Annotated in this window: 90 protein-coding genes, 5 tRNA genes and 1 pseudogene (2 of these 96 only partly in view); 43 read left to right on the forward strand and 53 right to left on the reverse strand. The window is 34.6% G+C overall.

The features are described from left to right. The 5 genes from BXU01_RS08765 to BXU01_RS08785 form a co-directional block, all read left to right on the forward strand. Positions 1 to 377, forward strand: partial view of a TrmH family RNA methyltransferase gene (locus BXU01_RS08765; protein ID WP_083693277.1) — the 3' portion only. It extends 118 nt beyond the left edge of the window; the window shows 377 of its 495 coding nt (coding positions 119-495); its start codon lies beyond the left edge, outside the window; the stop codon is at positions 375 to 377. 159 nt (positions 378 to 536) lie between these two features. After that, complete coding sequence (locus BXU01_RS08770) at positions 537 to 1,487, forward strand: zinc metalloprotease (RefSeq protein ID WP_083692827.1); 951 nt, start codon at positions 537 to 539, stop codon at positions 1,485 to 1,487. A 110-nt stretch (positions 1,488 to 1,597) separates the two neighbouring features. After that, positions 1,598 to 2,689 (forward strand): AI-2E family transporter, encoded by a 1,092-nt coding sequence (locus BXU01_RS08775; RefSeq protein WP_083692828.1) that lies wholly within the window; start codon positions 1,598 to 1,600, stop codon positions 2,687 to 2,689. Positions 2,690 to 2,691: 2 nt separating this feature from the next. Continuing rightward, positions 2,692 to 3,879 carry a class I SAM-dependent methyltransferase gene (locus tag BXU01_RS08780; protein WP_083692829.1) on the forward strand — a complete coding sequence of 396 codons (1,188 nt, stop codon included), beginning with the start codon at positions 2,692 to 2,694 and terminating at the stop codon, positions 3,877 to 3,879. Further along, the gene (locus BXU01_RS08785; protein ID WP_083692830.1) at positions 3,876 to 4,442 is read left to right on the forward strand and encodes a hypothetical protein; all 567 of its coding nucleotides are present in this window, start codon (positions 3,876 to 3,878) and stop codon (positions 4,440 to 4,442) included. The genes BXU01_RS08780 and BXU01_RS08785 overlap by 4 nt, the downstream gene beginning before the upstream one ends. On the opposite strand, the gene BXU01_RS08790 is transcribed toward BXU01_RS08785, so the two are convergent. The 19 genes from BXU01_RS08790 to BXU01_RS08880 all read right to left on the reverse strand — a co-directional run bounded on the left by BXU01_RS08790 (position 4,443) and on the right by BXU01_RS08880 (position 36,489). Beyond that, on the reverse strand, positions 4,443 to 5,093 hold the full coding sequence (locus BXU01_RS08790; RefSeq protein WP_083692831.1) for a M15 family metallopeptidase: 651 nt from the start codon (positions 5,091 to 5,093) through the stop codon (positions 4,443 to 4,445). A gap of 85 nt (positions 5,094 to 5,178) precedes the next feature. Beyond that, positions 5,179 to 6,054: a fatty acid desaturase gene (locus BXU01_RS08795; protein ID WP_369819542.1), complete on the reverse strand. Its 876-nt coding sequence runs from the start codon at positions 6,052 to 6,054 to the stop codon at positions 5,179 to 5,181. A 324-nt stretch (positions 6,055 to 6,378) separates the two neighbouring features. Continuing rightward, on the reverse strand, positions 6,379 to 7,359 hold the full coding sequence (locus tag BXU01_RS08800) for a M20/M25/M40 family metallo-hydrolase (RefSeq protein WP_083693278.1): 981 nt from the start codon (positions 7,357 to 7,359) through the stop codon (positions 6,379 to 6,381). Positions 7,360 to 7,389: 30 nt separating this feature from the next. Next, the gene (locus BXU01_RS08805; RefSeq protein ID WP_083692833.1) at positions 7,390 to 7,722 is read right to left on the reverse strand and encodes an L-rhamnose mutarotase; all 333 of its coding nucleotides are present in this window, start codon (positions 7,720 to 7,722) and stop codon (positions 7,390 to 7,392) included. Positions 7,723 to 7,806: 84 nt separating this feature from the next. Beyond that, the gene (locus tag BXU01_RS08810; protein ID WP_083692834.1) at positions 7,807 to 8,856 is read right to left on the reverse strand and encodes an exo-alpha-sialidase; all 1,050 of its coding nucleotides are present in this window, start codon (positions 8,854 to 8,856) and stop codon (positions 7,807 to 7,809) included. 27 nt (positions 8,857 to 8,883) lie between these two features. Then, a complete protein-coding gene (locus BXU01_RS08815) occupies positions 8,884 to 10,212 on the reverse strand; it encodes a sugar MFS transporter (protein WP_083692835.1) in 1,329 nt (442 codons plus the stop codon). Between the two features lie 245 nt (positions 10,213 to 10,457). Further along, positions 10,458 to 12,056: a SusD/RagB family nutrient-binding outer membrane lipoprotein gene (locus BXU01_RS08820; protein WP_083692836.1), complete on the reverse strand. Its 1,599-nt coding sequence runs from the start codon at positions 12,054 to 12,056 to the stop codon at positions 10,458 to 10,460. A gap of 16 nt (positions 12,057 to 12,072) precedes the next feature. Next, positions 12,073 to 15,168 carry a SusC/RagA family TonB-linked outer membrane protein gene (locus tag BXU01_RS08825; RefSeq protein ID WP_083692837.1) on the reverse strand — a complete coding sequence of 1,032 codons (3,096 nt, stop codon included), beginning with the start codon at positions 15,166 to 15,168 and terminating at the stop codon, positions 12,073 to 12,075. Positions 15,169 to 15,431: 263 nt separating this feature from the next. Next, the gene (locus BXU01_RS08830; RefSeq protein ID WP_083692838.1) at positions 15,432 to 18,092 is read right to left on the reverse strand and encodes a glycoside hydrolase family 3 N-terminal domain-containing protein; all 2,661 of its coding nucleotides are present in this window, start codon (positions 18,090 to 18,092) and stop codon (positions 15,432 to 15,434) included. A 13-nt stretch (positions 18,093 to 18,105) separates the two neighbouring features. Then, on the reverse strand, positions 18,106 to 20,352 hold the full coding sequence (locus BXU01_RS08835; RefSeq protein ID WP_083692839.1) for a GH92 family glycosyl hydrolase: 2,247 nt from the start codon (positions 20,350 to 20,352) through the stop codon (positions 18,106 to 18,108). 8 nt (positions 20,353 to 20,360) lie between these two features. Further along, a complete protein-coding gene (locus tag BXU01_RS08840) occupies positions 20,361 to 21,845 on the reverse strand; it encodes an alpha-L-fucosidase (RefSeq protein ID WP_083692840.1) in 1,485 nt (494 codons plus the stop codon). 349 nt (positions 21,846 to 22,194) lie between these two features. After that, on the reverse strand, positions 22,195 to 24,516 hold the full coding sequence (locus tag BXU01_RS08845; RefSeq protein ID WP_083692841.1) for a family 20 glycosylhydrolase: 2,322 nt from the start codon (positions 24,514 to 24,516) through the stop codon (positions 22,195 to 22,197). 5 nt (positions 24,517 to 24,521) lie between these two features. Next, positions 24,522 to 27,662 carry a glycoside hydrolase family 2 TIM barrel-domain containing protein gene (locus tag BXU01_RS08850; RefSeq protein ID WP_083692842.1) on the reverse strand — a complete coding sequence of 1,047 codons (3,141 nt, stop codon included), beginning with the start codon at positions 27,660 to 27,662 and terminating at the stop codon, positions 24,522 to 24,524. Positions 27,663 to 27,899: 237 nt separating this feature from the next. Then, a complete protein-coding gene (locus tag BXU01_RS08855; protein ID WP_083692843.1) occupies positions 27,900 to 28,928 on the reverse strand; it encodes an isoaspartyl peptidase/L-asparaginase family protein in 1,029 nt (342 codons plus the stop codon). A 78-nt stretch (positions 28,929 to 29,006) separates the two neighbouring features. Beyond that, on the reverse strand, positions 29,007 to 30,086 hold the full coding sequence (locus tag BXU01_RS08860) for a putative glycoside hydrolase (protein ID WP_083692844.1): 1,080 nt from the start codon (positions 30,084 to 30,086) through the stop codon (positions 29,007 to 29,009). A gap of 6 nt (positions 30,087 to 30,092) precedes the next feature. Next, positions 30,093 to 31,157 carry a carbohydrate-binding family 9-like protein gene (locus BXU01_RS08865; RefSeq protein ID WP_083692845.1) on the reverse strand — a complete coding sequence of 355 codons (1,065 nt, stop codon included), beginning with the start codon at positions 31,155 to 31,157 and terminating at the stop codon, positions 30,093 to 30,095. Positions 31,158 to 31,165: 8 nt separating this feature from the next. Next, positions 31,166 to 32,131 carry a glycoside hydrolase family 130 protein gene (locus BXU01_RS08870; protein WP_083692846.1) on the reverse strand — a complete coding sequence of 322 codons (966 nt, stop codon included), beginning with the start codon at positions 32,129 to 32,131 and terminating at the stop codon, positions 31,166 to 31,168. 183 nt (positions 32,132 to 32,314) lie between these two features. Next, complete coding sequence (locus BXU01_RS08875; protein WP_083692847.1) at positions 32,315 to 34,192, reverse strand: sodium:solute symporter family protein; 1,878 nt, start codon at positions 34,190 to 34,192, stop codon at positions 32,315 to 32,317. Between the two features lie 53 nt (positions 34,193 to 34,245). Then, positions 34,246 to 36,489: a GH92 family glycosyl hydrolase gene (locus tag BXU01_RS08880; RefSeq protein ID WP_083692848.1), complete on the reverse strand. Its 2,244-nt coding sequence runs from the start codon at positions 36,487 to 36,489 to the stop codon at positions 34,246 to 34,248. A 122-nt stretch (positions 36,490 to 36,611) separates the two neighbouring features. Here BXU01_RS08880 and BXU01_RS08885 point away from each other — a divergent pair, with 122 nt between their 5' ends. Together BXU01_RS08885 and BXU01_RS08890 are read left to right on the forward strand one after the other, a co-directional pair. Next, positions 36,612 to 37,670: a sensor histidine kinase gene (locus BXU01_RS08885; protein WP_083692849.1), complete on the forward strand. Its 1,059-nt coding sequence runs from the start codon at positions 36,612 to 36,614 to the stop codon at positions 37,668 to 37,670. Positions 37,671 to 37,737: 67 nt separating this feature from the next. Further along, positions 37,738 to 38,451 carry a LytTR family DNA-binding domain-containing protein gene (locus tag BXU01_RS08890; protein ID WP_083692850.1) on the forward strand — a complete coding sequence of 238 codons (714 nt, stop codon included), beginning with the start codon at positions 37,738 to 37,740 and terminating at the stop codon, positions 38,449 to 38,451. Positions 38,452 to 38,693: 242 nt separating this feature from the next. Here BXU01_RS08890 and nagB read toward each other — a convergent pair whose 3' ends face one another. From nagB to BXU01_RS08905, 3 genes are all read right to left on the reverse strand, one after another. Beyond that, positions 38,694 to 40,607 carry a glucosamine-6-phosphate deaminase gene (gene nagB, locus BXU01_RS08895; RefSeq protein WP_083692851.1) on the reverse strand — a complete coding sequence of 638 codons (1,914 nt, stop codon included), beginning with the start codon at positions 40,605 to 40,607 and terminating at the stop codon, positions 38,694 to 38,696. A gap of 139 nt (positions 40,608 to 40,746) precedes the next feature. Beyond that, positions 40,747 to 42,846, reverse strand: a complete 2,100-nt coding sequence (locus BXU01_RS08900) for an alpha-L-fucosidase (RefSeq protein WP_083692852.1) — start codon at positions 42,844 to 42,846, stop codon at positions 40,747 to 40,749. 220 nt (positions 42,847 to 43,066) lie between these two features. Next, positions 43,067 to 43,888: a phospholipase A gene (locus BXU01_RS08905; RefSeq protein WP_055096397.1), complete on the reverse strand. Its 822-nt coding sequence runs from the start codon at positions 43,886 to 43,888 to the stop codon at positions 43,067 to 43,069. A gap of 308 nt (positions 43,889 to 44,196) precedes the next feature. On the opposite strand from BXU01_RS08905, the gene BXU01_RS08910 reads away from it, so the two are divergent. From BXU01_RS08910 to BXU01_RS08930, 5 genes and pseudogenes are all read left to right on the forward strand, one after another. After that, a complete protein-coding gene (locus tag BXU01_RS08910) occupies positions 44,197 to 44,574 on the forward strand; it encodes a hypothetical protein (RefSeq protein WP_055096394.1) in 378 nt (125 codons plus the stop codon). A gap of 118 nt (positions 44,575 to 44,692) precedes the next feature. Continuing rightward, positions 44,693 to 45,145 (forward strand): annotated as a pseudogene (locus BXU01_RS08915) (transposase); the annotation flags it as partial. A gap of 193 nt (positions 45,146 to 45,338) precedes the next feature. Continuing rightward, positions 45,339 to 45,875: an STM3941 family protein gene (locus BXU01_RS08920; RefSeq protein ID WP_083692854.1), complete on the forward strand. Its 537-nt coding sequence runs from the start codon at positions 45,339 to 45,341 to the stop codon at positions 45,873 to 45,875. Positions 45,876 to 45,948: 73 nt separating this feature from the next. Beyond that, complete coding sequence (locus tag BXU01_RS08925) at positions 45,949 to 46,827, forward strand: helix-turn-helix transcriptional regulator (protein ID WP_083692855.1); 879 nt, start codon at positions 45,949 to 45,951, stop codon at positions 46,825 to 46,827. A gap of 70 nt (positions 46,828 to 46,897) precedes the next feature. Then, positions 46,898 to 48,067 (forward strand): iron-containing alcohol dehydrogenase, encoded by a 1,170-nt coding sequence (locus BXU01_RS08930; RefSeq protein ID WP_083692856.1) that lies wholly within the window; start codon positions 46,898 to 46,900, stop codon positions 48,065 to 48,067. A 93-nt stretch (positions 48,068 to 48,160) separates the two neighbouring features. Here the strand turns inward: BXU01_RS08930 and msrA are convergent, their stop codons facing one another. From msrA to BXU01_RS08980, 8 genes are all read right to left on the reverse strand, one after another. Further along, a complete protein-coding gene (msrA, locus tag BXU01_RS08935; protein WP_083692857.1) occupies positions 48,161 to 48,655 on the reverse strand; it encodes a peptide-methionine (S)-S-oxide reductase MsrA in 495 nt (164 codons plus the stop codon). 257 nt (positions 48,656 to 48,912) lie between these two features. After that, positions 48,913 to 48,979 (reverse strand) — tRNA-Lys (locus BXU01_RS08940). A 1-nt stretch (position 48,980) separates the two neighbouring features. Then, positions 48,981 to 49,235 (reverse strand): GIY-YIG nuclease family protein, encoded by a 255-nt coding sequence (locus BXU01_RS08945; RefSeq protein ID WP_083692858.1) that lies wholly within the window; start codon positions 49,233 to 49,235, stop codon positions 48,981 to 48,983. Between the two features lie 183 nt (positions 49,236 to 49,418). Continuing rightward, a tRNA-Ile gene (locus BXU01_RS08955) sits at positions 49,419 to 49,485 on the reverse strand. Between the two features lies 1 nt (position 49,486). After that, positions 49,487 to 49,741 (reverse strand): GIY-YIG nuclease family protein, encoded by a 255-nt coding sequence (locus BXU01_RS08960; protein ID WP_083692858.1) that lies wholly within the window; start codon positions 49,739 to 49,741, stop codon positions 49,487 to 49,489. Between the two features lie 183 nt (positions 49,742 to 49,924). Then, positions 49,925 to 49,998: transfer RNA gene (locus BXU01_RS08970), tRNA-Arg, on the reverse strand. Positions 49,999 to 50,030: 32 nt separating this feature from the next. Next, positions 50,031 to 50,105: transfer RNA gene (locus BXU01_RS08975), tRNA-Pro, on the reverse strand. 17 nt (positions 50,106 to 50,122) lie between these two features. After that, a tRNA-Ser gene (locus BXU01_RS08980) sits at positions 50,123 to 50,206 on the reverse strand. Positions 50,207 to 50,444: 238 nt separating this feature from the next. Here BXU01_RS08980 and BXU01_RS08985 point away from each other — a divergent pair. The 3 genes from BXU01_RS08985 to BXU01_RS08995 all read left to right on the forward strand — a co-directional run bounded on the left by BXU01_RS08985 (position 50,445) and on the right by BXU01_RS08995 (position 53,552). After that, positions 50,445 to 51,623, forward strand: coding sequence for an acetyl-CoA C-acyltransferase (locus tag BXU01_RS08985; protein ID WP_083692859.1), 1,179 nt, complete (start codon positions 50,445 to 50,447; stop codon positions 51,621 to 51,623). A gap of 67 nt (positions 51,624 to 51,690) precedes the next feature. Beyond that, positions 51,691 to 52,452, forward strand: a complete 762-nt coding sequence (locus tag BXU01_RS08990; RefSeq protein ID WP_083692860.1) for a C40 family peptidase — start codon at positions 51,691 to 51,693, stop codon at positions 52,450 to 52,452. 41 nt (positions 52,453 to 52,493) lie between these two features. Then, the gene (locus BXU01_RS08995) at positions 52,494 to 53,552 is read left to right on the forward strand and encodes an SMI1/KNR4 family protein (RefSeq protein ID WP_083692861.1); all 1,059 of its coding nucleotides are present in this window, start codon (positions 52,494 to 52,496) and stop codon (positions 53,550 to 53,552) included. 77 nt (positions 53,553 to 53,629) lie between these two features. Here BXU01_RS08995 and BXU01_RS09000 read toward each other — a convergent pair whose 3' ends face one another. Beyond that, positions 53,630 to 54,475 (reverse strand): AraC family transcriptional regulator, encoded by an 846-nt coding sequence (locus BXU01_RS09000; RefSeq protein WP_083692862.1) that lies wholly within the window; start codon positions 54,473 to 54,475, stop codon positions 53,630 to 53,632. A 118-nt stretch (positions 54,476 to 54,593) separates the two neighbouring features. On the opposite strand from BXU01_RS09000, the gene BXU01_RS09005 reads away from it, so the two are divergent. From BXU01_RS09005 to BXU01_RS09015, 3 genes are all read left to right on the forward strand, one after another. Beyond that, positions 54,594 to 55,580 carry an aldo/keto reductase gene (locus BXU01_RS09005; protein WP_083692863.1) on the forward strand — a complete coding sequence of 329 codons (987 nt, stop codon included), beginning with the start codon at positions 54,594 to 54,596 and terminating at the stop codon, positions 55,578 to 55,580. Between the two features lie 302 nt (positions 55,581 to 55,882). After that, the gene (locus tag BXU01_RS09010) at positions 55,883 to 56,488 is read left to right on the forward strand and encodes an NAD(P)H-dependent oxidoreductase (protein WP_083692864.1); all 606 of its coding nucleotides are present in this window, start codon (positions 55,883 to 55,885) and stop codon (positions 56,486 to 56,488) included. A 2-nt stretch (positions 56,489 to 56,490) separates the two neighbouring features. Next, positions 56,491 to 56,769: a putative quinol monooxygenase gene (locus BXU01_RS09015; RefSeq protein ID WP_083692865.1), complete on the forward strand. Its 279-nt coding sequence runs from the start codon at positions 56,491 to 56,493 to the stop codon at positions 56,767 to 56,769. Positions 56,770 to 56,856: 87 nt separating this feature from the next. Here BXU01_RS09015 and BXU01_RS09020 read toward each other — a convergent pair whose 3' ends face one another. Further along, complete coding sequence (locus BXU01_RS09020) at positions 56,857 to 57,564, reverse strand: class I SAM-dependent methyltransferase (RefSeq protein ID WP_083692866.1); 708 nt, start codon at positions 57,562 to 57,564, stop codon at positions 56,857 to 56,859. A gap of 286 nt (positions 57,565 to 57,850) precedes the next feature. Here BXU01_RS09020 and BXU01_RS09025 point away from each other — a divergent pair, with 286 nt between their 5' ends. Beyond that, positions 57,851 to 58,729 (forward strand): LysR family transcriptional regulator, encoded by an 879-nt coding sequence (locus BXU01_RS09025; protein ID WP_083692867.1) that lies wholly within the window; start codon positions 57,851 to 57,853, stop codon positions 58,727 to 58,729. 434 nt (positions 58,730 to 59,163) lie between these two features. Next, positions 59,164 to 60,447, forward strand: coding sequence for a DUF2130 domain-containing protein (locus BXU01_RS09030; protein WP_083692868.1), 1,284 nt, complete (start codon positions 59,164 to 59,166; stop codon positions 60,445 to 60,447). 274 nt (positions 60,448 to 60,721) lie between these two features. Here the strand turns inward: BXU01_RS09030 and BXU01_RS09035 are convergent, their stop codons facing one another. Beyond that, on the reverse strand, positions 60,722 to 61,504 hold the full coding sequence (locus BXU01_RS09035) for an META domain-containing protein (RefSeq protein WP_083692869.1): 783 nt from the start codon (positions 61,502 to 61,504) through the stop codon (positions 60,722 to 60,724). A gap of 267 nt (positions 61,505 to 61,771) precedes the next feature. Here BXU01_RS09035 and nirB point away from each other — a divergent pair, with 267 nt between their 5' ends. The 8 genes from nirB to BXU01_RS09075 all read left to right on the forward strand — a co-directional run bounded on the left by nirB (position 61,772) and on the right by BXU01_RS09075 (position 72,268). Beyond that, on the forward strand, positions 61,772 to 64,285 hold the full coding sequence (nirB, locus tag BXU01_RS09040; protein ID WP_083692870.1) for a nitrite reductase large subunit NirB: 2,514 nt from the start codon (positions 61,772 to 61,774) through the stop codon (positions 64,283 to 64,285). Positions 64,286 to 64,523: 238 nt separating this feature from the next. Continuing rightward, positions 64,524 to 64,901 (forward strand): nitrite reductase small subunit NirD, encoded by a 378-nt coding sequence (gene nirD, locus BXU01_RS09045; RefSeq protein WP_083692871.1) that lies wholly within the window; start codon positions 64,524 to 64,526, stop codon positions 64,899 to 64,901. Between the two features lie 156 nt (positions 64,902 to 65,057). Further along, positions 65,058 to 65,642 (forward strand): DUF4202 domain-containing protein, encoded by a 585-nt coding sequence (locus BXU01_RS09050; RefSeq protein ID WP_083692872.1) that lies wholly within the window; start codon positions 65,058 to 65,060, stop codon positions 65,640 to 65,642. A gap of 11 nt (positions 65,643 to 65,653) precedes the next feature. Next, entirely contained in the window at positions 65,654 to 67,462 is a 1,809-nt protein-coding gene (locus BXU01_RS09055; RefSeq protein ID WP_255373731.1) for a type IV pili methyl-accepting chemotaxis transducer N-terminal domain-containing protein, read from the forward strand. Between the two features lie 458 nt (positions 67,463 to 67,920). Beyond that, positions 67,921 to 68,580, forward strand: coding sequence for a response regulator transcription factor (locus tag BXU01_RS09060; protein ID WP_083692873.1), 660 nt, complete (start codon positions 67,921 to 67,923; stop codon positions 68,578 to 68,580). 95 nt (positions 68,581 to 68,675) lie between these two features. After that, positions 68,676 to 70,154: a nitrate/nitrite transporter gene (locus BXU01_RS09065; protein WP_083692874.1), complete on the forward strand. Its 1,479-nt coding sequence runs from the start codon at positions 68,676 to 68,678 to the stop codon at positions 70,152 to 70,154. A 98-nt stretch (positions 70,155 to 70,252) separates the two neighbouring features. Next, positions 70,253 to 71,515 (forward strand): alginate export family protein, encoded by a 1,263-nt coding sequence (locus tag BXU01_RS09070; protein ID WP_083692875.1) that lies wholly within the window; start codon positions 70,253 to 70,255, stop codon positions 71,513 to 71,515. 129 nt (positions 71,516 to 71,644) lie between these two features. Further along, a complete protein-coding gene (locus BXU01_RS09075; protein WP_083692876.1) occupies positions 71,645 to 72,268 on the forward strand; it encodes a bifunctional 2-polyprenyl-6-hydroxyphenol methylase/3-demethylubiquinol 3-O-methyltransferase UbiG in 624 nt (207 codons plus the stop codon). 125 nt (positions 72,269 to 72,393) lie between these two features. Here the strand turns inward: BXU01_RS09075 and BXU01_RS09080 are convergent, their stop codons facing one another. Further along, positions 72,394 to 73,101, reverse strand: coding sequence for a Crp/Fnr family transcriptional regulator (locus BXU01_RS09080; RefSeq protein ID WP_083692877.1), 708 nt, complete (start codon positions 73,099 to 73,101; stop codon positions 72,394 to 72,396). A gap of 182 nt (positions 73,102 to 73,283) precedes the next feature. On the opposite strand from BXU01_RS09080, the gene BXU01_RS09085 reads away from it, so the two are divergent. Both BXU01_RS09085 and BXU01_RS09090 read left to right on the forward strand, forming a co-directional pair. Next, the gene (locus BXU01_RS09085; RefSeq protein ID WP_083693280.1) at positions 73,284 to 76,799 is read left to right on the forward strand and encodes a nitrate reductase; all 3,516 of its coding nucleotides are present in this window, start codon (positions 73,284 to 73,286) and stop codon (positions 76,797 to 76,799) included. A 137-nt stretch (positions 76,800 to 76,936) separates the two neighbouring features. Further along, positions 76,937 to 78,367 carry a rubredoxin gene (locus BXU01_RS09090; RefSeq protein ID WP_083692878.1) on the forward strand — a complete coding sequence of 477 codons (1,431 nt, stop codon included), beginning with the start codon at positions 76,937 to 76,939 and terminating at the stop codon, positions 78,365 to 78,367. 46 nt (positions 78,368 to 78,413) lie between these two features. On the opposite strand, the gene BXU01_RS09095 is transcribed toward BXU01_RS09090, so the two are convergent. The 3 genes from BXU01_RS09095 to BXU01_RS09105 are packed head-to-tail and all read right to left on the reverse strand — an operon-like array spanning position 78,414 to position 79,748. Then, complete coding sequence (locus tag BXU01_RS09095; protein ID WP_083692879.1) at positions 78,414 to 78,872, reverse strand: MarR family winged helix-turn-helix transcriptional regulator; 459 nt, start codon at positions 78,870 to 78,872, stop codon at positions 78,414 to 78,416. A gap of 34 nt (positions 78,873 to 78,906) precedes the next feature. After that, a complete protein-coding gene (locus BXU01_RS09100) occupies positions 78,907 to 79,332 on the reverse strand; it encodes an EVE domain-containing protein (protein ID WP_083692880.1) in 426 nt (141 codons plus the stop codon). Beyond that, positions 79,329 to 79,748 carry an SRPBCC family protein gene (locus BXU01_RS09105; RefSeq protein WP_083692881.1) on the reverse strand — a complete coding sequence of 140 codons (420 nt, stop codon included), beginning with the start codon at positions 79,746 to 79,748 and terminating at the stop codon, positions 79,329 to 79,331. The genes BXU01_RS09100 and BXU01_RS09105 overlap by 4 nt, the downstream gene beginning before the upstream one ends. A 334-nt stretch (positions 79,749 to 80,082) precedes the next feature. Between BXU01_RS09105 and BXU01_RS09110 the strand changes: the two genes are divergently transcribed. Then, positions 80,083 to 80,691 carry a hypothetical protein gene (locus BXU01_RS09110; protein ID WP_083692882.1) on the forward strand — a complete coding sequence of 203 codons (609 nt, stop codon included), beginning with the start codon at positions 80,083 to 80,085 and terminating at the stop codon, positions 80,689 to 80,691. 46 nt (positions 80,692 to 80,737) lie between these two features. Here BXU01_RS09110 and moaA read toward each other — a convergent pair whose 3' ends face one another. From moaA to BXU01_RS09190, 16 genes are all read right to left on the reverse strand, one after another. Beyond that, entirely contained in the window at positions 80,738 to 81,745 is a 1,008-nt protein-coding gene (gene moaA / locus BXU01_RS09115; protein WP_083692883.1) for a GTP 3',8-cyclase MoaA, read from the reverse strand. Next, a complete protein-coding gene (gene moaCB, locus BXU01_RS09120; protein ID WP_083692884.1) occupies positions 81,732 to 82,646 on the reverse strand; it encodes a bifunctional molybdenum cofactor biosynthesis protein MoaC/MoaB in 915 nt (304 codons plus the stop codon). Before moaCB ends, moaA begins: the two co-directional genes overlap by 14 nt. Continuing rightward, complete coding sequence (locus BXU01_RS09125) at positions 82,639 to 83,076, reverse strand: molybdenum cofactor biosynthesis protein MoaE (RefSeq protein ID WP_083692885.1); 438 nt, start codon at positions 83,074 to 83,076, stop codon at positions 82,639 to 82,641. Before BXU01_RS09125 ends, moaCB begins: the two co-directional genes overlap by 8 nt. Positions 83,077 to 83,254: 178 nt before the next feature. Further along, entirely contained in the window at positions 83,255 to 84,328 is a 1,074-nt protein-coding gene (moeB, locus tag BXU01_RS09130; RefSeq protein ID WP_083692886.1) for a HesA/MoeB/ThiF family protein, read from the reverse strand. Between the two features lie 11 nt (positions 84,329 to 84,339). Then, positions 84,340 to 84,576, reverse strand: coding sequence for a MoaD/ThiS family protein (locus BXU01_RS09135; protein ID WP_083692887.1), 237 nt, complete (start codon positions 84,574 to 84,576; stop codon positions 84,340 to 84,342). Beyond that, a complete protein-coding gene (cobA, locus tag BXU01_RS09140) occupies positions 84,576 to 85,367 on the reverse strand; it encodes a uroporphyrinogen-III C-methyltransferase (protein WP_083692888.1) in 792 nt (263 codons plus the stop codon). The genes BXU01_RS09135 and cobA overlap by 1 nt, the downstream gene beginning before the upstream one ends. Positions 85,368 to 85,372: 5 nt before the next feature. Next, complete coding sequence (locus tag BXU01_RS09145) at positions 85,373 to 85,945, reverse strand: molybdenum cofactor guanylyltransferase (RefSeq protein ID WP_083692889.1); 573 nt, start codon at positions 85,943 to 85,945, stop codon at positions 85,373 to 85,375. Between the two features lie 41 nt (positions 85,946 to 85,986). Continuing rightward, entirely contained in the window at positions 85,987 to 86,733 is a 747-nt protein-coding gene (locus BXU01_RS09150; RefSeq protein ID WP_083692890.1) for a sulfite exporter TauE/SafE family protein, read from the reverse strand. A 212-nt stretch (positions 86,734 to 86,945) separates the two neighbouring features. Next, positions 86,946 to 88,118: a gephyrin-like molybdotransferase Glp gene (gene glp / locus BXU01_RS09155; protein ID WP_083692891.1), complete on the reverse strand. Its 1,173-nt coding sequence runs from the start codon at positions 88,116 to 88,118 to the stop codon at positions 86,946 to 86,948. A gap of 174 nt (positions 88,119 to 88,292) precedes the next feature. Beyond that, entirely contained in the window at positions 88,293 to 88,541 is a 249-nt protein-coding gene (locus BXU01_RS09160; protein ID WP_055096251.1) for a DUF6755 family protein, read from the reverse strand. Positions 88,542 to 88,557: 16 nt separating this feature from the next. Further along, the gene (locus BXU01_RS09165; protein ID WP_083692892.1) at positions 88,558 to 89,076 is read right to left on the reverse strand and encodes a ubiquinol-cytochrome c reductase iron-sulfur subunit; all 519 of its coding nucleotides are present in this window, start codon (positions 89,074 to 89,076) and stop codon (positions 88,558 to 88,560) included. A 10-nt stretch (positions 89,077 to 89,086) separates the two neighbouring features. Beyond that, positions 89,087 to 89,656 (reverse strand): 4Fe-4S dicluster domain-containing protein, encoded by a 570-nt coding sequence (locus BXU01_RS09170; protein WP_056250195.1) that lies wholly within the window; start codon positions 89,654 to 89,656, stop codon positions 89,087 to 89,089. A 19-nt stretch (positions 89,657 to 89,675) separates the two neighbouring features. Then, on the reverse strand, positions 89,676 to 91,892 hold the full coding sequence (locus tag BXU01_RS09175) for a molybdopterin oxidoreductase family protein (RefSeq protein ID WP_083692893.1): 2,217 nt from the start codon (positions 91,890 to 91,892) through the stop codon (positions 89,676 to 89,678). An 83-nt stretch (positions 91,893 to 91,975) separates the two neighbouring features. Continuing rightward, entirely contained in the window at positions 91,976 to 93,028 is a 1,053-nt protein-coding gene (locus tag BXU01_RS09180) for an MFS transporter (protein ID WP_083692894.1), read from the reverse strand. A gap of 27 nt (positions 93,029 to 93,055) precedes the next feature. Continuing rightward, a complete protein-coding gene (locus tag BXU01_RS09185) occupies positions 93,056 to 94,648 on the reverse strand; it encodes a magnesium transporter MgtE N-terminal domain-containing protein (RefSeq protein WP_083692895.1) in 1,593 nt (530 codons plus the stop codon). 27 nt (positions 94,649 to 94,675) lie between these two features. Next, on the reverse strand, positions 94,676 to 96,151 hold the full coding sequence (locus tag BXU01_RS09190) for a nitrate/nitrite transporter (RefSeq protein ID WP_083692896.1): 1,476 nt from the start codon (positions 96,149 to 96,151) through the stop codon (positions 94,676 to 94,678). A gap of 1,246 nt (positions 96,152 to 97,397) precedes the next feature. On the opposite strand from BXU01_RS09190, the gene BXU01_RS09195 reads away from it, so the two are divergent. The 12 genes from BXU01_RS09195 to BXU01_RS09250 form a co-directional block, all read left to right on the forward strand. Continuing rightward, the gene (locus tag BXU01_RS09195) at positions 97,398 to 100,529 is read left to right on the forward strand and encodes a TonB-dependent receptor (protein WP_083692897.1); all 3,132 of its coding nucleotides are present in this window, start codon (positions 97,398 to 97,400) and stop codon (positions 100,527 to 100,529) included. Between the two features lie 13 nt (positions 100,530 to 100,542). Beyond that, positions 100,543 to 102,015: a RagB/SusD family nutrient uptake outer membrane protein gene (locus tag BXU01_RS09200; RefSeq protein ID WP_083692898.1), complete on the forward strand. Its 1,473-nt coding sequence runs from the start codon at positions 100,543 to 100,545 to the stop codon at positions 102,013 to 102,015. Between the two features lie 28 nt (positions 102,016 to 102,043). After that, positions 102,044 to 103,969: an arylsulfatase gene (locus tag BXU01_RS09205; protein WP_083692899.1), complete on the forward strand. Its 1,926-nt coding sequence runs from the start codon at positions 102,044 to 102,046 to the stop codon at positions 103,967 to 103,969. 93 nt (positions 103,970 to 104,062) lie between these two features. Beyond that, positions 104,063 to 104,614, forward strand: a complete 552-nt coding sequence (locus BXU01_RS09210) for a DUF1254 domain-containing protein (protein ID WP_083692900.1) — start codon at positions 104,063 to 104,065, stop codon at positions 104,612 to 104,614. A 153-nt stretch (positions 104,615 to 104,767) separates the two neighbouring features. After that, positions 104,768 to 105,361, forward strand: coding sequence for a DUF1214 domain-containing protein (locus BXU01_RS09215; protein WP_165689772.1), 594 nt, complete (start codon positions 104,768 to 104,770; stop codon positions 105,359 to 105,361). Positions 105,362 to 105,636: 275 nt separating this feature from the next. Continuing rightward, positions 105,637 to 106,698, forward strand: a complete 1,062-nt coding sequence (locus BXU01_RS09220; protein ID WP_083692902.1) for a sterol desaturase family protein — start codon at positions 105,637 to 105,639, stop codon at positions 106,696 to 106,698. A 68-nt stretch (positions 106,699 to 106,766) separates the two neighbouring features. After that, positions 106,767 to 107,483, forward strand: coding sequence for a thioredoxin domain-containing protein (locus BXU01_RS09225; RefSeq protein WP_083692903.1), 717 nt, complete (start codon positions 106,767 to 106,769; stop codon positions 107,481 to 107,483). Positions 107,484 to 107,490: 7 nt separating this feature from the next. Further along, complete coding sequence (locus tag BXU01_RS09230) at positions 107,491 to 109,107, forward strand: sulfatase-like hydrolase/transferase (RefSeq protein ID WP_083693281.1); 1,617 nt, start codon at positions 107,491 to 107,493, stop codon at positions 109,105 to 109,107. 221 nt (positions 109,108 to 109,328) lie between these two features. Continuing rightward, positions 109,329 to 110,591 (forward strand): YeiH family protein, encoded by a 1,263-nt coding sequence (locus BXU01_RS09235; protein WP_083692904.1) that lies wholly within the window; start codon positions 109,329 to 109,331, stop codon positions 110,589 to 110,591. Between the two features lie 202 nt (positions 110,592 to 110,793). After that, the gene (locus BXU01_RS09240; protein WP_083692905.1) at positions 110,794 to 112,440 is read left to right on the forward strand and encodes an arylsulfatase; all 1,647 of its coding nucleotides are present in this window, start codon (positions 110,794 to 110,796) and stop codon (positions 112,438 to 112,440) included. Between the two features lie 85 nt (positions 112,441 to 112,525). Further along, complete coding sequence (locus BXU01_RS09245) at positions 112,526 to 113,446, forward strand: family 2A encapsulin nanocompartment shell protein (RefSeq protein ID WP_083692906.1); 921 nt, start codon at positions 112,526 to 112,528, stop codon at positions 113,444 to 113,446. Next, positions 113,430 to 115,343, forward strand: partial view of a family 2A encapsulin nanocompartment cargo protein cysteine desulfurase gene (locus tag BXU01_RS09250; RefSeq protein ID WP_083692907.1) — the 5' portion only. 18 nt of this gene lie beyond the right edge of the window; the window shows 1,914 of its 1,932 coding nt (coding positions 1-1,914); the start codon lies at positions 113,430 to 113,432; its stop codon lies beyond the right edge, outside the window. Before BXU01_RS09245 ends, BXU01_RS09250 begins: the two co-directional genes overlap by 17 nt.

Genomic DNA, 115,343 nt, shown 5'->3' on the forward strand with positions numbered 1-115,343 from the left:
TTGGAGTAGAAAATATTATTTTTTTAGGAAAAGATATTCCGCTTACGCCCCGTAAAATCAATAAAACATCACGAAGCACGCATCTTCATGTGCCTCATACTGTAATCGAACAAACAACTGAACTTGTTGATTACTTACTTGAAAATAATTTTGAAATTATTGCTTTGGAAATAGCAAGTAATAGTAAACCTCTAAAAGAAGTTGTGATACCTGAAAATCAAAAAATTGCACTTTTAATTGGAAGTGAAATTGATGGAATTTCAGATGAATTATTAAAAATTTCGAACCAAATTGTTCACATAAATATGTTCGGAAAGAACTCAAGCATGAATGTTGTACAAGCTGCAAGTATAGCTTTGTACGAATTTACTTCTTAATAAAAAAGTGTTAATTTTTGTAAGAACTAGACTATACAAGGGATTGTAAAATTCTGACAAAATTATTATTGTAAAAATTTTGTTACAATAATTTATTTGTTATAAAATTGCGGTATAAATAACCAAATTTAATTTTTTATAACAAAACCCTAAATTATTATGAAAAAAGTTCTTATTACCGCATTCACAGCATTAGTGCTGTTTTCTTGTCAAAACGACCAAACAGAATCAGCAGATTCAAATGTAAGTGCTATTGCCCATCGCGGATGCGCAACTCAAGAAGTTTTAGAAGCTCAATTAAAAGCTGATCCTACTTTAGCAATCAGAATGAATGAAATCGAAGCTTTTACAGACAAAGCCTTACTTACAGGCAAACTTGTAAATGGTAAAGTTCAAATTCCGGTTGTTGTTAATGTATTGTACAGAACAACTGCAGAAAACATCTCTGATGCACAAATCCAAACACAAATCGATGTTTTAAACAAAGATTTTAATGCATTAAATTCTGATTACAACAGCGTTCCTGCTTTATTTGCAGGTGTAAAAGCAAATGTTGGAATTTCATTTGTTTTAGATCAGGTTATCAGAAAATCGACTACAAAAACATCATGGGGAACAAATGATGCAGTAAAAAAAGTGGCACAAGGTGGTTTAGCACCAACTTCACCAACAACAAAACTTAACTTATGGTCTTGCACAATTGGTGGCGGAATATTAGGTTATGCTCAATTTCCTGGTGGAGCATCTGCTACAGACGGAGTTGTAGTTGACTCTAAATATTTTGGTTTATCAGGTTCATCAGCTGCTCCTTACAACTTAGGAAGAACTGCTACCCACGAAGTAGGTCACTGGATGAATTTACGTCACATTTGGGGGGATGCAACTTGCGGAAGTGATTTAGTATCTGACACGCCAACTCATAACACAGCAAATTACGGTGTACCGGCTTATCCTCACTATAGTACTTGTTCAGGAACTCCTGTAGAAATGACAATGAACTACATGGATTATGTGGATGATAACGCAATGTACATGTTCTCTAACGGGCAAAAAAGTAGAATGGCCGCTATTTTTGTAACCGGTGGAGCAAGAGCTGCATTTGGAATCTAAAAAAACAGGTTAAAATAAATGGGAAAAGCGAGGTGATATCATCTCGCTTTTTTTTGTTTACCGCCCATATATAAAAGCTTTTTGCTATATTTATAATCTAAAATCGAATCATGATAACATCAAAAATTATTTCTAACGGAATTTTAAGAGCTTTAACAACAATCCTGGTTATTGCTGTCATTTTATATTTTCTATACGAAATACAAACAGTAATTGTTTATTTGTGCATCTCACTATTACTGTGTTTAATTGCAAATCCGTTAGTACAATTTTTAAAAAATAAATTAAAATTCAGTAACTCACTGGCTGCCACAACAACTCTAATTGTTTTTATATTGGCAATAGTGGGTTTTATATTATTATTTGTACCGTTAATTATTTCTCAGGCAAATAATTTATCACTTCTGGACACCAATAACCTGCAGCACCAATTTATTGAAACAGAGAGAAGTATCGAGGCTTATTTTAATATTCAGCATGTTGATTTGAATAAGGTATTAAAAGATTCTAAAATTACCTCTATAATTGATTTCAGTTACTTTACCGGCTTTCTAAATTCAATTTTAGGTTTTATGGCTAATATGGGAATGGGATTGGTATCTGTATTTTTTATCACTTTTTTCTTTATTAAAGATCAGGATGCTTTTAAAGTAAGTGCCAGAAAAATTCTTCCGGATACTAATGAAGATAAAATTCTAAACTCAATTACTAAAATCAACCACTTTTTAACCCGTTATTTTATTGGTTTACTGCTTCAGTTAACGGTTGTATTTATTTTATATCTGATTGTTTTAATGATTTTTGGAAATAAAAATGCTTTTGTAATTGCTTTTTTATGTGCCATTTTGAATATCATTCCGTACATAGGACCAATTATTGGAACTGTTCTCGCTGGAATTTTAACCATGATCAGTATGATTGGAAGTGATTTCCAATCCGAAATTTTACCACGAACTATATATGTAATCATTGGATTTTTGGTGGTTCAGGCTATTGATAATAATATTAGCCAGCCTATAATTTCATCAAAAAGTGTAAATTCGCACCCGCTGGAAATATTCCTGATTACTTTGATAAGCGGAATTACTTTTGGAATTGTTGGGATGATTATTGCCATTCCGGTTTTTACAATGGTAAAAGTAATTTTGAAAGAATTTTTTCCTGAAAACAAAATTGTCTCCGTATTAACCGAAAGAATCTAACATTGAACACTTCTATTTTGCGCCAAAATATTCAGGAATTTATAACTCAAAATAGTGGTGCACCAATTACAAAATTAGCGCTTCAGAAGAATCCGTTTCCTGAAATCGACTGGATTTTAATCTTAAATCAAATTGAAGCCAAGTCTAAGGCAAAAGATAAATTACCAACCTGGTTTTTGACGGAGAATATTATTTATCCCAGTAAAATCTCTGTAGAACAAACCTCATCTGAAAAAACTGCGGCTTATAAAGCTTCCTTGATTTCAGGCAAAAGTTTAATAGATCTTACCGGAGGTTTTGGAGTCGATGATTATTACTTTTCTAAAAATTTTAAAGTTGTAGCACATTGCGAAATAAACGAAGATTTATCTGCGATTGTAAAACATAATTTCGAACAGTTAAAAGTCGAAAATTGTACTTTTTATGCAGAAGATTCCATCAATGTTTTAAAAGAAAATAATCAAAAATGGGATTGGATTTATATTGATCCTTCCAGAAGAAATGATGCAAAAGGCAAAGTTTTTATGCTGAAAGACTGCTTGCCAAATGTACCTGATTTACTGGATTTTTATTTTGAAAAAACGGATTCGATTTTAATAAAAACGGCACCTTTATTAGATCTTTCTGCCGGTTTATTTGAATTAAAATTCGTAAAAAACATACATATTATTGCGCTTGAAAATGAAGTAAAAGAATTGCTTTTCGAAATCCACAATCATTATTCAGGTGAAATAACCATAAAAACAGCCAACTTAGTAAAAGATAAAATAGAAACTTTTGAATTTATTTTGGGTGATGATACTGTATTTGCAAACTATCATTTACCTCAAAAATACCTTTACGAACCCAATTCTGCTATTATGAAATCCGGTGGTTTTGATGAAGTTAGTACTGTTTTCAATATCAATAAACTGCACAAACACTCGCATTTGTACACTTCAGACGAGTTAATTGATTTTCCGGGAAGAACATTCGAAATCGAAAAAGTGATCCCGTACAGCAAAAATGAAATGAAAACGGAACTTGCCAATCAACAGGCAAATGTTACCACGCGAAATTTTCCGGACACAGTAGAAAACATTAGAAAAAAATGGAAAATAAAAAATGGAGGAAATTTGTATTGTTTTTTTACAACTGATAAAAATGATAACAAAATAGTTTTAATTTGCAGAAAAATAACTGAAAAATGAAACAACTATTTACACTAACTCTTTTTTTATTAACCCTTACCGCATTTGCTCAAAAACCATGTGAATACAGCGCAAATGTAAACGACTCAATTGGTACTTATAAGGTAACTAACGAATATCTGATCAGTGAAAAATATTTTGGAGGTACTTTTAACTATGTTTTCTTTTCTCTGGCACAAACTGATGGTTTGCCAACATTAAATTTACAGCTTATCCAGAAGAGTAAAGATTTTATCAAAGCGAACTGTTTCGACAAAAACTCAAAAGTCTTTTTACAATTAGAAAACGGAAAAATAGTAACGCTTATCCATATTGACAGAGAAAGCTGTGGAACGCTTATTCATGATGATAAAGGTTTTGATAATCGTATAAATACCGGAATTTTTATGTTTATGAAAGAAAATTTCGAAGAACTAAAAAAATCCCCTGTTGCAATTATGCGTATTAAATACCTGACTACTACAGAAGATTATATTGTAAAAAGAGAATTAACCTCTGAGTTAAACGGTAAAGTTTACAATCCGAATACGTACTTTATGGAAAACATAAGATGCGTTGAATAATTACTCGCAATTCCATTTTTGATTCGAGACTTTATCTTTTAGGCCTGTCTTTAAATTATAATGCCACCACTCTGAATCAAATGAATTGAAGCCATTTTTTATCATTACTTTCTTAAGGTATTTTCTATTTGATTTTACGTCATTAGAAAGCATGGTATAATTATGACTGGCACGAATACCAAAAAAGTCAAAAGGAGTTCCCATATCTACTTCTTTTCCCTTTATATCAACCAACGAAATATCAACGGCTCCTCCTCTATTGTGGATGGAGCCTTTTTTGGGATCTGCTACATATTCCGGATTCGAAACAATCTCCCACATTTTTTTCTGGATTGATAATGGTCGGTAACAATCGTAAAGTTTTATCTTAAAACCTTTATTCATAAAATCTTTATTTGCCGCTATCAAAGCCTGAACGGTTTTATAACGCAAGAGACATTCTGCACAATCATATACTTTTGCTTTTAGAAAATTATCCTCGGTTGCATACTTCATATCATAGATAAAATCATTGCTGTAATCTCTTAAGTTTACAAAAGTCGTATCTGCAATTTCTTGTTTTGCAGGAGTTGAATACATTTCATTTTGGGCTTTTGAAGAAACCATCCAGAAAAGTAGAACTATAAAAAATAAAGTTTTTGTGAATTGCATGATGAGAGAGATTTTCTATAAAGTAAATATAGAAATAAAATAAGGATGCTAAAAAATAATAAAGAAATAACGTTTCTTATCTATTCTAAATCTCTCCTGTCATCATAATATTTTCTTTCACGCCTTTATTTTTTAGCATTCTAAAGTGCGAACGAACCGCATGATAAAATGGATAGGAAGTATACGGAAGATCATATTCCTGAGCATAACGCCGTATTATGGGTGTAATATAAGGATAATAGGTATGCCCGACTCCGGGAAAGAGATGATGCGCGACATGATGCGTAAAACCTCCGTATAAAAAATTAGCAAGTTTGCTGTTTGTACTAAAATCTTTAGTCACAATCATTTGATGCATCGCCCAGGTTGCTGAAAGATTTCCGTCAGGATCTGTAACAGGAAAGTGAGCATCTTCATCTACATGTGTAGATACCAGTGCTACAACACCTAAAACGCTTCCGGATAAATGCATGGCAAACCAAGCGCCCAAAACAAAATACCACGGCTGATTAAGTACGTACATTGGGATAAAAAGCAAGTAAAAAAGATTGATGATTTTTGCTGCAAACAACATAAAAATTTCCTTTGGGGGAATTTTATCTACTACTTTTTTTACGTAGTTGTCTTTCTTGCCAAAAAAGTCTTTGAAGTCTCTGATATAAATCCAGTTCAGACTGTAAAATGGATAAATCAGCCACATATAAATGTGTTGGTATTTGTGATAATTAAACAACGGACTATTAGGAAAAATCCGGATGATATCACTTTGCTTGATGTCAATATCCCAATCCGGAACGTTGGGATAAGCATGATGAAGGTTGATATGCCGTCGCGTCCAGAGCCAATGATTACCTCCAAAAAGTTCTAAAACATACATAAACCATTCGTTATGTTTCGCTTTTTTAAAGAGTGCTCCATGTGCCGCATCATGAAATGCATTTATAAAAAGTACAATCATCATGATTCCGCACAAAATATAAAAAAGGAATAATAGCGGAGTACTGTTTCCAAACCGCAAAATACAGTAATAAAATAGAAAGAAGAGAATTAAAAGTCCCAAAGACTTTATAATATTGAAAAGGTACAGGGATGAGTTTTGTAAAATAGTATCGTTCACTTCTGTGCGCATCTTTTTAAAAAAATCATCGGTACCGGCTTTAAGATAAACTGGTCGTTTTAATTTTTCCATAACAATTGTTGCTAGAAATTGGTACACCAAATTTAATAAAATTTCTTAAAACACATAAAAACAAAACGTTACAAAATTAATACTTCTCTAAATTTGCTAATCCTGTTGGATAAAATACAGCGATTGCTCATAATTGGCAATACTAATCAAGGCATTGTAAATATATTTTGAGACTAAAGCACCGCCATCTGTATTAATTAAATCAATATCATCCTCCGGAGTATGATACTGCGGATGTCCTCCGGTATGAAACCCAATACACGAAATCGAAGCTTTGTAGAACGAAACATGATCAGATCCTCCTACTTCACCAGCGTGAATAACAGGATTAAGACCGCTATTTTCGCCTAACTTCTTCATGAGTTCAACTCCATCCGGAAAAGTACCGGCACCGCCCATATATATTTGTTTTTCGGTATTTAATCGTCCAACCATATCCATATTCAGCATTACTTTTACCGCTTCTTTTTGAACCGGTAAATGATTGACAAAATATTTAGAACCCAATAATCCTTCTTCTTCACCGCTAAACGAAATAAAAATGATGCTTCTTTTGGGTTTTATACCGGATTTTGATAATTCCTGTGCCATACAAAGTAAAGCCGAAACTCCGGAAGCATTATCATCTGCGCCGTTATGAATTGCGACAACTTCCTTTTTTTTACTGCTCGATCCAATTCCGCCCCAACCCCAATGATCATAATGGGCGCCAATTACTATAAATTCGTTTTTAAGATTGGGATCTGAACCTTCAAGATATCCAATAACATTTTGGGTGCTAACACTATCCGATTTCATTTTGTTTATTCCTTCTTTTACAAATACTTTAAAGGTTTGATAATAATTATTATCGAATTCTTTTAGTCCGTATTTTTTAAAATGGGTTCTAATATATGCTGCTGCTTTATTATTGCCTTTTGTACCCGGAAAACGTCCCTCTAATTTATCTGATGAAAGATATTTATCGTGTTTATAAAAGGTTTTAGCATTAATACCATTCTGGGCATTTGTAGTAATACAAGAAAATAGTACGCTTATAAAAAAGATTTTGAATGCTGAATATTGAAAAGGTTTCATTTTTTTATTGTCCAATAAATTGATTGTATTTTATTTAAGTTCAAAAATTTTATCCATTAAGATCCATTTTTCTCCCGGTTTTGCCCCCGGTAAGGCTTGTTGAAATTTCCACATCAAAGTTTCCCATTCCTGGACTTTGGGATTTGCTGCATCTAATTTTGACTTTTTTTCAAATGAAAAATCTGCATCTGCTTCTATGATCATAAACAAGCGATCTGCAATATTGTAGATTTCCAGAGAAACAATTCCTGCATCTTTAATGCTTTCTTTAATTTCCGGCCAAACATCCTGATGAAACTTTATATATTCATGAATTAAATCAGGATCGTTTTTTAAATCTAAAGTAAGGCAATGTTTTTGCATAATTTCTTGTGTTTTTAAAACTTCTAATCTTCAAATTAAAAGTTTTTTCACACAATTTAGCAATTATTTCAAAACTTATTTACCTTATTCCTTCAATTCAAATGTTACATGCTTAATATACTTTCTGTTATAAGTATATAAAATATGAATTTTATGATCTGAGGTTTCGATAATTGCCGGATAACTAAATTCTCCTTCGGTTTGGTTTTCAAGATCAAATAGTTTTTTCCAATTTTCACCATCTTTAGAATATTCAACATCTAATACATTTCGCCCATTAAACCAGTCTTTACCTTGTCGCAAAGGATTATTGACCAATAAAAAAGATTTATTAGTTAACGTTACGGCATCGATTCCGGAGTTAGAATTTACAACATTGATACTGTCTGTGCGTTGCCAGGAGTTTCCGTTATCTGTAGACCAACTCGAAATTATTTTATTATGTTTGCTTCTGGACAACATCTGAATTTCATTTGCAGAATGAACAAGAAATGTGGGCTGGATAATCTCAAATTCTTTTTTGTCTTCGATCTCTATTTTTTCCCATTTATCAGTCGCTTCTGTATATTTTTCTACATGAACTCTCCACTTGTTATCGCTGACACTTTCTGTACTGCTGCCGCATAAAATAATACCCGGAGTAGTTTCTATTGGTTTGTTTCTAATAGGCCCAAGTATGTCTTTTGGGAGATATTTAGGAGCGCTCCACGTATTTCCGTTGTCTTTTGAAACAATCATTGCTCCAAACCATTCTCTGGGATTTTTTCCAACTTTATAGAATAGATACAACTGCTGGCTTTTACTTTTAAACAAAACCGGATTCCAACAAGGCAAAGTATCTTTTTGAGTAATTAAGGGCTCTATAAGATTTTTGGGCACGGACCATTTATTTTCTTTATAAACAGAAAAATAAATCCCTACGTCTTTAGCGCCTTCATATTTCCCTCCAAACCAGGCCGCCATTAATTTATTGGGTTCAAGTTCTACTATTGTCGATGCATGACTGTTAACCGTAACCGGGTGATCTGTAATAAAATTTTGAGTGATATTAATGGCTTCCTGCTTTTTTGTCGAAGAACAGGAAACACTTATTAAGGCTAATAAAAGTAACAGATATTTGAATTTTGAAATCATGGTAAAGTGTAATTAATAAACAGAAAATTATTTTTTCTTTAAACCTGCTTTGTGTCCAATAATGGCATAGAATAAAATAAAAACATAACATGGCAACAAGATCCAATATCCTTCTGTAGTCGCTTTTGCAGTCGCAGTTACATCATTCATACCCTGAGCAAGCATATCTGCTTTTGTGATATCTACAAATTTCCCGTATAATGGCGGAATTATTGCGCCTCCAGAAATGGCCATAATCAATAATGCCGAAGCTGTTTTGGTAAACTTACCCAATCCTTTTAGAGTTAAAGGCCATATTGCGGGCCAAACCAGAGCATTTGCAATACCTAAAGCGGCAACAAATAAAATAGAAGTAAATCCGGTAGAAGTTACAATACAAAACGAAAGTAAAATTCCTAAAACGGCACTGGCGCGTAATGCCAAAGCCTGACTAATATATTTTGGAATTAAAAATGCTCCTAAACCATACGTTACAACCATTGCCAGTAATGTAAATGTGGTGAAAAATTTAGCGTCTCCCGCCGGAAAACCTAAGGCAATACCGTAAGCGATAATAGTATCTCCCGCAATAACCTCAACACCTACATACATAAAAAGAGTTAAAACTCCCAACCACAAATGCGGAAACTGAAAGATGCTTGTTTTGGTTGTTTCGCCTTCTTTTGCTTCGGCAATAGGTTCTGCTTCTACATCAGGCAAAGGTGCTTTTCTAATTAATATTCCTAAAATAAACAAAACGACAGCCATTGTTATATAAGGCGTTACAACGCTGTCTGCCATTGTATCTAGTAATTTTGCTTTTTCGATGGTAGTAACTACGCTTAGTTTTTCTTTGATTTCATCTATTCCGGATAATAAGATAGAACCAAAAATAAGCGATCCCAAAGCACCTGCTATTTTATTGCAGATACCCATAATGGCAATTCGTTTTGCGGCACTGTCTATTGGTCCCAAAATAGTAATGTAAGGATTTGATGCTGTTTGCAATAAAGTCATTCCTGCACCCTGAATAAATATACCGGTCAAAAACATCCAATAGGTTCTTGCTTCGGCAGCAGGTATAAATATTAAAGCGCCAAAACCCATTATAAATAAACCCAAGGACATTCCTTTTTTATATCCAATTTTTGCCAGAATATACGATGCCGGCAGTGCCATTACTACAAAAGAAATATAAGATGCCGATGCGACTAAAAGTGACTGGGCAGATGTTAGCTCATTGATTGTTTTCATAAACGGAATCAAAGCACCGTTGATCCAGGTTACAAACCCAAAAACAAAAAACAGACTGGCTATAATTAAAATTGGAATTAATGTGTTTTTCTTATCAGAAGAGGAAATTGTAGTGTTAACCATAATTTTTTATTTGATGATCCGGCAATTATGATACTGTTTTTTAAATAAAAATCAGTTGCCATCTCTATTAAAATGCTGTTTTAATTTATTCTCTTTATTCTTTATTCTTTATTCTTTATTCTATTCTCTTTTCTCTTTTCTCTTTTCTCTTTTCTCTAAAAATCGTAATTATCGTATAAAACAAAAGGAGAGTTACCTCTCCTTTTGTCAATTTTAAGTAACGAACCTCTTTATCTTTACTTATTTTATTTTGTATCCCACCAAAGTTTTGTTCCTCCGGTATCAGGTCCTTTTAATTTTGTGATTCCGTCAGTAACAGCATCTTTATTAGAAGAATATTCATTTGTTGTATAAATAATTCTTTTCATCAGGCTTTTACCAACTCCGGCATCATTATTATCTGTATTAAGCGGCGCATAAATTACTTTAGCATCACTTCTGCGTAAGTCAGCCCATGATTCCCAAGATTCAGGAAAAATAGCCAAATACTTTTGAACTGCGATTTGAGTACGTTGGCTAGCTACAGAAGCAGACCATGCAACAGGCAATTTAACCGGTATATCCTGCAAGTCTAAAGTTGGATAAACAGTTAAAACGTTTGGTAAAGTAGGCAATGTATTTCCTGCAATATAAGCATTGATTGCCGCAGTATCTGTGATTCCCCATTGTCTTAATGATAATCTGATACCTTCTTCGTATAAACTTTGAGCACTTCCGCCCATGTTCCATCCGTTCATCGCACCTTCGGCTCTGCTGAAATAGTTTTCTGAAGCCATAAATACCTCGATATTTTTAGTTTCACTAAGATTTCCGGCAGCACCATTACCCATAATATCATTGTTAAAAGCAGAGAATTTAGTAGTTCCAAACTGATCTTCTAAACCTCCAACAGGCTGACCACGATAAACCAGTGTAGTCGCTTTAGGATCAAGCGGAGCAAACCATTTTGCTAACCTTGGATCGTTGTATCCTACCAGAATACTCTCCATAGAAGCTGTCATAGTATATCCCCAGCTGTTTACGATCATGTTTAAGTTGTTTGGTGTAATATTACTTGCTTTAAAGAAAGCTCCCTGCTCATTTGTTTGCATAACACCCGCAGCTACTGCAGCTTCGGCTTGTGTTTTTGCTTTTGCAGGTTCAATATCAGAAATTCTTAATGCAAGACGTAATCTTAAACTGTTTCCAAATACTCTCCAGTTTGCAACATTTCCTGCATACAAACGGTCATTTGGCTGAAATGAAGCAACTGTAGTTACAGCAGAACCACTAAGTGTAGCATTTGCCTCATCTAATAATTTAAAAAAGTCTTCGTAAATAAATTCTACGCTATCATAAGGTACTTTTTCTTTTTTATTACCAGCTTCTGTGTACGGAATTGGCCCGTAAGCATCAACCATTTGATTGTACATAAAAACTTTCCAGATTTTAAGGATTGCCAAAGCTTCTGCATTTCCTTCAGATGCTTTTATAGCATTATTTAAAGCAGGAACGGCAACGGTGTAAAATCTTGTCCATCCACGTCCTTCATAACCATTAACGAAGGCATTTCTTTCTGTACCATATCCACAATTTAGATAGTGAATAAAAGTAGAAGACAAAATACCTGTTGCAATACCCCAGGTTCCCTGATCATCTACACCTGGTGAAGAGTAAGATCCGTTGTGGATACCCGCATAAAGCGCAGATGCAAATGATGGTCCCGCCATTGTAGCATCCAACTGATCTTCTGTAAGCGCATTAGGATCTGTATTTATATGATCGAAGTCGCTTGTACAGCTTGATAAAATAGAAACTGCCATTAATGCAATTCCCAGTGTTTTTATTTTAAAACTATATTTCATGATGTCTCTTTTTTAATTAAAATCCGAATTTAACATTAACCCCATAATCTCTCGTTGAAGGAATGTTGAAGGATTCTATACCTTGTAAGTTTCCTGTACCAGCACCTGCTTCCGGATCAAAATATTTAGCTTTATTCACGAAAAAGAATAAGTTTCTTCCTACCAGTGAAAAATCAATACTTGTAAAACCTGAGCTGCCTAATACACGTTTTGGCAAAGAATATCCAAAAACAAGTTCTCTTAATCTAATGTTTGTAGCATCGTAAATAAAAGGTTCTGCAATAGGTGTTCTTTGTCCAATTGCTGTCCAGTATTGTTCTGCATTAATGCTTACGGTATTTTGAGTATACGTTCCGCCAGCACCTGCAACAACACCATCAACAACAATTCCGCCTTCTCTTCCTGCTAAAGTAACATCGCTTACCCCTAATCCTGCTTGTCTTGCCTGAGTGTATGAAATAACTTCACCACCAATTCTAAAATCAACAAGGAAGCTTAAAGAGAAATCTTTGTATTTAAAACTGTTTCTTAAACCTGCAGTCCAATCCGGGTTAAAGTTTCCTGCACGAACATCAAAACTATTTGTTGCAAGCGGAATACCTGCGCTGTTTACGATAATTTTTCCGTCAGGAGATCTTTGGAAACCTTTAATATATAAATCTCCATATTCACCACCCTGAATAACTTTACTTCTTACTAATCTACCTTCACCAAGAACCAATTCTTCTCTTCCTCCATAAATAGATTTTACTTCAGATTTGTATGTTGCGTAGTTTGCAGTAAGATCCCATGAGAAATTTTCTGTTTGAATTGGAGTTGCTGTAAAAACAACCTCAATACCTTTGTTTTGAATTTCCCCACCATTAACTACCGCTCTTGAAGTCGATGAAGACTCCGGAGTATTGATGTAGAAAATTTGATCTTTTGTATTCGTCTGGAAATAAGTTACATCCAATCCTACACGATTTTTCAAGAATTTAAGCTCACCACCAAACTCAACAGAGCTTGACATCTCCGGTCTTAAATTTGGGTTTGCTGCTGTTGTTTGAGAATACAACATACCACCATTACCACCAATATAAGATAATCTTGAACTTGTTTGGTAAGGATCAGTATCGTTACCCACTTTTGCGTAAGAACCTCTTACTTTTGCATAACTAATAACTTCCGGTAAAGTAACCATATCAGAGATAACCCCTGATAAACCTACAGATGGATAAAAGAAAGATCTGTTTGCAGCCGGTAAAGTAGATGACCAGTCATTTCTTGCTGTTAAATCTAAGAATAAATAGTTTCTAAAACCAATTTGTGAGAAACCATAAACAGAGTTAATTTGTTTTTCTGAAGCTGTAGAAGTAGATTGAATAGTAGATACATTTGACAGGGCAAAAAAGTTTCTTTTACTTAAAACTCCTCCTGAATATAATGAAGAACTATTTTGTTGTAACGTGTTAGCTCCGGCATTAACCCCAATAGAGAAATCACCAAATTTTTCGTTGTAAGAAAGTAAGGCGTCAGTATTGAATTCGCTTACTGTTTCATAAGATTCACTGTATGAACCAAGATTGTTGTTAAAAGCTACTGTAGCATATCTGTTTCTAACATTCTTGTTTGTCATTTGGTCTAAACCAGTTCTAACTTGTAAACTTATTGTATTTGTAAAATCATATTTAAGAGAAGCAAGACCTATAAATCTGTTTCTTTTATCTTTACGTGCATCATCACGCAATGCAGACCAGAAAGGGTTTCCACCAGGAGCTCCGGCTTCATCTAAGAAATAGTTCATTTGTCTTTGTCCCGCAGCATCAAAATATTCAAAATCTTTATATTCACTATATTTAATACTACGTGGCAATAAATAAGCTGATGTACCAATAGATTCTTCTCCAGTTCTTAATAAATTATCGATATCCTGAACGATGTAGTTTGTTTTTACGTCTAATGATAATTTATCAGATATTTTGCTTGTCAGTCTTAAGTTAAGATTGTGTCTGTCTAACTGGTTTCCTCCCACGATACCTTCAGCACGTGTATTGGTATAAGAGAAATAACCTTGTGCTTTTTCATTTCCTGTTGTTACAGTTAATGTATTTGCTAAGTTATAACCTGTTTTATAGAAATCTATAACGTTGTTTGGCTGAGCGCTGTAACTAGTTGTTGCAGGCCCTGCATAATTAGGATTACGAACTAACTGCCAGGCAGGAACCTGACTTCCGTCTAATTTACCACCCCAGCTTGAGCTTGAAGTTTGGTTATAAGCTCCCAGAGTTCCTTGTCCGTATTCGTTTTGTAAATTCATCAAATTATATGCTGATGAAGCCATAAAGTTAGACGATAACGAAACCGAAGTTTTTCCTGCTTTACCTGATTTTGTTGTAATTACGATAACACCATTACTTGCTCTCGTACCATAAAGTGCCGCTGCAGATGGTCCTTTAAGAACCGTCATAGAAGCAATATCTTCAGGGTTAATATTCGAAATACCGTCAGGTTGTGTAGTTCCTCCTGTATCGATATCCGGATTTGTATTTGTTGTTCCGTTACTAATTGGCACACCATCTACCACATACATTGGCTGGTTGTTTCCTGTAAGTGATCTGTTTCCTCTTAGTGTAATTCTGGAAGAAGAACCTACCCCGTTTGAAGTGGTAGAGAAGTTAAGACCTGCAACTTTACCTGAAAGTGAGTTGGCAACGTTTAAGGATCTTGCTTCTGAAAGTTCGTCTACAGAAATGTTCTGAGCAGAATAGGTAATTGCTTTTTTCTCTCTTTTGATACCAAGAGCAGTTACGACTACTTCTCCTAATTGTTGTGTAGCAGCACCTAAAGCGGCATTAATTGTTGTTTGTGTTCCTACGGCTATCTCTTTTGGGGCAGAGCCTACATAGGTAAAAACCAAAACTGCTGATTGATTTGGAACTGTTATACTGTACTTACCATCAAAATCTGATGATGCACTTGTCTTTGTTCCTTTAACCACAACATTTGCTCCTGGGATCGGAATTCCCGTTGAAGCATCTGTTATCGTTCCTTTTACTGTAGTTTGTGCTTGTGTGCTTTGGAATGCAAACAAACAAAACAGAAACAGTAATTTTAGTACGTCCTTAATCATATTAGTTGTTTTTTTAGAGTTAATAACATGTTAAACTTAAGAATACATTTTGTTAACAAAATATTATTTCGACAAATGACAATTTTGAAAAGGTGTTGGGTAAACTTTAACATTTAAAAACAACAAAAGGGTTTATTTTGTAATATAAACCCTCTTTATTTGAAGAAGTTACTCTTAATTAAATCTAACCAATTTATCGTTTTTTCAAAGGTATTCTTTGCTTAATACTTAAAACGCTAAACATTTTATTCGTTTTTACCAAATTACTGTAAAACCTTAAAATTCGTTTTTTGTAAATCAACGGAGTTTCCGCCTACCATTACTTCAAAATCTCCGGGTTCTACAACTCTTTTCATCTCACGATTCCAAAGAGATAATTCATCTGGGGTTAACGTAAATTCTACTTTTTTAATTTCTCCTTTTTTAATAAACAATCTCTTAAAACCTTTTAATGTTTTTCTTGGAGTTGTAACACTACTGTAAACATCATTTATATACAATTGCACTACTTCGTCTCCGTCGTACTTACCTGTGTTTTTAACATCGATACTTACTTTTAATTCTCCGTCGGTTTTGATTGCTGCAGAACTGATTGCAAGATTCGAATATTCGAAAGTGGTATAACTCAAACCGTAACCAAATGTATAAAGCGGATTTTCGCTTTCAGAAACATATCTATGAATCGCAGATGGTTTTTGGTTATAATATATAGGTAACTGCCCAACAGATTTAGGAACGGTAATTGGCAATCTTCCACCCGGATTATAATCTCCAAATAAAACATCGGCAACGGCTCTTCCTCCTGCTTCACCAGGAAACCATCCTTCGATAAGTGCCGGAATATTTTCGCTGATCCAGTTTGTCGAAAGCGGACGTCCGTTTAATAACACACAAACTACCGGAGTTCCCGTTTTCTGGATTGCTTCGATAAGATCTTGCTGCATTCCGTGTAAGTCTAACGAAGCAACGTCTCTGTTTTCTTCAACCAATTCGTTCGATTCTCCCAAAACAACAATCGCAACATCTGCTTTTTTAGCAATGTCGATCGCCGGCTGAAAGTTTACTTTTTCCAGATTCCAACGCAAGTGCGCTCTGGCTCCCCAACCGCCTTCCCACATCTCGATGCGGACTTTGTATTTTTTTCCTGCTTCGATATTTTTTGGTGTCGTAACCATACTTGTAGCACCTTTTGTCCAGTTGTCGATTACCAATTGATCGTCAACCCACATTCTGATTCCGTCATCAGAACTTAAACCTAACCAGCCATCAAAGGATTTATCTGATTTGATATATCCTGTCCAGCGAATCGAGAAATCATCATCTGTAACGCCATCACCCGGAGACCAAGGCCAGTCAAACTCTAACTGATTGTCAATACGTGTTAATGCAGGAGTTCCTTCTACATTTCTGTTATTAAAATATTCTCCTTTTAATCCGTTTTGAGCTTCATCCGGCGTAAATAAATATTTCGACGGGATAATTTGTCCTTTTACAATTAAAGGAACACCTTCTTCATAAAGAACATTTGTTTTTGCACCAACAACTTGTTTAACACCTTCGAGAACTGTTGTTCCAACTTTATTTTTTACAGCATATCCGCCCAATCTTGATGCATCAGCATTTGGTCCGATAACGGCAATAGTTTGAATGTCTTTTTTTAAAGGCAGGATATTATTATCGTTTTTCAATAAAATCATCGATTTATGAGCTGCTTCAAGAGCAACATCCTGATTTTCTTTCGTATGAAAACGTTCTTTGATTAAATTTTTATCCGTGTATGGATTTTCGAATAATCCCAATAAAAATTTAAGTCTTAAAACTCCACCCGCAGCACGATCAATTTGCTCGATTGTCAGTTTCTTTTCGTTTACTAATTCAATGATACTTTGTTGCCAAAACTCATTTGTAAAATCATAAAACTGCATATCGACTCCGGCAGCAACAGCTTCTCTAATGCTTTCTTTTGGAGAATTAGTTACATAATGAGTTGTTTGAAGGTATTTTATAGCACCCAAATCAGAAACTACAATACCTTTAAAACCCCATTCTTTTCTTAAAACATCTGTTAGCAGCCAGTGATTTGCCGCACAAGGAATTCCGTCTAATTCAGAATACGCGCACATCGTTCCTAAAGCGCCGCCTTTTCTAAATGCTTTTTCAAATGACGGAAGATGATCTTCACGAGCAGAACGTTCTCCGACTAAAATTGGAGAAGAATTTCCTCCTGCTTGCGGAATACCGTGAACTGCAAAGTGTTTTGGTTCAGAAATTATAGTACGATCTGATCTTAAATCATCGCCCTGCATTCCCTTAATCATTGCCAGACCAATCTCGCTGTTTAAATACGCATCTTCACCAAAAGTTTCAGCAACCCTTCCCCAACGTGGTTCACGGCCAAGATCTAAATTTGGTCCCAGACCAAAATGAACCCCGTGTGCTCTGGCTTCTGTAGCAATTACTTTACCCACTTTGTCCATTATGCCAGTATCCCATGTTGCGCCTAAACCTATATTCATAGGGAAAGCCGTGCTTCCGTCATCCAGATATCCGTGCAGCATCTCGCACATAATAAGGGCAGGAATTCCCCATTTATTATTTTTAATTACTTCGCTCTGAAGATCATTGATCATTTTTGCCGAACGCGGATAAAGATCATGAATCGCTCCAATTCCTAAATTTCCAATTCTGGGACTTGATTTAGATTTCGAGAAATCTTCTTTTTCTTTAAAAAGTTCCCCTCTGTACATGTCCATTTGGCGCGCTTTTTCCTCCAGACTCATTCGGCTTAACAAGTCTTTCACCCTGTCTTCAACAGGTAATTTTGAATCTTGATAAGGGTATTTCTTCTGCGCATAACTCTGGTTAAAAAAACCTACAGCCATTACGAGTATAATGGCTGTTTTTTTCATTCTTAATTGTAACATAGTTGTGTTGTTTTTAATTTTGAATCACTTTCATTGTTTTTCCATTCACAAAATCTTCGTGCGAAATAAAAAAACTATTATGTGGTTTTCCGTTTACCTCAATCGAATTGATTTTACCATCATTATTTTCTTGTCTTTCGATTACAATACTTTCTTTTTTATAATATCTTGGATCTAATTTGATTGTAATTCTATGAAACATTGGCGTTGTAATGGTATAAATTGGATCTCCCGGCGATATAGGATAAATTCCCATCATGGAATAAACCAACCACGCCGACATTGTTCCGGTATCGTCATTGCCCGGTAATCCTTTCGGTTTGTTTTGAAAATATTCCTGTACCAGTTTTTTAACCATTTCCTGACTCTTCCATTCTTGTCCTTTTACATAATTGAATAAATATGGATAAGCAATGTCAGGTTCGTTTGCCATATCAAATTGTTTGAGATCAAAGACTTTTTGTAACTGATCTGAGAAAACTTTATCGCCGCCCATTAATTTTATATATCCCCTCATATCATGTGGCACCATAAAAGCATATTGCCAGGCATTGCCTTCGATAAAACCAACATTCTCCTGAAAATTAGATCCTGCTTCGGGATCAAAAGGTTCGTACCATTTTCCGTTAGCTGTTCTTGGTCGAAGTAACTTTAAATCTTTATCATATAATTTTTGGTAGGATAACGAACGTTTGGCAAAACGCTTATAATCATCTTTTTCGCCCAATGCTTTCGCTAAAAGTGAAATGGCATAATCTGACGTATTATATTCTAAAGTTGTAGAAACCGGGCCAGGATAACTGGTCGATAAATACCCTTTTTCGATATACTCTTTAAGTCCCGGACGCAACGGATTATCTTCTGTTTTATCTGCACCTTTAAGCATGGCATAATAGGCTCTGTAAATATCAAAATCCTGAATTCCTTTTAAGCAAGCGTCAACTATTACGATACTTGCCGGATCTCCTACCATGGTAAATGTTTCAGTCGAATTTAATTCCCATTTGGGCAGCCAGCCATTTTCATCATACATTTCTAACATGCTTTTTATCATATCAGATTGTTGTTTGGGATAAACCAAAGACGTTAACGGATGCATATTTCGATATGTATCCCACAATGAAAATACGGTATAACGTGTGCCATCTGTTTTACCAATTTTAGTTCTCTTAATTTCCGGATATTGTCCGTTATAATCATTTAAAATATTGGGATGAATTAAGGTGTGATACAAAGCCGTGTAAAAAATCGTTCTGTCATCATTTGAACCTCCTTCTACTAAAATCTTCGAAAGTTCTTCGTTCCATTCGTTATACGTTTCTTTATAAACGTCATCAAATGATTTCTTTCCGGTTTCTTTTTCTAAGTTTTCACGGGCATTTTCGATACTAACGTAAGAGATTCCTACTTTAACTTCTACTGTTTCCTGTTTGTCGAATTTATACGTAAAGTAACTTCCAATACTATCGCCAACCACTGTTTTAATGGTATTTTCCATCATTCTGGCTTTTCCATTATAACCCATCCATTGTGCTTCGACACCATTATATTTTGGTGTTTTTTTCCAAACGCCAAATTTATCTGCAGGTTTAGAAAATTTAGCTACAAAATAAACAGGATAAGCATCTTCAGGACTATTATAACAAAATGAACCAACGGAACGCATTCCTTCAATTTCTGTAGGTGAAACGACTTTTATCATCGCTCCCTCTTCATTGGTTAATCCTAAACCCAGGTTTAATAAAATATTCGATTGTCCTTTTGGGAAAGTGAATCTGCTTACGCCTACTCTCGTTGAAGCTGTAAATTCGCCTTTTACTTTATACTTATCAATATTTACGCTGTAAAAAGCTGCTTTTGCAATTTCATTCGAGTAATTTGAACCGTATTTTAAATGATCGATTTCTACTTTTCCTGTTGTAGGCATTAGTAAAATAACGCCCAGTTCAGGACAACCAACTCCGCTTAAATTAACCTGACTAAATCCGGTTAAAAAATTATTCTCGTTTACGTAAGGATTCGACAACCATTGGCTGTCTTTTTCCATTGGGGTATTTTTTTGCCCGGCAACATTAAACGGGCTAATACTTGCCATCCCGCGTGGTGCAATTGGTCCGGGAAAAGCAGCTCCGTAATTAGAAGTTCCGATAAACGGATTTACATAATCCACCGGACTCTGTTGTGCAAAAATACTTATGCTAAAAAACAGTATGTAAAAAATACATACTGTTTTAAGGTGTTTTGTTTTATTTAAAAACATAATAATTTCTATCTGTTAATAGCTTCAATTTTTAAAGTCCATGCTTCTTTACACGGCAAATTTTTTCTTAGGCTTTCCGGAATTACCACTTTAAATCCTTGTGCCTCTTTTGTCCATTTAAGAGCAGTTTTAGAACCTAACATCGTAATTTTTGTTCCTTTTTTAGGATTGATCGATTTTACAATTACTTCTGCAGGAATTTTATCTTCTCCTTCTTTTGCCAAATAAAACAAAAATACGTTTCCTGTTTTATTTTGCGTCATACAAATATTATCTTCTTTAAAAGGTTCAATGGGTTTTGTGTCATAAATTGCTGAGCTGTTTACTTTCATCCAGTCTGCATAAGCTGCCAGTAAATCATAAGCGCCTTGCTGCCATTCACCTTCCGGACTTGGCGCAACGTTCAATAATAAGTTTCCGCCTTTTGCCACAATATCAACCAGCATATGAATACCTTGTCTTCCGGTCATGTATGTTGCGTCTGGAGAATACGACCATCCGCCACCAGAGGTAATACAAGATTCCCAAGGATAAGGAAGCGTTTTTGCAGGAACGCGACCTTCAGGTGTCAGGTAATTTTGATTTTTACCGTGAACAGCTCTGTCAACAACAATTAATCCCGGTTGTTTCTGACGTGCTTTTGCAACCAATTCGTCCATTTTAGGATCCTGATCTACAACTCTGTGTTTGATGAAACCATTTTTAGATTCATTTTCAGCAAACTTTTCATCATAGTTCTCTTTTAAGTTTTGTTGGTCTCTTTTTCTAACCCATCCTCCGTCTAACCAAAGAATATCTACTTTACCGTAATTTGTAAGGATTTCTAAGATTTGATTGTGTGTAAAATCAACATATTTCTGCCATTTTTCAGGATATAATGACGGATCATAATTTACATTTCTGTCGAAAGGAGGAAAATAAGGATCCCAGTAATTTTCGTTATGCCAGTCCGGTTTAGAAAAATAAGCTCCGGTTGAGATATTTTCGGCTCTAAAAGCATTAAAAACTTCTTTCAAAATATCCGCTTTCGGATTCGTGCTGTAAGGACAAGCTGGATCTGTTACTTTATAATCAGAATATTTTGTATCATACATATTAAATCCGTCATGGTGTTTTGTAGTGAAAACCATGTATTTCATTCCTGCTGCTTTTGCTGCTTTTGCCCATTTTACAGGATCAAATTTGGTTGGATTAAATGTTTTTTTCAATCCTTCATAATCTTTTACATATTGATTATAATTAGCCGGATTGCTGCCTTTTTTACGTTCGCACCATCCATAATCTTCCGGACAAATAGACCATGATTCTACGATTCCCCATTGGCTGTAAGTTCCCCAGTGCATTAACAATCCAAACTTTTTACCCTGCCATTGTTCTAAATTCTTTAACACAGCCGGATCCGTCTCCGGTACATAGCGCTCATCTTCATAAATGGCCTGCGAAAACATTTGAACTGAAAATAATATCGCAATTATGAATATTCCTCTTTTCATCTTTATTCTATTTTATGGTTTTCTTTTTGTTTTTTGGTTTATTTTTTTAACACATAGAGACATCGTTGATAGCTTTTAAAAGGCGTTTCACTTGTATTAACAATCATAGCTATGTGTAAAAAACTAGTTTTTTTTAAAATCTCTTTTTATACACTTCGCAAAATAAATCTATGTTACTATGTGTTTAAAATTTATGCGTAATTCATCTAATTTATTCTGTTTTTTGTCATTTCGACCAAAGGGAGAAATCACACTGGAAATTCTGCAAAGTAAAGGACAATCCTGGTCGGGTTTCGTGTGTGATCCCTCGTTCCTTGGGATGACAAAATTGTGATAAAATATGTTGTTCTTAATTCACTAAAATCTCATCGACAAACAACCACGAAGATTCTCCTTTTGGGCTTTTCTTCAGGTTAACGGCGATTACTTTTACAAATCTCGTATTTACTTTTGGAAAATTGATTTTGAAATCTTTCAATTCCGAAGTTACATTTGCAGCATACGGACGTGAAATTTTCCCTATTTCCTGATATTTGATTCCATCATTAGAAATTAAAACCTTGATTTTTACTGGAAAATTAACTCCTGAACCCTGACTTTCTAAAGTTCCTACAATTACCTGCTCTATACTTTCCTTCGTTCCCAGATCAACCACAACTTCCATATCATTTACCAGCCATGCCTGCCATTGTCCGTCATGGAAATTTTTTGATCCTCTGATTGTATTTGCTAAAGTAAAAGGTCCGTCGCCTTTATAATTGTCATTAAATGGCGTTAGGTAATTTACTTTATGCGCAACGGCTTTATGAAATATAATGGTGTCTGTAAACGTTTTACCAACCGGTTTTTCATTTTGAAACAACGACGCTTTTAAAACTGTTGTTTCAGTAAACTGAATTGGATTTGTATATTTTAAAGCATTATGATCTATATTTTTATCACCTAAAACATATCGAATATCCGGATTTGGAAATTCATTTTTCAACGTAACATTAATTTGTTTTTTAGTCAAATCTGCGTTTGAAGAGGCTGTAACTAAATAAGCACTTTTTGCATAATTGATTCCCAAATAATCATAACGTTTTAGCATTGGTGCTAATCTTGTCGTAAAATCATTCCAGTTCCTGCTTTCCTTATTACTCCATAAAACTTCAGACAAAGCCGCTAATCTCGGGAAAATCATGTATTCTGAATCCTTTGGTCCCGCAAGATGTTCTGCCCATAAATTGGCCTGACCACCCAAAACATGATTCGCTTCCTGAGGTGTCATTGTGGGTACAACAGGATCAAACTCGTAGACTTTGCTTAACGGAGTATACGCATCAAAAGCTAAAGGTTCTTCGTTTTGTGGTCCCTGGTAAAAATTAAAATAACAGTGCGATTCCGGCGTCATAATAACATCATGTCCCTGTTCTGTAGCTTCAACTCCGCCTTTTGTACCTCTCCAGCTCATTACTGTAGCTTCAGGCGCTAAACCTCCTTCAAGAATTTCATCCCAGCCAATTACTTTTTTACCTTTAGAATTAATGTATTTCTCCATTCTTTTTACAAAGTAACTCTGCAATTCATGTACATCTTTCAAACCATTATCCTTCATTCTTTTTTGACAATGAGGACATTTTTCCCAATTGGTTTTCGTGGCTTCGTCCCCGCCAATATGAATGTATTTTGAAGGGAAAATAGTGATAACCTCATCAATCACATTTTGCAAAAACTCAAAAGTAGTTTCTTTTCCTGCACAATAAATATCTGTAATAGGCCATAATCCGCCTGACGGAACACCAATTCGCTGATCAAAACAAGCCAGTTCCGGATACGATGCAATCGCAGAACTTACGTGCGCCGGCATTTCGATTTCTGGAATTACTTCGATGTTTTTTGTTGCAGCGTATTTTACGATTTCTTTTAATTCTTCCTGAGTAAAAAAGCCTCCATATGTTCCTTTTTCATCCGGGTTTGTGGTCAGTCTTGCATTCCAGGACACATTTTCCTGATCGACTCTCCACGCTCCAACTTCGGTTAATTTTGGATATTTTTTAATTTCAATTCTCCAACCCTGATCGTCAACTAAGTGCAAATGCAAAACATTCATTTTGTGCATTGCCAAACGATCTATAGTTTCCATTATATAATTTTTATCAAAAAAATGACGCGATAAATCGAGCATCAAACCTCTCCATTTAAAACGAGGTTCATCTGTAATGGTAACATTAGGAATCTGCCATTTTTCTGATGTTACGGCATATTTGCTTTCAATCGCAACCGGAAGCAATTGCCTGATCGTTTCCAAACCATAAATAAAACCGGCATTTCCGTTTGCTGTAATCGTAATACTATTATTAATTACGTCTAATTTATAAGCTTCTTTATGAAAAGCCGGATCTACCTTAAACTGAATAAAATTACGTTGTGGCGCTTTTGTTCCTAAAACCGGACTAAATCCTGCTGCAATTTGAAACTTACTGATTAAGGCATTCGAAATATCTTTTTGAAAATCTGTATTGGCAACAAAAACGGTATTTTTAGAAAACTCAAAAGTTCCGGATTGCAGCAACAACTGATTCGGTTTAGGGATAATGTGAATGTCTTTATCCGTATATATTTTTTGACTGTAACCCAAACTTAAAACAGTAAAGAAGATTAAGACAAATAGTGGTTTTAATGTTCTCATAATTATTATTTTAAAGAGGGTGTTAGTTTAAATTGATATTGATAATTTTTATCTCTAAGTAAGTATTTTTCCATTGGCCAGGCTTGCCAGCTGTCGATTCCGCCTACGCCCATTTGTTTATAATCGATTTTTAAACTCGTTAAATCTCTTTCTTTCAATTCGGCTGCGTGTCTTTGGTCTTTTTGCAATCCGTCGTCCAGATCTTCATTTAAATAATGTAAAGCGGTCACGGCCAACAATTCATCAGATGTAACTGTTAATTTCAATTTATCTCCTGATAATTCTAAAAAGCGTACATCTGTTTTATTTCCGGTTTCCTGCGGACGGATATAGGGATAATATTGTTCTGAAACGGTTTGTGTATAAAGCCCGACTTTTGAGCTGTAATTTCTGTCGATATAATTTTCGTGTGGTCCTCTACCGTAATACGTCATATTGCTAAAATCCTTTGGAACAATTACTTCCATACCAAATCTGGGTAAAATTGGCTGTTCTTTGGTTTTATCGATATTTAAAACTTCTTTTACGACTAATTCTCCATTTCCGTTAAATTCATAATTCAGTTCTAAAGTCGAAGAAACCTGAGGCAGACTATACGTTGCTTTTACCAGGATTTTATTGTCTTTTGTGGCAGAAAACGTCCAGTTTATAAGCGTAGGATTATCTGTTGCATCTTTCCAGGCCTTTAAATTGATCTGAAAATTAGCTCCAAAATCATTATCATTCGGCGCTCTCCAAAGGTTTGGACGCAATTGATAACCCTCTTTTATAATTGGAAGATTATTATAAGAATATCCACTAATAAATCCGGTCTTTTTATCGAAAGTGATTTCGGCTTTATCACTTTTAAAAAATGTACTGTTTGCTTTTTTCTCTACCGTAATTTTTGATGCACCATCGATTTTTACATCATTTTTCCAGGCTCCTTTATACGCCAATTGTTCAGTTGCAATTTCGAAACCTTTTGGTAAAAGCGGTTCCTCTTGTTTTAACTGATAACTGATATTTATAAAAGCTTCCTGAAATTTTTTATCGCCTAACTTAATAGGCAAAGTATATGTTTTAGATTGCGTAGGATCGATTGCCAGATAATCGATAACTCCTGTATCTTGTGTAACTCCGTCCAGAATTAATTTCCAATGCAAAGTCACATTGCTTAAATCTTTAAACGAGAATTCATTGTACACCTTTATAGTTGCAGTTTCTTTATTTTCCCAGGAAGTCAGGATATTTTGCATTACGTTTTTTACTTCAAAAGCATGCGGATTTGGTTTTCTGTCTACTGTAAATACCCCATTATTAACGAAGTTATTATCGCTTTTAACATCTTTTGGACCAAAATCTCCTCCGTAGGCCAGAATTTTAGTTCCGTCTGGTTGTGTTTTATAAACTGACTGATCGATCATATCCCAAATAAATCCGCCCTGAAAGTTAGGATATTTACGAATCACATCCCAATAATCCTTAAAATTTCCCATCGAATTTCCCATTGCGTGAGCATATTCGCACTGAATATAAGGTCGTGACGGATTTGGGTTTGCCAGAATATATTCTTCCATTTTATTAGGCGAACTGTACATTGGGTCGATAATATCAGAATCCCATTCGAATTTTAAATCCTTTCCGTCCCAAGCTCCGGCTGTTGCTCTTTCGTACTGGATTGGTCTTGATTTATCACGGTTTTTAATCCACAAATAACCTCTGTAAAAGTTATAACCGTTTCCGGCTTCATTACCCATACTCCAGATAATAATCGAACTATGATTTTTATCTCTTTCGATCATACGCTGCATACGCTGAATGTGCGCCAACTCCCAATCGGGCTTGTTTCCCAGTGTTTTGGTAATATCATACCCCATTCCGTGTGATTCTATGTTAGCTTCATCAACCACATAAATACCATATTTATCACATAATTCGTAGAAATATTCATCGTTAGGATAATGCGACATTCTTACCGCATTGATATTAAATTCTTTCATGATTTTAATATCCTGCTCCATTCTTTCTCTTGAAATCGTTTGTCCTGTTACCGGGTCTACTTCATGACGGTTTACTCCTTTTATATAAATTGCTTTTCCGTTTACTAAAAGTTGTCCGCCTTTTATTTCTACTTTTCTAAAACCAACATTCTGATTGATTACCTCAACAACAGTTCCTTTTTTATCTTTTAAAAGAAAACTCACCTGATATAAATTCGGAATTTCAGCGCTCCATTTCTTCGGATTATTTACAGCAAAATCAAAAGTTTGTTTTTCGCTTAAAGCGGAAATATTTTTTGAAGCAATGATTTTGTCTCCATCTTTGAGCTGAACGTCTAAATTATAGTAGTCTTTTTTATTTAAATCAGAGAATTCAGTTGAGATTTTTAAAGTTCCGTTTACGTAAGAAGCGTCTAAATCCGGAATAATTTCATAATCTTTTAAATGTGTTTTATTTCTGGCTACCAAATAAGAATCTCTGGTAATACCGCTCATTCGCCACATATCCTGACATTCTAAATACGAACCGTCGTTCCATTTCATTACTTGTAAAACGATGGTGTTTTTACCCGTTTTTACATATTTATTTAAATTAAATTCAGACGGCAATTTTCCATCTTCGCCATATCCTACATAAACGCCGTTTACCCAAACCGTAAGATTTGATTTTGCGGTACCAACATGAAGAAAAATATCTTTACCTTCCCAGGATTTATCGATGGTAATCTCTCTTCTGTAAACTCCGGTCGGGTTGTATTTTGTGGGTACAAAAGGCGGATTTGGCGCCATTAAATAATCAAAATCATAAGTTGTATTAACATAAACCGGATATCCGTAACCGTTTACATCCCAGCTTGCCGGAATCCTAAAATTATCCCACGACTTATCATTAAAATTGCTTTTCTCAAAATCCTTTGGAAGAATGCCCGGATTATCCACGTATTTAAATTTCCATGCTCCGTTTATATCCAGATAATTTTTAGACTGTCGCCATTCATTTTTGTTCGCCAATACTTCATTTTCAAAAACATAATAAGCAGCATGCATGGGTTCTCTATTATCTTCATTGATTTTTTCGTTCTGCCAGAACGGAACTTTTTCCTGTGCCTGTACAGCTACAACTGAAGTAATTAATAAGGATAATATGGATATTGTTTTTTTCATTCTTTATTTTTTTATTCTCTGTGTATTTGCGAGTTGGAAATCTCAAAGTTTGTCATTTCGACCGACGGGAGAAATCACACTATTGTGTTCAATCTTCATTCTTTTCAACGGATTAAAATCCGTTGCTACAAAATAATTCGTTCCTCCGGAACTCTACAATCGAGTCTTAGGCTCGAAACATATTGTAGGAATGGATTTTAATCCATCCATTGCAATTACAAAGCTTTTGAACATTAACTATTTATCCCACGACATTTTAAATTTTGCATCTTCCATTCTGTGTCCTTTTTCGTCATCAGAAACGGCGTAGTTAAAACCGGATCTAAGACTGTAACCTGCATGTTCTCCGTTTTTATTCAAAGCAATAAATCCTACTTGCAGATATTCCATATCTTTATGGTTTTTATGTTTGTTGTAAATACGTTCTGTAATTTCTTTGCAGGCATCAAAAGGCGATTTTCCCTGACGCATTAATTCGACCACCATTGCGCTTCCTGCGGTTCTTATTACGGCTTCACCCAAACCTGTTGCAGCAGCAGCACCTACTTCGTTGTCCAGAAAAAGACCCGCGCCGATGATTGGGGAGTCACCGACGCGACCATGCATTTTCCAGGCAGCTCCACTTGTGGTACAGCCTCCGGAAAGATTACCGTCTTGATCCAACATTAGCATGCTTATGGTATCGTGATTTTCTATATTAATAACCGGTTTGTATTTTGAATCTTCCAGCCATTTTTTCCAGTCTTTTTCAGATTCCGGAGTAAGTAAATTTTCTTCTTTAAATCCTTCAGACAATGCAAATTGCAAAGCTCCTTGTCCGGCTAACATTACGTGCGGTGTATTTTGAAGTACTCTTTTTGCAACGGAAATTGGATGCATAATACCTTGTAAAAAACAAACTGATCCGCAATTGCTGTTATGATCCATGATACAGGCATCAAGGGTTACTTTTCCTTCACGGTCCGGATATCCGCCATAACCTACACTGCGAACATTAGGATCTGCTTCTGGAATTTTCATGCCGGCTTCGATAGCATCCAGAGCTGGTTTCCCGGCTTTTAATTGTTTCCAGCTTTCCTGATTTGCAGGCAAACCATGATTCCATGTTGAAATAATGACAGGCTTTTTTATTTTTTTTGAAGGAAATTTTAAAACACCTTCTTTTTCATCTTCCTGATTTTTCGCAAATCCGCTAAAGCCCATAACAGAAGTTACTGCTAATGTACCTAAAGTGGCTTTTTTGATAAAATTTCTTCTGTTTGACATGCTGCTTACTTTTAAATGGAATCTGATATTTTTTATTCTTTTTCACACATTTAAACTATGTTTCTATGTGTTTAATACTTATTTCAAACTTGCTTTTGTTTCTCTGATCGTTTTCAAATTACTTTCTGTCAAAGCGTTTCCGTCGAAGAATGAAACACCCACTGCTCCATTTTCTTTGGCCAGTAAAATAGCTTCCTTCAGTTCTTTATCGTTTTTTAATCCCGGAATATAAATTCCTGTATTGATTTTCGTTTTTTTATCTTCCAGATCCGCAACACCTTGTTTTGTAGCATATCCAACCCAGTCAATTTCTTCATTATAAAAACTATGGTAAATCATTGGGTAAACTTCGTCGATATTCCATTTATCCCAGCGCTGGCGCACCATATGATCTGCCATTTCCGGATAAGGAAAAACTGCTGCCGTTAGTTGTTTATTGTGTTTGTGTGCAATTTTGTACGCATCATCAACAACTGCTTTTATGGCATTTAGCCTAAAGTTTTTCCACTCCATATCAATCGAAGTATTGTGGCTTGTTTTCGGGTTTTTATGGTGGATTTTTTCGAATGCTTTTACACATTCATCACAATAACAAAAATCGAATTGAGGTAATTCTGTATCCTGAACCAAATTGTATTTTGGCAATAAACTTATTGGTAAAAAAATGTCCGGAAAACGAATATAATCTAAGTGTACACTTTCTACGCCTTCTACTTTTGCCAATTCTTCCACTAAATTTAAAACGTGTTCTCTGGATTCTTTTCTGGTTGGGCATAACCATTGGTAATAATCTACATAAGGGCGATTATCAAAACATGATTTTCCTTCTTTGCTAACCTGATACCATTCCGGGTGTTTTAATGCTACAGCATCATCCGGTCTGTTCATGGCCATAATCCAGGCATGAACTTTTAAGCCTTCTTTTGTGGCTAACGGTACTAATTTTTTTAAAAGTTCAGGATCTGTTTTCGTATTTATTAATACCTCATCGATTCCGCCTTCTTTATATTTTTTAAATTCTTTTGTATATTCAGCGTCAGATTTTTTGGGATCTGCCGTTGTCCAGACTCCAAATTTAAAATTGGTTTGTTCTTCTTTTTTAGCGCACGAAAAAATAGTAAGTGCGAATAAAAAAAGTAATAGTTTTGGTAGTTTCATAGTGGTTTATTTTTGTATTATTTTGCCATCTTGCCTGATAATAAAGGTTTGATTAGAAAATGGACTTTTTACTGAGATGTTATATCCAGAAGCGTGATTTTCTATTATTGGTTTTAAAATCTTACCGGCAACGCTGATGGTTTCTTTGGTAAGATCTGTTACTGATTTTGCCCAGACTTTATTTTTTTCATAATATTCTTTTTGAAATCTGTACAGGTTATAAAGTTCCCATTTTACTTTTTCGTCCTGCGGAATGGTAAAGTTGTCCTTGCCTTCTTTGGAAGAAAAATAAACATATCCCCATTTTTCCGGTTCATGCATATTGATGACACCCATTGGCGACCAAACCCAATTGTACTCCGGCAAGAACTTTCCGGTGGCATCTTTTTTACGTTCATAACTTCCGTTTGTAATCTCATGCTGCCAATTTACCCGTGAAAAATTAACTCTCCAAAACTTATCGACAGGAACATTTTTGTCAAAATAAGATGTTTTATAAGATGCCCAGGGAATCGCCATTTCTAATACCCAACCCTGATCGATATCGTTGGGATTATTTAGCGTTCCGTTAATTTTTACCGCTGATTTCAGACCTGGAATATTCCAGTCATTTAAAACAACATTATCATTTTCTCTGTAAGGTTTTGACAAAAACAGATCCCAGGCTGTATTTAAGGCATTTATTTCTAATTCATAATAGTTAAAAGTGTCGCTGTCAGGATCTATAAAAACTTCAAAATCGTTGTTGTAAAAAATAATGGTATCACGTTGTTTTAAATTTGCCCAAACATGCGGTTCTTCAATTTTTGCTAAAATATAAAAATTGGTTTCATCCCAGAGCATTTTAACTTTTGTTGCATATTTTGGTTTTATATTATTTTCTATATCTTCAAAAAGATCAGTCCATTCTGTTTTATTCCAGGAAGCATCATTTTCTTCTCCGTCGATTGTAATTGGGGTTGTAGTTTTTGCGGCAACATAAGTTTTTGGCACAATGGTTTTCTTCGATTGTGAGAAACCCACAATCGAAAGAAAGCCTAAAACTACTAACCATTGAATTTTTAAACGCATGCTTTTTATTATAAACTATTATCTTTTGTAAACTGAATCACTTCACTTAATTTACCAAATGCTATTGCTACAACAGTATCTGCTGCGCCATAATAAACGGCTAATTTATCTTGTTCGATATCATGCAAAGCAGCACAAGGAAAAACAACATTTGCTACGTCTCCAACTGTTTCATAAATTTCTGCAGGTCCTAATAAATACGGCTGCGTTCTGTATTTTACCTGATCCGGTGAATCTATATCTAAAAGTGCTGATCCCATTGCATAACGAAACCCGTTGCAGGTATTGATAACTCCGTGGTAGATCATTAACCAGCCTTCATCTGTTAAGATAGGAATTGGTCCTGCCCCAACTTTAGTACATTGCCATGCACTTTGCTCAAAAGGAGATGGTTTCATTACTAAACGGTGTTCTCCCCAATATTTCATATCCGGGCTGTAACTAATCCAGATATCTCCAAATGGTGTATGACCATTATCACTCGGACGGCTTAACATGGCATATTTTCCGTTTATTTTTTGCGGGAACAAAACCCCATTTCTGTTGAAAGGCAAAAAGGCATTTTCGCACTGAAAAAACTCTTTAAAATCAAACGTATATCCAATACCAATTGTGGGTCCGTTGTACCCGTTACACCACGTGATCCAGTAACGATCTTCGATAAAAACAACACGCGGATCATATTTATAAGCTGATTCGATCATATCTGTATTTCCGGATTGCATTACAATTGGTTCATGATTAATGTCCCAATCGATTCCGTTTTTACTGAAACCGGCAAAAATATTCATTTGCACCGCTTTGTTATCACATCTGAAAACACCCGCAAATCCGTCTTCAAAAGGAACAACTGCACTATTAAAAATACTGTTTGATGAGGGAATTGCATATCTGTCAATAATAGGATTTTCAGAATATCTCCACATTACGTCATTGCTGTTTTCGGGTCTGTCTTGCCAAGGAATAGTACTCATTTTGTTTGTTTTTATTATAGTTTGTTTTTTTGTCTAAGCTTTGTCGTTTTTAAACACATAGAATCATAGTTTAGTAAACCGCTTAAAAAAGGCGTTTCACTTTACATTAACAATCATAGCTATGTGTGAGAAACCAGTTTCTTTTTATTTTCTAATTATCTAATTGACTAATTATCTAATTAACTAATCTTCTATTTTTCGAACTTTATCCAGCCAAGTAAACTTCAATATTGTTGTAGTCACTAAAAATACAATTAATGCCGTAATGGCTTTTGGATAATCTCTGATGATAAAAAATATCGGCAATAAAATCATGCTCGATTGCCACACAATTCCGATGACGCAATTGAGCATATCTTTCCAGAAATCATTGTTTTTTTCGAAAGCCTGATCTTCGATTTTTAATGTTTTGTAAACCGGATTCCACCATCCCCAAGGTCTTACATTGGTATAAAATGATTTGAGGACTTCAATATCTGTTGGCTTACTTAAGAATGTTCCTAAAAGGCATCCTAAAATAGAGAATCCAAATATTATAGGAAAAAGATAAATGGCCTGAACTTGTGCCAAGTCATATAAAAGTGATCCTTCGGATAAACTTCCTTTGGCCTGACCTAAAGCAAATTGTAACGACGCTACAACTAATCCGGCGAACATTCCCCAGAAATAACCCCAGCCGTTAAATCTCCACCAAATCCACTTTAAGAAATTTGCTGCCACATAACCTCCGTATAAAGCGCTGGTAATCCATAAGGTTAATGAATTAATCGAGTCTGCAAAGAATCCCATAAAAACACCAAGACCTACAACCAGAAAAGAAGAAATCTGACTTACTTTTATATAATGCTGATTTGTAGCAACGGGTTTGAAGTATTTTTTATAAATATCATTTACAATATAAGCTGGTCCTGCATTTACAAAAGCAGAGAATCCGGACATAAATGCGGCTAATAAACCTGCAAGAAGAATTCCTTTTATTCCTACCGGAATATATAAATTAACCACTTTTGGCATTAATAATTCCAGATCTGCTCCGGTTAAACCGGTGTTTGCGTTTAACTCCGGTGCTAAATTCACCAATGCAATTACTACGATTCCTGTAATTAATAAATATCTTGGAATGAATAAAATCAAATTGGTAAATCCACTCATATAAGCGGCTTCTTTTACAGATTTTGTAGAAAGAATTCTTTGTAAATCATAACTTGGGGTAGGTCCTGCAATACTGGCAAAAAAACCTTTGAACAAAGTCATCCCGATAAAAGCGCCAAACATTTTGTATCCTTCGGAATCTATTAAATTATTAAAGGTTTGAAATTTATCACTCCATTGAGTTTCAAACTGCCAACCAAAGAAAACATTTTTCCATTCTTCGGTAATAACCGAATTTATCTGAAGATCTGTATAATTGATAAAAGCGTATCCGGCAATTAAAACACCGGCAATAATCATGATTAAATATTGTACAACCTCTGTGGCAACTACAGAAAACATTCCGCCTTTTACGGTATAAATCGTAGTCAAAAGTATAATAATCAAGGCATAAGAACGTTCCGAAGTCAATAAAATTAAATCGCCATAATGAAGCGTTAAATCCCACGGAAGAATAATGGTTACAAATTTCCCGATTCCTTCAAAAAAGTATGCGATAAAACCAATGGTAGATATTATGGCAAAAATGGCTACTATAATATGGGATGCTTTTCCGGCTCTGTCGCTTCCAAAACGGGTTAAAATCCACTCAGAACCTGTCATTACTTTTGATCTTCTGATCCATACTGCCAGAAACATCATTACAAAAATCTGATTCCATATGGGCCAAAGCCACATAAACATAAAACTTTTTACTCCGTATAAAAATAGTACGCCAATCATCCAGGAAGTTCCTGAAACGTCAAACATTCCTGATCCGTTGCTCAGTCCTAAAAAATACCACTTGATTGTTTTTCCGCCCAGGAAATAATCATCTAATCCTTTTGATGCTTTTCTTGAAATCCAAATTCCTATTCCTACTGAGAGTAGAATATATGCTACGATTATCGATACGTCAATTATATCCATTAATTTTTTGTTTGTTGGTTAGTTACGGTTTGTTTTTATTTTTGTTTTCGTTTTTATTTTTTTGTTCCCCAGTTTTTATTTGGCTGCGATCCCATTACAAAATGCAAAATGCCGCCTTTTAATATTTGCTGGTGCGTGATTACTGTTTTATCAAAAGCAACTCCGTTTAAGGTTGCTGACTGGATATAAAAGTTTTTATCTGAAACTTTTTCTGCTTCTATTACAAAAGATTTTCCTCCTTCGAGATTGATTTTTGCTTTTTCGAAAATAGGACTTCCAATTTCGTATTCTCCAGAGGCTGGATTCATAGGATATAATCCCATTGAACTGAAAATGTACCAAGCCGACATTTGTCCGCAATCTTCGTTTCCGCTTAATCCGTTTGGTGTTGTATTGTATTGCGTATCCAGAATATGACGTACCCAATATTGCGTTCTCCAAGGCTGATTGGCATGATTGAACATATATGCAATATGATGACTTGGCTCATTACCGTGTGCATATTGACCAATTAATCCGGAGATATCTGCAGAAACATTGTTTCCGGTAATTTCAGAACTTTCTGTAAATAGCTGCTCTAAACGTTTTACAAAGATTTCATTACTTCCGTGTAATGAAATAAAATCATCTACGTTTTGCGGTACAAACCAGCTGTGCTGCCATGCATTTCCTTCGGTATAATCTGTATGTTCTCTGTGGTTGGAATGTTTGGGATCAAAAGGTTCGTTCCAGGATTTACCATCTTCAGATTTTCCTCTCATGAATCCTGTTTTTGGATCAAATAAATGCTGATAGGCTTTAGAACGATTTAAGAAAAATTGATAATCGTCATTTTTACCCAATGCTTTTGCCATTTGTGCCACACACCAATCGTCGTAAGCATATTCTAATGTTATGGTAACAGATTCATCTAATAAATTATACGGAATATAACCGTATTTTTTATAGAAATTCAATCCGCGTTCGTCCTGCATCATTGTAGTTTTCATGGCCTGATAAGCCTTCTCGGCATCAAAACCTTTTATTCCTTTTTGGTATGCATCTACAATTACGGGAATCGAATGATATCCTGTCATGGTATTGGTTTCGTTGGCATAAAGTGTCCAGACCGGTAATATTTTTTTTGTATCGTAATAGGCTAACATTGAGTTTACAATGTCTGAGGTTTTATCCGGTGCCAAAAGAGTCAATAAAGGATTTTCTGCCCTAAAAGTATCCCATAGTGATAAGGTCGAGTAAGCGGTATAACCTTTTGCTGTAGCAATTTGATTATCCTCTTTTCTAAACTGACCGTTTTTATCACTATAGGTTACAGGGGCAACTTGAGCGTGGAACATCGCGGTATAGAAAATGGTTTTTAATGAATCGATTGGTGTTTCAACTTCAATTTTACTCAAAGCAGTATTCCAAATTGTGGCTGCTTTAGTTTTTGTATTGTCGAAAGTAGATTTTTCGCCGTCTAAATTATCTTTGGCATTAGCCACACTTACAGATGATAAGGCTACTTTTACCAATAATTCATTGGTATTATTAGCATCAAAAAATAATTGTGCTGTTGTATGTTCTCCTTCAGCTTTATTTCCTGTAATAACCTGTTTATTAGCTAATAAAACAGATTCTGAAATAGGTTTTGAAAATTTTGCTACAAAAAATACTTTCTGATTTTTTGCCCAGCCTGTACTATAACGATATCCGCTAATCGTATATTTATCTTCAATTGCAATTTCGGTTTTTAATGCTTTATCCCAATTAATGGCAAATCCCAGATCAATGATTACAGATTGTTTATCATTGTTTGCAAAGGTGTATTTGTGGAATGCTGTGCGTTGTGAAGAAGTTAATTCTACATTGATTTTAGGATCTTCAAGAAAAACCTGGTAAGAGCCCGGTGCTGCTTTTTCGTTAACATGACTGTATTTTGATTTATAAGGTAATTGATCGCGTGAAGTTGTTTTTTTTGTTAAGTCGAGTTTTTTATTGGTTGGCATAAATAAAATGTCTGCCAGATCGCCAATACCGGTTCCGCTTAGATGTAAATGACTGAATCCTGATACTATAGAATCTGAATAATGATATCCTGAGCACCAATCCCAGTTCGATATACCATTATCAGGACTCACCTGCAACATCCCAAAAGGAACCGTTGCTCCTGGATATGTATGTCCGTGTCCGCCAGTGCCAATAAAAGGATCTACATGATTAACAAAAATATTTGCTTGACTATTATTTTTGTATGTCTTTATTTTACAACTTGCAATCAGAATTGCAAATAAGACGAGCAGGGTAAAATTCTTCATATAAAACAAACCTTAATTTAACTTTAAATTTAGATAAATTAGATTTTTATTAAAAGTAATTTAGACGGACGACATATAAACTAGGATAAACATCAAAAAAAGTCACAAAACACATCATTATTATGAATTTCAATTCCAGCAAACTATATCGCATACCATTGCATTATCACATCCTTTTTTGGCTAACTTACTTTTTATTTAATACATTTCGTTGGGGAAGCTATTTCAACGATTACCTCTATTCGTTAAAAACAAACTTATTGGGATTTCCTATTCACATGACGTTGTGTTATCTCAATATTTTGATATTTATGCCATATTTGGTGTATCGTAAAAAATATCTTTTATATGTACTTGCGGTGTTGTCGTCGATATTTGTAATGGTTATTTTAAAATTTAATCTTACCTATTTATTCATAACTCATAATGTATGGCCGGAAGGACCTGAAATTATCAATAAACTAACCCTTAATTATACGATAGATATGATGATGGGCGAACTGTATGTGATCACTTTTGTAACTGCAATTAAGATTACTTTAGATTTCCTGAAGGAACAAAAAAGGGTTACGGATCTTGAAAAATCTCAGCTGGAAACCGAATTGCTTTTCCTGAAATCGCAGATTTCTCCGCATTTTTTCTTTAATACACTGAACAATATTTATTCTTTATCTGTAGAGAAATCGAATAAAACGCCCAAAATTGTTCTTAAACTTTCTGAGTTAATGCGTTATATGTTATATGATACAAAAAGCAAAAGACAAACTCTGGAAAATGAAATTCTATGTATTCAGAACTATCTTGATTTAGAAAGAATTCGAAACGATGACCGATTAGAAGTTAATATGTCGATTTCCGGTGATATTCATGACAAGGAAATTTCGCCTATAATTTTATTGACTTTTATCGAAAATGCATTTAAACACGGAGTAAATAAAAATACCGGAAAAGTTACGATCAATATTAACTTTAAGATCAAAGGAGATTACCTGCATTTTACAATCTCAAACCCGATGGCAGAAATTACGCACCACAAAGACAATTTTAACAAGTCAAGTGGTATAGGCATCGAGAACGTTAAAAAAAGATTAGAGTTAGGTTATAATAAAAATGACTATAAGCTTTCTTTTAAGAATAAAAAGAATATTTTTGTCGTAAAGCTTGTGATTAAAGTATCCTAACACAACTTTTCTTCGTATATAAATTTACCTGCTAAATTATTTCGCTCAAATAACTAAGATTATAGAAATGAAAATAAATTGTTTGATTATAGATGATGAGCCATTGGCAATTAATGTTATTAAAAATTATTTAGAGCCAGTTGAAAATTTTGAGGTAATAAATACTTTTAGTAACCCGATTGAAGGTTTAAATTTTTTAAAAAACAATACGGTTGATGTCATTTTTCTTGATATTAATATGCCGGTGCTCGATGGTATTAATTTTATAAAAAGCCTGGAAAACCCGCCAATCCTTATTATTACAAGTGCGTACAGTCAGTTTGCGATAGAAACTTATGAGTTGGACGTTTTAGATTATCTGGTAAAACCAATCGAATTTCCAAGATTAATGAAAACGCTGAACAAGATCAGCAAAAGACTCGAAAACAAAACTAATGTCCCTCACGAAAACAGTCCGGAAAGCCCTTTTATTTTTGTAAAAATTGATAAAAAAAGAATGAAAAAGATTTTCTTTAATGAAATTCTGGTTATCGAAAGCTTAAAAGACTATTTAAAAATAAATACATTAACAGGCAAATACATCATTCACAGCACATTATCTGATTTTACAGATTTACTTCCTGAACGAAATTTTTTAAGAATACACCGATCTTACACTATTGCAATTGACAAAATTGATGCGGTTGAAGGAAACAGCATAGAAATTGAAGGTCTTAGATATGTAATTGGAAGATCGTATATCGATCATGTAAAACAGAGAATTTTAAATTCTTCGATTTAGAAAGTTTACTTTAAAAATTATAAAAAAATCGTTTGTTATCCTGAACAAAGTCGAATGTAAACCCGACAGTCCCGAAGCCTCGGGATTAAAACCTGTCGGGTTTGTCTTTTTTCAATGGATTAAAATCCGTCTTCATAAAAACAAAAAAAATGCAGCCTAACCAGGGCTGCATTTTCAAAAAACTTGGTAACTAACCAAATAAACCACATGAAATAGTTTATTATATTTTTAAAATATATTTTCTAGAAGAAATATCGTTTAAAAGCTTCTATAGCAGAGTAATCTGCTAATCCTAAAGCGTGATATTTTTCTGCTGTTAATCGGTTTCTGTCTTCTACTCTTACCCAGAATTCACGGCTGTCATCACCTTGAAACATTACACCATCTTTTTGAGACTGGTGATAAAAAATAGCGTGACGTTTTTTCAACACCTGATCCGGACTCATAGGAACTGCCATTTCAATTTGGTAAGATTCCCATTCATGCCAGGCACCTCTATAAAGCCAAACCCAGCAATCATCCATAAAACTTTTATGTTTTAATCGTTTCAGGGCTTCAAACAAACTATCCAGACAAACTTTGTGGGTTCCGTGTGGATCTGCTAAATCTCCTGCTGCATAAATCTGATGTGGTTTTATCCTTTCGATAATATCACACATAATTTGAATATCAGCCTCTCCAAGGTTATTTTTCTTAACTGTTCCAGTTTCATAAAATGGTAAATCTAAAAAGTTAACATTAGAATCCGGTACACCTAAATATCTTGTTGCTGCAACAGATTCACTTCTTCTAATTAATCCTTTTAATCTTCGAACTTCTAATGAATCAATATCATTCGCTTTCTTATTTTTTAAAAAATTGATAATATTCTCTGACTCCTCAGAATTTTTATTTAACGCTTTCGAAATTTCAGCAAATTTTAAAGCTTCTTCGTTAGAAACCGCAATGTTCCCAGAAGTTTGATACGCAATATGCACATCATGACCTTGTTCTACAAGCCTGTCAAAAGTTCCTCCCATAGAAATAACATCATCATCCGGATGCGGACTAAAAATGATAATTCTTTTTCTCTCCGGCGTTGCACGTTCCGGTCTGTAAGTATCATCTGCATTTGGTTTCCCTCCCGGCCATCCTGTAATAGTTTGTTGCATTTTATTAAACATTTTTATGTTTAAATCGTATGCAGTTCCTTCCTCAGTCAAAAGACTAGACATTCCGTTATCGTTATAATCCTTATCTGTTAGTTTAAGGAAAGGTTTTTTGGTCAATTCGCTTAACCATGCTACGGCTTTTAGTTTTAATTCTTCGGTCCAGATTACAGATTTAACCAACCAAGGCGTTTTCACTCTCGTTAATTCCGATGAAGCTTCAGTGTCTAAAACAAATGTTGTGTTGTTGTGCTGTTGTAAATACGTTGCCGGAACTCGTGAAGAAATTTCGCCTTCGATTGTTTTCTTTATAATTTCTGCCTTACTGATTCCCCATCCTAAAAGCACCACTCTTTTGGCATTTTTTACCGTACCAATTCCCATTGTAATTGCTTTTCTGGGTACATTATCAATTCCTAAAAATGATGATGCTGCATCTTGTCGCGTTAAATGATCCAGTGTAATGCTTCGTGTTGCCGAGTTAACGTGAGATCCCGGTTCATTAAAACCAATATGTCCCGTTCTTCCTATTCCTAAAAGCTGAAAGTCTAATCCGCCATAGGCTTTAATTTTCATTTCGTAATCGATACAATATTGCTGTAAGTCTTCACTACTGATGTTTCCGTCAGGAATATTAACGTTTTGAGGCAAAATATCAACATGATTAAAAAGATGCTCATGCATAAAGTACCAATAACTCTGAATATTATTTTTATCCATTGGATAATACTCATCTAAATTGAAGGTCACTACATTTGCAAAACTCAAACCTTCTTCTTTATGTAATCGAACCAATTCTTCATACACTTTTACTGGCGAAGATCCTGTTGCTAATCCTAAAACGCAAGGTTCGTTTAACTCTTCTTTTCTCTGAATTATATTGGCTATTTCCTGAGCTACTAATATTGAAGCTTCCTGAGACGAATCGAAAATCACATTATGAATCTTCTCAAAACGGGTTTCTTCAAACTTCCCTGCTTCTTTAAAATTTATACTTTCTTTAATCATTTGTGTGTTGTTGTGATTATTTGATATAAAATTAAATATTACACAATGTAAATAATCAAAAATTCGACTAATAACCTGTAACCTTCGCTAGAAAACATAATTCGAAACTTTAAGAAAAAAGATCCCAAATCAAAAGCCGTTATAGTGTTTCGATTACATTTATTTCTGCAATCGAAACCGTCGCTCCCTTCCCTACCGCTGACTTGGCAACAAAACGAATATATCTTGCTTTATCTTTTTTAAACGTCTTTACCTGTTCGATTGGATTGTTCTTTATATTCGAAAATTCTCCCTGAAATTTCAAAATCCATTTTACATTATCAACGCTGGTGTAGAATTCATAGTTCGAAATTAAATTGAGATTATTACCTACTTGCTGCGGAACATAAGTAAATCCGTTTACACTCAAAACACTTCCCATATCGATCGTTATTTCCTGCGGGAGTTTGTTAGAATCACCACCAAAGCTCCAGTCTGTATTTGGATTTCCGTCGATAATTCGGTTTGCTGAATTTAAGTCTCCGCTGGAAACCGTTACTATTTTCCAATTTTCTTTAGAAGCACCGTATTTTGAAGTTTTTACTGCGCTACTAATGTTTTCATCGGCATTAATTGCAACTGCTTTAATCACAACCGCTTTATTATATTTGAATTCTCCTTTATATAATGTGCTCTTTTTTGTTGGATTACTTCCGTCAATCGTATAATAAACAGGATTTCCTTCTTCAGATTTCATTGTGATATTCCCGTTTTTATCGCGTTGAATTTCCGGCATGCGAACAAAAGTTGGCGCATTATATGCCTGAATATTAGAAATCACAATACTTGCTTTCGAATCGGTAATATTTATTCTAAGTGCTGATGCCATAACTCGGTCGATTCTTAAAATTCTTTTGTAACCTATAGTAGTTTCCGTTGCAACGGTTTTCCAGATTCCGTCTACTTTTGCTTCAATATTAAATGCTTTAATACGTTGTCCTAATGATATATATTCCTGAAGCAGAATACGGTTTAACGTTGTTGGCTTATTAAATTCAAAAATTATCGAAGCAGATTTCACCTTATCATCCGTCGCCCAATACGTGTTTTTATTTCCGTCAGTTACATTTTTTGTTCCAAATTCAGCGTTGTTTCCTCTTATATTATCTGTTGTGATTTTACTGCCTGCTAATAATTCCGTTTTAAAATCTTCTTGGATCGTCGCAACTAATTCTTTTAATCTTTTTTCATCATTTTCATGAACCAAGCCTCTTTTATCTACCGGAAGATTAAGCAGTAAAGTTGCATTTCGACCTATTGATTCATAATAAATGTCAACCATTTCGTCCAGCGGTCTTACTTTATCATCTTCAACAGCATGATAAAACCATCCTGGTCGTATTGAAACATCTGCTTCGCCCGGAACCCATTTTTCTCCATCTTCATGACCGGACATAAACTCTGTATAATGTACTTTTCCTGCCAGTTCATCTTTCTGGCGTAAAAGACTCCAATTTGTTTTTCCTGCGCGTCCTTCTTCATTTCCAATCCATCTTGCTTCTGATGGTCCAACGCCCCAAACCAAAGTTTTTGGTGCGGTTTTATAAATTAATTTATAGGTTTCATCCCAGTTGTAATATTCAAGCGTATTTATTTTTCTGGTTTCATTTGCACCGTCATAATATCCGTCACCTCCGTTTGCGCCATCAAACCACATTTCAAAAACATCGCCGTAATTTGTCAATAATTCTTTTAGCTGATTTCTAAAATAGGTAACATATTCAGGTTTTCCGTAATCTGCACGGCTTCTGTCCCAGGGAGAAAGGTACAATCCTAATTTTAAACCATATTCTTTGCAAGCAGCAGCCAGTTCTTTTACAAGATCGCCTTTACCCTTTTCCCACGGAGAATTTTTTACCGATCGCTCTGTATAAGCAGATGGCCACAAGCAAAATCCATCATGATGTTTTGCAACTAAAATGATACCTTTCATACCAGCCGCCTTTACAACTTTCGCCCATTGCCTTACATCAAGATTGGTTGGATTAAACAGTTCCGGAGATTCATCGCCATAACCCCATTCTTTGTTTGTAAATGTATTTAAGGAAAAGTGCACGAAAGCATAAAACTCCATTTCCTGCCAGTCGACTTGTTTTTGAGTGGGCAAAGGACCAAATGGTTCAGGAGATTTTGTCAATTCCTGCGAAGAGATTGGGTTTATGAAACAAAAAAAACTCAGTAATAAAAAAATATTTTTCATCTGGACTTTAAATAATTCGGTTTGAAGGTTAACTACCGCATAAATTTAAAATAAATGAATGTTCTATTTGATACTATTTCGACCAACAACATTTTTAAAAGAGTATTGGTAATGATTATAAATTTATTAGAGACGTATTTTTGATGTTTTACTATTGCACAAAACAAAAAAAGCTACTTTAAGAAAAGTAGCTTTTGATATAATTTTTAAGGTTTTAAATTTAAAAAATTCCCATATTTTCAGGTTTAATCGTAAATCCTATACGCACCATACTTTTATGTTCCTGATAATCTATTAAACTTTCTGTGTAACCCACAAACCATTGCAGCGTGAGATAATAATTCTCGCTTTTATACGGTCGCCAGTTTACTTGCGTTTGCAGGGATCCGTAATTAATAAGACCGCTTCCTTTCCTGAAAAGAATATCGGCGCTCCATCTTCCGGGTTGTATTTGATAGGTTGCACTTGCTTCACCATATCCTACATATTTGGTCAGTTCAGGATTATCTTCTTTATCAACAAGCGGAATCCATCCTCGCAAACCAACAATCCATCGTGGGGAAATCTGAGACTTTAACGAAAATGCAAGCATGTTCCAGGTTCTGGAATAAATAGAATCTCTTCCGTTTGATTCGTGTTCGAGGGAGATTGTTCCGTATGTTAATCTGTTTCCTTTTAAATAAAACGGACGAACAATAGCTACACCAGGATTAAAATTAATTTCTGAAAATGGTTTTGAACTTGCATAAATATCCCAAAAGGCTTTTTGAGTATACATCAAATAAGGAAAAAATCCCCCCCATAACGGTTTTGAATTCAATCGAAGTTTAAAACTTACCTGATATTTAACATCTGCATTATCACGCGTGATATCTGTATTTATGGGTACGCCTGTTAAAAAATAATTGTCTTTATGAACCGAAAAACTGGGTTCTTTCAGCAGCGAATCTGCCGCACGGAAATTTTTTTTAGTCTCTAAAATTTGCGAATTTGATTTGATTGAAAATAAAATTAAAAAAATCAGAAGATATTTGAAATGCATTTATAAGAATTAAATTGAGGTTATTTTGAGCTTTAAAAATAAATGTACCTCATTTGGATGAACTACATTGACTCAATAAAAAACAGGATTAACCCAATAAATATCTCACATTCTACAGTTTTTCAAAAACCGATTTAAAATCTGGGTTATTTATTTAAACAATTGCTGATTTTTAACTTAAAAGCTTATTAGTGGTAAAAAAAACAATTACAGGTACGTATTGCGGATAATTAAATAGATTGATATCTATAATTTTGCAAAAAATCCACAAGAAAGGATTTCCAAAAACCTAATTTAAATAAATACCTATGTCTGATTTTTTAAAACAATTTGGAGAAGATCTCAAAAAAAATGTACCTGGTTTTATTGCGGTTTCTGTAGCCGAAATCAAAAGCGGAATGTCATATTATTCACAATCTGTTCTAAGCGATTTCGATCCGGAATTAGCGTCTGCATTTAATCTTGAAGTGGTTAAAGCAAAAATGAATGCTATAAAAGCCTTAAATTTAACAGGTCAGGTAATAGATAATGTAATGATTACGCTTACTTCTCAAATTCATATTATTGATGTTTCTGATAATGGCGAATATTTTATTTATTTAGCAGTAGATTCAACCAAAGCTAATTTGGGTATGACAAAATCTATTCTTAATAAGTACAAAAAAGAAATAGTAGAAAAACTGTAATTGTATTTTTTTTATAATTCTGAAAGAGAATATTCGACTTGAATGTTCTCTTTTTTTATTTAATCTGATTTCTAACACAGATTCTTTTATATTTATTGCCTAAATGAAATTTTAATAAATGGAATTAAGGGAATACTTTGAAAAATATCAAAATGAAGAAAACTGCATTGAAGAGTTAAAAAATAAACGTCTTCAAAATGGTTTAGTTTGCAAGAAATGCCAACACAATTTGCATTCATTCAGAAGAGTAGATCTAAAATTTCAATGCAAAAAATGTGGCAACAGACTTAGTCTTCGCTCTGGAACAGTGATGGAAAACTCTAATTTACCTGTTAAATACTGGATGATTTGTATCGAATTAATGACACTTTCGAAAAGAAAATTCTCCATATTACAAATACAATATCTTCTGGGACACAAACGATATGAACCGATCTGGTTAATGGTTCAAAAAATTCGTTTGGTCATGCAAAACAGAGATAAAAAATACACTTTAAGAGCCTATTCTGAGTTTGATGCTGAGTTCCTTAAAGAAATTGAGAAACTTGCGTATTTAAAAAATAAAAAAGATATTCTAAAAAATAATTAAAGAAAAAAAACACATCCGGAATTCTTTTCTAAAAGAAAAAAAATCAAAGCATATTAATAATTTTATAAAAAAACCAGATTTGGTACACTTTAAAAGAGGACTCTATTTTTAATGAGTTTCATACCTTTGTTAAAATTATTCTACAAAACAAATTAAATCTAAGCCGAAAGACACGATGGAAAAAGAAATTAAATTATTTAGAAATTCAAAAAAAACAAAAAATCTATTATTTACTTCTCTGGGAGTTTGTATTATTTTATTACTTGTTATTATTTATAGCGCCGGAATATTTGATGGCGAACTAAAAATCAAACCACTTGTGTTTTCATCCGGAGCATTTTTAATTATGTTTATTCTTTTATTAAAAAGCGTTCTGAGTTTAAAAGATAAAAGCCCATTAATTGAATTAAATAAAGAAAATTTTTATGGCAAAACCACACCTGTTTCAAAATCTTTTGGTATTGTAAAATGGCAAGATGTAGCTGATATTCAATTACAAAAAACCGGAGGAGATACTTTAGTCGTTGTTAGCATTAACAATCCTGAAAAATACGAAGGAAGACTTTCAAAAATGCTTTGGAATATCGCTTATAACAACAATACCAATCTATTGACATTAATGTATTCAGCTTCTGAAATTGATGTTGATGCTAATGAACTTTTCACCTTATTTGATAAATTCTGGAAAGAAAGCGCTTCATTAAACCGATAAAAATTCAATACTAAAATCCCTTAAAATCAGGCTGCTTTTTCTTAAAGTGGTTTGATTTTAGAAATATAATTTAATGAACATAAAAAGATCCGAGCTTAAGAAAATCCTTCAAAAAGCAGAAGATAAAAATTTGTCTTTCCGTGTTTTTGATTTAGAAAAAGAACATATAGAGCACTATCAGCAGCCACATAAAAACGATCATTTTTTTATTCTAATCGTAGAAACAGGAAAAGTTGAAATACAGATCGAAGACAAAATTCATTTTCTTAAGGCAGGGAAAATTTCTGTTATCTTTCCAGAACAAATTTGTTTTATCTCTAATTTCACTGATGATTTAACCGGTAAAATAATTTTATTTGAAGAAGTACTATTTTGTTCCGATATATTAAAAAACGAATTAAGTCCTTATAATGTAAATCTTTCTGCAAACCTTAATTGTACAGCACTTTCAAACCCGGAATTTGAAGAAGCAATTATTCTTGTAAAAAGCATTCAGAATATTTACAACAAACCAAGTCTTGTAAAAAAAGAACAAGCCCGTTTTTACATCAAAGTTTTCTTGTTAGGACTTATAGAATCAGTGCATGGCCAACATCCTGTATTGCATCAAAAAACAAATCAGCATATTTATATTGGTTTTAAAAAACTATTAAATCAACAATATAGAAGCGAACGCACGGTACAATATTACGCTTCACAACTTGCCATCAGTCCTAAAAAGCTCAATGAAATAACAAAAAAACATTGTGGAGAAACTGCTATAAATGCGATTCATAACCGGATATTGACAGAAATAAAACGCCAATTGTTGTTTTCTGATCTCTCACACAAAGAAATTGCATTCGATTTGGGATTTAGTTCTCCATCAGCCCTGAATAAATTTGTCCGGGCAAAACTCAAAGAAACACCTACGGAACTTCAGCAGGAACTGGCGCAAATTTATACAGCATAGTCCTGTTTGTATAACATCCTGCCCTGCCCTCCTATTTAACTTTGCATCAATAATTAAATACTATTTAAAGATGAGCAAATTATTTGTTGCAGGAGAAGTTTTCCATGGTCCCGGAAGTCTTGAAGAATTAAAAAATATAAAAGGTAAAAAGGCTTTTGTCGTAACCGGCGGAAGTTCAATGAAAAAAAGCGGAACGCTGGACAAAGCTCTGGCATTTTTGAACGAAGCAGGAATAGAAACTTTTGTATTTGATGGTGTAGAAGAAGATCCGTCATCAGCAACCAGTTTTAAAGGTGCAGAAGCAATGCTTGAGTTTCAGCCAGACTGGATCGTAGGTATTGGTGGATGTTCTGCAATTGATGCCGCTAAAACAATGTGGATTTTTTATGAACACCCAAATACAGAATTTGATTCACTTATTAAACCTTTTAACGTACCTGTACTTAGAAACAAAGCCAGATTTATAGCAATTCCTTCTACCAGCGGAACAGGAACTGAAACGACAGGTTTAGCCGTAATCACAGATCGCGAAAAAGGGGTAAAATATCCAATTGTATCGTATGAATTAACGCCTGATATTGCCATAATCGATGGCGAAATTTGTGCTTCGATGCCAGCTCACGTAACATCAAATACGGGATTAGATGCTTTAACACATTGCGTTGAGGCTTATGTTTCTAATATTGATGACAATTTTGCTGATGTATTATCGAAAGGCGGATTGCAAATTGTTTTTGATAATCTGGAAGAAGCTGTAAAAAACCCGTCAAATATTACAGCGCGTCAAAACATGCACGATGCTTCGTTTATGGGAGGCTTAGCTTTTAATAATGCATGGTTAGGTATTGTTCACTCACTTTCTCATCAGGTTGGCGCTTTATATGGCATTCCACACGGATGTGCAAATGCGATCTTCCTTCCTAACGTTATTCGATATAATGCTGCAGCTACTTCTAAATTTCCGTCATTAGCAAAAGTAATCGGACTTGAAACAGCCGAAGAATTGGCGCAGGCAATTGAAGGATTAAGAAAAAAAGTCAACAATATTTCTTCTATAAAAGAATTTGGAATTTCAAAAGAAGACTGGATAAAAAACCTGGATTATATTGCAAATAATGCATTAATTGATCCATGTACCGGTTTTAATCCAAGAGTAACAAACGTAGACGATTTAAAAGATATTTATAATGCCTGCTACGAAGGTGTTGTTTATACGAATGAAGCAGTAGTTGTAAACTAGTTCTCATAATCAGAAAAAAAATAAGCCAGACATTNNAATGTCTGGCTTATTTTTTTTATAATTGATAATAGAAATTATCAACTTATTATAAAATTACAAAAACGAAGTGCCAAATCGCTCAAAATGGCAGGTATATCCATTCGGGTGCTTGATAAGATAATCCTGATGATACTCTTCAGCCGGCCAAAATTTAGTAAAAGGTTCCAGAGTTGTAACTACTTTATTTGGCCATTTACCAGATTGATCAACGATTTGAATCACTTCATCAGCAATTTGTTTTTCCTCTTCATTTTGAATAAATATAGCTGATCTGTAACTTGAACCTCTATCATTGCCTTGCCTGTCTATTGTAGTTGGGTCATGCATCCTGAAAAAGTAATCTAACAACTCTTTAAAAGAAGTGATTTCAGTATCATACGTAATTTCCATCCCTTCTGCATGCCCTGGATGATTTTCGTAAGTTGGATTTTCATTATCTCCTCCAATGTAACCAACCTCAGTATTTTTTACACCCGGACGTACACGAAACAGTTCCTCCATGCCCCAAAAACATCCACCGGCGATATAAACCTTTTTTAAATTTTCCATAATATTTATTTTCAAAATCAATTATAGGCAATATTCATAAAAAAATATTGGTTTTAGAAATATTTATTTTTTAGAGAACAACCTTAAATCGGATTAAATTGTATACTACTAATATACATATTTCTTAGAGAATTACCAGTTGCTAAAATGTCATTTAAATTAAAATTAAAACTCAATCTTATCATTCAAAAAATCCATGAAGACAAATCTGATACTGACACAAAACAAAAAAGCCACTCGATATGAGTGGCTTTTCGTGAACGCAGAAGGATTCGAACCTTCGACCGTCCCGATTAAAAATCGGGATGCTCTATCCAGCTCTCCATTATTTATATGAATCATTTATTAACTTTTTAACTCTCACGCTACTTTTCCATTTCTTTACTTCCAATTCACGCTTATAAGCCAATGATTTGGTTTCAAATTCTTCAAAATAAATTACAGTCCAATCTTTCACTTTTGCTGTAAATCCAGAATGATTTGATAAATGTTTACGCAATCGTTCCTCTAAACTTTCAGATGTATGACCAATATAATATTGATCTAAAGACTTGGAATATAAAATATAAAAGTAGCTCATCAAATTTTCAATTTAATAAAAAACAAAAAAGCCACTCGATATGAGTGGCTTTTCGTGAACGCAGAAGGATTCGAACCTTCGACCGTCCCGATTAAAAATCGGGATGCTCTGTCCAGCTGAGCTACGCTACTAAAACCAATTTAATACAAAACAAAAAAACCACTCCATATGAGTGGCTTTTCGTGAACGCAGAAGGATTCGAACCTTCGACCGTCCCGATTATAAATCGGGATGCTCTATCCAGCTCTCCATTATTTATATGAATCATTTATTAACTTTTTAACTCTCACGCTACTTTTCCATTTCTTTACTTCCAATTCACGTTTATAAGCTAATGATTTGGTTTCAAATTCTTCAAAATAAATTACAGTCCAATCTTTCACTTTTGCTGTAAATCCAGAATGATTTGATAAATGTTTACGCAATCGTTCCTCTAAACTTTCAGATGTATGACCAATATAATATTGATCTAAAGACTTGGAATATAAAATATAAAAGTAGCTCATCAAATTTTCAATTTAATAAAAAACAAAAAAGCCACTCGATATGAGTGGCTTTTCGTGAACGCAGAAGGATTCGAACCTTCGACCGTCCCGATTAAAAATTGGGATGCTCTGTCCAGCTGAGCTACGCTACTAAAACCAATTTAATACAAAACAAAAAAGCCACTCGATATGAGTGGCTTTTCGTGAACGCAGAAGGATTCGAACCTTCGACCGCCTGCTTAGAAGGCAGGTGCTCTATCCAGCTGAGCTATGCGTCCATTTGTTTTAAAACTTTATGGAAAAGTTTCTGTCGGGGTGGCAGGATTCGAACCTGCGGCCTCCTGCTCCCAAAGCAGGCGCGATAACCGGGCTACGCTACACCCCGAAGGCAAATTTATTAAGCGGAGAGACAGGGACTCGAACCCTGGCGACGGTTACCCGTCGACAGATTAGCAATCTGCTCCATTACCGCTCTGGCACCTCTCCAAGCTCAAGAAACGTGTTCTGTTTTGCGGTTGCAAATGTAAGACAACATTCCATATCTCACAAGTATTTCGGCGCTTTTTTTTCACTTTTTTCAATCTTTTTTTTAAACCGCTTCACAATCAAACATATAGAATTAACAAAAAATTGATATTAAATTTAAAATCCAATCGAATTGCCCCAAAATTTGAATTTATTCAAATAAAGAGTAAATTTGCTTTATTAACTAATAATACAGAAAATGAACAAAAGAGTTGTTATCGTTTCTGCCGTTAGAACACCTATCGGAAGTTTCATGGGAGGGTTATCTACCGTACCCGCACCAAAATTAGGTGCTGCCGCTATAAAAGGAGCACTACAAAAAATTAACCTAGACCCAAAATTAGTTGATGAAGTTTTCATGGGCAACGTGGTGCAAGCCGGAGTTGGCCAGGCACCAGCGCGTCAGGCAGCACTTTTTGCAGGCTTATCTGAAGAAGTTGCCGCTACAACTGTAAACAAAGTTTGTGCTTCAGGAATGAAAGCCGTAATGTTTGCTGCACAGGCAATCGCTTGCGGTGATGCAGAAATTGTTGTTGCCGGTGGAATGGAAAACATGAGTTTGATTCCGCATTACGTACAAATGCGTAACGGAACTAAATTTGGTCCTTCAACAATGCTTGACGGAATGCAAAAAGATGGCTTGACAGATGCTTACGATAACAACGCAATGGGAGTTTGCGCTGATTTATGTGCAACTGAATATAACATCAGCCGTGAAGAACAGGATAATTTTGCCATTCAGTCTTATGAAAGAAGCGCAAAAGCCTGGGATGCTGGAAAATTCGATAACGAAATTGTTCCTGTAGAAGTTCCACAAAGACGTGGTGAACCAATCATCGTTTCTAAAGATGAAGAATACACCAATGTAAAACTGGACAAAATACCTTCATTAAGTGCTGTTTTCACAAAAGACGGAACTGTTACTGCTGCAAATGCATCAACAATAAATGATGGCGCTGCAGCTTTAGTTCTAATGTCTGAAGAAAAAGCAATCGCATTAGGATTAAAACCTCTAGCCTACATAAAAAGTTATGCAGATGCTGCTCAGGAACCAAAATGGTTTACGACAAGCCCGGCAAAAGCTTTACCAAAAGCCCTGGACAAAGCAGGAATTGCGATTGGCGATGTTGATTATTTTGAATTCAATGAAGCATTTGCAGTTGTTGGACTAGCCAATTCAAAAATCCTTGGTCTTGATAACGATAAGGTAAACGTAAATGGTGGTGCAGTTTCTTTAGGTCATCCTCTTGGGTGCTCAGGAGCAAGAATCATTGTAACTTTACTAAATGTTTTAGAACAAAATAATGCCAAAACCGGAGCTGCAGCAATTTGCAATGGCGGTGGCGGTGCTTCGGCAATTGTTATCGAAAGAGCTTAAATAAAATTACATCAGGAGTTATTTCATTGTAAATAACTCCTGATTTTCAACTAATAAATGACCTTAAATGTTCGGAATTTGTAATCTAGCCATAGTACCCGTTCGATCTGAGCCAAGTGACAGAAGTGAAATCGTTACACAACTTTTGTTTGGCGAGCACATCGAGATTTTAGAACGCCAAAATCAATGGGCACGAATAAAAATACAATACGATGATTACGAAGGCTGGGTAGATTCTAAGCAATATCAGGTAATTTCTGAAGCACATTATAATCAACTAAGCAATGACGCCATTATTCTTAATGCTGATTTGATTGATTATATTAGTGCACCCGAAAATTTATTATTACCTATTCCGCTTGGTGCATCATTATCTTTTTTAAATAATAATGAAATCAATACAGCAAATTTCGAATTCGAAGGCACAAAAACAAGTGGTACAAAGCCTAAAAGCGCTTTAATAAATACTGCTTTTATGTATTTGAACGCACCTTACCTTTGGGGAGGGAAAACACCTTTTGGAATCGACTGTTCCGGTTTTACACAAATGGTTTATAAGCTAAACGGATACAAAATACATCGTGATGCCTCACAGCAAGCACTTGAGGGAGAACCATTGAGTTTTATTGAAGAAAGCGAAGCTGGTGATTTGGCCTTTTTTGATAATGACGAAGGAAATATCATTCATGTCGGAATTATTATGGACAATAATTACATCATTCACGCCAGTGGGAAAGTGCGTATTGACCGCCTGGATCATTTGGGGATTTATAATCCTGAAATCAACAAACACACCCATAAACTACGTGTGATCAAAAAAATAATTTAATGCATCTTTCTTTTTCTTATTAACCTCTAAAAATAGTAATCTTGACAAAGTTTTCATTATCTAAAACGGATTTTCAAATTAATAATACTACCGTTCAGTTTCCGATTGCTATAGATATTTTAAAAAAGACTTTGGGAGAATGTCGACATTTAAAAAAACAATACAACCATATTTATACTTGGGATAATCACGGTATTATTGCATTTTCTAAAGAAGGAACAAATGCAGAAAACATAATGCTTGACCTGAAATTTGGCCATTATGATTATTGCTCGAAAAATCCTTTTACCGGAGATTTTATTTTTGATGGACAAGAACTTTTTAAATTTTACGAATCTAACAAAAGTCAATTGGTAAAGCTTTTTAAAGGCGACAAAACAGGCGCTTTTATCCTTAACGGAATCAGCGTATGGTTTGATAAAGAAGAAGATAAAATTACAGCAATTGACATTTCTGCATACGAAGAAAAAGTAGAAAAACAGAAAATGCCTATTGATGAAAAATTCAAGCATTTTGAGTCATTATGGAAAGAATGGATTGAGGAAATAAGCAAAATTGTTTCTAAAGACAATGATTATTACAATCTTACAGATGGTATTTCTGCAGAAGATTTAGAAGAACATTCAATCCTTGAAGAAGAAATCGAAATACCGGCAGCACTTCAGAATTTTTATAAAATTCAAAATGTAGAATATGATGCTGTGACTTCTGCTTTTCAGTTTTTAATAGGCAGCTGGACTTACGATCTTATTCCGTTTGAAGATATTAAAGAAGAATGGAATTCGATACAAGATTTACAATTTGACGAAGACGATCTTCCCGAACTGGAAATAGATCTTGAAAAAATTCAAACTAATAACTACGCAAACCCAAAATGGATTCCGTTTGCAACAGGAAGAAATGGAGATTATTTACTCTACGATACTGATCCGGCCGAAAAAGGAAAATTTGGACAAATCATAGAACTTCAAAATGAATCCTGGGAACGAAATATAGTAGCCGAATCTTTAGAAGAACTTCTGAAAAACGAAATCAACAACCTAAAAACAGGTAAAACAGAGCATTTCGATTTTATAAACGGCAAAGAAAATCAAGATTAAAATCATTTTAATCTAAAAAAAATCCGCGATAATCCGTGTTTTCGCTTGCGAATCCGTGTTATCCGCGTGCCATTACATCACGCACTAACACGAATCGTTCTCCTAAATTCAGATGGACTATTCCCGCGTTGTTTCTTAAAAAATTTATTGAAGTGACTTTCATCCGTAAAGCCAAATTCATATGCAATTTCGTTAATTCGTTTATCGCTGAATTGTAGACGATGTTCGATTAATTTCGTTTTATAATTGCTAATATATTGCTGCATCGTTTCATTAGCATGTTTCTTGAAATAACGTCCTAAATACGTATTCGAAATCCCGAAATATTCGCTAAGTGATTCCGCTTTAATTCTTTCAGGATAATAAATATTATTCTGAATATATTGTAAAATATCCATCGCTTTCGCTTCACAACCAATATTTACCTGCTCCGGCAAATACTTCGCAATATTTCTCGCAACCACAATAATCAGGGTATTCACCAATTGCTGAATCAATTCTTTATTATAAACATCTTTATCCTGATGTTCGCGAATAATCGCTTCAACCATCACTTTTACCAGACATTTATCCGCATCATTTTTCAAAATACAACCCGGCTGATGATTCGCATTCTGGAGAATATATTCTAAACGCTGAATATTCTCATTTTGCAAACTGGAATTTTTCAAATAAATATCATTAAATCTCAAAAAGAAAAACTTCGTTTTAGTCTCAATCGTAAAATTATGACAATCCTCAGGCGTCAACAAAAACATATGTCCCGCATCATATTCAAAAATATTTTTGTTGATACATTGTCTTCCAGTTCCGCCTAAAATATAAACCAATTCAAAGAAATTATGACGATCTCCAACATCCGGATATTCATCCAGAGTTTCAAAAGAAACCGTAAAAGGCTCGTATAAATTTTCTTTTTTCATAATGTACTTTATTAATTCGGCTACAAATTTACATAAAAAAGACAAATATATACAACTTAACACTCTTAAAAATGGTATAATTTTGCCAAGTGAAATTTAAGATTTAAAATACAACATTATGGAATATAGAAAATTAGGCAATAGCGAACTCGAATTATCAACTATTACATACGGTGCATTTGCCATTGGTGGAAACATGTGGGGCGGAAACGAGAAAGCAGATTCTATCGCTTCAATTCATGCTTCAATCGATCACGGTGTTACCACAATTGACACCGCTCCTTTTTACGGATTTGGATTAAGCGAAGAAATGATCGGTGAAGCTTTAAAAACCCAAGACCGATCAAAAGTGCAATTATTAACCAAATTTGGTTTAGTTTGGGACGGAAGCAATAACGGCAAAGGAGAATTCTTTTTTGATGCAGAAGACAACGGAAAAAAAATCCCGGTTTATAAAAATGCTTCAAAAGCAAACATTATCAAAGAAGTCGAAGAAAGCTTAAAACGCCTTCAAACTGATTATATCGACTTACTTCAAATTCACTGGCCAGACGCAACAACGCCTATTCATGAAACTATGGAAGCATTGGAAACCTTGATTCAGCAAGGAAAAATCAGAGCAGCCGGAGTAAGTAATTATAGCACAGAACAAATTCAGGAAGCGCAAAAAACAATTCAATTAGCATCAAATCAAGTTCCGTTTAGTATGCTGAACCAAGCAATTCAAACTGATTTAGTTCCGCTTACCATTCAGGAAAACATCGGAATCATTGCTTACAGCCCAATGGAAAGAGGTTTATTAACCGGAAAATATTTCACCGACAGTAAACTAAAAGACAACGATCACAGAAACGGATATTTCGGTCAGTTTGATCTTCAAAAAGTAAAAACTTTAGTCGAAGAATTGAGTTCTCTTGCAAATGCAAAACACATTTCAATTTCGCAATTAGTTTTACGCTGGACCACTTTACAAAAAGGAATTACCATAGTTTTAGCCGGAGCAAGAAACGCAGAACAAGCAATTTCAAACGCAAAAACATTAGATTTTGACTTATCAGTTTCTGAATTAGATTTCATTAATCAGGCAATTTCAAAATTAAAATAATATTTAAACACATAGAATCATAGCTTTTAGCAATCTTAAAAAGGCGATTCACTTACATTAACAAACATAGCTATGTGTTAGAAACTAGTTTCTTTCAACTACCTTTTCCAAAAAAGAAAAATCTATGTCTCTATGTGTTTAAAAAATCTCAAAAATTTATAAAAATAATTTGGGTGTGACCCGCAGAAAAAGCGGGTCGGGCTATTCGTTACAATCTTTTTTATAAATAGAAAAATTTATAAAAAAGGATTTTCACTTCTATCCCTCACACAAAATCACGAATACATAAGAACATTACAATTATGAAGAAAATATTTATCATCAACGGAAGTCAAAATTTCGCACATTCAGGTGGAAAATTCAACCAAACCGTTACCGATTGGACAATCGAATACTTAAAAAACAGTAAGCAATTCGAAATTAAAACAACCGACATCAAACAAGATTTTGATCTTGACGAAGAAGTCGAAAAATTTGTTTGGGCAGACGTTGTAGTATATCATACACCAGTTTGGTGGTTTCAGTTACCTAATCTTTTCAAAAAATACATTGACGACGTTTTCACCGCCGGACACAACAAAGGAATTTACAAAAGTGACGGAAGAACCAGAACAAACCCGGATATTAATTACGGAACCGGCGGACAATTACACGGTCGTAAATACATGCTTACCACAAGCTGGAATGCGCCTGCAACTGCTTTTACACTTCCGGGAGAATTCTTTGAAGAAACATCTGTAGATGACGGAGCGATGTTTGGTTTTCATAAAATGAATAAATTTGTAGGTATGGAAAAACTAGATGGTTTCCACTTTCACGACGTTGAAAAAGGTGCAACTGCAGAAAACATTGACATCTTTAAGAAAAACTACACAAATCACTTAGAACAAACTTTTAAAAATTTATAATTATGATCTCAATTACAGCAATATTTAAAAGCAAAACCGAAAATATAGAACAAGTTCAAAGTATGTTAAATCATTTGGTTACTGAAACCAGAAAAGAAGCTGCTTGTGTTCGTTACGATCTTCACCATAGTGAAAATGTTTTTATTATTTGGGAAGAATGGAAAGATCAGACAGGTCTTGATATCCATAATAATCAACCGTATTTACTTGATTTTATTGGCAAAAGCGAAAGTTTAGTTTCATCTCCGATTCAGGTTTACAAAACGGTTCAAATCTTATAATTTTTTTTCGCCACGAATTCACGAATTAATCCAATATGTTACGTACAGATTTTAAAAATAAATTCGTGAATTCGTGGTAGAAAATAACTATTTAATCCCGCCAAAAGCGCCAAAACACATATTCTTGTGTAAAATTTCAACACTTTTAAAACCAACTTTTTTCATTAAATCCAATTGGTAATTCATAGATCTGGGCGTGTCTTCTTTCTCAACATAATCCAAAACTTTCTGGCGATATTCTGCACCGCCAATTCCTTCCAGATAATCTCCATAACGCTGCCAGGTATATTCATTCAACAAATCTGTGTCTTGTGTAATCAAATCCGAAATCATAAAACAGCCACCGGGTTTTAATAATTTAAATATTTTATCAAAAGTTGTTTCCCAATCCTGATCATCACGTAAATGATGTAAAACCGCTCCGGCCAAAATAATATCAAAATGATTTTCAGACAAATCAACCTCACGAATATCACCTTGCTTCACTTCTACTTTTCCATTCGTCTCTGCCGATACTCTTTCAAAAGCCCGATCCAGCATCGGTAAACTCAAATCGACCAAAGTGCAATTTAAATTTGAAACTTTCGAAAGCATTTTTAAAGTATAATTCCCTGCGCCACAACCTATATCCAATATATTTTGAGCATTTGGCACAATTCTTTTAGAAGCTTCCGTAATTAATTCTAAAGAAATTGTAGCATCAATTGTCGCAACTTGACCGGTTTCTAAATTCGAAAATCGTTCGACATCATTATCGAATCTTTCTTTAATCTCAGTAATAGTTGATTTTTTCATAACTTTTTGTTTTAATTGCCCACGGATGAAACAGATTTAATTGATTAACGCAGGTCCTTTTTGCTACAGATTAAAAACATTTACACAGATTTTTAAGCATAATTTTAAAAATCATTTTAATCCTTCTAATCTGTAGCATAACTTTTTTAGCGCACAAAGAAAAAATTCGTGCAAAGCATTTAAATCTGTGTCATCCGTGAGCCATCTATTTTTTATCAAAACTACCACTTTGATATATACTTTGAAAATACTTATTTTGTCAATTATTAATACTTAATAAGCATTCATGGAATTACGTCACTTAAAATATTTTTTGGCTGTAGCCGAAGAATTAAATTTCACAAAAGCTGCTGAGAAACTCTTTATTTCTCAACCTCCATTAAGCCGACAAATTATCGAACTCGAAGAAGAAATTCAGGCGCGTTTATTTATCCGAAACAATAAAAAAGTAGAACTCACAGAAGCAGGAAAATATTTTGAAAAGGAAGTGCGGGAACTTTTTCAGAATTTGGAGCGTATGTCAGCAAAAACGAAGAAAATAGCAGAGAATGTTTCGGGGGAATTCAGAATCGCCTATATCAGTTCTATTTACTCATCCGTAATTTCAGAACTAATAAAATATTTAAAAGACCAATTTCCATATGTCAATTTTAAACTTTTTGAAATTTCTACCACAAAACAATTAGACGCTTTAGAACAAGGTAAAATTGAATTAGGAATTATTCGATCACCTGTAAAATCACCAAAAATAAAATCGCAATTGTGGTTTCAGGATGGATTTTCAGTCGTTTATAACAAAAGTATCATTCAAATTAATTCCGAGAAGGAAATTCCGAATCTAAAAGACGAAACTTTTGTATTTTTCAATAAAGATTACGCTCCTCATTATCACGAAGTTTTACTTGAATTATGCGCCTTTTATGGTTTTACGCCACAAGTTGTTCATGAATCAAACAATATTAATTCGATTGTACAATTGGTGAAAAACGGTTTGGGAATTTCTATTGTTCCATCAAATATAGTTAAGAACAATCAAGATCCGGAAATAGGTTTTATCGAATTAAAGAAAGTCAATTTATTTACCGATGTTTCGATTATCACATCTAAAGAAGACGATTCTGAAATTACAAAAACTGCTGTCGATTTTCTATTGAATAAAAAGTAGTTCAAACTGAGATGTTTTATAATTTAATCTCGTAAAGTCGCCAAGGCGCAAAGTTTTTTCTCTTTTTTGTCATGTCGAGGAACGAGAAATCTCCGTGAGTAGCTCTACAAAGCTTATACTCTCGTTTCGGAGTTTCTTGCGGAGATTTCTCGTTCCTCGAAATGACAAATAGTGCGGTTAATCCAATAATTATTAAAACTTTGCTCCCGAAGCCTCGGGATCGCGACTTTGCGAGATTAATTTACAATAAAGGAAATCCGTAAAATTTAATTCTAAAAAACATTTAAATTGCACTCAAGTAATAAAACAAAAAACAATTCGTGGATTTTTGGCTATAAAAATCGTTACAATTTATCACACAAATCTCAATCATAAAAAGAGAACTTTTAAATACCTTAGCAGATTATTACATTACCTAAATAAAATCAATAAAAATGGCAGAGCAATCTTCAATTCAGTGCCCAAATTGCGGAACAACTATCGATGTAAATGATATTCTAAAACATCAGTTAGAAGATAGTATTCGTAAAGAATTTCAACAAAAGGCAAATGCTCAAACCAGAGAATTAGAACTTAAAAACGAGCAATTCGAAAAAGCAAAAACCGAATTTGAAGCCAAAAAGAAACAGGAAAATGAACTTTTTGCAGAACGCCTGGAACGTGAAAAAAAGGTAGCAGAAAAAGAAATTACCGAAAAACTAAAAACCAAACTCGACGAAGAAAATAAAGATCGTTTACTTTCGATGGAAAAAGAACTTTCTGAAAAATCAGAAAAACTTCGTGAACTTAATAAAATGACAGGCGAAATTGCTAAACTTCAGCGTGAAAAACTGGAGATGAAAGAAGCCATCGAAGCCGAAGCTCAAAAGCAGCTTAACGCTACTCTTGTTCTGGAACGTGATAAAATACGCAAACAGGAAGAGGAAAAAAACGAGCTAAAAATCAAAGAATATCAAAAACAATCTGATGATCAAAAAAAGTTGATCGAGGAAATGAAACGCAAGCAGGAACAAGGTTCTATGCAATTACAAGGCGAAGTAATGGAGTTAGCTATCGAAGAATGGCTGGCAAATAACTTTCCACTAGACAGCATCGATGAGATTAAAAAAGGAGCTAATGGAGCAGATTGTCTTCAGATTGTAAATACACGTGAACTACAAAATTGTGGTTCAATTTATTACGAAAGTAAACGTACCAAGGCCTTTCAACCGGCTTGGATTGAGAAATTTAAAAACGATATCAGAACAAAAAGAGCCAATATTGGAGTTCTGGTTACTGAAGTTATGCCAGCCGGAATGGACCGAATGGGAATGCGCGACGGAATATGGATTTGTACTTATGAAGAATTTAAAGGATTAAGCGCTGTTTTACGTCAATCCCTGATTCAGATTAGTCAGGCCGTTCAGGCACAGGAAAATAAAGGCGATAAAATGTCGATGTTATATGATTTTTTAACCAGCAATGAATTCCGTTTGCAGATAGAAGGAATTGTTGAAGGTTTTACCCAAATGCAGGGCGATCTTGATGCCGAAAAAAGAGCGATGCAGCGTATCTGGAAGCAACGCGAAAAGCAAATCGAAAAAGTAGTTCATAATACTTTAGGAATGTACGGATCGATTCGCGGAATTGCAGGAAATGCTGTTCAGACTGTTCGAGCTTTAGAACTGGATTTTATTGAAGAAGAACAACAGGAAGATCCTAAGGAATTGTTGGATTAGCAATGAGAAATAGCACGCGGATTAAACGGATTCACTAAAGCGAAAACACGGATTTTCGCGGATTTTTTTATTTTTAGCTTAATATTTGTCATTGCGAGGAACGAAGCAACCACACTACTATTGACATTAGTTGATCAAGCAAATGAGGGTGGTTAATTGAAATAAACAAAATCAAAAAAAGGCTTCGCTAATAATTTAGCGAAGCCTTAAATATTTAATTTCTTTTGTAATTAACCTTTCTTAAACAAATTATGACGTATTAAAAGAAAAGATTCTAATCTACTTTTCTAAAGACCAAAAGTTTGCCTGAAGGATTAGAAAGCGTCAGTCTATTATCTCCAATCGAATAAGTGGTTATATTTTGCAGCGCTTTTATAAACTGGTTTTCCTTATTTCCTGTACCACAAGCCATTTCAGTTGCAATTACTTTTGTAAATCTTAATACCTCTTTTTCATAAAAAATACTGCCACTGATGGCATTACAACCTCCATAACCCATAAATTTATTTTCAGAAGAGTTAATTTCAAGACGTGGTAATTCTCTTTGAAAATCAGTTATAAAAACTTTAAAACCGTTTAGTTCTTCCAGGACCCAAATATCGTGAAGACGATAATCTGTATTATAATTGCCGCATCCGCTTAATTTTGCAAAAGTAAGTTCCGTATTATTTTTAACTTCAATTGAAACTTTATAAGGAGAAATTGCACCGGACATAGAATTTTGACATTCTAATTGCTGAACCGTAATTGTTGCGGTAGCAGTTTCATTACTCGCTTTGTACATCTTTATATTGGCATCCATCGCTTTTATAGGTTCAGTTGCCGGAAAAATAAGTTTTTCCTTCCCGGAAATTAAAGAGGTAAACTCAATACCTTCTATTCCCATTTTTAATGCCCAGAAAGGTTCATTTCCGGTCGCAGTAAAGTAATATTTCATTTGATCTTCCTGAGTTCCATACTCAGAAATGGCTCCTTTTGTATCTGAGATTTTGCCGGCTGTAGATTTACAACCTACTATTAATGATAGCAATAGCAAAAATAAAAGTGCTTTTTTCATAGAATTTATGTTAAGAATATTTTATTTAAATAAAACATATATAAAATTCTTATCAATTTACGACATTTTTTCGAAATCCTTATTTAGAATCTTTTCAAATTTATAATAATTATCACTTACCGAATTTCCTCAAAAGCCACACTACGCAAAAGATTAAGATAAAATACGTAATTTAAACTCTCTTTTAATTAAAAAAAACAAATTACTTAAGTATTATAATAAGTATAAATACTTATATTTGCATAGTAAAACTTAATTAAAGAAATCATGATTAGAGTAATAGTAGTTGGAAACGGCATGGTTGGTTATAAATTTTGCGAAAAGTTCGTTTCAAAATCAGGACATGAAAAGTATCAGATTACCGTATTTGGCGAGGAACCAAGACGTGCTTATGATCGTGTTCATTTAAGTGAATACTTTGGAGGAAAAACGGCAGATGATTTATCATTATCAACAAGTGATTGGTACTTAGAAAACAATATTACGCTAAATACTTCTGAATTAATTACAGATATTAATCGTCAGGAAAAAACAATACATACCCATTTAGAAAAAATCCATACGTACGATTACTTAGTTTTAGCAACAGGATCCTCAGCATTTGTCCCTCCTATTGATGGCGTCGAAAAAGAAGGTGTTTTTGTTTACAGAACTATCGAAGATCTGGATGCGATTATGACCTACGCAAAAAAAATAAAACAAAAAGGCGCTACAGAAGCAGCTGTTTTAGGTGGAGGTTTATTAGGTCTTGAAGCTGCAAAAGCGGTTCGCGATTTAGGTTTGAATCCGCATGTGGTCGAATTTGCTCCGCGTTTGATGCCGAGACAATTAGACAAAGGCGCGAGCGATATGCTGCAATCTAAAATTGAGGAACTAAATATTGGCATTCATCTCAATAAAGCGACACAATATATCGATGGAAAGGAATGCATAACAGGAATGATGTTTGCCAATGATGAATTGTTAAAAGTAGACATGTTGGTTATTTCTGCCGGAATCAAACCTCGTGATGAACTGGCCAGGGTTTCAGGGCTTGAAGTGGGTTTACGAGGCGGCGTTGTGGTAAACAATCAAATGCAGACATCAGATCCTTCTATTTATGCGATTGGCGAAGTGGCGCTTTACAATCAAAACATTTACGGACTTGTTGCTCCGGGTTACGAAATGGCCGATGTAGCTGCCGAACAAATCTTAAAGGGTTCTAAAACCATGAGAGAAACCATCGATATGTCGACACAATTGAAGTTAATTGGTGTTGAAGTTGCTAGTTTTGGTGATCCTTTTGCAGAAAATAATGATGTAACTGCCATTATTTATGAGAATAAATTAAGCGGAATCTACAAAAGAATCAATGTTACCAAAGATTCTAAAACCTTATTAGGCGGAATTTTGGTTGGAGATTCAAGCGATTACAATTCACTATTTCAGATTTACAGCAATGCAATGGTATTGCCTAAAAATCCCGAAGATTTGATTTTAGGTTCCAGAGATGGTTCTGAAGGTTCAAGTTTAGGAAGCGTTTTAGACTTACCGGATTCTGCTGTAATTTGTTCTTGCGAAAATGTTACGAAAGGTTCTATTTGTTGTTCAATTTTAGACGAAACGTGCTCCAATTTCTCAGATGTTGTCAAACATAGCAAAGCTACTTCTGGCTGCGGTGGTTGCAAACCTATGGTTTCTGATTTGGTAAAAGCCACTCAAAAATCACTGGGAAAAGAAATCAAAGATGTGATTTGCGAGCATTTTAGTTATACACGTCAGGAACTATTTGATTTGGTAAAAATCAACAAATACGAGAATTTCTATGAAGTTATCGATCATCATGGCAAAGGCGACGGCTGCGAAGTTTGCAAACCGGTTGTAGCTTCTATTTTCTCGAGTATTTATAATGATACTGCGAATAAACATGTTACAACACAAGATACAAACGATAGATTTCTGGCTAATATTCAGCGTAACGGAACCTATTCTGTTGTTCCAAGAGTTGCTGGAGGAGAAATTACTGCCCAGAAATTAATTGTGATTGGAGAAGTTGCCAAACAATTTGATTTATATACTAAAATTACCGGAGCGCAACGTGTTGATTTATTTGGCGCACATTTAAGCGATTTGCCAAAAATATGGAAAATCTTAATCGATAATGGTTTCGAAAGTGGTCACGCTTACGGAAAATCGCTTCGAGCCGTAAAAAGTTGTGTTGGAAATGCGTGGTGTCGCTACGGAATGGATGACAGCGCAGGATTTGCAATCGAACTTGAAAACAGATATAAAGGAATCCGTTCTCCGCATAAATTAAAAGGTGGCGTTTCGGCCTGTATTCGTGAATGCGCTGAAGCTCGCGGAAAAGATTTCGGACTTATTGCTGTTGAAGGTGGTTGGAATTTATACATCACAGGAAATGGCGGCGCAAACCCAAAACACGCTGTTTTATTAGCAGAAAAAATCGATAAAGAAACCGTTATAAAATATCTGGATCGTTTTTTAATGTATTATATCCGCACCGCTGGTCCGTTAATTCGAACTGCAACCTGGTTAGAAAAACTCGACGGTGGTTTAGAATATTTGAAAAAAGTCATTATTGAAGATAGTTTAGGAATATGCGAAACCTTAGAAGCCGAAATGCAGACTTTGGTAAATACTTTTGAATGCGAATGGAAACAAGTATTAGAAAAACCAAGATTATTAAAACGTTTCAATCATTTTGTTAACTCAGAAGAGAAAGATGACAATGTTGTTTTTGTTCCGTTACGAGATCAGAAAGCGCCAAAAGCGTGGACTTAAAAAGTTGTTTTAATCTCACAAAGACACAGAGTCGCAAAGTCAAATTATAAAAGCTTAAAGAAAAAACTTAGCGTCTTTTCGTCTTTGCGAGCAATTTTCAATCTAAACAAAAATCAGCTCCAAAAAAGAAAAAAATATCACAAACGTTTGCTGTCCTCTTACCCTCTTTTTTACTGCGCCATCAAACTCTCCTGATTGTAAAAAGAGGGATAAGAACAGAAACAAAAAACTTATTAAAATGGAAGAAATTTTAAATCAATACGCAACAGTTCATCCAAGCGAAGCAACAATCTGGTTCAAAGCTGGTAAAGTAGAAGATTTCCCAACCAATCGTGGCGGCTGCATCAAATACAAAAACAAACAAATTGCTATTTTCAATTTTGCACGCCGCAACGAATGGTATGCTTGCCAAAATGCCTGTCCGCATAAAATGGAAATGGTTTTGGCAAGAGGAATGACAGGATCTACAGATGATATTCCGAAAATTGCTTGTCCGATGCATAAAAAAACTTTCTCATTAATAGACGGTTCCAACTTAAACGGGGACGATTTTAAAATAGCAACTTATCCAATTAAAATTATTGAAAACGAAGTATTTGTAGGTTTTGTAGATTAGACTTTTAAGATGAAAGACGCAAGATGAAAGAAACAAGAGGAAAGATAATATAGTTTTCCAAGTCTTGCTTCTTGTTTCTTTCTTCTCCTTTAGACTTTCAACTTCAAACTTTTCTACTTAATTCCGTATCTTTGAAATTCTATTATCCAACCAAAAATGAACACACCTTTTCAAAAAGCAAGCGAATGGATTGATGCTGAAAACGCTCAGGATCCGAATATCGAAATCGATCAAAACACTGAATATCCAAAGGAATTATTGTATTCGAACAGAATGTACGAAAGACTGATGCAGTTTGAACCTGAAGCTTCAGAACAAATTCAGATTGCTTCAAAAGCCCAGCATATTTGCCGATGGAAAGTTGCTCGCGAATCTTACCCGATGGATCGTGTGGGATATTTGAGATGGAGAGAAGATCTTAAAAAATTTCATGCTAAAACTACTGCCGAAATTTTAGAAAAAGCAGGATATAATCAAGACTTTATCGATCGTGTTTCTTTTTTAATCGAAAAGAAATTACTTAAAAAAGATGCTGAAACACAACTTCTTGAAGATGTTATTTGTCTGGTATTTTTAGAATATTATTTAGATCCTTTTGTACATAAACATGATGATGAAAAACTAAAAAATATCATCAAAAAAACCTGGGAAAAAATGTCTGACAAAGGACATCAGGAAGCCTTAAAAATCAACTATTCCGAAGAAAATTTAAACTTAATAAAAGCATCTTTGGGATTGTAATCTGATTTTTTATGATAAAAAAAAGCAATCAGGAAACTGCAGATAAAATTACTTTCAAAAATTTACGCCGTTGGTATTTTTTTGCACTTTGGACAATTGCTGTAACTGTCATCTTAAGTCAGATATTGGTTCAATACAATTTGAAACAGCAATTAAGCGATTCTAAAATCATTAATATTTCCGGTAAACAAAGAATGTTAAGCCAAAAAATTGTCAAAGAAGTTTTGATCTTAAATTATGTTTCAGATACTGTTTCACAAAAACAGATTTCACATTTAAAGAACGTTTTGGAACTTTGGAGAACAACTCAGAATGCTCTTGAAAATGGCAGCGACAGTTTAGCTTTTCCAAAAGAAAAAAGCGAAACCCTAAAGACGCTATATACAGAAATAAATCCGATTTTTAACAATATCAGCCAGGCAACTGATTCGTTTCTTTTAAATTTAAAACAAAAAAGCAGCTTACCCGAAAATCAAAAGTTAGTTCAGACTATCCTGAAAAACGAAGGAACTTTTCTTTTGAAAATGAATCAGATTGTAAGCCAATACGATCTTGAAGCGCATGAAAAAGTTACGGAACAACGCAAAATAGAATATTGGATTTTTGCATTTACGCTTTTCGTTTTGCTAATGGAATTTTTCTTTATTTTTAAACCTACCAATAAAAAAATTGAAAAACTGATTGCTAAGCTTTTATCTTCTGAAAAGAAAGCTTTAAAGCTCGCTTATGACACTGAAATTATTAGTGAAATCAAAGAAAATTCAGTTAAGGAATTAAAATCCCTAAATTATGCCATGGAAAATACGCTACTTTATTGCCGTATTGCCCCTGATGGTTCCATTATTCATATTGGAGAAAAATTTGCAAAACTGATCAATTATACCCGATTTTCTTCGAACAAAAAATTCTCTGAAGTTCTAACAACAGATGAAAAGGAACAACTGAATATTGACCGAATTATCTTTGAAAAACACAGAAGTGGCTGGCAGGGCGAAATAAAAATCACCAATAAAGAAGCGCAGACTTTTTGGCTCGACTTATCCATGGTTCCGGTAACAATTAAAAAAGAAGAATCGGAACTTTTAATTATTTGTTTCAATATTACGGAGCGTAAAAAAGCACAGCGTGAAGTCGAACGACTAAATATCGAAAACAGCACCGAAAAAATCAATCAGCAAAAAGTTATTTCAAGCAAAATTGTTGAAAATCAGGAAAACGAGCAAAACCGAATCGCCAAAGAAATTCACGATGGAATTGGACAAATGCTTACCGGTTTAAAGTTTAGTTTAGAAAGTATTAATCTGGAAGACAAAGAGAAATCTGCCCAGAAAATTGAATATCTCAAAAAGTTATCCCTTGATATTATCAAAGGCGTTCGTACGGCAACTTTCAATCTTATGCCTCCGGAATTGAGTGATCACGGTATCGTTTCATCTCTGGCAAAACTCACGCTGGAACTTTCAAAATTAACGGGAAAAGAAATTCTGTTTTACAATAAAACCGATTTTAATCAGCGTTTAGATTCTTTGATCGAAATTAATATTTACCGACTTACTCAGGAAGCGATCAACAATGCCATCAAATATGCCGAGTCATCTCATATTATTGTGCAACTTTCGCACAGTAATACTTTGTTAAGTATTATTGTAGATGACAACGGAAAAGGCTTTGATATTAATGCTGTAGACAAAAAGCGTAACAGCGAATCCGGAATGGGATTATTGTTCATGAAAGAGCGAATTCAATACATAAACGGTCGCGTATTCATTAATTCTATTCCCGGAGAAGGAACGAGAATTACTTTTAATATTCCTATTTGAGAATTAGATAATTAGATAATGTGTCAATTAGAAAGTTAGATAATTACTTAAAATAACTTATAAGTACCATCAAATTATTTCATTTTCAAATGACTAATTATCTCATTTATTTGGGCGAGACACCATCCGGATAAAAGGGCAAATTTACTTTGTCTTTATTCACCCTCTTATCCGGATGCTGTCGGGCTATCCGCGCTACTTCGGTAGCTTGCTTCTATCCCTCTCGCGGTCAAATGGTTTCAAAAGATCCTGTTATTTAGTATTCCTTTTTTACAATTTTAAACCCTGACAAAGTTCATTGCAATTATTATTATTTTTTAATGATATTTTAATGTTCTCTTTAATATTAGAATTTGGAATTTCATAAAATTGGAATTTACTTTTCAAAAATTACGTATATTAGCATCTTCTTTATAGATGAATATACGTAAATACCCAAAATAAAATTTAAGTAAATTATGAGTAATATCATTCGTGTGGTACTGGCAGATGATCATGTTTTTGTAAGAGATGGAATTAAATCATTACTTGAAAACGAAGCAAATATCGAGGTTGTGGGCGAAGCTATTGATGGTGCCGATGCTTTTGAAGTGGTTGCAGAAAGCAAACCGGATTTACTTATAGTAGATATTCGTATGCCCAACTTAACGGGCATTGAGGTAGTAGAAAAACTTAGAAACGAAAATAATAACGTAAAGATCATCATGCTTTCTATGCACGAATCTGAAGAATACGTATTAAAGTCTATAAAAGCAGGAGCCGATGGATATTTATTAAAAGGTTCAAGCAAAGAAGAATTCCTAAAAGCACTGCATACCGTTGCTGCCGGAGGAAAATATTTTAGCGGCGATATTTCATCAATATTAATTAGTCAATTGACAAACGCTTCAGCATCATTAGAACCGAAACAAAATTTAGGTGAAGAAATGATGATTACTAAAAGAGAAAAAGAAATCCTAGCACTTTTATTATCCGGAAAAGGGAACAAAGAAATCGCTGAAGCCCTTGATATCAGTAAACGTACTGCCGAAGTACATCGTTTTAACCTGATGAAGAAATTAAAAGTAAAAAATTTAATGGAACTCTCGAATAAAGCGACTGAATACTCTTTATTATAAATTACGTATAAATACGTAATTATTTTTCAAAAACTGCGTTTTAGCAGTTTTAAACTAGGTTATAGTACTTATTTTTATCAAAAATTATAAGTGCTATGAAAACTTCAAACTCATTATCTCAATCTCACAAAATTTTAATTTTGAACACACTGGCTTTTACAGTGTGTTTTGCCTGCTGGACACTAAATGGTGTTTTAGTTACTTTTTTAGTCGATAACGGAATTTTTCATTGGAGTGTTCTTCAGGTTGGATGGCTTCTGGGGATTCCAATATTAACAGGTTCTGTTATGCGTTTACCAATTGGAATTTTAACAGATAAATTTGGCGGAAAATATGTTTTTTCACTTTTACTTCTCCTCTGCTCCATTCCGTTATTCCTTCTTCCTTATGCAGACAGTTTTTTTATGTTTGCCTTATTGAGTTTCTTTTTTGGAATGGTAGGAACGAGTTTTGCTGTCGGGATTGGTTATACTTCAATCTGGTATCCAAAAGAATGGCAGGGACGCGCCTTAGGAATCTTTGGCATGGGAAATGCCGGAGCCGCAATAACTACTTTCCTTGCGCCTTCATTATTAAATCATTTCTCTATTGATGATCCACAAAATGGCTGGAAAATGCTTCCTGTTATTTACGCCATTTCTTTGCTGGTGATAGGCATTACATTTTTGATTTTTGCGAAAAACAAAAAAATAGAAAATAACAAAAAAAACGTTTCTCAAATGCTTAGTTCTTTAAAATCAGCCAGAGTCTGGCGTTTTGGAGCGTATTATTTTTTAGTTTTTGGATGTTTTGTTGCCTATTCGCAATGGCTTTTACCCAATTTCATGAACGTCTATCAAACCAGTTTGGTAATGGGCGGATTATTTGCAACATTATTCAGTTTGCCCTCTGGTGTAATTCGGGCTTTTGGAGGATATTTGTCGGATAAATTTGGAGCCCGAAAAGTAATGTATTGGGTTTTGAGTTCATCTGTGATTTTAAGCGCCTTATTAATGATTCCAAAAATGGAAATTACGACTACAGGTCCGGGAGTTTTAGCCACCAAAAAAGGAACTGTAACTGCCATATCAAACAATACCATTAAAATTGGAAAAACAGATTTTGCAGTTGCTCCAAAAAAGCAAGAGCTAAACGAAAGCAGCATTTTTCCAACAAGCACATCCTGGCAGCAAGTTGTTGTAGAACAAAATCAGAAAGTGAAGAAAAAAGAACTTCTTGCAAAAGGAATTACAGTAATTAAATTTGATGCCAATATGTGGGTTTTTCTCGTTTTGGTAATCTTAATAGGAATTTCATGGGGAATTGGAAAAGCCGCTGTTTACAAACATATTCCGGAATATTTTCCTACTGAGGTTGGAGTCGTTGGCGGAATGGTTGGCATGATTGGTGGACTGGGAGGTTTTTTTGGTCCAATAATTTTTGGATATTTACTGACTGTAACCGGAATTTGGTCCAGTTCATGGATTTTTATATTGGTGTTTTCAGCTATATGCCTGATTTGGATGCATTATACCATTACCAAAATCATGAACGAAAAACAGCCAGTTTTGTCAAAACTAATTGATAAACAATAGTTTAAATATTAAATTTTGAATAAAAAAAATAAATATGACTTTTATCACATAACATGAAGTATTTTTCTTATAATTTTACCCATATTTAAAAACCAATTATGAAAAAACTAAAAATAATTCTTTTCCTGTTGTTAGCGGGAACAAGCTTTGAAATTCAGGCACAAGAATTAGATGCAAATTTACAGATCAGACCTCGTTTTGAATACCGCAACGGATATAAAACACTAATACCGGAAGGTCAGGAAGGAACTTCACAAATCTCACAGCGTTCCAGATTAAATTTTAATTATAAACAGGATTTATTAACTGTAAAATTAACTTTTCAAAATACGAGAACCTGGGGAGATGTTCCCACGACAGCAGCCGCAGATAAAAATGGCGTAGCCGTTTTTGAAGCATGGGCACAATACCAATTAACTGAAAAATGGAGCGCAAGAATGGGACGTCAGGTACTTTCATACGATAATCAACGTATCATGGGCGAAATGGACTGGGGGCAACAAGGTCAAAGCCACGATGCATTATTGGTTTCTTTTCATCCCAAAAACCATCAGTTGGATATGGGATTAGCATACAACTCAACTGCCGAAAATACTTTTCAGACTCCATATACTGTTGCTAATTATAAAGCAATGCAATATGCCTGGTATCACACTACTTTTGATAAGTTAGGATTAAGTTTATTATTGCTGAATACAGGTTATGAATATGCCAATACAGATGCAGATTTATTAGTAGATTACAAACAAACATTTGGAACTTACCTTACTTATAAAACCGGAAAATTAGATACTAACCTGAGCTTCTACGGTCAAACCGGAAAAAGTACAGACAGACAAGTTAGCGCCTGGGATGCTGCAATAAATGTTGGATACAATGTTACAGATGCCTTTAAAGCTGGTTTAGGATATGAATTTTTATCGGGAAAAGCTACAAACGATGGCAGTACAGTAATCAAATCTTTTAATCCAATCTTTGGAACAAATCACGGATTCAACGGTTATATGGATTATTTTTATGTAGGCAATCATTTAAATAGTGTTGGTTTACAAGATGCTTTTTTAAAGTTAAATTACAACATTCAAAAATGGCAATTTGCTTTGATTCCTCATGTTTTCTTAGCTGCTGCTGATGTAGTAACACCTTTAAATGACAAAATGGATTCTTATCTGGGAACTGAGGTAGATTTGACTTTTGGATATAACTTCAAAAAAGAAATTGTGGTTTCAGGAGGGTATTCTCAAATGTTTGGTTCAAAAACATTAGAATACTTAAAAGCTCCGGGAGATGCCGGTCATACTAACAATTGGGCATGGTTAATGATTTCTGTAAATCCAAGAATTTTTACCTGGAAAAAATAGATATTATTACATCTGAATATTATAATTCACCCTTTTTCTTCTTTAGAAAAAGGGTGTTTTTTATGTTTATGCTAAAAGTTTTTATGTTTTAATTTGGGTATATTTGATTTAGAATTTAAAACGTTAATTATGAACAACACCTGGACAGACAGATGGAACGACCGCTATAGCAGCGAAGAATTTGCTTATGGCGAAGAACCCAATAAGTACTTAAAAGAACAATTAGAAAAACTAAAAACCGGAAACATCCTTTTCCCTGCTGAAGGCGAAGGCCGTAATGCTGTTTTTGCAGCCAGACTGGGCTGGAAAGTATCAGCTTTTGATATTAGTGCCGAAGGAAAAAACAAAGCCCTTAAACTTGCAAAAACGAACAATGTCGAAATCGATTATCAGGTGGGAGAATTAGAAACTCTTAATTATCAAACAGAACAATTTGATGCAATTGCCTTAATTTATGCACACTTTCCGGCAGATATCAAATCTTCTATTCACAAGACATTAGAGACTTATTTACGTAAAGACGGAGTCATTATTTTTGAAGCATTCAGTAAAAAACACCTAGAATATCTGGCTGTAAATGATAAAGTTGGCGGACCAAAAGATATTGAATCTTTATTTTCTATTGAAGAATTACAATCTGATTTCCCAAATTATGAGATCATTGAGTTAGAAGAAAAAGAAATTGAATTAAATGAAGGACTATTCCATAACGGAAAAGGTTCAGTTATTCGATTTGTTGGAAAGAAAAAATAAATCTCTTTTCATAACGTTTCGTAGGGACGCATAAAACTACTATGCGTCTCTACAAAAAATTTCAAAAGAAACATTTATAGAATATGATTTCGTAAATTTAAAACTGAACACTTTTTTAAGTATTACTACTTAAAATATTTATGTTCCATAATTTCAGATCGTAATTCAGGAACAGCCAAAATTCCAATTTTTTTTCCAACGGTTTTAATCAGCATATCTTTTTTAAGATTAGAAATTACCCGAATTGCCTGTTCTTCTGTAGTTCCTGCAAAATCAGCAATCTCTTTTCTGGAAAGTTCAATATCAATTAAACCATCTATTTGCCCAAATTTGCGATGAATGTAGAGCAATAAATCAACTACACGTTCGCGAACATTCATATGGGCAATCTTACGAATATTGTTTTCGCTTTTGTTCAGTTCATCGGCATAAAACAACATTAAAGCATAGGTGAATTCAGGGATATTCTGAAGAATTTCTAGCATCGTTTCATTGCTAAAATTACATAAAACAGTGTCTTCTAAGGCAGAAGCACCAATTAAGTATTTTTTACCCGTTCCAAATCCGCGAAAACCTATTGTATCTCCATTCTTTGTTAATCGAACAATTTGTTCTCTTCCATTTATTCCTGTTTTTATCGTTTTTACTTTCCCGGAACAAATGAAGTAAAGTCCTTTTATAAGTGCACCTTCTTTAATAAAAGAATTCGACTTTTTGCAAATGAAAGTCTGTTTTCTTAAGATATATTGCTGCATTTTTGGCAAATGTAAATGTCTTTTTATAAAACAATTTTCATTAGAACAGGTATCACAAACAGGATTTTCATCTTTCATGAGTTTTAATTTTATTGTTTTACAATTAATTATTTGGTGCTCATTTATTTCTATCAAAAATATAAAAATTAATTCCAAAAATAAGTATTAATACGTAAAAATACTTATTTTTGTTTCAAACTAAATAAGTGGATTATTTAGAATCTAAGCAGATTCATCTACTTTTATCAAAAAGACCTGTAATGCAAAATACCAAAATCAAAACTACCTGTTCGTATTGTGGCGTTGGCTGTGGCATAATCGTTACTAAGGATTCCAAAAATGGCGTAATAGTTACGGGCGATAAAGACCATCCGGTGAATAAAGGAATGTTATGTTCTAAAGGAATGAATTTGCACTACGTAGTCAATGATACTTCAGACAGAATTTTATATCCTGAAATGCGCGGCAGTAAATTGTATCCGCTGGAACGCGTAAGTTGGGATACTGCACTAGATCGCGCTGCTGCCGTTTTTACTTCTATTATAAAAAAACATGGACCGGACAGCGTTGGTTTTTATATCTCAGGCCAGTGTTTAACCGAAGAATATTATTTAGTCAATAAATTGGTTAAAGGTTTTTTGAAAACGAATAATATCGATACAAATTCCCGGTTGTGCATGAGTTCTGCAGTTGTTGGATATAAAAAAACTTTTGGCGAAGATGCTGTTCCAATTGCTTATGATGATATTGAACTGGCTGATACATTCCTGATTACAGGCGCAAACCCGGCTTGGTGTCATCCTATTTTATTTAGGAGAATCGAAAAGCACAAAGAAAAAAATCCGAAAGTAAAAATTATTGTTATTGATCCCAGACGTACAGATACAGCTGCTTTTGCCGATTTGCATTTGCAGATTATTCCGGGATCTGATATTATATTGTACCATGCTATTGCCAAACGCATTATCGAAAAAGGATACGTAGATCACGATTTTGTAAAAAACAATGCCGAAAATTTCAAACAATACAAAGATCTGGTTTTAAGCACTTCATTAGAAAAGGCTTCTAAGATTTGTGGTATTTCAGTCAGTGATATCAAACTTGCGGCCGATATTATTGGCAAAGCAAAAGGATTTATTTCACTTTGGGCTATGGGACTCAATCAAAGTGCAGTTGGCGTTGATAAAAATACGGCTTTATTGAATTTATCCCTATTAACGGGTCAAATTGGAAAGCCTGGTTCAGGTCCATTTTCGCTAACCGGACAACCCAACGCAATGGGCGGACGTGAAGTTGGCGGAATGGCAACACTTTTAGCCGCACACAAAGACATTGCAAATCCGGAACATCGTAAAGAAGTAGCTGATTTTTGGGGCGTTGATGAAATATCAGATAAACCAGGTTTAACAGCAACTGAAATGTTTGATGCTCTTGAGTCCTGCAAAATGAAAGCGGTCTGGATTATCTGCACAAATCCATTAGTAAGTTTACCGGATTCCCGACGTATCGAAAAAGCGTTGCAAAATGCCAAATTTGTTGTCGTACAGGATATTTCACATAATGCTGATACGGCAAAATATGCCGATTTATTATTGCCTGCCGCTGGCTGGTTAGAAAAAGAAGGTACAATGACCAACTCAGAACGTAGAATTTCTTATTTGCCAAAAGGAATCAATGCTCCCGGAGAAGCACTTCCTGACATAGAAATCTTAATTCGGTTTGCAAAAAAAATGAACTTTAACGGTTTTAATTTTAATAGTGCCGAAGAAATCTATAAAGAGCATTGCGCCCTTACCAAAAATACAAACATTGATATCTCCTTTTTAAATTATCATCGATTAAAAACTGAAGGTACTTTTCAATGGCCTGTTCCGGATTACGGACATTCTGGAACTCCTCGCCTATTTACCGATAAAAAATTCTATACGCCATCGCAAAAAGCAATTTTTAATTTACCAACAGCAATAGAAAACACATCAGAACAACCAAGTCCGCAATTTCCGTTCATTCTAACAACAGGACGAGTTCGGGATCAATGGCATACCATGACAAAAACCGGAAAAGTATCAAGATTGATGACACATACTCCAAGTCCGGTTTTAGAAATTAACCCAATTGATGCTTTTAAAAATGACATTAAAAATGGTGATATTGTCATTGTTTCAAGCAAAAATGGAGAAGTTCGCGTAAAAGCAAAAGTAACGGATTCTATCAAAGAAAAAGTCGTTTTTTTACCCATGCATTGGGGTAAACAGCTCGAAAATGATTTGAATAGAACTAATAATCTGACCAATACAGTTGTTGATCCGGTTTCGAAAGAACCTGATTTTAAATACACCACTGTTAATATTAGTAAATATGTAAAGCCTTTTCAGAAAATTGCAATCGTAGGTGCCGGAGCAGCGGCTTTCAGGTTTATTCAAAACTATCGTGAATTTAATTCGACAGATGAGATTGTGGTTTTTTCGAATGAAGTGAATCCGTTTTACAATCGGGTTTTACTTCCGGAATATATGACAGGCGAATTTACATGGGAGCAACTTTTAAAAGTAAAAGACGGAGAAGCTTTAAATAAGTTAAAGATTACCATGAAAACCGGCGTTGCAATTGATAAAATAAATGCCAAAGAAAAAACAATAAAAGATAGTCTTGGTGAAATTCATACTTATGATTCTTTGATTTTAGCCACCGGAAGCCGACCTTTTGTTCCTGAAAATGCACAACTTCATCTTTCCGGCAGATTCACCGTAAGACGCAAAGAAGATGCTGACCGTTTAAAAAAGCATCTGGACAGTACGGATCTACCGCCTGAAGAGCAACATGTTGTAATTATTGGCGGAGGATTATTAGGATTAGAATTGGCTGCTGCCTTAAAACATAAAAAAGTAAAAACAACCATAATTCAAAGAGCTTCCCGCTTGATGGAACGCCAATTAGATAGGGTTTCGAGTAAACTATTGGCAGAAGAAGTTCAGCTTCGTGATATTCAGATTTACTTTGATAATGAAGTAAGTACTGTTTTTGAAACTGATAATCCGCATGAAATAGAAATTGCCTTAAAAAGCGGCAGAATCATCACGGCTAATGCAATTGTTTATACCATTGGAACAATCCCTAATATAGAAATTGCCAGAGAAAGTGGTCTTTCGTGCGGACGTGGCGTGAAAGTAAATCAGTATTTACAAACCTCAAATCCAGATATTTTTGCGATTGGCGAAATAGCCGAATTCAATAATAAATTATTCGGAATCACATCAGCCGCTGAAGAACAAGCTGATATTCTGGCTAACTTTCTGGCTGGAGATATCAGCAGTTTCTACAAAGGTTCTATTTTAATGAATATTCTAAAACTAGAGGATATTAACCTGTGCAGTATTGGTGATATCGAAATTCCAGAGAATGATGATTCCTATGAGGAAATAATATTTGCCGATCTAAAAAAACGATATTACAAAAAATGTATTGTAAAGGATGATTTGTTAGTTGGTGCTATTTTAATGGGAGATAAAAATGAATTTGCGGAGTTTAAAACCCTGATCGAAAGCAAAATCGAATTATCAGATAAACGAAATTTATTACTAAGAGGAAGTTCAAATGCAAAACCTGTTCTGGGAAAATTAGTTTGTTCCTGCAGTCAGGTTGGCGTCGGAAACATTGAAGAAACCATAAAAAGTGGCGTAAACAATTTTACCGATTTATGCAAAAACACGGGCGCAGGACTAGGCTGCGGAAGTTGCAAAACAGAAGTTAAGGAGATATTCGCGAAATGTAAATAGTTTATAGTCGCAGTATACAGTCGCAGTTTTCAGTCTCAGTACACAGTAAACCAAGGCTTTAAACTGAGACTGATTACCGCGACTGTATACTGAAACTGAAAACTGAGACTGCGACTGAAAACTGAAAACTAAAAAAAATGGAGTTGACAAGATTAATAGTAAAAGGAGGCGTTATTTCACCGGGAGAATTAAGAGAAGTTGTCAATATGGCGATGGATCAGGGTTTGGATTCTATTTCGTTTGGTTCCAGACAGGATATAATTTTCCCCAAAGGGTTTAAAACTTTAGATAAGGAAAAATTAGGCAAACATCATTTTGTGTTTCCGGAACAAAAAAGTGGCAATAATATTGTTTCTTCTTATGTTTCTACCGATATTTTTAGAAATACGAATTGGCTTACGGGTAATAAGTTCCTATATATTCTAGAACAATTCAAAGAGCAGCCAAAATTGAAAGTCAATATAAACGATCCCAAGCAACAATTGGTTCCTTTGTTTACCGGACATCTTAATTTTATTGCTTCAGAGCATGAAGATTATTGGTATTTATATATTCGTCTGCCCAATTGGGAACGCATGGAAATTTATCCAATTTTGATTTACAGCTGGGATATTGCGAAATTTTATTATGAAATCGAAAAAATTTCAGCCGGAGAATCTCTTGGCATCGATATGATATTTGCACTTGTCAGCGAGGCTTTAGATACCAATAACAGAACAATTGATAAGCCTTTGAATATTCCTTTTTATCCTTTTCCGTATTACGAAGGTATGAATCGTATGGGAATCGATCAATATTGGCTGGGTTTGTATTGGAGAAATAATTTATATGATTTAGGTTTTCTAAAAGAAATGTGTGATTTGTGTTTTGATTGCAAAATTGGAAAATTATGTATTACACCCTGGAAATCTTTTATAGTAAAAGGAATACCAAAAGATAGAAAACTGGAGTGGGAAAAATTTTTAGGCAAAAGAGGCATCAACGTTCGGCATTCTTTATTAGAACTCAATTGGCATTTGCCTGTGGCTATGGAATGGGCGCTAAACCTTAAAACATATCTTGTTCGAACACTTGATCAGTTTGATATCAGCACGTACGGATTAACTTTTGGAATTTCTGAATACAATCGTGATGGACATTATTTTACTTCGATTGTAGTCGAAAAAAATGAATTACCAAAAGATCTTGAATCGATAAAAATCAGAGATACTTATAATGTTTTATATGCCAGGAATTTTGATCCCAATACCCGGGAATATGTAATTCATTCGCAAGATATTGACAAACTCGAGTTGCCTACAATCTTAATCGAATTAAGTCGTAAATACTTTGAAGAACTAGGGAATTCTGTACTGGAAGTAACCGAAAATCCACAGAAAAAAGAAAAAACACAACTCGATATTTACCAATGTCAGGAATGTTTAACGCTTTATAAATCAGAATACGGAGATGAAAGCCAAGGAATCCCGAAAGGTATTTTATTTACTGATTTATCCGAAAGCTATTGCTGCTCTTTATGCGAAGCGCCAAAAAGTAATTTTAAAATCCTGGAAGTTGCAGCAAATTAATCTATCTATTCTGCTCAGCTGGATTATATCTTCAGCTGAGTAGAATTTATTTTTGTTCTAATAATGCTATTAAATTTTGGTTTAGATTTTTTGTATTTACTCCTGTAATAGCAAAGAACTTTCGATCAAAATCTTCAACGGTTACAATCGCTTTCTTTATGATTTTTTTCCCAAAATCAGTAAGCACAACTACTTTTGCTCTTGTATCTGTAGCATGTTCCTGCCTTGCAATGAGATCTTTTTGCTGCAGAGTTCTCAAAACCGTAGAAGTTGTCATAGGGTCAATTTTAGTATGCGCCGAAAGAATAATTTGCGTAACTTCTTGTTCATGAAGCGTAAGCCAATGTATACTTGCCATCAATACAAATTGCGAATGCGTTATATTATGGTCTTCTAAAGCTTTTTTGATTTCTCGTTGCCAAAGATTCGTTACTTGCCACAACAAAAAACCAGAACTCTCTTCCGGTTTTTCAACACTAAATGTATTATCTTCTGCTTTACTCATTTTTATTTTTTCTGTTACGAATAGTTGGTAACCTTTATTTAGAAATCATTTTTGAAGTTATAAAGTTAAAATCATTTTCGTTGATTTCAAAAAATCCGTAACGAAATGGATATCCCCAGGATTTTTTATTAGGTATAAACTCCAGATTTTCAATTAACGGAAGTATCGAAACTTCATTCGCTTCCATAAATTGAATATTTCGTCTAAAAGGGACAAAATTTTCAGTCATCTGAAAGGAATATACTTCATCACCAACTACTTTTCCTAAAGCGGTAAAAGATTGGCATTTTTCATTTCCTTCCATCGTTATTTTAGAAGAGTATATTAAAATATAATCTTCCTTTTGCATTCTTTTCAACGGTCCCTCTTTTCCGTGACAAACCTGAATAAACCCGCCACTTATAGCTCTTTGTGCATGCTCTTTTGAGATTGTTGCAATCCAATATTTCTTTGTTCTCATAATTTAGAAGCTGCTTTAATTTGTTCCTGAACATCCACCGGCAAAGCATCTACGATCTTTTTTGCTACTAATTTTACCCAAAGAAAACCTAATAATCCTTTTACGGTTATAATATTGGTAATTTTTAATCCATCAGGAGTTTCTTCAAACAAATGTTCATCATACATTTTGGCCAAAGGAAAATTAGTTACATCAAGGAATCTTTTATTTTCTACAACTTCCAATAATTCAACTTTTACATTCGGACCTCCTTTTGGTCTTAGTAAAAAATGGTTTCCTTTTTCAAAATTACCCTCTAATTTAGCATATTCAATCCCTGTATCCCAAGTATGCCAATTGTTTACATCTGCAAATAAATTCCACATTTGCTCTTTCGTTACCTTTTTTGTTACTATTGAATGAGATTTTGACCACATTATATTTTAAATTAAAATTAATAAGCGCAAATATAGTAAGTACACATATAATAATAACTATGTCATTTCATTTTTTTTTACTTTTCACTTAAAATAATCGAAAAACAAGCGATAATTAGGAGTTTAAATGCTTTTTTCGTCAGTGGAATTGTTAAGAGATTTTACTCATTAAAATTCACTAAAAACTTAATCTATTAAAAATAAGCTATTTATGATTAATTTTTATATAAAAACTTAACATTGGGAGATTTGTTTATTGTTTATCTTTACTTAACTGTTAATTAACAATTTAGTTACATTGTTAGCGAAATCATCATCTAAAAGCACATTTATTATGGAAAACAACAACGAAGAAGTTACCCCAGAAAAAATCGATTCACCAACACCTGAAAATATTCAGCCTGCTACAGAAAATAAAAAAACGGTAAATACTCCTGCTGCAAAAACACCAGTTCGCAAAACAACGCCAGTTAAACCAGCAACTCCTGTAAAACCAGCTACATCAACAACAGCTACACCAAAAGCCACAACAAAAACTGCAGCATCAACCACACCTAAACCTACAGTTCGAAGAACTCCGGCAAAAAAAGTTACAGCTCCGGCTTCTTCTATAAAACCAGAAGTTATAAAAGAAGTTACAGAACCAAAACAAGACAAAGAAATTGAGATAACTTCAAAGGAAGAAACTAAGAAAGATAAATCAGATAAAAAGAAGAAAAAAGTGAAAGACAAAGACAAGGACAAAGAGAAAAAGAAATTAGCAAAGAAAAAAGATCAGGCTAAAAAAGACAAAAAGAAAGAAAAAGCTAAAAAAGCAAAACTAAAAGCTGCCGCTAAGAAAAAAGAAAAAGCGAAAAAAGCGAAAGATAAAGCGAAAGCGAAAAAAATAGCAAAAAAGAAAGCAAAAGCTCAGAAAAAAGCAAAAGCGAAAAAGAAAAAATAATATCAAAAAGGTTTGACTTATAGTTGAACCTTTTTTTTATGCAAACTTATCCCCCAATAGCAATCATACTACGATTATCAAAATGCAATGATGGATCATCCATTTCTTCAATAGTAACCATTCCGGATCTGACTTTCTTTTTGGTCTTTATAGATTCTGAAATCAAATTCGTAATCGATTCGCCATTTCTAAAAGGCGTAAGTAAATCAGTTTCAGAATTAGAGAAAAGACAATTTTTTATTTTTCCGTTTGCTGTAAGCCGAATTCTGTTGCAGCCATCACAAAACGGATTTGTAATAGAGCTAATGATTCCAAAATCGCCCTGAAAATCTTTTATTTTATAAGTTCTGGCAGTAAAGTTTTTTTCATCTTCAAGTTTTTGAATTTCTTCAGAAGAGAATATTTTTTCCAGTTCTGATAAAATTTCATTTTGAGATACCATTTTACTTCTGTCCCATTCGTTTCCGGCAAAAGGCATAAACTCGATAAAACGAACCGATATAGGGAGAAACTGTGTTAGTTTTACAAAATCAACAATTTCATTTTCATTAAAACCTTTCATTAAAACTACGTTTACTTTTACCTTAAAATCATTATTTAAAAGTAAATGCAAATTATCTACCACTTTCTCAAATTGATTTCTAAGGGTTACAGAATGAAATTTAGAAGAAACTAGCGTATCTAAACTCAAATTGATTTTATTGATCCCATACTGTTTTAAAACATCAATGTGACGATCAATTAAAATTCCGTTTGTAGTAATGGAAAGAGAAACTCCAAGACTTGCTAATTTTGATGCAATCTCCGGGAAATCCTTCCGTAAAAGAGGTTCTCCTCCTGTTAATCTAATTTTATCCACACCATTTTCTACGAAAGTCCGGGCAATCGAAAAAATCTCATCAGCCGTCATCAAACTGGCTTTTGGAGATAATATGATTCCGTCAGCAGGCATGCAATACGTACAACGCAAATTGCATTTCTCTAACAGCGAAATACGCAAGTAATTGTGTTTTCGCCCAAAATCATCCGTTAAAATAGTTTTAGAGGGTATCATGATTTTTTCCTTTTAAAATATGAAAAACATGCAATACATGAGGAAAAACAGCATCCATAGATTCCCTGGCTCCGTTTGTTGATCCCGGCAAAGCCAAAACCAAACTTTTTCCTAATGTTCCAGCAACAGTTCTGGACAACATTGCATACGGCATTCTTTGCTGCCCATAATTGCGAATAGCTTCTTCAATTCCCGGAATTCTGCTTTCCAGTAATGGTGATAAAGCTTCCGGCGTAACATCTCTTGGTGATAATCCCGTTCCTCCGGTAAAAATTACTAACTGATGTTCTTTTGCTAATGCTTTTACTCTTTCCTGAATAATATCAATTTCGTCAGGAATAATCTCGTAATGTGATGTTTCTACTCCGCAAGCTTCCAGTTTTTCAACGATTATTTTACCGGAACGATCTTCTTTATCGCCTGCAAAAATCGAATCAGAACAAACAAAAACCGCTGCTTTTAAAACATTCGGGAATTTATTTTTGAAAGATGACTTTCCGCCTTCTTTATTGATTAATTTAATCGTCGAAATCTCGATTTCCTTGTCAATTGGTTTTAGCATGTCGTACATTGTCAACGCAACTATTGAAGCGCCATGCATGGCTTCTACCTCGACTCCGGTTTTGTAAACGGTTTTTACATTGAAGATTATCTGAATTTCAAGACCGTCAATTTTATAGTCTACCGAAGTAAATTCAATTGGAATGGGATGACAATCCGGAATCGACAAATGCGTATTTTTTACGGCAAAAAGTCCGGCAGTTTTAGCCATTTCAAAAACATTTCCCTTCGGAACCAGATTATTTACCACAGCATCAATTGTTTCCTGTTTACTTACTTTGACAATTGCGGTTGCTGTTGCTGTTCTTAAGGTGTTTATTTTATGTGTAATATCAACCATTGGTATTTTGTTTCCAGGTGAATGTATCGTTTTCAAACATTTCTTTACCAAAAATTGGTACATCTGTTTTAATCCAGTTTACAATGGCTTCTGTTGCTTCATAAACTTGTTTGCGTCGCATTGCTGAAACAAATACGAACAAACAAATTTCACCTGCTTTTACAACACCCAAACTGTGGTAAATATGCATACAGGTTAAGTCGAATTTAGCAAATGCTTTTTCTCTAATTGTATGTAATGCTTCATTTGCCATATCAGTATAAGCTGTATAATCGATTGCAACTACAGTATTATCATGAATAACATCAGCGCGAACTTGCCCTAAAAAAATATTATGTGCCCCAATCGTATGTTTCGATTGGTGTTTCGCGATCGATTCAGCGATAAATTCAGGAGCAATTGGTCCTTCTACAAATACATTTTTACTCATTATATTTTATTTTTTCTTGCCACAGATTACATTGATTACAATGATTTTTTTGCTACGAATTTCACTAATTTTTATTCTTAATAATTGGTAAAAATTAAAAATTAAATTCATGAAAATTCGTGAAATTCGTGGCTAACAAATATTTTTTTATAATCCTTTTAACCTGTGTAATCTGTGGCTATATTTTTATTTCTTCTAATAATAGCTTCATTGCTAAAGCTCCACCAGCAATGCTTTTTATATTTATAAATTTATTTTTCTGAAGTAATTCTGCTGCAATTTTACTTCTGATTCCGGATTGACAAAAAATATAAATTGTTTGATTTTTATTCAACTTTAGAATCTGAGTTTCTAAGCTTTTTAAAGGAATCTGAATTTGATTTTTTAAGCTAATTTTTGGCAATTCATCTTCATTTCTAACATCTAAAAATAAAATCTCATCGTTATTAATTTCATCAAAAACGGATTCAAAATTTACTTCTTCAATCTTGTTTATAGATTTATTATATTTTTCGTCGAATTTTTCTCTATTTATTAACTGAACATGACTTTTATCAAAATCATATTTTTGCTGCTCATTATTCAATATATTGTAAACTAATATTTTCCCACTCAAGACTTCTCCTATTTCCAGAATCATTTTGATTACTTCGTTGGCCTGAAGCATTCCAATAATTCCAACCGTAATTCCAATAACTCCGGCATCTTCACAATTTGCAGATTGAGTATTTTCATCCGGATACAGGCATCTGTAAGTAGGTCCGTTTTGATAATGAAAGACTGAAACCTGACCCTGAAATCTAAAAACAGATCCATAAACCATGGGTTTATTTGTTATTAAACATGCATCATTTATGAGATATTTAATAGCAATATTATCTGTTGCATCAACAATAATGTCATAATTTTCAAATAAGGAAATTGCATTGCTTCCCGATAATTTCTCTGTAATTGCCTTTACTTTTACAAGCGGATTCAATTCAGAAATCATCAATTTAGCTTCTTCCACTTTGTATTTTCCAACAGCTGAATTTTTGTAAATTACCTGACGATGTAAATTCGAAATTTCGATAATATCATCATCTGCAATTCCTATTTCACCAACACCTGCCGCAGCCAGATAAGGTAATATAGAAGTTCCCAAACCGCCGGCGCCAATAACCAGAACTTTAGCCTTCGATAATTTCTCCTGACCAATCTCTCCTATTTCAGGAAGAATTATTTGCCTGTTATAACGTGCTGTTGTATTCATTTCAATTTAGTTTATCCTCCTGCAAAAGGAGGCAATAGCGCCACAATATCTGTTGTTTGTAACTTATAATCTGTTGCTTTTGGTACAATTTTTTGATTAACTGCCACACTAAAAGAAATGGATTCAAATTGATATTTCTGTTCTAAATCCTGCAATAATTTTTGCAGTGATAATTCAGAAGATGATATCTTTTCGAAACTACATTTCGTTTTTTCGGCTACAGCACCAAAATATTTTATCTCAATCATTATTTTAAATTTAAATTCTGAAAAATAAATTCATCTTCAAAATGTTCCTGAAAATAAGACGTCAGTCTTGAAGTGTTTTTTACCACTTCTCCAATTACAATAATTGCCGGTGATGAAATTTTATTTTCAGCTACTAATTTATTAATTGAACTAATCGTTCCCACTACTTTCTGCTCTGTATCTTTAGTTCCGTTTTGAATAATCGCAATTGGTAAATCATCTTCCCTATTTTTTTGATAAATAGAAATGATCTCTTCTAATTTATGCATTCCCATCAAAATCACAACTGTCGCATTTGATTTTGAAGCCAAATGAACGTCTTTCGACAATTCATGATTGGAAGTTGTTCCTGTAATTACCCAAAAACTTTCTGCAATCTGTCGTTGCGTCAAACTTATTCCAACTGAGGCCGGAACACCTAAAGCAGATGAAATTCCCGGAACAATATCCGTTTCTAATCCAAATCGTTCTACATATTCAATTTCTTCACTTCCTCTTCCAAAAATAAACGGATCACCACCTTTTAAACGAACCACATGACCATAACGGTTTGCCATTGAAACAATCAATTCGTTAATCTGATCTTGTGTATAAGCGTGACAGCCTAATCGTTTACCAACAAAAACGATTTCTGCTTTTGTGGCATATTGCAATAATTCTTCGTTTACAAGTGCATCGTATAATACAACATCAGCTTTTTCTAAAGCTTTTATCGCTTTTAATGTAATCAATTCAGCATCACCCGGACCTGCGCCTACAATTGTTAATTTTGGTGTTTTTAAATTTTGCATAGCTTTTAACTTAAATTGATATTCAGGTCGTTTAATTCGTCAGCCGAATTAATATTGGTCAAAGGAAAATTCTCACTCTCTTCTATTTTGATGATTTGATGCGGAACTTTCGCTATTAAATTCATCATTTTTAAATCTTCATTATCAATTGCGTTTTTGATAACGGGTAATATTTTTTTTGAATAAATGCCTATTAACGGATGCATCCTGCTTTCTGAAGCAAAAACGGTAATTTCAGCTTCCTGATTATGTTTTGAAACTAGTTCTGACAATAATTCGGTTGAAATTAACGGAATATCACAACTCAGAATCAAATTAAATTCAGTTTCAGAATTTATCAAAGCCGTATAAATCCCTCCTAAAGGTCCTTTATCAGTAATTATATCCGGTATTTTTTGATAGCTTAAATAATCATATTGTCTATTGTTTGCTATTAATTTTATAGTTGAAGTTATGGGTAAAACAGCTTTAATAATATGTTCAATAAATGGTTTACCCTGAAACAAAACCAATCCTTTCTCTGATTGCATTCGAGAACTTTTTCCTCCGCATAGAATAAAAACGGTTAGAGATTCCATATCAAATCATTTATAATTTTATTATAGCTTTTTTAAACTCATCAAGGGAAAATCAATTTTATACTTGCCATTAAAATCACGGTCCCTAAAACAAATTTTAATGTTTTATTAGAGAAATAGCCACTTCCGTAAAATCCGCCTAAAACTCCTCCAATAATTGCGATTGGAACCAAATAAAAACTTTCAACCGGAATCGTTTTTCCTCCTAGAAAAAATCCTAACATTCCTGCAAATGAATTCACAAAAATGAATAAACTGGATATTGCTGCAGATTCTTTAACATTTGCCCAGCCCAAAAACAATAAAATAGGACTCAGGATAATACCGCCACCAATACCTAACATTCCGGATAATAATCCTATTATAAATCCTATCGCCAATGCAAATGGCAGTTTAATTTCAACGGCTTCTTTTTCTTTAAAATTAAATAATCCAAATAGTCTCAGTGCTGCAAAAACGAGAACAATACCTAATATAATTTTATAAATCGTATTATCTAATGTTACAAAACCACCAATAAATGCAGCCGGAACTGAAGCTATTGCGAACGGATAAAAGAGTTTTGGCCTGAAATAATTCATTCTGTAATAAAAGAAAAACGAAATACTTGATACAAATAAATTCAAGAGCAAAGCCGAAGGTTTCATAATAGCAACAGGAAAAGCAAAAATAGTCATCAAAGCCAAATAACCTGATGCGCCGCCGTGCCCTACACTAGAATACAAAAAAGCAATCACAACTAAAGCGAAGCTGAATAAAAAGATATTTTCGGAACTCAATAAATTCATAAGTTTTGTTTCAGATTTGTTTTTTGTTTCAGGTTTGTTTTTTGTTTCAGGTTTTCTTTGTTTAAAGTTTCAGGTTGTATGCTATATGTTTTAATTTACACACCGAATTCTAAGCAGATTATATTTTCCCTTTATTCTATCCTCTTTCTTCTTTGTTCTATATTCTTTATTCTATATTCTTTCTTCTATCCTCTTCATTCTTAAAAAAACTTCTAATCAATCGGCAACAACGTTACTTGTTCTCCTTTTTTTAGATTTTCAACATCATTTGGAACAATTAATAAACAATTGGCAATTGCAAATGTATTGAGCATTGCTGAGCTTTGTGCGTTTAGGATCGTTACATTTGTTTCATCATATAATGCTTTTAAAAACAGTGTTTTTCCAGTTGTATTGGTAAATGCTGAATTTAGTTTTCGAACTAATTTTGGTAAATGTGTATCAGAAAAACCCATTCTGTTTTTTATAGCCGGATATACATAAATATAAAAATTAGTTAAAGACGACGCTGGATTTCCTGGCAAAGCAAAAACCAAAGTATCCTTTTTAGAACCAAAAAACATTGGTTTTCCAGGTTTCTGATTGATTGTATAAAAAAGTTCCTGTACTCCATTTTTGAGTAAAGCTTCTTTCACAAAATCATAATCTCCAACAGAAATTCCGCCAGAAATTAAAACCGTATCATATTTATTTAAAATTTCTTTTAGACTTTTTCTCGTAGCTTTAAGGCTATCCTTAACTTTATAGACCTTCGTTTTCTTTATTCCAATTGTTTGAAGGGCAGCTTGCAACATCACCGAATTACTTTCGTAAATTTTTCCTTTAGAAAGTTTTTTACCGGGTTTTACCAATTCATTTCCCGTGACTAAAATAGCCACTTTAGGCTTTTTGTAAACTTCGATTTCGGTTATTCCTAAACAGGCCAGAAAACCAATAGCTGCAGGTGTAATCAAAGTATTCGCATCAAAAACAATTTCTTCTTTACCAATTTGTTCTCCTTTATTGCGGACATTTGTATATTTTTCAGGCATTCTGGTAATCAAAATCGAATTTTCATTAGCCATTACATGTTCCTGCATAACCACAGTATCAGCATTATCGGGAACATGTGCGCCTGTAAAAATGCGTACTGCTTCGTTTTCCTTCAGCTTTATTTTAGAATGATCTCCCGCCTGAGAAATACCTACTATATCATATTGATGTTTTTCGCTATGAATAAAAGCATAACCATCCATTGCTGATTGACGAAATGGCGGCATTGCAATGGGCGAATAAACAGTTTCTGCCAAAATATATCCTAATGATTTACTCACCTGAATTTTCTGAACTGGCATACGAGTACTATTCTCTGCAATAATTGATAATGCTTCTGCGACTTGGATCATGGCTACTATTTTATACAAGCAAAATACTTATTACAAATATAAGTATTTTTACTTAGTTTTAATTCTTAATAATCTAAAAATTTTAAAGAATATAAATTTAAGCTTAATTCTCCATAAACTTTCAGAAAAAGTGATAAATAGCCTTATTTGCTTTTTTTAATGAAGGTTTCTAAATTATTTCCTTTTAAAATTTCCTGTTGGCAAATAATACATCCATGCAAATCCAATAAAAAATAAGACTGCAGAAGCTATAAAAGCTGGCAACAGTATTTCTTTATTATTATCTAATGCATTATTTAATGACGCATACAATAGCCAAATCTGAATACTCACGTTTAAAATTAAAACAAAAATAAGTGTAGAAAGTATATTATTAAGCTTGTTAGGATTTGCGCTGTTCTGGCTTCTTCTAAATGTACTCATTGCTATGAATTTTGATTTATAAATAAATGTCTTTTTTTTCTACAAGTGCTTTTACATATACGGCGCTATCTTTAAAAAACACTTCTAATTGTGGTAAAGCTCTTGGCGGTGGTCCTGCAATTACATCTCCGGTCATAGCATCAAATGAGCCTTCGTGACAAGGGCAATGAATTATTCCTGTGCCGGGTTTGTAGAATACTGAACAGGAAAGATGGGTACATTTTTGTTCATAAGCCCTAAAATCACCACTTTCGAGATGTATCAGTATATAAGGAATTGTACTTCCTTCTATTACAAATCCTCGGGTTCCTCCTATGGGAACTTCTTCTTTATTGCAAATAAAATGTTCTCCCTGAACACCTTCTTTTGGCAGTAAATATGCTTTGGCAGCAACAAAACCGCTTCCTACCATTAATCCTCCGGAAACAAAAGTCAGGAATTTAGCAAAATCCCGACGGCTTACCTGAGTTGATTCCTGTTTTTTTATTGGGAAATCTTTTTTCCAGTTTTCATTTAAATTATCTTCTTTTGACATGGATATAGATTTAATATATTCTTAATTCTTTACTTCCTTTAGGCATCATAATATTTACTTTGGTATTTACCGTTTCTTTCCCAAAGATGAAAGTATTGATTGGCGAACTATTGGGTCTCATTTCTTCGATTTCGGCTCTTGTTCCGTAAAACAAAGCGCCGCTAGGACAAACAGTTGCACACATTGGTTTTTTACCAACGCTTGTTCTATCGTAACACATAGTACATTTCATCATCAAATCATACTCTTCCATCTTTTTTGGAACTCCAAACGGACATGCCATTACACAATTTGAGCAGCCAATACATCTTTCTGTATTTGCTGTGTGTACCACTCCAAATTCATCTTGAGAAATCGCATCAGCAGGACAAACATTTGCACATACCGGATCCTCACAATGCATACAAACCTGTACGGTGGTTTGAATTGTTGAAGACCGCTCTACATAGTTTACGCTTATTAATGATTCCTGCCCGTTTGTTTCACATTCTGCGCAAGCCATTTCACAAGCTTTACAGCCAATGCACCGTTGCAGATCTACAAAAAACTCTTCGTTTTTATTGAAATTAGTTAAATTCATCGTGTCATTTTTTTATAGATTAAACACTTGCATATGCTTCAGATTCTTTAGATGGCGGGGCAATTATTCCTTGCGGATCTAATAAACAAGCACATACTTTAAATTCAGGTATTTTAGAAACAGGATCTAAAATTCCGGTTGTAAGCTGATTTGCTGATTTTGCTCCTGGCCAGTGATACGGTATAAAAACTGTATCTTTTCGGATAGTTTCTACAATATTCGCAGGAAAAGTACCTTCACCTCTTCGAGTTGCTACCCGAACTAATTCTCGTTGTCTGATTCCGTATTTTAAAGCCAGTTCCGGATGAATTTCTAACATAGGTTCCGGAAACTGATCTACCAGTTTACCAATTCGTCGTGTTTGTGTTCCGCTTAAATATTGTGACACTACACGTCCTGTGGTAAGTGTTATAGGATATTCATCATTGGTAATTTCACCCGGTTCTCTGTAAGGAGCAGGATTAAAATGGGCTTTTTTATCAGGGGTAGCAAATACTTTATCTTCCCACAATCTGGGTGTTCCCGGATGATCATCTGTTGGACAAGGCCAGAAAACGCCCATATTATCTTCTACTTTTTTATAGGAGATTCCAAAATAATCTGCTGTTCCTCCTTTTGATGCTACACGCAATTCATTAAATATAGCTTCACTGTTTTCATAAGTAAATTTATCTTCTTCACCCAGTCTTTTAGCCAGTTCTAAAAATATTGAAGTATCAGTTCTCGCATCTCCCGGAGGCGTTACTGCCTGACGGATTCTGATAACACGACCTTCTGCAGAGGTTGTAGTTCCTTCTTCTTCTTCCTGTAAAGATCCTGCAAGAACAATATCAGCATGACGCGCGGTCTCATTCAAAAAGAAATCGATACAAACGTAAAATTCCAATTTCTCGAGTGCAGATCTAACATAATTATTATTAGGAAGCGAAACCAGCGGATTAAAACAAATAGAAATCAATCCTTTGATTTCTCCGCTATGAATTGCTTCTATGATTTCGTATGCGGTCAATCCTTTGCCCGGCATATCTTTTTCGTCTATTCCCCAAACTTCAGAAATATATTTTCTATGTTCAGGATTTTCTATATCTCTATTTCCCGGTAATTGATCACATTTATGTCCGTGTTCACGACCTCCTTGTCCGTTTCCTTGTCCGGTTATTGTGCCATAACCACAATATGGCCTGCCAATTCTTCCGGTTGCCAAAACAAGATTAATACAGCCTACAACGTTATCAACTCCTTTTGAATGGTGTTCGATTCCGCGGGCGTGAAGTAAAAAGCTCGTTTTTGCTTTTCCCCATAATTCTGCAGCTTCTCTAATTTTATTTTTATCGATACCCGTAATTTCTTCTGCCCATTCTAGTGTATAATCTTTCACTGCATCGATTGTTTCCTGAAAACCTGAGGTATAATTGTCTATAAAATCATGGTCGAGCATATCGTGATCAACCAGATATTTAAGCATTGCACCATATAAGGCTGAATCTGTTCCGGGTTTTACGTCTAAATGAACATCAGCAGTTCTGGCTAACGGGATCATTCTGGGGTCAATAACAATTAATTTTGCTCCGCGATCTCTGGCTTTCCAGATCCAATGTGTTAATGTTGGGAACGTTTCACTAATATTTGCGCCTGCAACGATTATTACTTCGGCATATTCTAAATCCGAATAATTATTTGAAGCACGATCTAAACCAAACGCTTTTTTATTTCCGGCTCCGGCACTTACCATACAAAGTCTTCCGTTATAATCCAGATTTCTTGTTTTTAATGCTACACGGGCAAATTTTCCAACCAAATAACTTTTTTCATTGGTAAGCGAAACACCTGACAACATTGAAAAGGCATGTTTACCATATTTTTCCTGAATACGTTTTATTTCAGATACGGTTTTATCCATTGCTTCATCCCACGAAGTTTTTTCGAACCCTTTTCCTTCCACTCTTTTTATAGGATGTAAAAGTCGGTCAGGATGATTATTTTGTAAATAACGCTGTACTCCTTTTGGACACAAACGTCCTTCATTAAAAGGAAATTCCATCCAGGGTTCAAAACCTACTACTTTATTTTCTTTGACTAATAATTGAATTCCACATTGCATACCGCAAAAACAACAATGCGTTTTTACTACGTCATCCGGTTCATCTCTACCTGCGTAACCATCTTTTGGTGCATAATTTAAATGCGGTCCAAAATCTTCAATAATCTTTTCTGTTGATACGGGTAATTTTGCCATTTTTGTTTTGTTTATTTTGTTTCAGGTTTCAAGTTTCAGGTTCAACCTGTAACTGAAAACTGTGACTGTATACTTTCTAAAAATTATCCAAATAAGCTTCCGCCGCTTTCTAATCTTGCTTTTAAATGTGCCTGAGCTAAACGCGATCTTTTTCCTTCGGGACTTAAATCAAGATGTGAAGTTCCGTCTTCTTGGGTGAAATCAAAACCCAATTGTTTGGTAACAATTTTCAAATCGTCTATATGAAGTTTTGTTGCAAATTCTTCTCCGGTGTGCGGACAAACTGCCATTCCCATTTTCATCCCTTCTTTCTTGTAAATATGAGCCCCAATTTGAGCGGGACGTTGAATAATGTGGAAGAATTTACCAAACGGAATCCATATTAAAAACATAATTACGGTTACGGCATGAATTACGGCCAAGAAATCATATGCAAATCCTTTCATAAACTGATACGAATAGGTAAGACATAATCCTGTAACTGATATTGCAATTAATAAAATAAGCGGCAGCAAATCTCCTTCGAAAGTTTGGGTGGCTATTAGTCCCGGATTTGTCAATCGTCTTCTCAAATAATATACAGAACCAAATATTACTAACCATGAAGACCAGTTTAAAGCATGGAAAATTAAGAATGCCAATACAGATCCAATTTTAAAATCCATCATTTTAAATCCAAAAAAATGAGCTTCATAAATTGATATTGAATTGGGAGCCAATGTAAAATGTATCCATCCGAATGTAAGCGGAATGGTTATCGCAAATGCAGACAAACATCCTAATGCAATACAAAAATGCGCTGCCCAACGGTACTTACTTCTGGGATAAATGAACTTTTGAACCACAATATTCCCAACGGTCTCTTTACTTAAAAACCAGAAATGCGAGAACATTTTTCCTGTAAACAGAAATTTAATACTACGTTTGAAATACATCCAGGTTGGCGGGCGCTGCAACCAAACAGAATAGCGGTAAACTATCCCGAAGAAAGCGAACACAGTTCCAAATAAATAGGTAACTAGTGCAGCATCAAAATTTTGCAATTGTCTCGATCCGTAAAATACAAGCACAATAGTTAGTGCAGAGACCAGGGTTGCAACCAGTAAAGCTTTGGTATTAAATGTTTTATTTTTCATCCTTAATTTTAATTTAATGATTACTCCTTAACTCGGTTTCTCACAACCTTTACGATTATAGAACCACCAATTGATACCTGTAGCTAATGTAGCGAAAAAAGCAACGCCTATAAAGAATTGATTTACAGTACCATTAGAAGAAAGATTATTTCCAATTAATTTAGAAAATATAAATGGTCCAAATGCTGCAATTGCGGCTGTCCATCCTATAACTCCAGCTGCCTGGCGCTGGTTTTCTGCAAAAATAATTGGATATTGTCTAAATGTTCCTGCGTTTCCAATTCCTGTAAAGAAGAACATTCCTAAAATAACCGCTACAAATAATGGAAATTGATCCATACTTGTTGGCGCTACTAATCCCTCTGTAACTAAAATTACAGAACCAGCCAGGATTCCTAAACCGGTAATTGTCGTAAGGATTGCGCCACCTACTTTATCAGCAACAAAACCAAAAGCAATTCTACTTGCAGACCCAATCAGAGGGCCATAAAAGGCATATACCAGCGGATCTGGTGCATTAGGAAAATCACCATATAAAAACTTAATCATTAATGGGAATGCTGCTGATAAACCTGCAAAAGTTCCAAATGTCATTACATAGGTAATAGTACAATACCAGGTATGTTTGTTAGAGAAAATATCCATTTGTTCCTTTATAGAAGCTTTCATTGGAATACTTCTTAAATAAACCCAGCTTATAATAGACAATATGATTAAAAAGGGAACGTACCAGAATGCTGCTGACTGCAGGTATATTTCTTTGTTACTCACAGCTGTATTATCGGGACTTATAGCATTAAGTATTTTCTCTGCCAGTTTTGGATTTGCATTTGCAACAGCCTTTGCTTTCATTTTTACTGGCAATGAGGTAAAAATAGCTACTTGATTATCTGACTGTATTGCTGTAGTAACAGAATCAATTACTTTTTTATTTACGTTTGATAATATTTTAGTCTGTACATCAGAACTAAGTGCTGTAAAAACTTCTTTTTGTTTTTGTATAGTCGAATTCTCAAAAATTATTACTGTTTCCTTTGGATTAATGCTCGTAAAAACAGATGCTGCTCCATAAATTCCAACACTAATAATTAACGGTGTTACAAATTGAGCTACTGAAACTCCAAAATTTCCTATTCCTGCCTGAATACCAAGTGCTGTACCTTTAAGTCTTTTAGGAAAAAATAAACTTGTACTTGGCATATAAGATGAGAAATCTCCTCCTCCAAAACCGGTTGTAAAAGCCAGAAGTGCAAATACCCAAAACGGTGTATTTATATCCATCACGGCAAAACCAATTCCTATTACAGGAATTAATTTAATGGCTGTAGCAAAAGAAACAACATGCCTTGTTCCAAAAATGGGTAATATAAAAGTATGTATGATTCGTAAAAATCCTGCTGCTAATCCGGGAATTGCTGTTAACCAGAAAAGTTGATCTTTAGAAAAATTAAATCCTAATCCGGGTAATTTAACTGCTATAACGCTCATCATAAACCATGAGGCAAATGACAATACGAGCGTAAGAGTTGTTATCGTTAAGGTTTTCCATGCAATTTTACTTCCGGTAGAACTCCAATACGCTTCATCTTCGGGTTCCCATTTGTCTAACCAAGTTTTCATATATGTATATGTTTTAAATTATTTGTTTTAATGATTGTCTTCGATATCTCTGGTAAAATTTGGAGATTTTGTTCTCATGACATTTATTATTGTTCGATGCATCCAAAGCAGGCATAGAATTGATATTATGAAAATAAATATCCATGAACTGGTCCAGAGACCGGTATAATTAAGGAGATAACCAAAAATGATTGGTCCAACAAAACCACCTAAACCGCCTATTAAACCAACCATTCCGCCTACAACTCCTACTTCATTAGGAAAATATTCCGGGATGTGTTTGTAAACTGCTGCTTTACCAATTCCCCAGGAAATACCAATAAGAATCACCAGAACTACATAAACCCATAAATTAGCACTAAACTTAATTTGTGTCACACCCTGAGCCAGTAATTCTTTCTTTTTTACTTGTTGGTTTTGTTTTACTACGATTTCCTGCCACGAATTTTTTACCGGGAAAATAGCCGTTTCATGATCTTTAGAAGTCTCTTTTTGATTGATATTATGTACTTTACCATTAACAACTATTGCATTTGTAGAAACCTCAGTAACTACACCGCTATTAGTTGCGAGAACTCCGGGTCCTGCGGTAAAAATTTCCATTTTAGGAAACATTAATAAAAAGCTTATGACAATTGATGAGCCCAGAACCCAATACATTACTTTTCTGGCTCCAAATTTATCCGACAGGTATCCTCCAAATGCTCTGATGATTCCGGAAGGCAAACTAAACATTGTAGCAAACATTCCTCCCATTACCAATGAAGTATGATATACATTCATGAAATTTGGAACAAGCCATTGCGAATACGCGACAAAACATCCAAAAACTAAAAAATAATAAGTTCCAAATCTCCAAACCCTAACATTTTTAAGAGGAGACAATAATTCTGTCATGGTTTTTGAAACTCCTGGATTGGTTTTATTTTTCGCAAAAACAACAAAAAGAATTCCTATAAGTACCAGAACAACTGCATAAATGACCGGAAGTAATTTCCATCCGTTTTGTGGATCTGTTTCTGAGAAGTTATTTAATAAAGTAGGTGCAATAAAAGTAGTAATTGCGGCACCTGCATTTCCCATTCCGAAAATGCCCAACGCTCTGCCCTGCCAATTTTTAGGATACCAGATCGAGGTATATCCTATTCCTACAGCAAAACTGGTACCTACTAAACCAAAGAAAAAACTTAGTACTGCAAAACTCCAGAAGGAATTAGCAAAAGGAAGGAGAAATAGTGGAATTGAACATAAAAACAGTAAAATAGAAAATATAATTTTACCACCATATTTATCTGTCAATATACCAATAGGAAGCCTGAAAACAGATCCTGATAAAATGGGGATTCCTAAGAGCCAGCCTGTTTCAACAACTGTAAAATTAAATATCCCTTTATCTACAAGATAAGTGATCAGAACACCATTTAAAGTCCAGCAAGCGAAACACACTGAAAAAGCCAGTGTATTCAAAAATAAAATTCTGTGCGATTGAGATAAATTATCCATATAGAAATATTAAAAACATCTAATTTTAGATTTATCGAGTACTAAATTCCTCAATTTGACGCAAAATTAAATCGTTAGATTCTTACAAAATATGATATATATCATACTAAAGACTTTCTTGTCTTTTATACAAATCAATAATAAGTGCTTATAAAATAGATGGTTTCAATCAAGAACAATAATAACATTACAGGCAGCGGCTCTGCCATTTTAAGATCTTTTGTAAGAATAATTATTTTTGAGGTTAATGATCTTAAAGTATTATAAATAATAATGTTCTCTTTTTTAGGTTAACATTTAACACAATAAAAATAGGAAAAATATTAAGGCTAAATAATTAATTATGAGTTATTTACAATAAAACTTTAAAATATCATGTCTTTAAATTTATTAAAGTCTTTATTTATAGAGCTTAACAAGCTTAATCTTTTTCTTATAAAATTAATATATTAAGAGAATTTGTCTATGATGAAATATTTTTGTGTTTGATCTTAAATGCTCTCTAGTTGACGTTTTTGTGTTGATTTTGAATTCTCTAAGTTTTTAAAAATTAAAAAAACAAGTATAAAATACTACATTTTTTATACATTTCTAATCTGTTTTTTAACATTTGTTTGAGTTTAAAAAATAATTAAATAACTAAAAATCAATATTTTAACCCCAAACAAACAGCTATTTTTATATTTCTGTTTAAAAAAAACGAACAATTTTTTGGATTTTATTATATTAAAATTAACTTTGTCTATAGGATTAGTAGAGTATAAAAATATTTGAAACCATAAAGAATTATATTTTGAAAACAACCGAAAGCATATCGTATTACATTCTTCCTAAAAAATATACATATAACAATTTTTGTTATATGTGCTTCTGTTGCTAATTCTTAGCTTTTTTCGTTTGCATTCGGTTTCCCTTTACTATCGAATCGATTAAAAAACGAATCTTTAAAAATACATCACAAGATTTACCTTATTGAAATTACAAAAAGTCTGTTTGATACATCATTTGTATCGAAAGGATTATTGAAATTATACCTATAAATTAAAAAGAAAAACAACTAATAACTAAAAAAAAACTAAGATGAAGAATATGCAAGGCTGTTGCTGTAAATAAAAAAAGCCATTTCTGCGGCAACAGAAATGGCAAGGCTTAAAGAACATTTATCACTAAATCAAGGAGAAACACTAGAGAGTTGAATATTCAACTTTCAAGGCGCCTTGTTAATTACTTAAACCAGTACAAAGAAATGAAAAAAAAATTAAACATATACTCATTGCTTTTTATCCTGTTGCTATCAGCAGGAATTAATGCCCAGAATACGACTCCTCTCATACAATCTAAGCTCGATGGAACTGTGGTCGATGATATTACAAATCAACCTATTATTGGAGCTTCGATAAATATAAAAGGTACCACTCACGGAGTTGTTACAGATGCTGAAGGAAAATTTTATTTTCAAACCGGACAAAAATTCCCTTATACTTTAATTGTTAGTTACATTGGATATAAAAAAGCAGAAGTTATCGTTGATAAAAATCCTGTAATAATTCACCTGAAGGAAGAACGCCAGGAATTAGATGAGCTTGTAGTCGTGGGATATGGTTCTCAAAAACGAAAAGACATTACAGGTTCTGTAGCATCAGTTCCTAAAGCCAATTTATCTCAGGTTACCTCATCTGCAGATAATTTGTTAAGAGGAGCAATTGCCGGAGTGGTAGTTACGCAAAGTTCAGGTCGTCCGGGTGCTTCTTCAAGCGTTCGTATCAGAGGAGGAAACTCGATTACAGCCGGAAATGAACCTCTTTATGTAGTAGACGGAATATTGATTTATAATGATAACAATAATAGCTCAGCCGGAGTTTCGAATGCCGGCGCTTCTGTCAATGTATTATCGACTATAAATCCTGCCGATATTGAATCGATTGAAGTCTTAAAAGATGCATCAGCAACTGCAATATATGGATCTCGTGGTGCAAATGGTGTCGTAATTATCACCACTAAAAAAGGAACGAAAGGACAAGATAACATTTCGTATCAGGGTTATTTTGGGTTTCAGGATGTTTCAAAAAAATTACATTTAATGAATGCCAGTCAATGGGCAAGCTTACGTAATGATGTTCAGGCAAGTATTGGTCAGGCACCTGCGTTTTCTGCAGATCAGATAGAAGCGTTAAAAACGTCCGGAGGATATGACTGGCAATCTGCACTTTTTAGGACTGCAGCTCCGGTTCAAAATCATCAATTGTCATTTTCTGGTGGCGATGAAAGATCAAGATATGCTGTTTCTGCAGGTTATTTTCAACAGGATGGAATTGTAATTGCATCAGATTTTAAACGAATTTCTCTTCGTGTGAACTATGAAAGAAATTATTCTCAGGCTTTTAAATTTGGGGTGAATGCCAATTACAGCAATTCTGTTTCAAATGGTGTGGGGACAAATGGCGGGGCTTCTGCAGGGAGATCTCCAAGCCCTTTGGTTGTTGCTTTATATCAACCGCCTGTAGTACCTATTAAAAATGCAGACGGAAGTTACAATCTAACTAACAACCCTTACTCAACTGCAGTAAACGGAATCATATCAAACCCAATTAATGATCTGGTAAGTACAACCAATGAAACTAAAATAAACAGAATTTTGACAAGTTTATTTGGTGAATATAAAATAACCAAAAAACTTGTGGCTAAAGTTGCTGTTAGCGGAGATGTAATTAATACTAAACAAAATTATTATGCTCCGGCTACTACTACATCAGGTGCGGGAACTAAAGGTTTAGCATCTGTTGGTGATCGACTGGTAAGTTCTGTATTGAATGAAAATACTTTGAACTACAATACTACTTTTGGCGAAAATCATAAATTCTCAGCTTTAGGAGGTTATACGCTTCAATACACTCAGGGTGAAGTTGTAAATGCAGGTGCCAATACTTTTGTAAATGATGCCAATACTTACAATGCTTTGCAAGATGGTGTTCCTGTAAAACCGTATAGTGATGCATTCGAAAGTGTATTAAAATCGTGGTTGACCAGAATAAATTATTCTTATAAAGGAAAATACAATTTTACACTTTCGGCACGTGCTGACGGTTCGTCACGATTTGGTTCTGAATCTCTTTGGGGTTACTTTCCTTCAGCAGGATTTTCATGGAATATTACAGACGAAGACTTTGCAAAAAATATAAAAGGTGTAACCGAAGCCAAACTTAGAATTACAGCTGGAACAACAGGAAATCAGGAAATTGGAAATTATCTTTCTCTTGCCTCAATGGGTTCTGTAAATTATGCTTTTGGAGGTACATTGCAAACAGGTCTTGCTCCTACCCGATTGGCAAATCCTGATTTGAAATGGGAAAAAACAGATCAATATAATGTTGGTTTAGACTTATCCTTATTAGATCGAAAAATCAATTTTGTTTTTGATGTGTACTACAAGAAAACAAATGATTTATTGATTAATGTACCTGTGCCGTTAACTTCAGGATATGCCACAGTTCTTCAGAATATTGGTGGTGTTGAGAACAAAGGTGTCGAAATTGGCCTGACGACAGAAAACCTGAAAACAGAAAATTTCTCGTGGAATTCGAATATTGTATTTTCAGCAAACAAAAACAAAGTAGTATCTATAGGAAACGGAGTTGACCAGTTTTTTCCGGTCGTACCAAATGGTTCTTTATTACAGCAACAACCTGTTACAGTAAAAGTAGGATTGCCATTGGGAACTTTTTGGGGATACAAAACAAATGGTATTTTCCAGACTCAGGAAGAAGTGAATACACAGCCTAAAATAAACAGTTTGGCCAATACAAAAGTGGGGGACAGAAAATATGTAGATACTAACGGAGATGGCGTAATTACAGCACTTGACAAAGGAAACCTTGGAAGCTCACAGCCAAAATTTGTTGGAAGTTTCAGCAACACGATTTCTTATAATGACTTTGATCTTAATTTCTCTTTTCAGGGATCTTACGGAGGAAAAATTTTCAATGCACTAAATCAGCAATTAGAGATTTCTACTCTTGGAACAAATGCTAATGTAACTCTTGAAGATCGCTGGACACCTGCTAACCCAAGCAATGAAATCCCAAGAGCCACAAGTTCACCACTGGGTATTGTTTCTGAACGTTATGTAGAAGATGCATCTTTTTTAAGATTAAAACTGATCACTTTGGGTTATACACTTCCTAAAAGCCTTTCTTCGAGACTGGGTGCCAAGAGTATTAAATTCTATGTCTCTGCAGAAAATTTAATTACATGGACAAAATACACTGGTTATGATCCAGAAGTAAGTTCATACGAACAAAACAATTTATATCCCGGAATTGACTTTGGATCTTATCCAAATTCTAAAACATTCATTTCCGGCCTGAACGTAACTTTTTAAGTAAAAATATACCATGAAAAAGATTCTATTCACAATCATATTAAGTGCCGGTTTATTTGCATCGTGCACAGATCTGGAGGTAACACCAACTTCTTTTGTAACCGAAGATAATTATTTTAAAACCCAGGATGATGCTATTGCAAGTGTAACTGCTGTTTATGCTTCATTAAGTCTTGATCCGGGAGAACAAAGTTTATTTGGCCGAAACCTGTATTTCTTAACAGATATGGCGACAGATTATGCTGCAGCCGGAGTTTCTGCTACAAACCCGCAAGTACGCGCATTGAGCAGTTTGACCCATGATGCCACTTCTGATCGTGTTCAGGTAGCCTGGCGCCAGATTTATGCCGGAATAAACAGAGCAAACGTATCTATAGACAACATTCCTAAAGTAGCCGGAACAGAGGTTATTAAAACAAGATTAATCAATGAAGCAAAATTTATAAGAGCCTTATTATATTTTCAGGCAGTTCGTCTTTGGGGCGGAGTTCCAATTGTTTTACATGAACCAACTTCTATTCAGGTAGAAAGTTTAAAATCTAAAAGAGCAACTGTAGATGAAGTCTATGCACAAATCATTACAGACTTAAAAGATGCAGAAAACTTACCTGCGACTTATGCTGCAACTGATGCTGGACGAGCTACATCCGGAGCTGCAAAAGCAATTTTAGCTAAAGTTTACCTGACCAGAAAAGATTATCCAAATGCAATTTTAAAAGCAAGAGAAGTAATCAATGGCGGTTACGGATATGCACTTTTTGAAAGTTTTGGAGATATATTTGCAAAAGCAAAAAAGAACGGAAAAGAAGATATTTTCTCTGTTCAGTTTGAGCCTAATATGGCTGGAAACGGATCTAGCGGAAGTACGTTTCAATCTACCTCTTTTACTGGATTTACAGCCACAGAACCGGCAGATATTATTTCTGATGTAGCTCAGTTTTATGATATATACGCAACCGGAGATACCAGAAGAGATGTAAGTTATGCCAAAACATTACCAATTCCGGGTACAGCAAACACGTACACTTTTCCTAAACCAATTTTTAAAAAATACCTGGATTTAACCAATCTGGCAACGCCCGGCAACGTAGCCATTAATTTTCCTGTTATTCGTTATGCTGATATCCTATTGTCTCTGGCGGAAGCGATAAATGAACAGGGAGCACCAACAGCAGAAGCATATGAATTGATCAATCAGGTAAGACGAAGAGCTTTTGCAAAACCAATTACAACACCGGATGCAACTGTAGATCTAATTGGATTAACGCAAACCTCTTTCAGGGCTGCTATTCAGGAAGAACGCAAAAAAGAATTTGTTCAGGAAGGACAACGCTGGTATGATTTAGTTCGCTGGGGAACTCTGGTTACCGAAGTAAAAAAAGTAACCGCTAAAAACTCCGTTTCCGAAAGAAATAATTTATATCCAATTCCGCAAAGCGAAAGAAATATTGATCCTGTAGGGTTACCACAAAACCCTGGATATTAACATAAACCACAACCAAAAAACTAGAATTATGAAAAATTTTAAATTTAACAGTACAATCAAAAGCTCGCAAAAAGGGCTTTTGATTACTGCATTGCTTGTTGTACAATTCGGTTTTGCACAAGATAAAAATGTAGAATTCAAAGGTGTAGTTGGTAAAACTCTAGCCGATTCTAAAGAATATTGGCCAGATCCTGTAAAAGCGCCTGCAGGTGCACCAAACGTTGTCTGGATTTTATTAGACGATGTAGGATTTGGAGCTTCAAGTGCTTTTGGAGGTTTGATTCAAACCCCAAATTTTGATCAATTGGCAAATAATGGTTTGCGATACACCAACTTTCATACGACTGCTATTTGCGCTCCTACCCGTGCGGCATTATTAACCGGTAGAAATTCAGGTAAAGTACACGTTAGCGGGTTCTCTCACACTATTCTTTCAGCAGGTTTCCCGGGTTGGGATGGCAGAATCCCGTCAGATAAAGGAACTATTGCAGAGATTTTACGTGAGAATGGCTATAATACTTTTGCCGTTGGTAAATATGGTGTAACTCCAGATGAAGAAGCTACAGATGCAGGACCGTTTGACAGATGGCCAACCGGAAAAGGATTTGATCATTTCTATGGCTTCTTAGGTTCACAAACAGATCAGTACAATCCTGATTTAGTAGAAGATCAAACACATATAAAACCAGATGGGCGTCATTTAAACGAACTTATTACGGATAAAGCGATTAGTTTTATTCAGAAACAACAAAAAGCAGCGCCGGGAAAACCGTTCTTTTTGTATTATGCTCCCGGAGCAGCTCATGCGCCGCATCAGGTGGCTACAAAATGGAGCGATCCTTATAAAGGAAAATTTGACAAAGGCTGGGATGCGTATCGTGAAGAAGTAATTGCAAACCAAAAGAAACTAGGTGTAATTCCTGCAAACGCTGTATTACCGGACCGTAACCCGCTTATTACAGACTGGAAAAAACTTACTCCGGAACAAAAGAAAGTATATGCTCGTTTTATGGAAGTTTATGCCGGATTCCTGACGTATACAGATTATGAAATTGGAAGAGTGGTAAACTATCTAAAAGAAAGCAATCAGTTGGACAATACAGTCATTTTTGTTGCAATTGGTGATAATGGAGCCAGTAAAGAAGGAACTACAGAAGGAACAATTAACCAAAGTTTATTTTCTCAGGGAACATCTGACGACGAAAACCTAAAGAAAAACCTGGCTAATATTGATGAAATTGGTACTGCAAAAGGTTTAAATACAAATTACCCTTTAGGATGGGCCCAGGCAACAAATGTACCTTTTAAAAACTGGAAACAAGATGCACAATCTGAAGGTGGAACACATAATCCGTTGATTGTTTTTTATCCAAAAGGAATCAAAGAAAAAGGCGGAATCAGAAATCAATACAGTCATGTAACCGATTTATTGCCTACAACACTGGATATTGCGGGAATTAAAGCTCCGGAATATATCAAATCAGTAAAACAAGATACCATACAAGGTTCTTCTTTATATGCTTCTTTGAACGATGCCAAAGCAGAATCTTTACACAAAATCCAGTATTACTATATTTTTGGAAACAGAGCTATCTATAAAGATGGATGGAAAGCCGGAGCAGCACATTTACCAGATTCATTTGCCGTAAAAAAAGCTTTGGGAAAAAATGAAAAACCTGCCGAAAGCAATTTTGACTCTGATGTTTGGGAATTATACAACTTAAACGAAGATTTTAACGAGCGTAATAATCTTGCCAAAAAATATCCTGAAAAATTAGCTGAACTGCAAAAACTTTTTGATGAGCAAGCCAAAGAAAACAATGTTTATCCGCTTATAGACTGGCAGGATGTATACAACAGAAGAATTCATAATACCGGAGCTGACAAAGGCAAAACGTTACAGGATTTAGTAAAACAAGTCAACAAAGGCGGAGATGCCGGAAGCTCTAAATAATCTTTTAGAAGAAAATAAATAAAAAACCATCAGAGCTATTAATTATTCTCCACAAGTATATGTTAATGGCTCTGATATTAAAACAAGTAAATTATGGCAGCAACAAAACCAATTTTGAAAAAGGGCATTTTTGCCTTGATTCTTGTAGTAATTGCGGTAAGTTTTTACTACCTGACGATCTGGATAACTCCTTATTATGTGCAAAAAAAGTTTGCCGAGAAAAGTTTGGGAGATATCAATACAGCCCGATTTGGAGATCAGCCAAATGCTGAAAACAGCAGAGTAATTCCGTTACCAAATCCGGACTTTTTATATTCTACAATCAATTATGATTTGAAAGATAACGTACTGAAAATTTCAGGAATTGTACCGGATTCAACGTATTGGTCCATCTCTGCCTATCAGGAAAACACCACCAACTTTTTTGTGGAAAATGAAGAGAAAGTAAAATCAAAATTCGAATATTACTTAGCTCCTGAAGGAAGCACTGCTGAAGTTTTGAAAAATATTCCGAAAGAAAGAATCATTTACAGTCCCACAACAAAAGGATTGATTTTGTTTCGTTATTTAGTTTCGAAAGCCTATCCGGTAAGAACATTGGCAGAATTGCAACATGATGTTACAGTAGAAAAATTAGGGAAGTAAGCAAAATCTTTGTCATGGGACGCAGATGACGCGGATTTGCTTTGCAAAAACGCAGATTTAAACGGATTTTTTATTTTAATTCCAAAAAATGTCATCTAGAGCGAAATGACAAGATTACGCAAAAACAAAACGTTCAACTTAAAATCAAATAAAATGGCTTTAAATCAAAAAATTAAAAAGATAGGTCTTGCAGTAGCATTGATCATTCTTGCGATAGTATTAGGAAGTGCCGTTGGTGTTTACAACATTAAATCCGGAAAAAGTAATTCGCAGCGCATTATTGGCAATTGGCAAACCATCGACAAAGATAAAGACCTCAACTCAGCTGATTTACTTACAATTGCACAAGTAGCTGTTTACGGTCCTTATGCCCTGACAAAAAAAGAGGTAATCTATTTAAGTACAAACACAGACAGCGATGGAAATGAACTGGATCCTAAATCAGATTATATCATAAGCGGAAAAAAGCTGGATGCTAAATACTGGAGTATTACGGCGTATGATGAAAATGGTTTTTTAATTAAAAATCCAATCAATAAATACAGCTATAATCTTGAAGATGTAAAATATGAAGCCGACAGCACTTCTTATCAGATCAATCTTTCAGGTTCTGCACAAAAAGAAAACTGGTTGCCTGTCAACAATGTCAAAAAAGCAACTTTGATTATACGTTTGTATTTACCATCAGAAAAACTCAGAGACAATTTAACGGTTGAAACACTACCGTCTATCAAAAAAATAAAATAAAAGTATTATAACAAATTTCTGGAAAACAATTAAATAAAACTCTACTAAATCCATAGAATTAGAAGTTTATATTTTTAATTTTACCATACTTTAAAATTTCTGATTATCAGAACATTCAAAAAGAATTATAAACCAGAATAAAGAAACAGATGAAACGAGTAGACTATGAAATTATAGGAAAAAAGATTGTTGTGGGAACAATTCTCTTTTTAGTTCCGCTGGCTATTTTGGCCGGAGGTTTAGCATTAGTAAATCAAATTTTAAAATAAGAAATCATGGCAATAGTTCAAAAATCAAAACTAACAAGAGATTTAGGTATTAGTCTTTTGTTGTATGCACTGCCGGTAGTGGCAATTTATCTTTATTTCAAATTAGGCAATGGCCTGATAACTGATTCTCACATTACTTTACCCTCATTTTTAGAATTTGCGCAGCCTGCGTTTGCTAATATCAGAACATGGGGATTAACCGTTTTTATGCTTGTTTTAGGAATCATTGAGTTTGGCGCAGGTTTATATGACGATCAATGGACAGGTGAAGAACGCAAAATAGATATCATTTCTTTCCTGGCACCCAAACTAATTTTACCTCCTGTAATTGCTTTTTTCAGCTTAACAGCTTTACCTTATTTAATTCCTGATCTTGCCAACTCACTTTCATGGGTTCCGTTTTGGGGAGGTTTCTTTTTAATCGCTGTTGCAGATGATTTAACACAATATTGGTATCACAGATTGCACCATCAGGTTCCGTTTTTGTGGCGTTTTCACAGAACACATCATTCCGCTCCTTATATGGGTATGGCGATGCTTTCGAGACAAAACTTTATTTATACCATTTTCTTTTCTCAAATTTATTTAACAGCGGCTCTAACTTATTTAGGTTTAGGTTTACCTGCGTTATTTGTTTTGGTCATCAAAAGTTTTATTACTCTGGGAGCGCATTCCAGCATTGCGTGGGATAAACCACTTTACAAATACAAAGTTTTACACCCAATTGCATGGGTTTTAGAACGTTTGATTTCTACTCCTGCAACGCATCACGCGCATCATGCTGATACAAGTGGCGATGGAGTTGGCCATTTTAAAGGCAACTTTGGTAATATGTTCTTTATCTGGGATGTCATTTTTGGGACTGGTTTAATCACACGTAAATTTCCAAAATCGTACGGAATCAAATCGTATAAACAAGAAGAATGGTATGCGCAGTTTTTGTGGCCAATATTCAAATCTAAAAAAGAAGGAAGTGCCCTTGCCGAAGGCGTTTTTGCTGTTCCGCTAAAGCAAAAAGAAGAAAGTATTTCTCCAACTCCGGTTTATTACGAGCAAGCTCAATCATAAAAAAATTTAGAAAAACAGTGTATTCTTCATTAAGATGAATACACTGTTTGGCTATAAAAACAATAATTATGAAAAATATAGTACTTAAAACCAGTACAATTATATACCTGTTTTTTACCACTCTGGGTTTTGCTCAGGACAAAGGTGCCAGCAGTATTGTATTACTGGATGCTTTTTATGCAAAAATTAAAAGTCAAAAAAATCCACAGATAATTGATGCGAGAGGTCCGGAAGAATTTGCCTTAAACCATATCGAAGGTGCTTTAAATTTTAACCTTAAATCAGAGAATTACGAAAAAGCCGTAGCTGCTTTAAATCCTTTACAACCGGTATTTATTTATTCGATTGCCGCATACAGAAGTGGTCTTTTATCAACTGAATTAATAAAAAAAGGATTCTCTGAGGTATATATTTTAGAAGGCGGAATTGCAGCCTGGATTGGTGGTGGAAAACCTTTTTACTCCAATTTAAAAAGCAAATTATCATTATCGGAATACAAAAAAATAATCGCTGAAAATAAGTATGTTTTGGTAGATATCGGATCAAAATATTGTGCAACCTGCAAAACCGTAAAACCTATTTTAGAAAATCTGAGAACCCAATACGGAGAAAAACTCAAAATTGTTCAAATTGAGCTAGAAGAAAGTCCGCAGGTTATCGCCGATTTAAAAACAGTAAAAGTCTTTCCTACTTTGATATTGTATCAAAATGGTAAAATTGTTTTTAAAAATGATGGTTTAGGAGACTTAAAAAATAATGTTGATGTGGCTTTGGCTTCGAAATAAAAAAAATATGGCGCTATCCAAAATAAAAAAAATCACTCTGTCAATAGTTATTGTCCTTTTTCTAATAGCATTATTTCTATTCTGGCCCATCAATACGGATGGAACTTTAATACAACCGGATAAAAAATTATTAGCAGGAAAAGCAGCATTTCTTTCTGAAAAAATTTCTACAGACAGTTCTTTCAAAAAACCAAATATTATCATTCTTCTTGCTGATGATTTAGGAAAATATGATATTTCGCTATACGGAGGAAAATCTACACCAACACCACAAATAGATTCACTGGCAGCTTCAGGCGTAACTTTTCAGGATGGTTATGTTTCAGCTTCTATTTGTTCGCCTTCTCGAGCCGGAATTTTAACGGGACGTTATCAGGAACGTTTTGGACATGAATTTCAACCTGGAGACCGATATCCCAAAAATAACTTAGAATATTATGGTTTTAAGTATTTGATCAATACAAATAATTGGAGACTGAATGATAAAATCAATTATCCAAACGAAGCTTCGATTGCAACACAAGGATTGCCACAATCTGAAATTACTTTTGCAGATCTGGCAAAAAGAGAAGGTTACAGCACGGCAATTATTGGTAAATGGCATCTGGGACATAACAAAGGATTTTTTCCTTTAGATCGTGGCTTCGATTATCATTACGGATTCTATCAGGCATTCTCGCTTTATACTCCCGAAGATGATAATCCGGATATTATCAACCATCATCATAAAGATTTTACCGATAAAATGATTTGGGGAAATGGCCGTGTTGGCATTGGACAAATTCGTCGCGACACCACCATCATACATAATAAAGCATATCTAACCGAAACATTCGCTGATGAAGCAGAAGCTTTTATTGAAAAAAACAAAACCAAACCTTTTTTATTATATGTTCCGTTTAATGCACCACACACGCCATTTCAGGTTCGTAAAAAATATTATGATCGTTTCCCGAATGTAAAAGACGAAAACAAACGGGTTTATTTTGCCATGATCAGCGCATTGGATGATGCCGTGGGAAGAATCAGGGCCAAAGTTAAAAAAGAAGGTCTGGAAGATAATACATTAATCTTTTTTGCCAGCGATAATGGTGGTGCAGATTATACTTTTGCAACAACAAACGCGCCATTGAAAGCCGGAAAGTTTTCTCATTTTGAAGGCGGAGTAAATGTTCCGTTTGCACTTTCGTGGAAGGGAAAAATCAAACCACACACCATTTATAAAACGCCGGTAAGTACTTTGGATATTTTTAGTACAATTGCCGCTGCCATTAATTCTGATTTACCAAAAGACCGTGTTTATGATGGAGTTGATCTCGTAAGTACCGTTAATGAAAACAAAGAAGCACACAAAACTTTATATTGGCGATCCGGCGATGCAAAAGCCATTAGGAGCGGTGATTGGAAATTAATCATCAGCGGAAAAACACACGAAGAATGGCTTTATAATTTAGCAAAAGACAAATCTGAAACTACAGATCTTGCCAAAAAAAATCCGGCGAAAGTAACAGAATTACATCTTGCTTTACAAAACTGGGAAAAAGGCCTGGTAAAACCTTTATGGCCAAATCTAACACATTATGAATTTGATTTTGGCAAACAAAAATATTTTGTCGATTTGTAATCCTTCTGGTATCCTAACAGGTTTTTAAAACCTGTTAGGTATTTAGTTTTAAATCAGCTAAGTCAAATAAAAGTTAGGCTAAAGCCAATTTCATTGAAATAACAATAACTTCCAGCCAGAGCTGGAGTCTATTCAAAATAGAAATTATAACTTTTTTTTAATAACTCTAAAATAAATACCTAACAGGTTTTAAAAACCTGTTAGGCTAATAAAATAATACAATGTCAACCTCAACCAAATCATTGAACATTCACGAAGACTGGACTGTCGTAATTCTCGGATTTATAATCATCGGGATTTCCCTTTTTGTATTCCTGCCCGAAGTTCCGGTTTTCAAATGGTCAACCGGAACCGATTTATTCCAGGATGTATTTGATTTCGGAAACCTTAAAATTATCGGATTACAATTTTTATATCTTATCATTATCGGTACTCTGGGAGCTTTTCTGATCGGTAAATCGGTAAAATACTTTTTGCTTGGCTTTCCAGTTGTTTATATCCTGACTGTTATTGCACTGATTATTGCAGGAAATACTCAAATAAAAGCATTGAATTTAGAAGCTGTAATTTTTAGTTTGATTATTGGTTTGGCAATTGGTAATTTCTTTAAACTTCCGGAATGGTTTCGATCAGCACTTTCTACAGAAGTTTTTGTAAAAGTTGGATTGGTTTTATTAGGAACCAGCGTTATCTTTTCAGACATTCTAAAAGCAGGTTCTTTAGGATTAATTCAGGCTTTGATTGTAGTATTATCCGTTTGGTATTTTGCTTTTTGGTTGTGTAAAAAACTAAAAGTCGATGATGAACTGACGATGATGATTTCAAGTGCAGTTTCTATTTGTGGCGTTTCTGCAGCCATTGCCACTTCAGGAGCGATAAAAGGTGATTCTAAAAAACTGTCTTATGTTATTTCGATTGTTTTGGTAACCGCAATTCCAATGATGATTTTCATGCCCATAATTGCAAAATATTTCAATTTTCCTGAAGAAGTTACCGGCGCATGGTTAGGCGGAAGTATCGATACATCAGGCGCTGTGGTAGCTTCCGGATCTTTGGTTGGCGAAACTGCTTTGAAGATTAGCACGATTGTAAAATTTTCTCAAAATGTATTATTAGGCATAGCTGCTTTTGCAATCTCAGTATATTGGACCTATACACATAACAAATCAGAAGAAGTTATAGCATCAAAACCTACTTTAAGTGTTATTTGGGAACGTTTTCCAAAGTTTGTAATTGGATTTATTGCGGCTTCATTGCTGTTTTCTTTCCTGCTAACTTCTGAAACCAGAGATGGTGTAAAAGACAGCCTGAAGAATTTACAAGGCATATGGTTTGCTTTGGCTTTTACCAGTATTGGTCTCGAAACCAACTTTAAGGATTTACTGAGTAATAATAGCCGTAAACCTTTGTACGCCTTTTTAATAGCGCAATTATTCAATGTCATTGTTACCCTGATTATTGCTTTTTTACTGTTTGGTAAGTAAAAAAATAATCTCGCAAAGGCGCTAAGGCGCAAAGTTTAAACGCAATATTGTCATTGCGAGGAACGAAGCAACCACACTAACAATGATATACAACATTTCACTTTGCTAATGAGGTTGCTTCGTTCCTCGCAATGACTTTGCGTAAAAAAAACTTTGACAAAGTTAACTCAGCAATTTTCAAAAAATTAAAATATCAACAATAATGAAAAAAACAATTATTACGCTAAACCTTCTGCTATCAGTCGTTTTAGTTTCGGCACAAAACAAAACAACTGCTGAAAAACCCAATATCATTTTAATAATGGTTGATGATATGGGATATTCTGACTTAGGGAATTATGGCTCAGAAATTAAAACGCCAAACTTAGATAAATTAGCCAATGAAGGTTTACGCCTACGCGAATTCTACAATAATTCGATTTGTGCACCAACAAGAGGATCGTTACTTACGGGACAATATCAGCATAAGGCCGGAATGGGATTTTTTGATGTCAATTTAGGATTACCGGCGTATCAGGGCTATTTAAACAAAGAATCTTTGACATTAGGAGAAGTTTTTCGTTCGGGAGGTTATAGCACTTTACTTTCCGGAAAATGGCACGTAGGCTCTGAAGATCAGGCGCAATGGCCGAATCAAAGAGGTTTTGATAAGTTTTACGGAATCCTAAAAGGTGCCTCCAACTATTTTGATACCAAACCGTTGCCATTTGGAAAAACACCTTATCCTGTAAAACTGATTCGGAATAATGAAGAATTACATCCAAAAGATGATTCGTACTATTTTACAGATGAAATTGGCAACAATGCGGTGACTTTTTTAGACGAGCAAAACAAAGAAAACAAACCGTTCTTTTTGTATTTGGCTTTTACGGCTCCACATTGGCCATTGCAAGCAAAACCGGTTGATATTGCAAAATACCGAGGCAAATTTGATGAAGGTTGGGATATTCTAAGAGAAAAAAGAATTGCAAAACTTAAAGCAAACGGCATTTTACCAAGTAATCAAACGGTTTCTGCCAGAGATCCTGAAGTTCCGGAATGGAGTAAATTATCCTATGACGAAAAACAATTCTGGAAAGCAAAAATGGAAGTTTATGCCGCAATGGTGGATAATATGGATCAGAATGTGGGTAAAGTTCTGGAGAAATTAAAAGCGCTTAAGAAAGACAAAAATACGCTGATTATTTTTATTTCTGATAATGGTGCGCAAGGCGGTTTTAACACCTATAATCCGTTAGGAAGAGGTTTAGTTCGAAATGAAGGTCCTGTTGGAACTTCAGGATCATTTGATTATCAGGAACAAAACTGGGCATATTTATCTAATACTCCACTTCAGCAATATAAAAACAATATGCATGAAGGCGGATTCAGTTCTCCGTTTATTGCCTGGTTTCCATCAAAAATAAAAGCAGGCAGAATAGATAAAGGAACTGGGCATATCATTGATCTTGCGCCTACTTTTTACGAATTGGCAGGAATCGAATATCCAAAAGAATATAACGGCATAAACTCAAATCCGTTACCAGGAAAAAGCTTATTACCTGTATTGTTCGATAATGCTGCTGAAGTAAACAGAGGAGTTCCCTTATTCTGGGAAAGAGCAGGAAACAGAGCTGTGAGAGATGGAAAATGGAAATTAGTTTCGACTTATCCTTCTTATGAATGGGAACTGTATAACATAGAAACAGATCGTGGCGAAACGACAAATGTGGCACAGCAAAATCCCGGAGTTGTCAATACCCTTTCTGCGGCTTATTTTGACTGGGCAGATAAAACAGGAGTTGTAGAATATAGCAAATTCAAATTAAAGCCGGAACAAATGCCTGGCGGAGCGGCATTAAAAAAGTAATTCAAATTTTAAGCAGAAAACAGAGATGTAAATAAATTCTTAAATTAGTACATTCAAAATAAATTAACCACTAAACCATTAAGCCATGGCTGAAACAAAACAACAACAGACAGCATTAGGAGATGTTGCAGCAAGACAATTAGCAATTGCAACCCGTACCGTTCCTCAAATTGGTACAATTTCCCCACGTTGGTTAACCCATCTTTTACATTGGACACCCGTAGAATCAGGGGTTTTTCGTTTGAATAAAGTAAAAGACGGAAGCCACATTGAGGTAGATTGTTCTGCAAGAGACGAAAGAGTTTTACCAAATACTTTTGTCGATTACATCGATAATCCTAGAGAATATAATCTTGCGGCAGTTCAAACTATTGTTGATGTACACACAAGGGTTTCTGATTTATACAGCAAACCATACAATCAGATTTCTGAACAGCTTCGCCTTGCAATTGAAACGATCAAGGAACGTCAGGAAAGTGAATTAATCAACAATAAAGATTACGGTTTGTTAAGTAATGTTGCACCATCGCAGATTATTAAAACCAGAACCGGTGCGCCAACTCCTGATGATTTAGACGAATTATTGACAAAAGTATGGAAAGAGCCTGGATTTTTCTTGCTGCACCCTTTAGCCATTGCCGCTTTTGGCCGCGAATGTACACGTCGTGGTGTTCCGCCTCCTACAACTTCTTTATTTGGATCTCAGTTTTTAACCTGGAGAGGAATTCCGCTTATTCCATCAGATAAATTACCTATAGTAAACGGAAAATCTAAAATCATTTTATTACGTACTGGTGAAAGCCGTCAAGGGGTTATCGGGTTGATTCAGCCGGGATTACAAGGCGAACAATCACCAGGATTATCTGTTCGCTTTATGGGAATAAATGAAAAAGCAATTGCATCATATCTGGTATCTCTTTATTGCTCATTGGCCATATTGGTAGACGATGCCATCGCTGTTCTTGAAGATGTAGAAATAGGAAAGTACCATGAGTATAAATACTAACAACGACGGTTTACCTAACATTGATGATTTGCAGTTTTTGGCGAACGAATTGTTCAGGACATTACCTAATGAATTTCCTAAGGAAATCTCGTTAAGTCCTGATCGAAATGAACATCCTCGTGCCACAAAAATTGCAGAGACCTTGTTGAGTGCCGGGAATTTTAGCGGTAACAACACGCCTCTTTCATCACAAAATGTGGCAATTGAACCTTCTGCCCCATCTGCATTTAGCGGTTTTGGAGCGTCACCAACTGTTGCCAATTATGGTTCAGGAGCTTCGGCTTTATATCCTAATGCCGGAGCGGGATTTGATCCTCAAAGTGGGGTTTCTGCATCAGGAATTCAACACGGGAATAACGTGAATGTCAACAATCCGCAAACGGGTTTTAACGATTCCAATTTTAAGAATGGCGGAACGGCGCAATCAAATGAAGAAACATTTTTTTCGAAATTGCTTTTAAACAATGATTATCTCCCTTTTCAAACCGAAAGTTCTTCTTTTGAAACGGAACTAAATGCGGCATTAAAACTTGTTGATACGCAATTTACAAAACGTTTAGATTTTCCGTTAAACGGAAATGAAAATCCAAATTCGTATTATTTTCTGGATCAAAATCCGTTTGCTTTTGATCAGAGAAATACAAATTTAGTTGTTGGAAATACTTTTGAAAAACCAGATTTTGGTAACATTTCAGGTTCTCGTTTTGATGCTAATCTTGTTAAAAAAGATTTTCCTATTCTAAGAGAAACCGTAAATGGCAAACCTTTAGTTTGGTTTGATAATGCGGCTACGACACAAAAACCACAATTGGTTATTGATCGTATTGCTTATTTCTACGAACACGAAAATTCGAATATTCATCGTGCAGCACACGAACTTGCCGCTCGTGCATCTGATGCTTATGAAGCTGCGCGCGAAAAAGTAAAAACTTTTTTGAATGCAAATTCTGTAAACGAAATTGTATTTGTTCGCGGTGCTACAGAAGGAATCAATCTGGTTGCTCAAAGCTGGGGCGATCATAATTTAGTTGCCGGAGACGAAATCATTGTCAGTAATCTGGAGCATCACGCAAATATTGTTCCTTGGAAAAGATTAGCAGATAAAAAAGGATTGAAACTTCGTGTAATTCCTGTAGATGACGACGGACAAATTTTACTGGATGAATATGCTAAACTGCTAAATTCAAAAACGCGTCTGGTAGCTTTTACACAAGTTTCGAATGCATTAGGAACCGTAACTCCTGCTAAAAGAATCGTAGAAATGGCACATGCCGTTGGAGCAAAAGTTTTAATTGATGGAGCCCAATCTGTTTCGCACATGAAAGTTGATGTTCAGTATCTAAATCCGGACTGGCTGGTATTTTCCGGACACAAACTTTTTGGTCCAACCGGAATTGGTGCTTTATACGGAAAAGAAGATTTGCTAAACGAAATGCAACCGTATCAGTCTGGCGGAAACATGATTCAGGATGTTACTTTTGAGGAAATCAAATACCACAAAGCGCCCAATCGTTTCGAAGCCGGAACCGGAAACATTGCAGATGCCATTGGCCTTGGAGCTGCAATAGATTATGTTACCAAACTAGGAATCGAAGCTATTGGACATTACGAACATCAATTGCTGGAATATGCGACAAAATTGCTAAAGGAAATTCCGGGTGTTCGATTGATTGGTACGGCAAAAGATAAAGCAAGTGTACTTTCTTTTACTTTACAGGGTTATACGAACGATCAGGTAGGTCAGGCGTTGAATAAGGAAGGCGTTGCAGTAAGAACCGGACATCATTGTGCACAGCCTATTTTGCGAAGAATGGGTGTAGAAACAACAGTTCGTCCCTCTTTGGCTTTCTACAATACCACACAGGATGTAGATACTTTTATTAAAACTTTGTGGGAA

Source organism: [Flexibacter] sp. ATCC 35103 (assembly GCF_001975985.1).
Taxonomy (GTDB): domain Bacteria; phylum Bacteroidota; class Bacteroidia; order Flavobacteriales; family Flavobacteriaceae; genus Flavobacterium.

Excerpts from the sequence above, each read along its gene's own strand:
- BXU01_RS08835 (WP_083692839.1), bottom strand. The coding sequence starts at position 20,352 with ATGTTTTTAAATAAAACAAAACACCTTAAAACAGTATGTATTTTTTAC.
- BXU01_RS09060 (WP_083692873.1), top strand. The coding sequence starts at position 67,921 with ATGAGTAATATCATTCGTGTGGTACTGGCAGATGATCATGTTTTTGTA.
- BXU01_RS09070 (WP_083692875.1), top strand. The coding sequence starts at position 70,253 with ATGAAAAAACTAAAAATAATTCTTTTCCTGTTGTTAGCGGGAACAAGC.
- BXU01_RS08810 (WP_083692834.1), bottom strand. The coding sequence starts at position 8,856 with ATGATTTCAAAATTCAAATATCTGTTACTTTTATTAGCCTTAATAAGT.
- BXU01_RS08845 (WP_083692841.1), bottom strand. The coding sequence starts at position 24,516 with ATGAGAACATTAAAACCACTATTTGTCTTAATCTTCTTTACTGTTTTA.
- BXU01_RS09145 (WP_083692889.1), bottom strand. The coding sequence starts at position 85,945 with ATGGAATCTCTAACCGTTTTTATTCTATGCGGAGGAAAAAGTTCTCGA.
- BXU01_RS09125 (WP_083692885.1), bottom strand. The coding sequence starts at position 83,076 with ATGAGTAAAAATGTATTTGTAGAAGGACCAATTGCTCCTGAATTTATC.
- BXU01_RS09200 (WP_083692898.1), top strand. The coding sequence starts at position 100,543 with ATGAAAAAGATTCTATTCACAATCATATTAAGTGCCGGTTTATTTGCA.
- BXU01_RS08880 (WP_083692848.1), bottom strand. The coding sequence starts at position 36,489 with ATGAAGAATTTTACCCTGCTCGTCTTATTTGCAATTCTGATTGCAAGT.
- BXU01_RS08840 (WP_083692840.1), bottom strand. The coding sequence starts at position 21,845 with ATGAAAAGAGGAATATTCATAATTGCGATATTATTTTCAGTTCAAATG.
- BXU01_RS08910 (WP_055096394.1), top strand. The coding sequence starts at position 44,197 with ATGTCTGATTTTTTAAAACAATTTGGAGAAGATCTCAAAAAAAATGTA.
- BXU01_RS09080 (WP_083692877.1), bottom strand. The coding sequence starts at position 73,101 with ATGAAAGATGAAAATCCTGTTTGTGATACCTGTTCTAATGAAAATTGT.
- BXU01_RS09085 (WP_083693280.1), top strand. The coding sequence starts at position 73,284 with ATGCAAAATACCAAAATCAAAACTACCTGTTCGTATTGTGGCGTTGGC.
- BXU01_RS09025 (WP_083692867.1), top strand. The coding sequence starts at position 57,851 with ATGGAATTACGTCACTTAAAATATTTTTTGGCTGTAGCCGAAGAATTA.
- BXU01_RS09100 (WP_083692880.1), bottom strand. The coding sequence starts at position 79,332 with ATGAGAACAAAGAAATATTGGATTGCAACAATCTCAAAAGAGCATGCA.
- BXU01_RS09020 (WP_083692866.1), bottom strand. The coding sequence starts at position 57,564 with ATGAAAAAATCAACTATTACTGAGATTAAAGAAAGATTCGATAATGAT.
- BXU01_RS08900 (WP_083692852.1), bottom strand. The coding sequence starts at position 42,846 with ATGAAAAATATTTTTTTATTACTGAGTTTTTTTTGTTTCATAAACCCA.
- BXU01_RS09055 (WP_255373731.1), top strand. The coding sequence starts at position 65,654 with ATGATAAAAAAAAGCAATCAGGAAACTGCAGATAAAATTACTTTCAAA.
- moaA (WP_083692883.1), bottom strand. The coding sequence starts at position 81,745 with ATGATACCCTCTAAAACTATTTTAACGGATGATTTTGGGCGAAAACAC.
- nirD (WP_083692871.1), top strand. The coding sequence starts at position 64,524 with ATGGAAGAAATTTTAAATCAATACGCAACAGTTCATCCAAGCGAAGCA.
- BXU01_RS09050 (WP_083692872.1), top strand. The coding sequence starts at position 65,058 with ATGAACACACCTTTTCAAAAAGCAAGCGAATGGATTGATGCTGAAAAC.
- BXU01_RS09110 (WP_083692882.1), top strand. The coding sequence starts at position 80,083 with ATGGAAAACAACAACGAAGAAGTTACCCCAGAAAAAATCGATTCACCA.
- BXU01_RS09105 (WP_083692881.1), bottom strand. The coding sequence starts at position 79,748 with ATGTGGTCAAAATCTCATTCAATAGTAACAAAAAAGGTAACGAAAGAG.
- BXU01_RS08860 (WP_083692844.1), bottom strand. The coding sequence starts at position 30,086 with ATGAAACTACCAAAACTATTACTTTTTTTATTCGCACTTACTATTTTT.
- BXU01_RS08960 (WP_083692858.1), bottom strand. The coding sequence starts at position 49,741 with ATGAGCTACTTTTATATTTTATATTCCAAGTCTTTAGATCAATATTAT.
- moeB (WP_083692886.1), bottom strand. The coding sequence starts at position 84,328 with ATGAATACAACAGCACGTTATAACAGGCAAATAATTCTTCCTGAAATA.
- BXU01_RS09185 (WP_083692895.1), bottom strand. The coding sequence starts at position 94,648 with ATGAAAACTTGGTTAGACAAATGGGAACCCGAAGATGAAGCGTATTGG.
- BXU01_RS08875 (WP_083692847.1), bottom strand. The coding sequence starts at position 34,192 with ATGGATATAATTGACGTATCGATAATCGTAGCATATATTCTACTCTCA.
- nirB (WP_083692870.1), top strand. The coding sequence starts at position 61,772 with ATGATTAGAGTAATAGTAGTTGGAAACGGCATGGTTGGTTATAAATTT.
- BXU01_RS09245 (WP_083692906.1), top strand. The coding sequence starts at position 112,526 with ATGGCTGAAACAAAACAACAACAGACAGCATTAGGAGATGTTGCAGCA.
- BXU01_RS09000 (WP_083692862.1), bottom strand. The coding sequence starts at position 54,475 with ATGAAAAAAGAAAATTTATACGAGCCTTTTACGGTTTCTTTTGAAACT.
- BXU01_RS08930 (WP_083692856.1), top strand. The coding sequence starts at position 46,898 with ATGAGCAAATTATTTGTTGCAGGAGAAGTTTTCCATGGTCCCGGAAGT.
- BXU01_RS09225 (WP_083692903.1), top strand. The coding sequence starts at position 106,767 with ATGAAAAATATAGTACTTAAAACCAGTACAATTATATACCTGTTTTTT.
- BXU01_RS09035 (WP_083692869.1), bottom strand. The coding sequence starts at position 61,504 with ATGAAAAAAGCACTTTTATTTTTGCTATTGCTATCATTAATAGTAGGT.
- BXU01_RS08830 (WP_083692838.1), bottom strand. The coding sequence starts at position 18,092 with ATGTTACAATTAAGAATGAAAAAAACAGCCATTATACTCGTAATGGCT.
- BXU01_RS09230 (WP_083693281.1), top strand. The coding sequence starts at position 107,491 with ATGGCGCTATCCAAAATAAAAAAAATCACTCTGTCAATAGTTATTGTC.
- BXU01_RS08790 (WP_083692831.1), bottom strand. The coding sequence starts at position 5,093 with ATGCAATTCACAAAAACTTTATTTTTTATAGTTCTACTTTTCTGGATG.
- BXU01_RS09005 (WP_083692863.1), top strand. The coding sequence starts at position 54,594 with ATGGAATATAGAAAATTAGGCAATAGCGAACTCGAATTATCAACTATT.
- BXU01_RS09205 (WP_083692899.1), top strand. The coding sequence starts at position 102,044 with ATGAAAAATTTTAAATTTAACAGTACAATCAAAAGCTCGCAAAAAGGG.
- BXU01_RS09165 (WP_083692892.1), bottom strand. The coding sequence starts at position 89,076 with ATGTCAAAAGAAGATAATTTAAATGAAAACTGGAAAAAAGATTTCCCA.
- BXU01_RS08850 (WP_083692842.1), bottom strand. The coding sequence starts at position 27,662 with ATGAAAAAAACAATATCCATATTATCCTTATTAATTACTTCAGTTGTA.
- BXU01_RS08825 (WP_083692837.1), bottom strand. The coding sequence starts at position 15,168 with ATGATTAAGGACGTACTAAAATTACTGTTTCTGTTTTGTTTGTTTGCA.
- BXU01_RS08890 (WP_083692850.1), top strand. The coding sequence starts at position 37,738 with ATGAAAATAAATTGTTTGATTATAGATGATGAGCCATTGGCAATTAAT.
- BXU01_RS08795 (WP_369819542.1), bottom strand. The coding sequence starts at position 6,054 with ATGATGATTGTACTTTTTATAAATGCATTTCATGATGCGGCACATGGA.
- BXU01_RS08990 (WP_083692860.1), top strand. The coding sequence starts at position 51,691 with ATGTTCGGAATTTGTAATCTAGCCATAGTACCCGTTCGATCTGAGCCA.
- BXU01_RS08820 (WP_083692836.1), bottom strand. The coding sequence starts at position 12,056 with ATGAAATATAGTTTTAAAATAAAAACACTGGGAATTGCATTAATGGCA.
- BXU01_RS09150 (WP_083692890.1), bottom strand. The coding sequence starts at position 86,733 with ATGAATTTATTGAGTTCCGAAAATATCTTTTTATTCAGCTTCGCTTTA.
- BXU01_RS09195 (WP_083692897.1), top strand. The coding sequence starts at position 97,398 with ATGAAAAAAAAATTAAACATATACTCATTGCTTTTTATCCTGTTGCTA.
- BXU01_RS08775 (WP_083692828.1), top strand. The coding sequence starts at position 1,598 with ATGATAACATCAAAAATTATTTCTAACGGAATTTTAAGAGCTTTAACA.
- glp (WP_083692891.1), bottom strand. The coding sequence starts at position 88,118 with ATGATCCAAGTCGCAGAAGCATTATCAATTATTGCAGAGAATAGTACT.
- BXU01_RS08785 (WP_083692830.1), top strand. The coding sequence starts at position 3,876 with ATGAAACAACTATTTACACTAACTCTTTTTTTATTAACCCTTACCGCA.
- BXU01_RS09030 (WP_083692868.1), top strand. The coding sequence starts at position 59,164 with ATGGCAGAGCAATCTTCAATTCAGTGCCCAAATTGCGGAACAACTATC.
- BXU01_RS08885 (WP_083692849.1), top strand. The coding sequence starts at position 36,612 with ATGAATTTCAATTCCAGCAAACTATATCGCATACCATTGCATTATCAC.
- BXU01_RS09220 (WP_083692902.1), top strand. The coding sequence starts at position 105,637 with ATGGCAATAGTTCAAAAATCAAAACTAACAAGAGATTTAGGTATTAGT.
- nagB (WP_083692851.1), bottom strand. The coding sequence starts at position 40,607 with ATGATTAAAGAAAGTATAAATTTTAAAGAAGCAGGGAAGTTTGAAGAA.
- BXU01_RS09160 (WP_055096251.1), bottom strand. The coding sequence starts at position 88,541 with ATGAGTACATTTAGAAGAAGCCAGAACAGCGCAAATCCTAACAAGCTT.
- BXU01_RS08905 (WP_055096397.1), bottom strand. The coding sequence starts at position 43,888 with ATGCATTTCAAATATCTTCTGATTTTTTTAATTTTATTTTCAATCAAA.
- BXU01_RS09135 (WP_083692887.1), bottom strand. The coding sequence starts at position 84,576 with ATGATTGAGATAAAATATTTTGGTGCTGTAGCCGAAAAAACGAAATGT.
- BXU01_RS09180 (WP_083692894.1), bottom strand. The coding sequence starts at position 93,028 with ATGAAAAATAAAACATTTAATACCAAAGCTTTACTGGTTGCAACCCTG.
- BXU01_RS08925 (WP_083692855.1), top strand. The coding sequence starts at position 45,949 with ATGAACATAAAAAGATCCGAGCTTAAGAAAATCCTTCAAAAAGCAGAA.
- BXU01_RS08855 (WP_083692843.1), bottom strand. The coding sequence starts at position 28,928 with ATGTCAAACAGAAGAAATTTTATCAAAAAAGCCACTTTAGGTACATTA.
- BXU01_RS09090 (WP_083692878.1), top strand. The coding sequence starts at position 76,937 with ATGGAGTTGACAAGATTAATAGTAAAAGGAGGCGTTATTTCACCGGGA.
- BXU01_RS09190 (WP_083692896.1), bottom strand. The coding sequence starts at position 96,151 with ATGGATAATTTATCTCAATCGCACAGAATTTTATTTTTGAATACACTG.
- moaCB (WP_083692884.1), bottom strand. The coding sequence starts at position 82,646 with ATGGTTGATATTACACATAAAATAAACACCTTAAGAACAGCAACAGCA.
- BXU01_RS09015 (WP_083692865.1), top strand. The coding sequence starts at position 56,491 with ATGATCTCAATTACAGCAATATTTAAAAGCAAAACCGAAAATATAGAA.
- BXU01_RS09010 (WP_083692864.1), top strand. The coding sequence starts at position 55,883 with ATGAAGAAAATATTTATCATCAACGGAAGTCAAAATTTCGCACATTCA.
- BXU01_RS08920 (WP_083692854.1), top strand. The coding sequence starts at position 45,339 with ATGGAAAAAGAAATTAAATTATTTAGAAATTCAAAAAAAACAAAAAAT.
- BXU01_RS08815 (WP_083692835.1), bottom strand. The coding sequence starts at position 10,212 with ATGGTTAACACTACAATTTCCTCTTCTGATAAGAAAAACACATTAATT.
- BXU01_RS09210 (WP_083692900.1), top strand. The coding sequence starts at position 104,063 with ATGGCAGCAACAAAACCAATTTTGAAAAAGGGCATTTTTGCCTTGATT.
- BXU01_RS08805 (WP_083692833.1), bottom strand. The coding sequence starts at position 7,722 with ATGCAAAAACATTGCCTTACTTTAGATTTAAAAAACGATCCTGATTTA.
- BXU01_RS08865 (WP_083692845.1), bottom strand. The coding sequence starts at position 31,157 with ATGCGTTTAAAAATTCAATGGTTAGTAGTTTTAGGCTTTCTTTCGATT.
- BXU01_RS09240 (WP_083692905.1), top strand. The coding sequence starts at position 110,794 with ATGAAAAAAACAATTATTACGCTAAACCTTCTGCTATCAGTCGTTTTA.
- BXU01_RS09215 (WP_165689772.1), top strand. The coding sequence starts at position 104,768 with ATGGCTTTAAATCAAAAAATTAAAAAGATAGGTCTTGCAGTAGCATTG.
- BXU01_RS09175 (WP_083692893.1), bottom strand. The coding sequence starts at position 91,892 with ATGGCAAAATTACCCGTATCAACAGAAAAGATTATTGAAGATTTTGGA.
- BXU01_RS09065 (WP_083692874.1), top strand. The coding sequence starts at position 68,676 with ATGAAAACTTCAAACTCATTATCTCAATCTCACAAAATTTTAATTTTG.
- BXU01_RS09095 (WP_083692879.1), bottom strand. The coding sequence starts at position 78,872 with ATGAGTAAAGCAGAAGATAATACATTTAGTGTTGAAAAACCGGAAGAG.
- BXU01_RS09170 (WP_056250195.1), bottom strand. The coding sequence starts at position 89,656 with ATGAATTTAACTAATTTCAATAAAAACGAAGAGTTTTTTGTAGATCTG.
- BXU01_RS09235 (WP_083692904.1), top strand. The coding sequence starts at position 109,329 with ATGTCAACCTCAACCAAATCATTGAACATTCACGAAGACTGGACTGTC.
- BXU01_RS08985 (WP_083692859.1), top strand. The coding sequence starts at position 50,445 with ATGAACAAAAGAGTTGTTATCGTTTCTGCCGTTAGAACACCTATCGGA.
- msrA (WP_083692857.1), bottom strand. The coding sequence starts at position 48,655 with ATGGAAAATTTAAAAAAGGTTTATATCGCCGGTGGATGTTTTTGGGGC.
- BXU01_RS08800 (WP_083693278.1), bottom strand. The coding sequence starts at position 7,359 with ATGAAACCTTTTCAATATTCAGCATTCAAAATCTTTTTTATAAGCGTA.
- BXU01_RS09075 (WP_083692876.1), top strand. The coding sequence starts at position 71,645 with ATGAACAACACCTGGACAGACAGATGGAACGACCGCTATAGCAGCGAA.
- BXU01_RS08945 (WP_083692858.1), bottom strand. The coding sequence starts at position 49,235 with ATGAGCTACTTTTATATTTTATATTCCAAGTCTTTAGATCAATATTAT.
- BXU01_RS08770 (WP_083692827.1), top strand. The coding sequence starts at position 537 with ATGAAAAAAGTTCTTATTACCGCATTCACAGCATTAGTGCTGTTTTCT.
- cobA (WP_083692888.1), bottom strand. The coding sequence starts at position 85,367 with ATGCAAAATTTAAAAACACCAAAATTAACAATTGTAGGCGCAGGTCCG.
- BXU01_RS08870 (WP_083692846.1), bottom strand. The coding sequence starts at position 32,131 with ATGAGTACTATTCCTTGGCAAGACAGACCCGAAAACAGCAATGACGTA.